This window comes from Clostridium fessum (assembly GCF_027698965.1).
Taxonomy (GTDB): domain Bacteria; phylum Bacillota; class Clostridia; order Lachnospirales; family Lachnospiraceae; genus Otoolea; species Otoolea fessa.
This window is the reverse complement of the sequence record NZ_JAQEQF010000009.1, coordinates 325-115,667: the sequence shown is the minus strand read 5'-3', so window position 1 is coordinate 115,667 and position 115,343 is coordinate 325. Positions and strand designations below refer to the sequence as shown.

General features: G+C 49.5%; 94 protein-coding genes, 4 tRNA genes and 1 other RNA gene (1 of these 99 running past the window's edge). 8 read left to right on the top strand and 91 right to left on the bottom strand.

Annotated elements, in window-relative coordinates:
* From PG862_RS11925 to PG862_RS11915, 3 genes are all read right to left on the bottom strand, one after another.
* Positions 1 to 1,123 carry the 5' portion of an ABC transporter permease gene (locus PG862_RS11925; RefSeq protein ID WP_118467470.1) on the bottom strand. 239 nt of this gene lie to the left of the window's left edge, so the window shows 1,123 of its 1,362 coding nt (coding positions 1-1,123); the start codon lies at positions 1,121 to 1,123; its stop codon lies beyond the left edge, outside the window.
* A gap of 15 nt (positions 1,124 to 1,138) precedes the next feature.
* Positions 1,139 to 3,130: a COG1361 S-layer family protein gene (locus tag PG862_RS11920; protein ID WP_270707502.1), complete on the bottom strand. Its 1,992-nt coding sequence runs from the start codon at positions 3,128 to 3,130 to the stop codon at positions 1,139 to 1,141.
* Between the two features lie 155 nt (positions 3,131 to 3,285).
* On the bottom strand, positions 3,286 to 4,053 hold the full coding sequence (locus PG862_RS11915) for an ABC transporter ATP-binding protein (protein ID WP_107001543.1): 768 nt from the start codon (positions 4,051 to 4,053) through the stop codon (positions 3,286 to 3,288).
* 419 nt (positions 4,054 to 4,472) lie between these two features.
* Here PG862_RS11915 and pyrB point away from each other — a divergent pair, with 419 nt between their 5' ends.
* On the top strand, positions 4,473 to 5,396 hold the full coding sequence (pyrB, locus tag PG862_RS11910) for an aspartate carbamoyltransferase (protein WP_107001544.1): 924 nt from the start codon (positions 4,473 to 4,475) through the stop codon (positions 5,394 to 5,396).
* Positions 5,390 to 5,815 carry an aspartate carbamoyltransferase regulatory subunit gene (locus tag PG862_RS11905; protein WP_107001545.1) on the top strand — a complete coding sequence of 142 codons (426 nt, stop codon included), beginning with the start codon at positions 5,390 to 5,392 and terminating at the stop codon, positions 5,813 to 5,815. The genes pyrB and PG862_RS11905 overlap by 7 nt, the downstream gene beginning before the upstream one ends.
* Before the next feature lie 136 nt (positions 5,816 to 5,951).
* Here PG862_RS11905 and PG862_RS11900 read toward each other — a convergent pair whose 3' ends face one another.
* The 14 genes from PG862_RS11900 to PG862_RS11835 all read right to left on the bottom strand — a co-directional run bounded on the left by PG862_RS11900 (position 5,952) and on the right by PG862_RS11835 (position 20,021).
* Positions 5,952 to 7,379, bottom strand: a complete 1,428-nt coding sequence (locus tag PG862_RS11900) for an alanine/glycine:cation symporter family protein (protein ID WP_270707500.1) — start codon at positions 7,377 to 7,379, stop codon at positions 5,952 to 5,954.
* Positions 7,380 to 7,479: 100 nt separating this feature from the next.
* Positions 7,480 to 7,827, bottom strand: an RNA gene (gene rnpB, locus PG862_RS11895) — RNase P RNA component class A.
* A gap of 44 nt (positions 7,828 to 7,871) precedes the next feature.
* On the bottom strand, positions 7,872 to 9,524 hold the full coding sequence (locus tag PG862_RS11890; RefSeq protein WP_270707497.1) for a nucleoside kinase: 1,653 nt from the start codon (positions 9,522 to 9,524) through the stop codon (positions 7,872 to 7,874).
* Between the two features lie 12 nt (positions 9,525 to 9,536).
* Positions 9,537 to 10,337, bottom strand: a complete 801-nt coding sequence (locus tag PG862_RS11885) for a Nif3-like dinuclear metal center hexameric protein (protein ID WP_107001548.1) — start codon at positions 10,335 to 10,337, stop codon at positions 9,537 to 9,539.
* Positions 10,324 to 11,091: a tRNA (adenine(22)-N(1))-methyltransferase gene (locus PG862_RS11880; protein WP_107001549.1), complete on the bottom strand. Its 768-nt coding sequence runs from the start codon at positions 11,089 to 11,091 to the stop codon at positions 10,324 to 10,326. The genes PG862_RS11885 and PG862_RS11880 overlap by 14 nt, the downstream gene beginning before the upstream one ends.
* 43 nt (positions 11,092 to 11,134) lie before the next feature.
* A complete protein-coding gene (rpoD, locus tag PG862_RS11875) occupies positions 11,135 to 12,250 on the bottom strand; it encodes an RNA polymerase sigma factor RpoD (protein ID WP_022359694.1) in 1,116 nt (371 codons plus the stop codon).
* A 203-nt stretch (positions 12,251 to 12,453) separates the two neighbouring features.
* Positions 12,454 to 14,367, bottom strand: a complete 1,914-nt coding sequence (gene dnaG, locus PG862_RS11870) for a DNA primase (RefSeq protein ID WP_107001551.1) — start codon at positions 14,365 to 14,367, stop codon at positions 12,454 to 12,456.
* Positions 14,368 to 14,377: 10 nt separating this feature from the next.
* On the bottom strand, positions 14,378 to 15,385 hold the full coding sequence (locus PG862_RS11865) for a deoxyguanosinetriphosphate triphosphohydrolase (protein WP_117795145.1): 1,008 nt from the start codon (positions 15,383 to 15,385) through the stop codon (positions 14,378 to 14,380).
* Between the two features lie 324 nt (positions 15,386 to 15,709).
* Entirely contained in the window at positions 15,710 to 17,392 is a 1,683-nt protein-coding gene (locus PG862_RS11860; RefSeq protein WP_022359691.1) for a carbon starvation CstA family protein, read from the bottom strand.
* 262 nt (positions 17,393 to 17,654) lie between these two features.
* Positions 17,655 to 19,412 carry a S8 family peptidase gene (locus PG862_RS11855; RefSeq protein ID WP_408640005.1) on the bottom strand — a complete coding sequence of 586 codons (1,758 nt, stop codon included), beginning with the start codon at positions 19,410 to 19,412 and terminating at the stop codon, positions 17,655 to 17,657.
* Between the two features lie 99 nt (positions 19,413 to 19,511).
* A tRNA-Leu gene (locus PG862_RS11850) sits at positions 19,512 to 19,595 on the bottom strand.
* A 4-nt stretch (positions 19,596 to 19,599) separates the two neighbouring features.
* Positions 19,600 to 19,683, bottom strand: a tRNA-Leu gene (locus tag PG862_RS11845).
* Positions 19,684 to 19,849: 166 nt separating this feature from the next.
* A tRNA-Leu gene (locus PG862_RS11840) sits at positions 19,850 to 19,933 on the bottom strand.
* A gap of 4 nt (positions 19,934 to 19,937) precedes the next feature.
* Positions 19,938 to 20,021 (bottom strand) — tRNA-Leu (locus PG862_RS11835).
* 590 nt (positions 20,022 to 20,611) lie between these two features.
* Here PG862_RS11835 and ychF point away from each other — a divergent pair.
* A complete protein-coding gene (gene ychF, locus PG862_RS11830; protein ID WP_117795141.1) occupies positions 20,612 to 21,709 on the top strand; it encodes a redox-regulated ATPase YchF in 1,098 nt (365 codons plus the stop codon).
* Between the two features lie 373 nt (positions 21,710 to 22,082).
* On the opposite strand, the gene PG862_RS11825 is transcribed toward ychF, so the two are convergent.
* Both PG862_RS11825 and PG862_RS11820 read right to left on the bottom strand, forming a co-directional pair.
* Positions 22,083 to 22,694: a class I SAM-dependent methyltransferase gene (locus PG862_RS11825; protein ID WP_270707494.1), complete on the bottom strand. Its 612-nt coding sequence runs from the start codon at positions 22,692 to 22,694 to the stop codon at positions 22,083 to 22,085.
* A 56-nt stretch (positions 22,695 to 22,750) separates the two neighbouring features.
* On the bottom strand, positions 22,751 to 22,972 hold the full coding sequence (locus PG862_RS11820) for a peptidase M50 (RefSeq protein ID WP_107001555.1): 222 nt from the start codon (positions 22,970 to 22,972) through the stop codon (positions 22,751 to 22,753).
* A 293-nt stretch (positions 22,973 to 23,265) separates the two neighbouring features.
* On the opposite strand from PG862_RS11820, the gene PG862_RS11815 reads away from it, so the two are divergent.
* Entirely contained in the window at positions 23,266 to 23,709 is a 444-nt protein-coding gene (locus PG862_RS11815; protein ID WP_117795137.1) for a hypothetical protein, read from the top strand.
* Positions 23,710 to 23,848: 139 nt separating this feature from the next.
* On the opposite strand, the gene PG862_RS11810 is transcribed toward PG862_RS11815, so the two are convergent.
* From PG862_RS11810 to PG862_RS11685, 26 genes are all read right to left on the bottom strand, one after another.
* The gene (locus PG862_RS11810) at positions 23,849 to 24,640 is read right to left on the bottom strand and encodes an RnfABCDGE type electron transport complex subunit B (RefSeq protein ID WP_270707492.1); all 792 of its coding nucleotides are present in this window, start codon (positions 24,638 to 24,640) and stop codon (positions 23,849 to 23,851) included.
* 15 nt (positions 24,641 to 24,655) lie between these two features.
* Positions 24,656 to 25,231, bottom strand: coding sequence for an electron transport complex protein RnfA (locus PG862_RS11805; RefSeq protein WP_107001556.1), 576 nt, complete (start codon positions 25,229 to 25,231; stop codon positions 24,656 to 24,658).
* A complete protein-coding gene (rsxE, locus tag PG862_RS11800) occupies positions 25,231 to 25,932 on the bottom strand; it encodes an electron transport complex subunit RsxE (RefSeq protein ID WP_022359778.1) in 702 nt (233 codons plus the stop codon). Before rsxE ends, PG862_RS11805 begins: the two co-directional genes overlap by 1 nt.
* Before the next feature lie 14 nt (positions 25,933 to 25,946).
* Positions 25,947 to 26,555, bottom strand: coding sequence for an RnfABCDGE type electron transport complex subunit G (locus PG862_RS11795; RefSeq protein WP_022359777.1), 609 nt, complete (start codon positions 26,553 to 26,555; stop codon positions 25,947 to 25,949).
* Positions 26,555 to 27,496, bottom strand: coding sequence for an RnfABCDGE type electron transport complex subunit D (locus PG862_RS11790; RefSeq protein ID WP_107001558.1), 942 nt, complete (start codon positions 27,494 to 27,496; stop codon positions 26,555 to 26,557). The genes PG862_RS11795 and PG862_RS11790 overlap by 1 nt, the downstream gene beginning before the upstream one ends.
* Positions 27,497 to 27,509: 13 nt before the next feature.
* Positions 27,510 to 28,835: an electron transport complex subunit RsxC gene (rsxC, locus tag PG862_RS11785; RefSeq protein ID WP_107001559.1), complete on the bottom strand. Its 1,326-nt coding sequence runs from the start codon at positions 28,833 to 28,835 to the stop codon at positions 27,510 to 27,512.
* 375 nt (positions 28,836 to 29,210) lie between these two features.
* Positions 29,211 to 30,581 (bottom strand): sodium-dependent transporter, encoded by a 1,371-nt coding sequence (locus PG862_RS11780; RefSeq protein WP_107001560.1) that lies wholly within the window; start codon positions 30,579 to 30,581, stop codon positions 29,211 to 29,213.
* Positions 30,582 to 30,750: 169 nt separating this feature from the next.
* Positions 30,751 to 31,647, bottom strand: coding sequence for a ribokinase (locus PG862_RS11775; protein ID WP_107001561.1), 897 nt, complete (start codon positions 31,645 to 31,647; stop codon positions 30,751 to 30,753).
* A gap of 60 nt (positions 31,648 to 31,707) precedes the next feature.
* Positions 31,708 to 32,733: a LacI family DNA-binding transcriptional regulator gene (locus tag PG862_RS11770; RefSeq protein WP_270707488.1), complete on the bottom strand. Its 1,026-nt coding sequence runs from the start codon at positions 32,731 to 32,733 to the stop codon at positions 31,708 to 31,710.
* Positions 32,730 to 33,875, bottom strand: a complete 1,146-nt coding sequence (locus PG862_RS11765) for a M20 family metallopeptidase (protein ID WP_118538508.1) — start codon at positions 33,873 to 33,875, stop codon at positions 32,730 to 32,732. The genes PG862_RS11770 and PG862_RS11765 overlap by 4 nt, the downstream gene beginning before the upstream one ends.
* Positions 33,876 to 33,900: 25 nt before the next feature.
* Positions 33,901 to 34,647 (bottom strand): glutamine amidotransferase, encoded by a 747-nt coding sequence (locus tag PG862_RS11760; RefSeq protein ID WP_118472469.1) that lies wholly within the window; start codon positions 34,645 to 34,647, stop codon positions 33,901 to 33,903.
* Between the two features lie 31 nt (positions 34,648 to 34,678).
* On the bottom strand, positions 34,679 to 35,953 hold the full coding sequence (locus tag PG862_RS11755) for a M20 family metallopeptidase (protein ID WP_118467445.1): 1,275 nt from the start codon (positions 35,951 to 35,953) through the stop codon (positions 34,679 to 34,681).
* A 32-nt stretch (positions 35,954 to 35,985) separates the two neighbouring features.
* Positions 35,986 to 36,924: a nucleoside hydrolase gene (locus PG862_RS11750; RefSeq protein ID WP_022359767.1), complete on the bottom strand. Its 939-nt coding sequence runs from the start codon at positions 36,922 to 36,924 to the stop codon at positions 35,986 to 35,988.
* A gap of 41 nt (positions 36,925 to 36,965) precedes the next feature.
* Positions 36,966 to 37,916 (bottom strand): ABC transporter permease, encoded by a 951-nt coding sequence (locus tag PG862_RS11745; protein WP_243023440.1) that lies wholly within the window; start codon positions 37,914 to 37,916, stop codon positions 36,966 to 36,968.
* Positions 37,913 to 38,959, bottom strand: coding sequence for an ABC transporter permease (locus PG862_RS11740; RefSeq protein WP_118467442.1), 1,047 nt, complete (start codon positions 38,957 to 38,959; stop codon positions 37,913 to 37,915). The genes PG862_RS11745 and PG862_RS11740 overlap by 4 nt, the downstream gene beginning before the upstream one ends.
* Positions 38,956 to 40,494 (bottom strand): ABC transporter ATP-binding protein, encoded by a 1,539-nt coding sequence (locus PG862_RS11735; protein WP_270707482.1) that lies wholly within the window; start codon positions 40,492 to 40,494, stop codon positions 38,956 to 38,958. Before PG862_RS11735 ends, PG862_RS11740 begins: the two co-directional genes overlap by 4 nt.
* A 139-nt stretch (positions 40,495 to 40,633) precedes the next feature.
* Positions 40,634 to 41,740, bottom strand: coding sequence for a BMP family lipoprotein (locus PG862_RS11730; protein ID WP_107001569.1), 1,107 nt, complete (start codon positions 41,738 to 41,740; stop codon positions 40,634 to 40,636).
* Between the two features lie 440 nt (positions 41,741 to 42,180).
* The gene (gene eno, locus PG862_RS11725) at positions 42,181 to 43,473 is read right to left on the bottom strand and encodes a phosphopyruvate hydratase (protein WP_118293432.1); all 1,293 of its coding nucleotides are present in this window, start codon (positions 43,471 to 43,473) and stop codon (positions 42,181 to 42,183) included.
* Between the two features lie 58 nt (positions 43,474 to 43,531).
* Positions 43,532 to 48,229: an acyl-CoA dehydratase activase gene (locus PG862_RS11720; RefSeq protein ID WP_270707480.1), complete on the bottom strand. Its 4,698-nt coding sequence runs from the start codon at positions 48,227 to 48,229 to the stop codon at positions 43,532 to 43,534.
* A 394-nt stretch (positions 48,230 to 48,623) separates the two neighbouring features.
* A complete protein-coding gene (gene hflX / locus PG862_RS11715) occupies positions 48,624 to 49,874 on the bottom strand; it encodes a GTPase HflX (RefSeq protein WP_117795120.1) in 1,251 nt (416 codons plus the stop codon).
* A 14-nt stretch (positions 49,875 to 49,888) separates the two neighbouring features.
* On the bottom strand, positions 49,889 to 50,698 hold the full coding sequence (locus PG862_RS11710; RefSeq protein ID WP_118467434.1) for a tetratricopeptide repeat protein: 810 nt from the start codon (positions 50,696 to 50,698) through the stop codon (positions 49,889 to 49,891).
* A 19-nt stretch (positions 50,699 to 50,717) separates the two neighbouring features.
* Complete coding sequence (locus tag PG862_RS11705; RefSeq protein ID WP_117795742.1) at positions 50,718 to 51,149, bottom strand: dUTP diphosphatase; 432 nt, start codon at positions 51,147 to 51,149, stop codon at positions 50,718 to 50,720.
* Between the two features lie 301 nt (positions 51,150 to 51,450).
* Positions 51,451 to 52,632, bottom strand: a complete 1,182-nt coding sequence (gltS, locus tag PG862_RS11700) for a sodium/glutamate symporter (protein WP_107001574.1) — start codon at positions 52,630 to 52,632, stop codon at positions 51,451 to 51,453.
* A 181-nt stretch (positions 52,633 to 52,813) separates the two neighbouring features.
* Positions 52,814 to 53,422 carry an SMC-Scp complex subunit ScpB gene (gene scpB, locus PG862_RS11695; RefSeq protein ID WP_118695832.1) on the bottom strand — a complete coding sequence of 203 codons (609 nt, stop codon included), beginning with the start codon at positions 53,420 to 53,422 and terminating at the stop codon, positions 52,814 to 52,816.
* Complete coding sequence (locus PG862_RS11690; protein ID WP_117795115.1) at positions 53,406 to 54,224, bottom strand: segregation and condensation protein A; 819 nt, start codon at positions 54,222 to 54,224, stop codon at positions 53,406 to 53,408. Before PG862_RS11690 ends, scpB begins: the two co-directional genes overlap by 17 nt.
* Before the next feature lie 160 nt (positions 54,225 to 54,384).
* On the bottom strand, positions 54,385 to 55,389 hold the full coding sequence (locus PG862_RS11685) for a metallophosphoesterase (RefSeq protein WP_333563216.1): 1,005 nt from the start codon (positions 55,387 to 55,389) through the stop codon (positions 54,385 to 54,387).
* A gap of 228 nt (positions 55,390 to 55,617) precedes the next feature.
* Here PG862_RS11685 and PG862_RS11680 point away from each other — a divergent pair, with 228 nt between their 5' ends.
* Complete coding sequence (locus tag PG862_RS11680; RefSeq protein ID WP_118628753.1) at positions 55,618 to 56,427, top strand: YihY/virulence factor BrkB family protein; 810 nt, start codon at positions 55,618 to 55,620, stop codon at positions 56,425 to 56,427.
* Here PG862_RS11680 and PG862_RS11675 read toward each other — a convergent pair.
* From PG862_RS11675 to PG862_RS11660, 4 genes are all read right to left on the bottom strand, one after another.
* Complete coding sequence (locus tag PG862_RS11675) at positions 56,405 to 56,782, bottom strand: hypothetical protein (RefSeq protein WP_107001672.1); 378 nt, start codon at positions 56,780 to 56,782, stop codon at positions 56,405 to 56,407. The genes PG862_RS11680 and PG862_RS11675 overlap by 23 nt on opposite strands.
* A gap of 24 nt (positions 56,783 to 56,806) precedes the next feature.
* On the bottom strand, positions 56,807 to 58,186 hold the full coding sequence (gene rlmD / locus PG862_RS11670) for a 23S rRNA (uracil(1939)-C(5))-methyltransferase RlmD (RefSeq protein WP_022359752.1): 1,380 nt from the start codon (positions 58,184 to 58,186) through the stop codon (positions 56,807 to 56,809).
* A gap of 261 nt (positions 58,187 to 58,447) precedes the next feature.
* On the bottom strand, positions 58,448 to 58,741 hold the full coding sequence (locus PG862_RS11665; protein WP_022359751.1) for a hypothetical protein: 294 nt from the start codon (positions 58,739 to 58,741) through the stop codon (positions 58,448 to 58,450).
* Positions 58,742 to 58,902: 161 nt separating this feature from the next.
* Positions 58,903 to 61,341, bottom strand: coding sequence for an ATP-dependent helicase (locus tag PG862_RS11660; protein ID WP_270707474.1), 2,439 nt, complete (start codon positions 61,339 to 61,341; stop codon positions 58,903 to 58,905).
* 245 nt (positions 61,342 to 61,586) lie between these two features.
* On the opposite strand from PG862_RS11660, the gene PG862_RS11655 reads away from it, so the two are divergent.
* Positions 61,587 to 62,201, top strand: a complete 615-nt coding sequence (locus PG862_RS11655) for a DUF1836 domain-containing protein (protein WP_022359749.1) — start codon at positions 61,587 to 61,589, stop codon at positions 62,199 to 62,201.
* A 280-nt stretch (positions 62,202 to 62,481) separates the two neighbouring features.
* Here PG862_RS11655 and PG862_RS11650 read toward each other — a convergent pair whose 3' ends face one another.
* The 23 genes from PG862_RS11650 to cysK form a co-directional block, all read right to left on the bottom strand.
* Positions 62,482 to 62,796 (bottom strand): YerC/YecD family TrpR-related protein, encoded by a 315-nt coding sequence (locus tag PG862_RS11650; protein WP_022359748.1) that lies wholly within the window; start codon positions 62,794 to 62,796, stop codon positions 62,482 to 62,484.
* A 168-nt stretch (positions 62,797 to 62,964) separates the two neighbouring features.
* A complete protein-coding gene (locus PG862_RS11645) occupies positions 62,965 to 63,789 on the bottom strand; it encodes a Cof-type HAD-IIB family hydrolase (protein WP_107001580.1) in 825 nt (274 codons plus the stop codon).
* Positions 63,790 to 63,962: 173 nt separating this feature from the next.
* A complete protein-coding gene (locus PG862_RS11640) occupies positions 63,963 to 66,911 on the bottom strand; it encodes a hybrid sensor histidine kinase/response regulator (protein WP_270707471.1) in 2,949 nt (982 codons plus the stop codon).
* A gap of 5 nt (positions 66,912 to 66,916) precedes the next feature.
* Positions 66,917 to 68,767: an ABC transporter substrate-binding protein gene (locus PG862_RS11635; RefSeq protein ID WP_118492092.1), complete on the bottom strand. Its 1,851-nt coding sequence runs from the start codon at positions 68,765 to 68,767 to the stop codon at positions 66,917 to 66,919.
* Positions 68,745 to 70,952, bottom strand: coding sequence for an ATP-binding protein (locus PG862_RS11630; protein WP_270707469.1), 2,208 nt, complete (start codon positions 70,950 to 70,952; stop codon positions 68,745 to 68,747). The genes PG862_RS11635 and PG862_RS11630 overlap by 23 nt, the downstream gene beginning before the upstream one ends.
* Positions 70,936 to 71,751, bottom strand: coding sequence for a substrate-binding periplasmic protein (locus tag PG862_RS11625; protein ID WP_270707468.1), 816 nt, complete (start codon positions 71,749 to 71,751; stop codon positions 70,936 to 70,938). The genes PG862_RS11630 and PG862_RS11625 overlap by 17 nt, the downstream gene beginning before the upstream one ends.
* Before the next feature lie 359 nt (positions 71,752 to 72,110).
* Complete coding sequence (gene ppdK / locus PG862_RS11620) at positions 72,111 to 74,744, bottom strand: pyruvate, phosphate dikinase (protein ID WP_270707467.1); 2,634 nt, start codon at positions 74,742 to 74,744, stop codon at positions 72,111 to 72,113.
* A gap of 334 nt (positions 74,745 to 75,078) precedes the next feature.
* Positions 75,079 to 76,467, bottom strand: coding sequence for a glycine--tRNA ligase (locus PG862_RS11615; protein WP_107001585.1), 1,389 nt, complete (start codon positions 76,465 to 76,467; stop codon positions 75,079 to 75,081).
* A 95-nt stretch (positions 76,468 to 76,562) separates the two neighbouring features.
* Positions 76,563 to 77,222 carry a hypothetical protein gene (locus PG862_RS11610; RefSeq protein ID WP_107001586.1) on the bottom strand — a complete coding sequence of 220 codons (660 nt, stop codon included), beginning with the start codon at positions 77,220 to 77,222 and terminating at the stop codon, positions 76,563 to 76,565.
* A 155-nt stretch (positions 77,223 to 77,377) separates the two neighbouring features.
* Entirely contained in the window at positions 77,378 to 78,403 is a 1,026-nt protein-coding gene (locus PG862_RS11605) for an acyltransferase (protein ID WP_270707464.1), read from the bottom strand.
* A 30-nt stretch (positions 78,404 to 78,433) separates the two neighbouring features.
* Positions 78,434 to 79,081, bottom strand: a complete 648-nt coding sequence (gene recO, locus PG862_RS11600; RefSeq protein ID WP_022359740.1) for a DNA repair protein RecO — start codon at positions 79,079 to 79,081, stop codon at positions 78,434 to 78,436.
* 20 nt (positions 79,082 to 79,101) lie between these two features.
* Positions 79,102 to 80,019, bottom strand: coding sequence for a GTPase Era (gene era, locus PG862_RS11595; protein WP_022359739.1), 918 nt, complete (start codon positions 80,017 to 80,019; stop codon positions 79,102 to 79,104).
* A 26-nt stretch (positions 80,020 to 80,045) separates the two neighbouring features.
* Positions 80,046 to 82,964 carry an insulinase family protein gene (locus PG862_RS11590; RefSeq protein WP_270707462.1) on the bottom strand — a complete coding sequence of 973 codons (2,919 nt, stop codon included), beginning with the start codon at positions 82,962 to 82,964 and terminating at the stop codon, positions 80,046 to 80,048.
* A gap of 76 nt (positions 82,965 to 83,040) precedes the next feature.
* Positions 83,041 to 83,853 (bottom strand): YdcF family protein, encoded by an 813-nt coding sequence (locus PG862_RS11585; RefSeq protein ID WP_270707460.1) that lies wholly within the window; start codon positions 83,851 to 83,853, stop codon positions 83,041 to 83,043.
* 34 nt (positions 83,854 to 83,887) lie between these two features.
* Entirely contained in the window at positions 83,888 to 85,126 is a 1,239-nt protein-coding gene (locus tag PG862_RS11580; protein WP_270707459.1) for a peptidase U32 family protein, read from the bottom strand.
* A 14-nt stretch (positions 85,127 to 85,140) separates the two neighbouring features.
* Positions 85,141 to 85,782, bottom strand: a complete 642-nt coding sequence (locus tag PG862_RS11575; RefSeq protein ID WP_022359735.1) for an O-methyltransferase — start codon at positions 85,780 to 85,782, stop codon at positions 85,141 to 85,143.
* Complete coding sequence (locus PG862_RS11570; RefSeq protein WP_270707457.1) at positions 85,769 to 86,182, bottom strand: aminodeoxychorismate lyase; 414 nt, start codon at positions 86,180 to 86,182, stop codon at positions 85,769 to 85,771. Before PG862_RS11570 ends, PG862_RS11575 begins: the two co-directional genes overlap by 14 nt.
* A gap of 30 nt (positions 86,183 to 86,212) precedes the next feature.
* Positions 86,213 to 87,880 (bottom strand): ribonuclease J, encoded by a 1,668-nt coding sequence (locus PG862_RS11565; RefSeq protein ID WP_022359733.1) that lies wholly within the window; start codon positions 87,878 to 87,880, stop codon positions 86,213 to 86,215.
* 34 nt (positions 87,881 to 87,914) lie between these two features.
* Complete coding sequence (locus tag PG862_RS11560) at positions 87,915 to 88,217, bottom strand: DUF1292 domain-containing protein (RefSeq protein WP_107001592.1); 303 nt, start codon at positions 88,215 to 88,217, stop codon at positions 87,915 to 87,917.
* Positions 88,218 to 88,273: 56 nt separating this feature from the next.
* Positions 88,274 to 88,711: a Holliday junction resolvase RuvX gene (gene ruvX, locus PG862_RS11555; protein WP_118293431.1), complete on the bottom strand. Its 438-nt coding sequence runs from the start codon at positions 88,709 to 88,711 to the stop codon at positions 88,274 to 88,276.
* 107 nt (positions 88,712 to 88,818) lie between these two features.
* Positions 88,819 to 89,082, bottom strand: coding sequence for an IreB family regulatory phosphoprotein (locus tag PG862_RS11550; protein ID WP_022359731.1), 264 nt, complete (start codon positions 89,080 to 89,082; stop codon positions 88,819 to 88,821).
* 110 nt (positions 89,083 to 89,192) lie between these two features.
* A complete protein-coding gene (locus tag PG862_RS11545; protein ID WP_270707456.1) occupies positions 89,193 to 90,362 on the bottom strand; it encodes an ATP-binding protein in 1,170 nt (389 codons plus the stop codon).
* A 272-nt stretch (positions 90,363 to 90,634) separates the two neighbouring features.
* The gene (gene cysK / locus PG862_RS11540) at positions 90,635 to 91,570 is read right to left on the bottom strand and encodes a cysteine synthase A (RefSeq protein WP_107001595.1); all 936 of its coding nucleotides are present in this window, start codon (positions 91,568 to 91,570) and stop codon (positions 90,635 to 90,637) included.
* A gap of 703 nt (positions 91,571 to 92,273) precedes the next feature.
* Between cysK and PG862_RS11535 the strand changes: the two genes are divergently transcribed.
* The gene (locus PG862_RS11535; protein WP_118467410.1) at positions 92,274 to 93,032 is read left to right on the top strand and encodes a tRNA threonylcarbamoyladenosine dehydratase; all 759 of its coding nucleotides are present in this window, start codon (positions 92,274 to 92,276) and stop codon (positions 93,030 to 93,032) included.
* Positions 93,033 to 93,158: 126 nt separating this feature from the next.
* Here the strand turns inward: PG862_RS11535 and mtaB are convergent, their stop codons facing one another.
* Positions 93,159 to 94,475, bottom strand: a complete 1,317-nt coding sequence (gene mtaB / locus PG862_RS11530; protein ID WP_270707455.1) for a tRNA (N(6)-L-threonylcarbamoyladenosine(37)-C(2))-methylthiotransferase MtaB — start codon at positions 94,473 to 94,475, stop codon at positions 93,159 to 93,161.
* 91 nt (positions 94,476 to 94,566) lie between these two features.
* On the opposite strand from mtaB, the gene PG862_RS11525 reads away from it, so the two are divergent.
* Entirely contained in the window at positions 94,567 to 94,797 is a 231-nt protein-coding gene (locus PG862_RS11525) for an HPr family phosphocarrier protein (RefSeq protein WP_022359725.1), read from the top strand.
* Between the two features lie 211 nt (positions 94,798 to 95,008).
* On the opposite strand, the gene thiI is transcribed toward PG862_RS11525, so the two are convergent.
* The 18 genes from thiI to PG862_RS11435 form a co-directional block, all read right to left on the bottom strand.
* Positions 95,009 to 96,187, bottom strand: a complete 1,179-nt coding sequence (gene thiI / locus PG862_RS11520; protein ID WP_117795086.1) for a tRNA uracil 4-sulfurtransferase ThiI — start codon at positions 96,185 to 96,187, stop codon at positions 95,009 to 95,011.
* Positions 96,188 to 96,267: 80 nt separating this feature from the next.
* Positions 96,268 to 97,422 carry a cysteine desulfurase family protein gene (locus PG862_RS11515; RefSeq protein ID WP_118472451.1) on the bottom strand — a complete coding sequence of 385 codons (1,155 nt, stop codon included), beginning with the start codon at positions 97,420 to 97,422 and terminating at the stop codon, positions 96,268 to 96,270.
* Positions 97,423 to 97,453: 31 nt separating this feature from the next.
* Positions 97,454 to 98,188 carry a 16S rRNA (uracil(1498)-N(3))-methyltransferase gene (locus tag PG862_RS11510; RefSeq protein ID WP_118492082.1) on the bottom strand — a complete coding sequence of 245 codons (735 nt, stop codon included), beginning with the start codon at positions 98,186 to 98,188 and terminating at the stop codon, positions 97,454 to 97,456.
* Positions 98,189 to 98,190: 2 nt separating this feature from the next.
* A complete protein-coding gene (gene prmA, locus PG862_RS11505; protein ID WP_107001601.1) occupies positions 98,191 to 99,147 on the bottom strand; it encodes a 50S ribosomal protein L11 methyltransferase in 957 nt (318 codons plus the stop codon).
* A 273-nt stretch (positions 99,148 to 99,420) separates the two neighbouring features.
* Positions 99,421 to 100,182 (bottom strand): sulfite exporter TauE/SafE family protein, encoded by a 762-nt coding sequence (locus PG862_RS11500; RefSeq protein WP_107001602.1) that lies wholly within the window; start codon positions 100,180 to 100,182, stop codon positions 99,421 to 99,423.
* Between the two features lie 92 nt (positions 100,183 to 100,274).
* Positions 100,275 to 101,531, bottom strand: coding sequence for a radical SAM family heme chaperone HemW (gene hemW / locus PG862_RS11495; RefSeq protein WP_270707454.1), 1,257 nt, complete (start codon positions 101,529 to 101,531; stop codon positions 100,275 to 100,277).
* A complete protein-coding gene (lepA, locus tag PG862_RS11490; protein ID WP_022359720.1) occupies positions 101,531 to 103,345 on the bottom strand; it encodes a translation elongation factor 4 in 1,815 nt (604 codons plus the stop codon). The genes hemW and lepA overlap by 1 nt, the downstream gene beginning before the upstream one ends.
* A gap of 178 nt (positions 103,346 to 103,523) precedes the next feature.
* A complete protein-coding gene (gene spoIIP / locus PG862_RS11485) occupies positions 103,524 to 104,750 on the bottom strand; it encodes a stage II sporulation protein P (protein WP_117795076.1) in 1,227 nt (408 codons plus the stop codon).
* 88 nt (positions 104,751 to 104,838) lie between these two features.
* Positions 104,839 to 105,840: a GPR endopeptidase gene (gene gpr / locus PG862_RS11480; protein ID WP_270707452.1), complete on the bottom strand. Its 1,002-nt coding sequence runs from the start codon at positions 105,838 to 105,840 to the stop codon at positions 104,839 to 104,841.
* Positions 105,841 to 106,469: 629 nt separating this feature from the next.
* Positions 106,470 to 107,075, bottom strand: a complete 606-nt coding sequence (gene yihA / locus PG862_RS11475) for a ribosome biogenesis GTP-binding protein YihA/YsxC (protein ID WP_107001606.1) — start codon at positions 107,073 to 107,075, stop codon at positions 106,470 to 106,472.
* Positions 107,076 to 107,096: 21 nt separating this feature from the next.
* Positions 107,097 to 109,442, bottom strand: coding sequence for an endopeptidase La (gene lon / locus PG862_RS11470; RefSeq protein ID WP_456064047.1), 2,346 nt, complete (start codon positions 109,440 to 109,442; stop codon positions 107,097 to 107,099).
* A gap of 117 nt (positions 109,443 to 109,559) precedes the next feature.
* Positions 109,560 to 110,858 (bottom strand): ATP-dependent Clp protease ATP-binding subunit ClpX, encoded by a 1,299-nt coding sequence (gene clpX, locus PG862_RS11465; RefSeq protein ID WP_117795072.1) that lies wholly within the window; start codon positions 110,856 to 110,858, stop codon positions 109,560 to 109,562.
* Between the two features lie 43 nt (positions 110,859 to 110,901).
* Entirely contained in the window at positions 110,902 to 111,483 is a 582-nt protein-coding gene (clpP, locus tag PG862_RS11460) for an ATP-dependent Clp endopeptidase proteolytic subunit ClpP (protein WP_022359226.1), read from the bottom strand.
* A gap of 249 nt (positions 111,484 to 111,732) precedes the next feature.
* Positions 111,733 to 113,019, bottom strand: a complete 1,287-nt coding sequence (tig, locus tag PG862_RS11455; protein ID WP_022359227.1) for a trigger factor — start codon at positions 113,017 to 113,019, stop codon at positions 111,733 to 111,735.
* 199 nt (positions 113,020 to 113,218) lie between these two features.
* On the bottom strand, positions 113,219 to 113,773 hold the full coding sequence (locus tag PG862_RS11450) for a DJ-1 family glyoxalase III (protein ID WP_118570227.1): 555 nt from the start codon (positions 113,771 to 113,773) through the stop codon (positions 113,219 to 113,221).
* Between the two features lie 47 nt (positions 113,774 to 113,820).
* Entirely contained in the window at positions 113,821 to 114,483 is a 663-nt protein-coding gene (locus PG862_RS11445; RefSeq protein ID WP_182427913.1) for a phosphatase PAP2 family protein, read from the bottom strand.
* A gap of 47 nt (positions 114,484 to 114,530) precedes the next feature.
* On the bottom strand, positions 114,531 to 115,004 hold the full coding sequence (locus PG862_RS11440) for a CYTH domain-containing protein (protein ID WP_270707450.1): 474 nt from the start codon (positions 115,002 to 115,004) through the stop codon (positions 114,531 to 114,533).
* Between the two features lie 36 nt (positions 115,005 to 115,040).
* Complete coding sequence (locus tag PG862_RS11435) at positions 115,041 to 115,247, bottom strand: DUF4160 domain-containing protein (RefSeq protein ID WP_333563215.1); 207 nt, start codon at positions 115,245 to 115,247, stop codon at positions 115,041 to 115,043.
* Positions 115,248 to 115,343: the final 96 nt, after the last annotated feature.

The window sequence follows — 115,343 nt, the reverse complement described above, 5'->3', positions numbered from 1 at the left end:
AACCTGCCTCAATCAGAAACATATTTCGGATGGTTGCAAGGGAACATCCCAGCACTTTCAGCACGCCAATCTCTTTCGTCCGCTCATAGATGGACATCATCATCGTGTTGGCGATGCCAATCGCAGCAACCAGGAGGGAGACGGCGCCGATGCCGCCGAGGGCTGCCTGAATCATATTAGACTGCTGCTTGGACTGTTCCAGCCACTCCATCTGGCTGTTTGCCTCGTAGCCCATGTTGCTGATGGCTTTCTGCACCTCAATTACATGATCCATGTCGTCCACATTTACCGTCGCTTCTTCATAGACAAAATAATTGTAAGGTTTTCCTTTTTTGTTGGTCGGCTGTCCCGGAATCGGCTTTTTCTTAAATATCTGTTTCAGCTGTGTCTTGAGCTTATTCAGATCCACGTAGACGCCGTAGCTGTAATCACTCCAGTCTTCCGGTCCACCCGCTACCATTCCAGCCGTTTTCATCATATATTTCTTTGGCGCCGCTACTTTCTGGCTGCCATCCTCGCCGCTGGAATTTCCCTTGGACTGATAGTACGCATCCGTGTCAAAGATCGTAAACATCGGTTTGTTGATAAAATCGATGTCCGGCATCTCCCCGGTGTCCCAGTAACCTTTTCCTGTCTTGGCATTGCTAAAATTCTGTGCGACCATATTTCCGACTACCATCTCCATGTCCTTCGTTTCAGTTGTCGGCAGGCTTCCTTCTCCCAGCTTGATATTCTTCATCGCTCCCAAGGGGATCCCATGCAGCTGCACGTTTCCCTCGTAGGCACCCTGACGCATAATCACATTCAGGTTCAGATCCGGATAAGCACTTGTCACATGCGGAATCTTTTCAAATGTCTTCATCGTCTCATCCGTCATGAAGCTGTCTTCCGGATTTTTCTTGTCACTGGAATTTCCATTGTTATAATTATATACCTGAATCGCGGTCAGGCTTCCATAGGAAGAATACTGTTTGATGGTAAATTCTTTCAGTCCTATTCCGATGGAAACCATGACAACGATCGATGCCGTACCAATCACGACTCCCAGAACCGTCAGAAAGGTACGGAGCTTTCTGCGAAACAGGTTGTTGACGCTCATCGTCAGCAGATCACTGAATCTCATTTTCACCGGTCCTTTCTATTTTTTCTTTCTTTTCAGATGATCGTTTTGTTCTTTTTCAACGTCCTTTGTTTCGTCTTCCGATACATCTGCTGTCGTCATTTCCGGCTCGCCCAGCTCATTGTCCAGTTCCTCTTCTAATTCGTCTTCAAGCGCCTTTTCTCCTGCTATTTTCTTCTTTTTCCTCTTCCAGACAACTACACCGACACCTGCGCCCACCAGCGCAGCGATCACAAGCATCGGAGCGATCCGCCCAGCGCCGCCCGCTTGCGCCGCATCGGCATCTGCATCCATGCCGTTGTCCATTCCATCCATGCCGTCCATCCCGTCATCGGAAAACGCCTCACTCACGTTCAGAAGCATTTCTTTTTCAGTCTCTGAAACGACTCCATTTTCATCCTCATAGGAAATGATAATCTTCACTTTTCCATCATCGGTTGTCGGAGCAATCGCGGTCAGCATCGTATCGACATTGCCGGTTTCGCCCGGCTTGATATTTCCCACATAAGCGTCAGCTGGTTGGATAGAATCTGCCTCAAAACGCGCCATAACATTGTAAAGAATTACTTTTCCGGTGTTGTTGATGCCAAACATGACATTCGTCTCAGAACCAACCTCGATCGCATCCGGCATCACATCGATCGTGCTGGTGTTCAGCCGCGGCTCCTGCTTGACCGGGAGGGCAATTTTGACTTCTTCCTTGGCATTTTTAAATTCCGGGCTGTCGTACTGCTCCTGAATCGTCATGCGGTATGATTTCTGCTCCGCCGTCGGCGCCGCCTTGAACACCATCGAGAGATCCGCCGTCGCCCCCGGCGCCATGTTATTGACAACTACGGAGGTGGAACCGCTCTCGGATGTAAAGATCGGCGTATTTTCAACTTCTTCCGAAGCAAATGTAAACATAATATTGGAAGCTGCCACATCCGAAGACGCATTCTTCATCCGCACACGCAGTTCAAATGGCTGTCCGGCATAGATCTCTGCCGGGATCGTCTCGAAGCTGTCCACGATGATACGCGCCTTGGTTCGATCCTGCTCGCCCGCATCCGCCGACAGCTCATCGTCATCTTTTCCCTTGACGCGCACGTAAAACACCTTGTCCACCGGCTCCGAAAACTCGCCGCCCTCTTCTTCGCGGTATGTAACCAGATAGTGAATCGGGAAAAAGCCCGATTTTACGTCCTCACGCACCATCATGCTGTACGGAACCGTCACCATCTGCCCTGATTCCATATCCCCCATTTTACGGTTGTAGTTGCCCTCATTGATATCAAACGGGAATTTTGTTATATCGGCGTCAAGCTGCATATCCACGCGGACATCGTAAACCTTTTTAAGTCCCGTATTGGTCAGGTTCACGCCAAAATCCATGACCTGATTGTACCCCGCATACGGCGTCTGCTGGTTATCGCCGATGGAAAAATCGTAATCCAGCTTCGTGTTGTCGTCTTCCTCGGTGGAGGAACCATCGTAGGCGGATACCCAGATGTTGACACCAACCGCGGTCTTATCCTTTCCCTTTTGTCCAATAAAAAAGAATGCCTGATAATAGCCGGCCGGTAAATCTCTGCGTAGTTTATAACTTAAACTAACAGTTTTTGAAGTACCTGCTTTTACATTTATAGCTTTTGGCTTAAATGAATTTGAATCCGTTTCAAACGGAAATGATTTTGAATACCATCTGATAGCATCGCTATCATCACTCTCATCCGCATCATCGGATTCTCCAAAATTTTCTGTCATTAAATCATCAAATTCTTCCGCATTTGCCAGCCAAATTTCCTTTAATTCCTGATCCCTTTTCTCATGTATATTATGAACCGTCATCTTAATCGAAATTTTATTTCCGGCCTTTCCGTGCGGCACTTTGCTGACGGTAATTAAATCATTGTTATATTTTGTCATATCCAGCATCTCCGCCTGCGCTGTCCGGCTTCCTCCCACTGCCAGCACCACAAAAAGCAGCAAAAACACCGCCCATCTCTTCCACTTTCTCATACCTCTCATTTTTCATACCTCCATATCCTCTCACATTAAATGCTGCTTTTATCAATTTCTCATTCTATCGTCAGCATTCCTGTGTTTTAGCCTTCTAAATTCCAGACACAGCCAACACTCTATTTTTATCTGTCTATTTCATATCTGCTCCGTCTTTCGCTCTCTTAAATTTCCTCTATTTTCCCATCTTCCTTGCCCATTTGCCGATTCTCCTCTATCTTCACAATCTTACCATCGATAATATGGAAAATCCGGTCCGCATACGCCGCCAGATGGTTATCATGCGTAACCATAACCAGCGTCTGGTTCTGTTCCCGGACGATCCGCTGCATCAGTTTCAGCACATCCATCGTCGTGTGCGAATCCAGATTTCCAGTCGGCTCGTCTGCAAAAATGATCTCTGGATGTACCACCAGCGCCCGTGCGATGCCGACACGCTGCTGCTGCCCGCCGGACATCTGGTTCGGCATATGATCGCCGACTTTTTCCAGTCCGACCATTTTCAGATATTTTTCCGCCATCTCCCGGCGCCTGACGCGCGGCACACCGCGGAAGGACAGCGGAAGCGCTACATTTTCAACCGCATTCATCGTACCGAGCAGGTTATATGACTGGAAGATAAATCCGACCCGCTCCCGGCGGAATGCCACCAGCTGGTTCTCGTTTAATTTTTCTATGTGCTGTCCGGCTATGACAATCTCGCCCTTCGTCGGCTTCTCCAGCCCCGCCAGCATATTCAATAAGGTAGATTTACCCGAACCGGAGGTACCTACAATCGCACAGAATTCGCCACGGTACATCGTAAAATCAACGCCGTTCAGCGCGTATACCTTCGTCTCGCCGACGCGGTAGACTTTATATAGATTTTTTACCTGTATGACAGGTTCCCGTTTCCGGAGTTCATTCTTCCCCGGCACTTTCCGCTCTTCCATCAGCCTTCTCCATTTTCTAACTTATTTCATGCTCCTGAATATTCCATCGAAATCCATTCCTGACAACCTGGATTTATACAAGTTTCAACCATTGCAATTCCAGTTCTTCTTTCTACATTATACCGGATTTGTTTCAATTCTCCTACCTTATTTTTCTTAATGTTCCTTACGCTTTTCTTACCAGATTTTTCACCCTGTCTGACCGTTCCTTACGCTAATCTATTTTGCCCTGGAAAGTCATTTTTATTTCCTATTTCATCGCAGGTAATCTTCCAGCCGTCATCACATTGTCCATATTTTCTATCCCCCCTATTCATATTTTTTATATCACAGATCATTAAAAGCTATAGCAATCCATCTGGAAATGTTTTATAATAGTTGGGAAAAATATGCTAATACGAATAGAGAAGGAGAATCAAATGAGACATTTGCTGAATCCACTGGATTTTTCCGTTGAGGAGATCGACCAGCTTCTGGATCTCGCTTCCGATATCGAAGCCAATCCAGCCAAATATGCACACGTCTGCGACGGAAAGAAAATCGCGACTCTGTTTTATGAGCCAAGCACCCGTACACGCTTAAGTTTTGAGGCTGCTATGCTGAACTTAGGGGGACGGGTTCTTGGCTTTGCTTCTGCCGATTCAAGCTCTGCTTCCAAGGGCGAGAGTGTGGCAGATACCATCCGCGTTATCTCCTGCTTCGCAGATATCTGCGCGATGCGCCACCCGAAGGAAGGTGCGCCGATGGTTGCTTCCCTGCACTCTTCCATCCCGGTTATCAATGCCGGCGACGGCGGTCACCAGCATCCGACGCAGACCTTGACCGATCTGATGACGATCCGTTCTTTAAAAGGACGCCTGAACAATTTAACAGTCGGTCTGTGCGGCGATTTAAAATTCGGACGCACGGTTCACTCCTTAATCAATGCGCTGTCCCGCTACACAGGCATCCGTTTCGTCCTCATTTCCCCGCCGGAACTGCGCGTCCCGGATTATATCATTGAGGATACACTGAATGCAAAGGGAATCGAGTACAAAGAGGTGGAAAACCTGGATGAGGCGATGCCGGAGCTTGATATTCTCTACATGACACGTGTCCAGAGAGAGCGTTTCTTCAACGAGGAAGATTACATCCGTATGAAAGACTGCTACATTCTCGACAAAAAGAAGATGGAGCTTGCCCGTGATGATATGTTTGTGCTCCATCCGCTTCCGCGTGTCAATGAGATTTCCGTTGAGGTGGACAACGACCCGCGTGCCGCTTACTTCAAACAGGTTCAGTACGGCGTATACGTCCGTATGGCTCTGATCATGACTTTACTGGAGGTGGAAAAACCATGTTAAATATCAGCGGATTAAAAGAAGGTTTTGTTCTGGACCACATCCAGGCAGGACGCAGTATGGATATTTACTTTAAACTGGGGCTGGACAAGCTGGACTGCCAGGTGGCTATTATCAAAAATGCGCGCAGCAGCAAGATGGGACGCAAGGACATCATCAAGATCGACGGCAGCCTTGATCTGGTAAATGTTGATGTGCTCGGCTACATCGATCACCGTATCACGATCAACATCATCAAGGATGGAAAAATCGTAGAGAAAAAAAATGTCAAGATGCCGAAAAAAATCACGAATGTCATCCACTGCAAGAACCCGCGCTGCATTACCTCGATCGAGCAGGAGCTTCCGCATATCTTCTATCTCGCGGATGAGGAAAAAGAGGTATACCGCTGCCAGTACTGTGATGAGAAGTATTCGCTGTAAATTCTCCTGAATATATCAAATGAATATCAAAAAAGCCATGAACGACTTTTCTGTAGATTTACAGATCATAAGCGATTTCATGGCTTTTTATTATTTTCCAGATTATAGATTCCAAAAGTGCCTACCCTTGAACATCTTAATTCCAGAACTCTGTCTTACCTTCCAGCCCGATACTCTCAGCCTTGAAGCACGGATTCTTGCCTTCCTTTTTCTGCACCAGGTAATCATCCAGACATTTGAGCGCTGTATTTCCCAGAATCACGATAACCGGCAGGTTGATGATCGCCATGATACCCATGAGGACATCCGCGAGATCCCATACCAGACCGAACTGGAGCTGTGCGCCGATGAAGACAACTACCACCGCAAACAGGCGGAACACGTTCATTTCTTTGTTTTTCAGCGTACGGCGTGCGATGTAGTTGAGACATCCCTCACAGTAGAACAGGTTGCCGAGCAGTGTCGTAAATGCAAACAAAAGAAGTGCAAATGTAATGAAATACGGTCCAATCACGCCAAATACCGTTCCCAAAGATTCCTGTACGAACGGAGCGCCTTTCAGTTCTTCGGACGGAACGATACCGGTGCAGAGGCACATCATCGCTGTTGCCGTACAGATGAGGATTGTATCGATAAAGACGGAAAGCATCTGTACCAGTCCCTGCTTAACCGGATGGCTGACATTGGCTGCTGCCGCCGCGTTCGGTGCAGAACCAACACCCGCCTCGTTGGAATACAGACCTCTCTTGATTCCCTGCATCATGGCAGAACCTGCAAATCCGCCGAAGATCGCCTTGAAATCAAAGGCATTGGAGAAGATATTGACAAATACCTCCGGGAGTCTTCCGATGTTTAAGATCATGACCGCAATCGCCATCAGGATGTAGAAAACGCCCATAAACGGAACCAGCACGCCGGTAATGCGGACAATCTGTTTTCCGCCGCCTATGATACAGATGCCGACCAGAATCGCCAGAATGGCGCCGCCGATCATCGGAACCAGGCTCCTGTCCCCCATCATAAATTGATGGTAAAAGCCGTAATTCGACATGCTGTCAATCAGGTTAAAAGACGCCAGCATATTAAAACCGCCAGCATAAGTAGCAATCAGGGCAATCGCGAAGACAACGCCCAGCGCACGGCTCTTCAGCGCCGCCTCGATATAATAAGACGGACCTCCGTAGCTTCCGCCGGATGCGTCGCGCTTCTTATAAATCTGTGCCAGCGTGCTCTCAACAAAAGCCGATGCGCCGCCCACAATCGCGATCAGCCACATCCAGAACACCGCGCCGTAACCGCCGATGGCGATCGCATTGGCTACACCTACGATATTGCCTGTGCCGACGCGGCTCGCCGTCGATACCATCAGCGCCTGAAATGCGGATACGGAGTTGCTGTCTGTCTTTTCTCCGACTACCCGGATTGATTCCGGAAGCAGACGGAGCTGTACGAAACGGCTTCGGAGTGTGAAATACAGTCCGACCGCCAGCAGCATGATAATCAACAGATAGCTGTACATAACATTGCTGATCACACCAACGAGTGATGCAAATCCTTCTAACATAAAATTTCCCCCTTTTCTTTTGTATGCAATATAGAAAAAAGAGCCGCTGCCGGATAAAGATGCTCTTTGGTATCTGCATTCGGCAACAGCCCTCTTAAATGATTTGAGCAAAACGGTAAGCCGGGTTATGTCGTTGAATGGTCATCTATCTAGTCCTGCTGTCGCCAGCAGGCTCAAGCGACCTACCCGAGAGCAGACGGGCCGCCTTGCGCTCTCTGTTCGGTCTTGCTTCGGATGGGGTTTACATGTGCCCCGGCTGTTACCAGCCGGGCGGTAGTCTCTTACACTGCCCTTCCACCCTTACCCGGTAAACCGGGCGGTACATTTCTGTTGCACTGTCCTTGGAGTCGCCTCCACCAGACGTTATCTGGCATCCTGCCCTGTGAAGCCCGGACTTTCCTCACCTGCAGCCTTTCGGTTCTGCAGCCGCGACCATCTGTCTTACTCAAAACATCCTAACTCTACCATATTTTCAGGCATTTGTCCAGTCAATCATACTTTAAAACAGCTTCCGCCGATAAATTCGCGCACAATCGAATTGTGCGGCACCTGTTCGCTGCTGACACCCAGAAAATAATCGAGAAATTTGAGCAGCCGCTTCGCCTCGTTGTACTCCGCCGAATCACGCGGAACACTATATAAGATCGGCTCCGCATACTGTTTGAGCACCGAAAGCTCATATAAAAACGCAGAGTTGAACATCGCATCCGCCTCTTCCTGATACGGGAAAATATTCCGCTCCTCGCCCCGGCGTACGGAATCCCACATCCGGATCGTGTCCTGTGCCGACGCACCGCGCGTTCTCGCATCGCGGACCATCCGCCGGATCAGACGTCCGTCCGTCGTCGGAACGCGGTTGTGATCGTCGATATTTAACTGAGTCAGCGCACTGATATAAATCTTAAATTTCTTATCACGCGGCAGTGAATACGACAAATCATCATTCAAACAGTGAATTCCCTCGATGACCAAAATATCCTCCGCCCCAAGCTGCAGAAAATCGCCCTTATATTCGCGCTCGCCCTTGACAAAGTTGTAAACCGGCAGCTCCACGCGTTTTCCCGCCAGAAGTGCTTCCATATCTTCATTAAACTGTTTCACATCGATGCAGTTTAATGCCTCATAATCGTAATTTCCATTTTCATCCCGCGGGCTGTCCACACGGTTGACAAAATAATTGTCCACCGCGATCGGATGCGGTTTCATTCCCAGCGCGGCGAGCTGAATCGACAAACGGTGTGAAAAGGTCGTTTTTCCCGAAGAGGACGGTCCTGCAATCATGATCAGTTTGCGTCCGCTCTCATAAATCTGCTCCGCAATATCTCCGATCTTCTTTTCCTGCAGCGCCTCCTGCATCAGGATCAGGTCGTTCATGCGCCCCCGCGCGATCGTATCGTTGAGTGTTCCCACGTCAAACACACCGAGCTTGTGACCGAGCCTTTCCGCCTCCTGCTGGACATCAAACAGTTTTTTCTGCGGATGGAACGGCTGAATCGCCTTCGGCTGCTTCTTGTTCGGCAGACGCAGGATAAATCCTTCCTCGTACATCTGTAAATCAAAATATTTGAGATACCGGGTGCTCATGACCATATATCCGTAGAAATAGTCGTCATAATCGCCAAGCCGGTAAACATTGACCCGCGACGCCCGCCGGTAATTGAACAAACGCGCCTTGTCATACATGCCCTGCTCCTGGAAATGATCCATCGCCTCATCCGTATTTTCACTCCGTTTCTGCAGCGGCAGATCCTGCTCAGACAGGCGCTTCATCTCCGCTTTCACACGGTCTAAGAGCTCCTGGCTGAGTGTTACCCTGCCTTCCACCTCCACATACAGGCCATTTTCAACAGAAAAGCAGACCGTGATATTTTTCACATTTTCCCTGCCTGCCACATTCTGAAAGGCTTTCATCATCAGAAAGACGGCACTTCTCTGATATGCCAGATAGCCAGCCGTATCTGCCGCTGTGATAAATTCCATCTGGCAGTCCTTCTGCAGTGTTTTATGCAGCTCCCGCAGCCGTCCATTTACCGAGACCAGAAGAATATCATTCTCGTAATTCTTCTGATATTCCTCCGCAATCTCCGCATAGGCGGTTCCCTGCGGATATGTTTTTATCTCACTCCCAATCCGTACTTCCGGCATGTAATCCCCTCCCTAAACAATCTGGATTGGAAACGCCGGTTTCTCCCGCACAACCTTCACGGCGTCTCCCAGCTTCCCCATCAGATATTTCTCCATAAATTCAGTAAAAATGTGTTCAATTCCATAATGTCCAGCGTCGATGACCGCCATGCCCTGTGCAACCGCGTCGATTCCTTCATGGTGGCTGATATCTCCTGTGATATAAACCTGCGCCCCGGCTGCCAGCGCCTCTCCCATCGTGCTTCCGCCCGCACCCGGGCAGACCGCCGCTTTCTGAATCACTGCCTCACCGTCCAGCTTACCGAATACCGCCGCATACGGCAGTCCAAATGCCTCCTTGACCCGCTCGGCAGCTGCCTGCAGCGTCATCGGCTGTTCGAATCGTCCAGTGCATCCGATTCCGTAGGAAGTGCCGTCCCCGGTCTCTCCCATTTTCTCTAAAACCTCACAATCCGTCAATCCCAGCTTCTTTGCCGCCAGATCTGCCATGCAGCCCGGCGCCGCGTCAAAATTGGTGTGCATCGCATAGTAGGAAATATCATCCTGAATCATCCGCAGGACTCTTCTGCCGATGAAATTCTGATCGGACACCTGCTTGATTCCTTTGAAAATAAGCGGATGGTGCGTCAAAATCATATCCGCCCCCGCCTGCTCTGCCTGCTCAATCACAGAATCGGTGGCGTCCACCGCCAGAAAGATCGTCTTCACTTCCTTCCCGCTGCGCCCCGCTAAAAGCCCCGGATTGTCCCAGTCACATGCCATGCTGCGCGGCGAAAGTGTTTCCAGGATCTTGATAATCTCACTGCATTTCATGTCTCGTCTCCTCTATCAGCGCCAGATAGGCGGTCAGTTCGTTGATGCGCGCTCCACGGCGGCTGATCGCCGTCTCTCCCGCTTCACTGGCTTCTAAAGTTCTCTTCTTGTTCTGGGCATCATTTTCTGTCAGCCCTGCCAGCACCTGCCGCGTCATCTTCTCTTCTTTCTCCAGATACGCAAGCAGCACCGGATCTTTCTTCCGGATCAAATCGGCTCCAAAACGGTAATCCTGCTCTCTCCCCGGCCGCATCGTGCCTCGCGCCGCTTCTATCACTATGTAATATTTTCCCTCGTCCGTCAGCATCGCTTCTCGGAGAATCGAAAATCCCTGTTTTTCCAGAAAATGACGCACTTCGTCCTGCTCCGACTGCGGCGACAGAATCAGGCGTTCTTTTCCCTCGCTCCAATTCTCCCACACATGGCGTCCCTGTTCCAGAATCCGGCAGGTCAGTTTTCCGCCCATTCCTGCGATCACAACTGTGTCTGCCTCGCCTGCCTTCAATTTTGCCAGTCCGTCTGACAGGCGCAGTTCAATTTTCCCGGAAAGCCCCACCTCTTCCACGTGTTCTTCCGCCCGCTCCAGCGGGCCTTTCCGCACATCCATCGCCAATGCCGACGGGCACACGCCCTTCTGCACCAGCCAGATCGGCACATAACCGTGATCGGTGCCGATATCTGCCACCCGGCTGCCCGGCTGTACAAAAGAAGCGATCCGTTCCAGACGCTTCGAGAGTTTTACTTCTGTCCGCATGATTTATTCTCCTGTGTTCTACTTTTTATTTCTTCTTTCCAGATCATTCATCCAGATAATCCTTCAATTTTTTGCTCCGGCTCGGATGGCGCAGCTTCCGCAGCGCTTTCGCCTCGATCTGGCGGATCCGCTCGCGGGTGACATTGAACTGCCGTCCTACCTCTTCGAGCGTGCGCGGTCTGCCGTCGTCCAGGCCAAAGCGCAGACGCAGCACCTTCTGCTCCCGCTCGGTCAGCGTATCGAGCACTTCCATGAGCTGTTCATGCAGCAATGTATAGGTTGCCGCATCGACCGGAACCTGCACATGATCGTCCTGAATGAAATCGCCCAGATGACTGTCTTCCTCCTCGCCGATCGGTGTCTCCAAGGAAACCGGATCCTGTGAAATCTTCATGATCTCCCGCACACGCTCAACCGGCATCTCCATCTTTTCCGCGATCTCCTCCGGGGTAGGTTCCCGTCCAAGTTCCTGTAAAAGCTGTCTGGAAGTCCGGATCAGACGATTGATCGTCTCCACCATGTGAACCGGAATCCGGATCGTCCGCGCCTGATCCGCGATCGCGCGCGTGATCGCCTGACGGATCCACCAGGTTGCATAGGTGCTGAACTTAAATCCTTTTGAATAATCATATTTTTCAACCGCCTTGATAAGACCCAGATTTCCTTCCTGAATCAGGTCAAGGAACTGCATACCTCTGCCGACATAGCGCTTCGCAATGCTGACAACCAGGCGCAGATTCGCCTCCGCCAGACGTTTTCTGGCATTTTCATCTCCCAGCTCCATCCGCTTCGCCAGTTCAATTTCCTCTTCCGGGGAAAGCAGCGGCACTTTTCCGATCTCTTTCAGATACATCCGAACTGGATCATCGAGGCTGACGCCATCCGGGATGCTGAGATCCAGGTTGTCCACGTCGATCGGCTCCTCCTCCTCGCCGTCTTCAAAAAGTTCTGGCTCCATGTCCTCATCGTCATCCATCCGGAGAACGTCTACATGATGATTTTCCAGAAAATCATAGATCTGATCGAGCTGTTCCGGGCTCAGTATCTCACCATGGAAATAATTCAATATTTCTTTATTGTCCAGTACATTTTTCTTTGTTTTTGCCAATTCCAGAAGCTGTGTGAGTTTTTCTTCAAATGTAACTTTTTTCTCTTCCATAGTTCGTCCTTCCTTCCATCCTCAGAACCTGCCCGACCATTTCCAATTTTGTTACTGAACACGCATACGTGTCCAGTAACGGAATTTGCCGTGGCTTCGCATTTCAATACGGCAAATTCCTGCTGCCACCACGTTTTCTTACGGCACTTTCGGTTTCAAAAGTGCCTACCCGTGTACAGTAACCCAATTTTCCCAATCCGCAATCACTCCAACGTAATTACGAGCGAAGGCAATCCCGCCTGTTCCCGTATGAGCCGCTGCAGCTCATTCAAATCCGACGCCCGCCGGATCTGATCGTCGAGGCTGTTCTTCTTGATCCGGCGCACCGTCTCCGCAAATGCCTTTTTCTGCTCCTCATTGTTTAAGGATTCTTCCAGACTTGCATTGAAAAGCGCCGCGACTTCTTTATAATTGCCCTCGTCGTCGATAAAGCGGTTCAAAATCGCCGCCGGATTGACATTTCCAGCTTCCAGACCCTCAAATACAGCTTTTGCTGCTTCTTTATAAAGTGGTTTTACAAAATCCTCCGGTCCGATGATGTCCTTGATCCGGGCATACAGCGATGGTTCTTCAATCAGCCATGTAAGAAGCAGGCGTTCTGAACGGCGGATGCCCTCGTCCTTCTCCTTCTTCCTGCCCACCGGTCTCACCGCCGGTCCCGTATTTCCCGGAAACTCTGCATTTCCAGCACCGCGGTTTTCCGCCATTGCCCCGGCACTGCCGACGCTTCCGCCTACCTCCCTGTTTTGTACCGCACCAGTCGTATTTCCGGTTCTATATGAATCACCATAGCGACCTGCATATCCGCCTGCTGCCGTCTCCCCGACGCCATACCGGCTTCCGAGCTGGTTGACCAGCCGCCGCAGATCTTCATAATTGATAAAGTATTCCCGCGAAACCGCCTGTATATAATTATCCCGCTCCAGCGCCTCGCCAAATTCAAGCAGCTTGCGCGCCGTCTGATTGTAAAATGCCGTCTTCTGCTCCGGATCTTCCATATCAAAGCCGGCTTTCAGCACATCGATCTCATAGAGAAAGCTGTTTCTAGCCGTCTCGATCCGCTTTTCAAACTCCTCTGCTCCCAGGTTTTTCATAAATTCATCTGGATCCTTATACGGACGCATATTCAATACCTTGGTTGAAATTCCTGCCCGCTTGAGGATCGGAATCGCCCGTAGCGCCGCCTTGACGCCCGCGCCATCGCTGTCGTAGGTCAGAATGACCTGATCCGTATACCGCTTCAGAAGCGCCGCATGCTGCTCGGTCAGCGCCGTTCCCAGCGATGCGACCGCGTTCGTATAACCCGCCTGGTGCATGGAAATCACATCCATGTAGCCCTCGCAGAGCATCATATATTTCTTTCTCGAAGTACGCGCGTAATTAAGTCCGTATAGATTCCGGCTTTTGTCAAACAGCATCGTCTCCGGTGAATTTAAGTATTTCGGTTCTCCATCCCCGAGGACACGACCGCCAAACCCGATCACCCGGCTGTTGACATCCATGATCGGAAACATGACACGGTTCCAGAACTTGTCCCTGGCGCCGCGCTCCTCAATTGTTACCAGCCCCGTATCCTTTAAAAGCTCGTCCTCATAGCCCTTGCTTTTCAGATACCGATACAGATCGTCGCTGATTTTATTGGAAAATCCCAGTCCGAACCGCCGGATCGTCTCATCCGTCAGCTTCCGCTTTACCAGATAATCATATCCTATCTTTCCCTGCGGCTGCTTGAGCTGGTAATAAAAATAATTGGCTGCCAGCTTATTGATCTCCAGAAGCGCCGCCTTGCGGTCCGCCTTCGCCTTTGCCTCTTTAGAATATTCCATCTTCGGCAGTTTCACGCCCGAACGGTCCGCCAGCATCTCAACCGCCTCGCGGAATGAATAATTTTCATATTCCATCACAAACGTAATCACATTGCCGCTGACACCGCAGCCAAAGCAGTGGTACATCTGCTTGGACGGCGACACCGAAAAGGATGGCGATTTCTCATGATGAAACGGGCAGAGTCCAAACAGGTTGCTTCCCTTCTTCTGCAGCTTCACGTATCCGGAAATCACATCCACAATGTCGCTACGCATTCTGACTTCCTCGATTACCTCTTCCGGATAATACATTTCTTCCTCCTTATACGCTCCAGGCTTTCGGAATAAACAATTCCTTAAACCGGTCAATCGCGTAAATATCTGTCATACCCGCGATATAATCGCATACCGCGCGCTCTTTCGTCTCATTTCTTATCTCCATAATCCGGTGGGATTCTTCCGGAAGTTCCTCCGGATGCGCCATATAATATCCATACAGCATCTCGATCATCTGCTGTGCGCGCCCTTCCTCCGCTTTCGCAATCCCGTCATGGTAGACATGGTCAAACATCCAGCGGCGCAGCCCGTGCATCGCCTCCTCGCGTTCCGGTGACATCGCCACCTCCGGCTTGTCCTGGCTGTGCTCGATGATGTCGTGGATCATGATATTCAGCCGCTCATGCACACTGTTTCCCAGAATGTCCGTGTACTCCCGCGGCAAATCCTCTTCCTTCATGATCTTTCCCCGGATCGCATCATCTATATCATGGTTTATGTAGGCAATTTTATCTGAAAGCCGCACAACATTCCCTTCCAGCGTCGCCGGATGACCGCTCGTCCGGTGGTTCAGGATCCCGTTGCGAACCTCCCAGGTCAGGTTCAGCCCCTGCCCCTTCTGCTCCAGCACCTCCACAATGCGGACACTCTGCTGATAATGCGCGAACCCCTCGCTGCAGAGCCGGTTGAGCACCGCCTCCCCCGAATGACCAAACGGCGTATGTCCCAGATCGTGCCCCAGCGCGATCGCCTCCGCCAGAGACTCATTCAGCCGCAGCGCTTTCGCGATCGTGCGCGCTATCTGCGATACTTCCAGCGTGTGCGTCAGGCGCGTCCGGTAATGGTCGCCCTCCGGCGCCAGAAAAACCTGCGTTTTCTGTTTCAGACGCCGGAACGATTTGCTGTGCAGAATACGGTCGCGATCGCGCTGATACTCTGGCCGGATGTCGCAGAGCGGTTCTTTCCGCTCCCGTCCCCGTGTATTCGCACTCAGCGACGCATACGGACTCAGGGTTTCCTGTTCCCATTTTTCGATCGTTTCTCTGATATTCATCCAGATCCCACCTTTATTCAGAATAATTTACGGAATAAATTCGAAAGTTCGCCCATTATCTTATAATAATATCATATTTTTGTAATTTGGGACAGAGGTTTTCCATGGATTTTTGATCTTTTTCTATTTTCTTTTTTTATTTTATGTGGAAAGAAGGGGAATTATGACTACTTATTTCCATCTATTGAACAAAGGGGCTTAGAATGAAAAAGAGAAAACATCTGTTCTTTTGAATACAGACATCCTCTCTTTACTATCATACATACAAAACGTAACGGCTGTCCCTGATGGACCTCATCTACATTTTATTTTCACTTATTATTTTTACTTATCCGCTTTTTCAAGCAGTTTCTTGATACCCTGAATTGCTACTAATACACCCAGGATTAACAGCAGCACTGCAAATACAAGCTGCAGTGTATTTCCCAGATCCAGACCGGTCGTCATAAATGCGTTTGTGAGCTTTATGATGGTCATGCTCAGTGCAGTAAAGGTAACTGCCATCATGAACAGCATCGGCACCCAGAGCATCCAGCCCTGACGCTTGGTTTTCTTTAAGAATACTGCACAAGCTACAAGAGCAAGTACCGATAACAGCTGGTTTGCAGAACCGAATAACGGCCAGATCTCTGCATAGCCGACCTTGGTAAGCAGGTACGCGAGTACCAGTGTGATGATGGTTGCAAAATATTTATTGGTTACTACCTTTACAAACGGGCTCATATTTTCCTCGTCTGTGTCCGAATCCATGAAAAATTCCTGGAACGACAGACGTCCTACCCGGGCAACCGAATCCAGGGAAGTCAGTGCAAATGCAGATACCGCCAGGTTGATTAATGTAAATACAAGCGAATGCGGCAGACCAACTACGGAAAGAAAATTTGCGATCGCGCCTGCAAAAATCTGCGGCTGGGTGGTAAGTCCCTGTGCTGCTGCCTCGCCATCTGCAAAGGAAGCAACTGCAATCAGTGCGATGATAGCAAGCATACTCTCCATCAGCATTGCGCCAAACGAAACTGGAAGCATGTTCTTTTCATTTTTGATCTGTTTAGATGCAGTACCGGAAGATACCAGAGAATGGAAACCGGAAACTGCGCCACAGGCAATCGTTACAAATAAAATCGGGAACATATACTGTCCATTTACATTAAAGCTTGTAAACGGTTTCAAATTACATGCCGGATTGGCCACAAATACACCGATAACTGCACCGACGATCATAAAGATCAGCAGATAGCTGTTCAGATAATCACGCGGCTGAAGCAGCGCCCATACCGGAGCGACACTGGCAATCAGAATGTACACAAAGATAATAATATGCCAGGTTCCAAGATCGACATAGACCGGGAAATTCAGTCCCAGTGCGATCGCTGCCACCAGTAATAAAATAGCGACGGCTGTGTTGATCCATTTGTTGAATTTGGTATATTTGAGGAAATATCCAAGTGCAACTGCCTCGATGATAAATAACATAGAAGTAGTTGCAACAGCTCCATTTGCCGCTATCTTTGTGACAGCACCTGCCTCATCGACCGTAAATCCCTTAAATGTTCCCGCTACAACATCTGCAAACGCTGCAACAACCAGAATACAGAACAGCCAGCAGAATAAAAGAAATAATTTCTTTCCTAATTTTCCAATGTACTCTTCGATGATGTATCCGATTGTACGTCCCTTATTTTTGACAGACGCATACATGGATGCAAAATCCTGAACGGCGCCGAAAAATACGCCGCCGATTAAAATCCAAAGCAGGACCGGAAGCCAGCCAAAAATTGCTGCCTGGATCGGACCGTTGATCGGACCCGCACCGGCGATCGATGCGAACTGATGTCCAAACACGACGTTTGTATCAGCCGGTACATAATCAACACCGTCCTCCATCTCATATGCCGGAGTTTTGGCGTTTGGATCGATGCCCCACTTATTCTGGAGATAACGCCCGTACAGGAGGTATGCTCCTCCCAGAACAACGATGGCGATTATCATCATCATTACTCCACTCATAGTTAAACCTCTTTCCTTTGTTTATTTATAAAAAAACGCCTCTGCTATCCAGTCGGATAACAAAGGCGAATTTTCTATCCCAACAGCTTTCCCGATCCATCCAGTGACTCTCTGTATTTCCGTTCTTTTATGTCTTTCCATGCTCATTGCATTTTATATCATGTAAATTATACTCTTTTGAGCGGAAAATTCAATTAACACTTTAAATATAATTTACAATTTCATTTATTGTTTTTTGTGCACCTTGCACTTCCTATTGTTTTTACAACGGGAAACTTCGCTCCAGACACAATGCCCCATACCCCAACCGCTCATTCGGATATACCGTCTCCCCCGGCAGACTCCGCGCCCCGCGGATGAGATATGCTTTCAGCTTCTCCCCATACAGATAGGGATCGTTCCCATTTACAATCCCCCATTGCATCATCAGAGCCGCCGATCCGGTCACAAATGGAGCGGCAAAGGAAGTTCCTGTCACTGCCTCATATCCGCCGCCTGCGCGGGCGGTTATGATATTTACACCAGGTGCCGCCAGCTCTGGTTTGATCGGATGCCCCAATCTTGCAAATCCACGACCGGAAAAATCTGCATACGCCTGCGTGGCGTCATCGTACGCCCCCACCGAGATCGCCCGGCTGGCGGTCGATGGGATTGTCAGCGTCGTGTCCGGCGATGCCGCCAAAAAACGTGTTTCCCTGTTCAGTGCCATGCCCGCTGGCAGCCACAGATCATACTGACCATCCCGTATTTCTTCTGGAATCAGACGGATTTTCCAGAGCCCGTCCTGAATGTAGCTTCCTTTTGGAATCAAATCCAGATAAATCTCCTGCGCCTGACTGTATGGACTCGGCATCCCATAATATAGAAGAATCTCTTCCGTCTCATAGGAAAGCCGCTGTGCTCCCAACGATTCCCGGATCAGCCCGGTGCTGCTGCCGCCCGGGCTGAAAATTTCTACCGAAAACCGGTCCTGATACAATTTCCATAGCTGCACACCGAAGCCCGTCTGATATTCCCCCACTGCAAGCTCTATCTCCACCGGACGTCCCATCTGCAGAAATCCCGCCCGGTGTCCCATGCTGTATCCTTCATTTCCGGTTCCCACGATGATGGAAGTCCGCCCCCGCTCTGCCATCGAATTTAGATACGTCTCCAGTAGGCTGGTTCCGTCATGAGAACCGTAGGTATTTCCAAAGCTCAGATTCACCGCCACCGGCATCCGCCATTCCTGTGCGATTCCCACCACATAGTCCAACGCCCGCATCAGCTCTGTTGTCCTGGGAAATGAATCCGCAAGCGGCGTTCCAAGCTTCACGACCAGAAGTTCACTCTCCCAGGCTACTCCCCGGTAGTGTCCGCCGCCCTCCCAGCCATTTCCGGCTGCAATCGCCGCAACTGCCGTCCCGTGCCCACTCACATCCCGCGACTGGACGATCTCGTAAGCGCGTTCCCGGCTGCCCGCCTCCAATGCCCGGTTGAGCTCCTCCCGCGTATAAATCCGGTTCTGCTCCTGATCCCAAAGTGCGGCGATGCGCGTCGTTCCATCTGCGTTTCGAAAGTCCGGATGGAAATAATCGATTCCGGAGTCGATGATGGCAGTCAATGTGCCTCGACCACTTAAATCAGCATCTCTGCCATACACGTTTTGAGAGACTTGATTTCCGCTCTGCACCGGCGCAATACAGGTATCCCGAATCGCCCGGTTCACCTCAAAATAAAGACGCTTCGGCTTTTCTATATACTCAACCTGTGATAATCCTGCCAGATCATCCACCTGCGATTCAGGGAGCCGCACAATCGCGTAGCCGCCGGAAAGTGGATAAATTTCCGCCTGCGGCAGCTGTTCCTGCAACTTTTCCACAGTTCCATTATATTGAATGATTAATTCCCAGCGTTTCGTATTCTGGTCGTATCCCATCTGAAGTGCCGGGGACTTTTCCCGTTCCGCTTCTGTCGCATCCAAAGATAAGTTTAAAAGGTTTTCTTTTTTCTGGCTCTTGCCATTCATTAATTCACTCATTTTACAGTTTATGCTTATATGGCAAATCCCAGCATCATATTCTATCTATTTTTTTAACAAAACAAAACCCGGTACATCTCTGTACCGGGCTATCGATCATGCAGAAGAAGGGACTTGAACCCTCATGATGTTGCCATCACACGGACCTGAACCGTGCGCGTCTGCCAATTCCGCCACTTCTGCTTACTGCGGGAGATGGGACTTGAACCCACACGAGCATACACCCACAAGATCCTTAGTCTTGCCTGTCTGCCAATTCCAGCACTCCCGCTTACTGTTTTTCAATTTTCTCTGTCCGATGATTTTCTCACCGACAAAGAGTAGTATAGCACAATTTCATTTGAATTGCAAGCCTGTTTTCCGCAAATTTATATCTGAATTTATTGAATCAGAGTATAGCAAAAACCCGGCACATCTCTGTACCGGGCTATCAGTCATGCAGAAGAAGGGACTTGAACCCTCATGATGTTGCCATCACACGGACCTGAACCGTGCGCGTCTGCCAATTCCGCCACTTCTGCTTACTGCGGGAGATGGGACTTGAACCCACACGAGCATACACCCACAAGATCCTTAGTCTTGCCTGTCTGCCAATTCCAGCACTCCCGCTTACTGCTTTTTATTTTTGCCTGTCGAGTGAGTCACTCACTGACGAAGCTTAGTATAGCACAGGCGCTCCGCGAATGCAAGCATTTTTTTGTTTTTTTTATTTTTTTTTATTTGTTCTAATTATTCCTATATTTTTATAGTTTCTTTCTACTGCAAAATCATGTATTTCAGCCCTATCCTACCACTCCGCAGCTCCCTTAAAAAATCCTTTCTTACTTCTTAAACAGGAAAACAGACAACCATTACACATTTCTGGTTACTGTTCACGCATACGTGCCCAGTAACGGAATTTGCCGTGGCTTCGCATTTAAATACGGCAAATTCCTGCTGCCACCACGTTTTCTTACGGCACTTTCGGTTCCAAAAGTGCCTACCTGTGAACAGTAACCATTTCTGCATTCCTATAGCCACAAAATGTCTCCTTTGAGATTGAAAAAGCGCTGTCTTTCTGCTATAATACATAGTTGCATTGATTTCTTTCATTAAAATTAAGAAAGATTACAAAAAGGGCGTAAAAAGGCGCAATAAGAAACCGAAAGAAAGGCGGAAATCCTGATAAGCAAAGGGTTTTCGGATAGGTAAATCATAAAATGAAATTAGGTATCGTAGGTCTGCCAAACGTAGGCAAAAGTACACTGTTTAATTCTCTGACCAAGGCTGGCGCTGAGTCTGCCAATTACCCGTTCTGTACCATCGATCCGAACGTCGGTGTCGTACCGGTTCCAGATCCGCGTCTGGGTCAGTTAGCAGCTCTTTATAATTCTGCCAAAATCACTCCGGCTGTAATCGAGTTCGTTGATATCGCTGGTCTGGTAAAGGGCGCTTCCAAGGGCGAAGGTCTTGGAAACCAGTTCCTTGCCAATATCCGTGAGGTAGACGCGATCGTACACGTTGTCCGTTGCTTTGAGGATCCAAATGTTATCCATGTAGACGGCAGCGTCAATCCGCTCCGCGATATCGAAACCATCAACCTGGAGCTTATCTTCTCCGATATGGAGGTTCTGGAACGCCGTATCGCCAAGACGACCAAGAGTGCCATGGGAAATAAGGCTCTGGCCAAAGAACTGGAAACTTTAAAGAAACTGTATGCTCACCTGGAAGATGGCAAACTGGCAAAAAGCTTTGAGCCGGAGGATGAGGATGAACTCGCGTTCATCAATACGCTGGATCTCTTAACCTGGAAACCGGTTATCTTCGCTGCCAACGTATCCGAGGATGATCTGGCAGATGACGGTGCTTCCAATGAATATGTAAAACAGGTTCGCGAATTTGCAGCTGAGAACGACAGCGAGGTATTTGTTATCTGCGCCCAGATTGAGCAGGAGATCGCTGAGTTAGATGAAGATGAGAAGAAAATGTTCCTCGAAGATCTCGGTCTGACTGAATCCGGTCTTGAAAAACTGATTGCAGCCAGCTACCGCATTCTTGGCCTTATCAGCTACCTGACTGCCGGTGAAACTGAGACCCGTGCATGGACCATCAAAGTCGGCACCAAAGCACCGCAGGCAGCTGGAAAAATCCACTCCGATTTTGAGCGCGGCTTCATCAAAGCTGAGGTAGTCAACTATCAGGATCTCTTAGACTGCGGTTCCTACAATGCAGCCAGAGAGAAAGGGTTGGTACGCATGGAGGGCAAGGACTACGTGGTGAAGGACGGCGATGTCGTACTCTTCCGCTTCAATGTTTAATATCGTGTCATAAAATCTCAGAAGCTGCCATCCGCTGATCAGATTCCCTTTTTGTAGATTTGGGGTAACTGTTTGGGTCTGCGCATTTACTGCGCTGACCGTACGAAAACATGGGGGATCCTATCAAAGCATATCAACGGATGGCAGCTCTTTTTATTTCTCCCTTTTTACAAAAGTGTGTCTGATGCATACTAACTCATAATTATACGAAACACCACTCTTTTATTCATTTTCTATTCATTTCTGGCTAATGGGTATTCATTTTTACTCTAAGTTGTCGTGCAATTTATTAGATTTGAATTTTTGAAAGAGCCAGCACCTTGAATGGGCTGACTCTTTCAATGTCACCTGTAATTGACAAACTGGAATTTGGCTATTTCGTTGCAACAATACTTATCCAATGATTTTTTGCATTTGAATACGTTTTGATCTCTGTAAAACCCGCTTCTTTCAAAGCGGCAACAAGTTGTTTAGATGTGTAAATCTTCATACCATTGATCATCTTTGTCCATTTTTCATCTGCGGCATTCGTTCCGTCACTCTCGTTACAAATCAGGAATATGCCTTCGCTTTTTAGCACACGGTTGATCTCGGAAAAGCATTTTACTAATCCTGGCCAAAAGTAAACTGTTTCGAAGGCAGAAACATAATCAAAAGTCGCGTCAGAAAAGGGTATAGCAGATACATCTCCTTGAACTACATTACATTTCCCTTGTTTAATGGCGAGGGCGTTCAATTTTTGAGATTCTGCCACACTAACCTCAGAATAATCCATTCCTGTCACGTGGCCATTTCCACATCTATCAAGCCAGACCGCAATATTTGCTCCGCCGCCACAGCCGACGTCCAGAACTTCAGCATCAGGCTTCGCGGAGATATTTGAGAATCCCCATTGCGATAATTTGGCGTGACCGCTGTTCATCATCTTCGTCATCAATTTTCCGCCGAAGCCTTGTGGCTTACGGGTATTTTCAAAAAATTTCATTACAGAATTCCTCTTCCACAAATACCGGTTTTCTTAATTCGACAAACCGGTATTGCTCAATCGTTTTTCTCCGTTAGGAGAATATACAATCCATAAATAAAAAGAACAAGGAATAAAACCGTAGGAATCAATAATCCATTTTCTAAAATACTTACAATCATTCTTCCAGGTGGCGTTACCCATTCAGTTGCTGGATTTTGCATTGCCACTATTATCATTCCCACAATACCAACAACACCACTTAATGTTAAAAAACCACCTTTTATATTTCTACTCATAATCATTACCTCCTCGTTAAATACCGATTAGTATAACAGTAGTCTAACACATGTTGTTTAAAAATACTACAGCCAAGCTAATGTCTGTAATTTGCCCTAAAATTTCATTTTATGGAATTTGGACTACTTGATTTTCTAATCGCATACGCAATTTGTGAAATGTATCATTATACTGTTGATACATCAGACACACAAATGTAAATAGGGACTTTTATTTTTATAACAAATCATATTCTTTCATTTTCCCTCAAACCGTCTCATACACTGTACTAAACGAATTCCGGAGCTTTCTTATGAGTTCAAAAACAAAAATTGTCGTACTCCGCATGAAAGAGATTATTTATACTGCTATCTTTATCGGGCTGGGGCTTCTTCTCATCGCGCTTCTCCTCATCATGTTCCGTCCTGGAAGGAAGACACAGAGTGCTTCTGCCCCTGCTGCGGCTGGTATCCACTATCTGCCAGGCATGTACAGTTCTACCCTGACACTTGGCAGCCAAGCAGTCAATGTCGAAGTCACGGTTGATTCCACCCAAATCACCTCTGTTACCTGCCGTCCTTTAAGTGATTCCATCGAAACTATGTACCCGCTGCTCTCCCCTTCCGCTTCGCATCTCTCGGAGCAGATCGTGAGCACGCAGTCGCTTGAAAATCTCTCCTTTGAAAGCGGCAGCCAGTATACCTCACAGGCACTCTTAAATGTGATACATACCGCACTGGCGAAAGCGATCCTTTAAGTTTCATATCACTCCATATAGCTTCTTCTAATCAAAACGTCCGGCTGAACCGTCTTTCCAAACGGTTCAACCGGACGTTTTACTTCCGTATTCGTGACTGTTCAGTACCTTCACAGTCACGCGTATTCATTTACGTTATTTACTGAATAACATTAACCGGGCACTTCGCTGCACAAGCTCCGCAGTTTACGCACTTCTCATAATCGATAACAGCTACGTTGTTATCCATATGGATTGCGTCAAACTTACACTGCTTGGTACACAGCGTACAGCCGATACAGCCAACCTGGCAGGCTGCCTTGACAGCCGGTCCACGATCGTGGGAGCTGCACTGTACCAGATGTTTTGCCTTGTACGGTACCAGGTCGATCAGGTGTTTCGGGCAGGCTGCCACGCAGGCACCACACGCTACACACTTCTCTTTGTCTACAACCGCTACGCCGTCTACCACGTGGATTGCATCGAATTTACATGCCTTCACACAGGTTCCGAAACCGGTACAGCCGTAAGAACATGCCTTTGCACCGCCACCCGGTACAACGGATGCCTTCGCACAGTCCTCGATACCATGGTACTCGTACTGTACTTTTGTCTTGTCGCAGGTACCTTTACATTTAACGAAAGCTACCTTCTTCTCAGAGGAACCAGCCTCTACGCCCATGATAGCAGCGATCTTCTCGCCAACCGGAGCACCGCCGACCGGGCAGGCATTAACCGGAGCTTTGCCCTCTGCGATGGCCTTTGCAAGACCATCACAGCCCGGGTAACCACAGCCACCGCAGTTGTTGCCTGGCAGCTCTTCACGAACAGCTGCCTCTTTTTCATCTACTTCAACTTTAAATTTCGCGCCGAACAGACCCAGACCGACACCAACGATGATGCCGACTGCCGCGATCACGACAGCAGCGATAATGATTGAATTCATATCCATTTTCGTCTCCTCCTTCTACAGTAATCCGGAAAATCCGAGAAATGCAATCGCCATCAGACCAGCCGTTACCAGTACGATAGGAGATCCCTGGAAGTTATACGGGATATCATTTCCCTCGATGTGCTCACGGATACCTGCCAGAAGCACGATGGAGATGGTATAACCAACGGCTGTACCAACACCATTTACCACACTCTGTAAAAATCCATATCCGTTCTGGACGTTTGTCAGGGCAACACCAAGAACGGCACAGTTTGTTGTAATCAGCGGAAGGAATACACCCAGCGCGTTATACAGGGAAACCATGCACTTCTTTAAGAACATCTCAACGATCTGAACCAGTGCTGCGATAACGAGAATGAAAACGATGGTTTTCAGGTAATCGATACCAAGCGGTGCCAGAACGAACTGATAAATCAAGTTTGCAACGATGGATGCGATGGTAATAACGAAGATAACCGCACCACCCATACCAGCTGCTGTTTCAACTTTTTTGGATACGCCGACGAAGGAGCAGATACCGAGGAACTGGCTCAGTACGACGTTGCTGACCAGCGCCGAGCTTATCGCAATAATAAGTAATTCTTTCATCACTTCTCCTCCTGTTCCTTCTTAACTTCTGCATCATGACCAGCACAGCTTAAGCAGTCGCCGCTGCAGCAGCCACCCTTCTTCTTCTCTTTTACGGAACCGTTTGTTGCACACGGCATCTTCAGACGATTCTGAAGAGCAGTCAGGCAAGCCAGTACGAAGAATGCACCCGGCGCCAGGATGAAGATTGAGATCGGCTGATAGGAAGCCGGCATAATCTGGATACCAAAGATAGTACCTGCACCCAGAAGCTCACGGAAAGAACCGATGAGTGCCAGAGCAACTGTAAATCCAAGTCCCATACCGATACCGTCAAATGCAGACAGGATCGGACCGTTCTTCATAGCATATGCCTCGGCACGGCCAAGGATGATACAGTTAACTACGATCAGCGGAATGTAAAGTCCCAGGGAAGCATATAAGCTTGGAACGAAACCTTCCATCAACATATCTACGATGGTTACGAAGGATGCTACGACTACGATCTCTGCCGGCAGACGTACGCCGTCCGGAATGATCTTACGAAGCAATGCAATCAGAAAGTTCGCCGCAATCAGTACGGCGGTTGTCGAAAGTCCCATGCCGACACCGTTGATGGCGGAAGTGGTTACCGCCAGGGTCGGACACAGACCCAGCATCTGAACGAAAATCGGGTTTTCTTTCCAGATACCGTTATATAAGCGTTCTACATATTTATTCATAATCTTTCCACCTCCTACTGTGCCAGGCAGTTAGCCACGAAATAGATAGCTGCATCTGTCGCGTTGGTGACTGCCTTGGAAGTGATCGTTGCACCACTGATGGCTTCAATCTGATTATCTGCAGACGCGCCTGTCTTTGTAACTTCCAGGTTCTCAGCTTTCTTGCCGATAAACTGATCCTTGAAATCCGGTTCTTTGGCTCTCATACCAAGACCTGGCGTATCGCTGATGCTTAAGAAACCGATACCGGTCAGCTCGCCCTCGTTGGTGATACCAACTGCGATCTGCACGTTGCCGCCGTAGCTCTCTGCGGAGGTAGAGGTAATCAGGTAACCGATCTGGTTGCCGCTTGCATCCAGCGCTTCTTTTGCATCATTGATGGTAACTTTTCCAAATCCCCACTCAGAGATGCTGTCCGCTGCAGCAGTTACTGCGTCAGCCAGCTCCTGCGGTTCATCAAAGCTTGCCGCATCCGGGTAAACTTCCTGATAAGTTTTAGTAGCTGCTGCCTCCTGTGCCTGTGCAATCGGATCCAGCGTAATATCATGTACTGTTCCCAGACAGATACCAGCTACCAGAGTAATAACGAAAAGGATGATTGTATTTTTGATAATCTGGTTCATTATTTCTTCTGACCTCCTTTTCCAAATGCTGTCGGAAGCGTATAGCGCTCAATCAGCGGAACCAGCAGGTTGCTGAAGATGATCGCATAGGAAACGCCCTCCGGAGAAGCACCCCAGAGACGGAAGATTCCGGTTACGATTCCGAGGATCAGTCCGTATACGATCTGTCCCTTCGGAGTCAGAGGACTCGTTACATAATCGGTTGCCATAAAGAATGCACCGAAGATAAGACCACCTGCACAGATCTCACTGAGAGAATAGGTCAGGTTGAATCCGCCAAACAGGAATGTAAATACAAATACGGTTCCAATGTAAATCAGCGGAATAACCGGGCTGATAACTTTGCGGACTACCATGTAAATCGCACCAATCAGCAGGGCAATTACAGATACCTCACCGATAGTTCCCGGGATACGTCCGATTACCAGGGATGCCAGATCCACTGTCTCACCGGCTCTTAACTGTGCCAGCGGAGTTGCACCTGTCAGACTGTCAAATCCAAGCTTTGCGGATGAGAAGTTATTCATAAACAGAGCGAAGGAAGTCAGAAGGAAACATCTGGCTGCCAGTGCCGGGTTCATGAAGTTCTGTCCCAGACCACCGTAAAGCTGTTTTACAACGATGATTGCAAAGAATGCACCAAGAACCGGGATCCAAACCGGGATTTCCGGCGGCATATTCAGTGCAAGAATCATGCCAGTAACAACTGCACTGCCGTCCGAAATCGTAATCGGCTTGTGCATTAATTTCTCATAAAGATACTCGGCTGCCACACTGGCGATCACGGTAGCGATCAGAACCAGAAGTGCATTCATGCCGAACTGCCATACACCATAAACACTGGCAGGAATCATGGCGATCACAACGTCAAACATCAGGCGCTGTGTCGTAACTCCGTCACGAACGTGAGGTGATGACGATACTTTTAATAATTTTTCCATTTCTTCCCACCTCCTACTTTCTGCGGCTGGCTGCTACTGCCTTACGCATCTCTTTGAATGCCTGGGTCAGCGGCCGTCTTGCCGGACAAGCATATGCACAGCATCCGCACTCAACGCATTCCATGCCGTTTAAGCTCTGGAATTTCTCAAGGTCGTGAGCCGTAGATGCCTTCATCATCAGCGGAGGTACAAGATGCTCCGGACAAACGCCTACGCAGCGTCCGCAGCGGATACATGCTGACGGCTCCATCGCTGCTACCTGATCCTTGGTAAAGGTGGTCAGAGCAGATGAAGTCTTCGCTACCGGGAAGTCAAGGCTGAAAAGAGCCTGTCCCATCATAGGACCACCGGAAATCATCTTCTCCGGTTCCTGTTTAAAGCCGCCTGCTGCCTCTACCAGTCTCTGATAGTTGGTACCAAGGCGTACCTCAAAGTTCTGCGGCTCTGCAATGGCATCACCGGTTACCGTAATGATCTTGCGGATCAGCGGAGTTGTCTTGCATACTGCATTATAAATAGAAGCAACGGTATCAATATTGTCTACGATACAGCCTGCATCTGCCGGCAGCATGGAAGAATTGATCTCACGTCCTGTCACTGCATAGATAAGTGTACGCTCACCACCCTGCGGGTACTTGGTCAGCAGCGGACATACTTCGATTCTCGGCTCGTCCTTTACCATCTCCGTCAGCTTCTTGATAGCCTCCGGCTTGTTGTTCTCGATACCGATAACACCCTTCGCATTGTCAAACAGCTGAAGCATAACCTTCAGGCCGCCGATAATCTGCTCCGGACGCTCCATCATGGTACGATAGTCACTGGTTAAGTACGGCTCGCACTCTGCACCGTTGACGATAACGTAATCAATTGCGTTCTCATCTTTCGGAGTAAGCTTTACATGTGTCGGGAAACCAGCGCCGCCCAGGCCGACGATACCGGCATCCTTAACGATCTTACGGATCTCTTCTTTCGACAGCTTTGTTGCATCTCTGTCTGTTCCGAAGCCCTCAATCGCCTCTTCTTCACCGTCATTCTCCACCAGGATTGACTGAACCATTGCACCATTGGCAACCAGCTTGGACTCGATTCCCTTTACCGTACCGGAAACAGAACTAAGTACGTTTGCGGAAATAAATCCGCCTGCCTCTGCAATGATCTGGCCTTTCAGCACGTGATCGCCCTTCGCTACCAGTGGTTTCGCAGGTGCGCCAATGTGCTGGGACAGCGGATAAACCATGATCTCGCCCTGTAACGGTTCGAGAACCTTGATCGGCTTATCCTCAGACAGTTCTTTACCCTCATATGGATGAATGCCGCCTATAAATGTAGCCAAACCCATCAATTAAACCCTCTTTCTCTTACTAAATTTTCCTTCATCCTCCACCCATTCACCTCCCGTCAGATGCCTTTTCTGCCGAAATTGTGAAAATATTATCGGGCGTAGGAGCTAGAATCTACCGCGTATAGTATAACACAGGTAAAAAAAATTCACAATTGAAAAATGAATCTTCTGCCCCCTTCACTCTGTATAAAAATTAATACAAATGGTTATAATATAGCTTTTGTTTATACAGAATCAACAAAACTGTGTAAAAATCCCGTAAAACTTTCCCTTAAATACTATGTCAATAGCCTTGGCGAAAAAAGGAAAGTCCGGCGGAGTTTGCCTCTGCCGGACTTTCCTTTTTTCTCGTTACCTAAAGAGCTGCACAGTCTACTGGAAAAACTTACTCCAGTACCCCTGCACAAAAATAAACAGCACAATCAGTGGAATGACATATGTCACATACGCTCGCACCTGGCGCGGGAACTTCACGCCTTTTCCCTCATTTGCCTCCTTGAGAAAATTCTCAAATCCCCATCCATACCGGCTGGTACAGAACATCAGGTAAACGAGACTTCCGAGTGGAAGCAGGTTGTTGCTGACGATGAAATCCTCGAGATCCAACACGTTGCTGCCCTCTCCGAACGGCATGAAACCACTCCAGAGATTGAAACCCAGCACGCACGGAAGCGACAGGACCGCAATCACCACCAGATTGACGCAGACTGCCTTTTTGATCGAACAGCCAGTCAGATCCGTTGCAAAGGATACGATATTCTGGAATACCGCTGTGACCGTTGATGCCGCCGCAAAGGTCATAAAGACAAAGAACAGCGTGCCCCAGAAACGTCCGCCTGCCATGTGGTTAAATACATTCGGCAGCGTGATGAAGATCAGGCTTGGTCCCTGTCCTGCCTCGATGCCGTAAGCCGCACATGCCGGAAAAATGATAAGTCCTGCCATAAACGCTACCAGCGTGTCAAGGACCAGTACATTGATTGCCTCGCCGGTCAGGCTGCGCTCTTTATCGATATAACTTCCAAAAATCGCCATCGCACCGATACCGATACTCAACGTGAAGAACGACTGTCCCAGCGCCGCAAATACGACTTTGCCGACACCAACCTCCTGAATCTTGCCAAAATCCGGCTTTAAGTAAAATTCAAGTCCCGGACGTCCGCCTTCCATCCGCACCGAATTGATTGCCAGCACAACCATCAGGAATAATAGGCAGACCATCATCATCTTTGTGATCTTCTCAACGCCGTTCTGGAGTCCCATCGCACAGATGGAAAAACAGAATACGACACAGAGCAGCATAAATACCGTCATCAGTCCCGGATTTGCCAGTACAGAGCCAAATTCCCCTGCTACACCGTCCGCATCCAGACCCACGAAATCGCCTTTCGCCATCTTGAACACATACAGCAGAAGCCATCCGGCTACCGTCGTATAAAACATCATCAGGACATAGTTGCCCGCCATCGCGAACCATTTTTCAAAATGCCACTTAGTACCCTTTGGCTCCAGCACATCAAATGAAAGCGCCGCACTCTTCTGGCTCGCTCTGCCGACCGAGTATTCCATAACGATGATCGGAAGACCTAAAAGCACCAGAAATGCCGCATAAATCAGTACAAACGCCGCGCCGCCATACTGACCGACGATGTACGGGAATCTCCACACATTTCCCAGACCGATCGCACAACCCGCGGAAATCAGGATAAATCCCAGCCGAGAGGAAAAACGTTCTCTTCCCATTTCTACTTACCTTCTCCTTTTTTATTTCTACAGGCCCACACTGACAAGAGTCAGACGGGCGCAAAAAAGAGGCGCCTCCGCAAATCCCGGTACCAGCCCGAATTTCGGAAACGCCACCAAATGGTATTTTACTATATTCTGTTTTAAAAGACAAGTTTTCAGGTGCTTTTTATCCTTCAAACGTCTCGACTTCCTCCCGGTTCGGCACCGACGGAGCTGCTCCTGGGCGGGAAACGGCGATCGCTGCCGCTTTTGCCGCATGTTCCAGCGCCGTCTTCGGGTCTTCACCGAGCTGTAAGCCGCCGATAAAATAACCGGTAAATGTATCGCCTGCCGCCGTCGTGTCCACAACCGGCACTTTATAGATTCCCTGACGAAGGACTGTGTCACCATCGCGGTACACGGAACCATCGCCGCCGAGTGTCAGGACAATCTTCGCCTCCGGGAACTGTTTTACCAGTCCGTTCATCAGCGCCTGCGGATCTTTGGTTGCCTCAATGCCGCAGATATCCGACGCCTCCACCTCATTTAATAAGAAGTAATCCACATATTCCAGCGGATAGGACAGGATCTTCGCATTCATCGGGGACGGATTCAGAACGATCTTCATGCCTTTTTCATGGGCTTTCTCCATGATATAGCCGATCTCGCTGATCTCATTCTGTAAAATCAGGAAATCGTCCGCCTCAAACTGTGTCAGGACGCGATCCACCATTTCCCTCGTGATCCGCTGGTTGGCACCGCCATACAGCAGAATGCAGTTCTGCCCTGCCGGATCTTTCTGGATGATCGCGTGTCCTGTCTGCCCGTCGAGATGCTCGATCAACTCCGTGTGGACGCCCGCCTTCTTCATCTGCTCGATAAGGAAATCTCCATCCCCGGCTCCGACAGCTCCGGCGTGCCATACGTCTGCGCCCGCCTTGCTCAGCGCGATCGACTGATTCAGCCCTTTGCCGCCGCTGAATACCTGCAGCGACTCGGAGGACATCGTCTCTCCCGCTCTTACAAAATGATCCACCTGATACGTATAATCAATATTCAGTGAACCAAAATTCAATACCTTCACTCTGCTCCCCTCCTTGACCAATTCCTTCAAAATCTGCCGCCGGCATCTTTGATGTATCGCTTAAGACGGCTGTATTCGCGCCGTACTCTCCCGTACTACCAGTTCCGGCGCAAAGATCACCTTGCTCTCCGGTCTTTTATGTTCCCGTATCTGTTTCAGAAGCAGCCTTACCGCCTCTCTTCCCATCTCCCGTACCTGCTGCCGTATCGTTGTCAGCGGCACCTCCAGCATCCGGGCATAGAAAACGTCATCGTATCCGACGACCGAAACATCTTCCGGCACTTTCTTTCTATATTCCTTGAGTTTTCTGCATACGCCATACGCTGAAGCATCGTTGCAGGCGAAAATCGCCGTAAAATCCTGTGAAATGAGCTGTTCGACTGCCGCCGCGCCGCCCTCCTGCGTATACTCGCCGACACAGACGAGACGTTCATCCACCGGAATTCCCGCCTCCTCCATCGCCCGGCAGTAGCCATGGTAACGCGCCTCCGAATCCATCTGGGTCGCATGCGGTCCCACGACGCAGGCAATCCGCCGGTGTCCAAGACTTAACAGATGGCGCGCCGCCAGATAACCGCCGATCTCATGGTCGGTACCGACCGCCGGACAATTCCGAAGCTCCGGGATCCGGTCAACTACCACATAGGGTATGTGGATCGATTCCAGATAATCAATCTCCTCCGCCGCCATCTCCCGCGTATTATCTTTAGCCATGATAAACACAATGCCGTCCGCGCCTTTATCCGCCAGAAGATCGATATACTCGCGATCCCGGTCATAATTATCATTCGTGTTGCAGAGAATCACACTCCAGCCATTTTCGCGGCACGCCTCATCGATCGCGCGCGCCATATTGGCAAAATATACATTGGAAATATCCGGGACGATAAATCCTATGGTCTTGCTCTGCCGCTTTACCAGGCTGACCGCGAGCTGGTTCGGACGATAATTCAGTTCCCGCGCCTTCGCTAGGATCTGATTCTTTGTCTCATCCGAGATCTTATATCCTTTTCCATTGAGAACCAGTGAGATTGTCGTCACGGAAAAACCAGTCGCAGCGGCAATATCCTTGATGGTTGCCCTCACTCATCCACCTCCGATGCGATCAGATCCATGAGAACCTGAATGGATTTCTGATATTTTTCTATCTCGACCCGCTCATTTGGCTTATGCGCCATGCCTGCCTCGCCCGGACCAAATAAGAGAACGGCTGCATCCAGCTTGTGTTCCACCAGGATCGAAGCATCTGTAAAGAAATTAATCCCAGTCGTCTCCACCGGAAGCCCTTTTTTCTCCAGTTCCTTCGAGAGCTGTTTCACAAGCGGATGGGATTCTCCAATCTCGATCGCCCGCCGGTCATTGACAATCCGGCAGCTGACGCGAAATTTTTCTTCTGATGTAACGGAACGCGCCGCCGCAAACGCCTCCGCCTGACCGACTACCATCTGACTTGTCAGTCCCGGTGTCATACGGATATCCATGAGAATCCGGCAGGTGTCCGGCGTCATATTTGGCGCCACGCCGCCGGAAATCTGCGTTACCTGCGCGGTCGATGCGCCGAGAACCGGGTGTGTGAAGCTTTTCACATATGTTTCAATCTCACCTGTCAGCGCCATCGCCTGTTCCACGGCATTGCAGCCCTCCTGCGGGTATGCCCCGTGGCTCGTCTTTCCGTGTGCTTCTATCTCCAGCCACAGGCAGCCTTTCTGCGCCACGCCCAGCCTGCATCCCGTCGGTTCTCCTATCAGAAGCGTTCCAATCGACGTCTCCGGGACTTCCTTTAAGATCTCCCTGGCGCCGATGCCGCCCTTTTCCTCATCACAGGTTCCGAGGAAATGGATCGTACGCGGCACCGGACGACCGGATTTTTTATATTCACAGAGCGCGTACACCATCGCGGCAAGCCCACTCTTCATATCGCTGGCACCGCGGGCATAGAGAAAACCGTCCCGTTCCACCGGAACCGCCGGGTCAGTCTTCCATTCTCCGGTATCTCCGTAAGGAACCGTGTCCAGATGCCCGTTCCAGAAGATCGGAGCGCCATCCGACTCCCCCTCAAGCTCCGCCAGCACATTGGCGTGTGTCGCGTCAATCCGCTGTATATGTGCAGAAATTCCCGATTGTTCGAAATACTTGCACAAATATTCCGCCACTGCTCCCTCGTCATCCCGTCCATTGACACTCCGAATGGTCAGAAGCTCTTTTAAAAGTTTCACCGCTCCGTCCATACGCGCTCTCCTTTTTCCTGCTATCTTATTTCTGAATCAGCCAGTCTGCGATATTCTGCCACAATTTATTGTAGTATTCCCACTCACAGAATTCCGGCGGTGCCCAGTGCGGTGCACAGTCGGTTGTGACAACACCACTGCGCCCTTTTCCATAAGAAGCAAATGCGATAAACGGATCGCCCTCTACAGTAACCGGAACCTCTGCCTCCGGTTTTGCGATTACCTTATTGTAACCGAGAACCTCCGGCCAGTCGGTCGGAATGCCCTTTAAAGCTTCATGCTCGCCCACGGTTACCGGTTTTACACCCTCGCAGTGTTCCATACGGTCATCGACCGTCAGAACCTCGACTGGAAGAACCTCCTGTACGGCTGTGTCATGCCATTTGCCCTTTGCATCCACGCCGGAGAAGGTCAGATATCCGCCGACCATCAGAAGAGCGCCGCCATCGTTGACATAGTCGCGGATCAGATTGCAGCGGTTCGGCATTTTCTCACTGCGGTTAAACGTAGCACCCGGCAGAAGCAGGGTGTTCGCTCCAATATCGGACAGAATTACCAGATCATACTGTTTCAGTTCTTCCATTGTAAATGGAAATTCTTCATTTGCCAGATGGTTTGGAAGGAATGTCACCTCATAACCACCTGCCTCAAGGGCTGCTTTCAGCCATTTTTCACCGGTTTCATAGGTAGAAGTGTAAAATGAATCAAATCCCTTAACATGGGTTGTATAGCTCATCCAGGACTCGCCTGCCAGTAAAACTTTCTTGCTCATATTTTTATCTCCTTATATATTTATCAATTCCTTATTTCTTCTCTCCCCAGGAAAGAATCAGTTTCGCATACACCAGAATCGCTTCCAGATAGGAATCGAGCTTCAGCCACTCATCCACGGTATGGCACTGTGCGCCCTCGCCCGGTCCGTACTGGATCGTCGGGCATCCGGCAATGTTGCGCCACAGGCGGGAATCACAGCCAAAATGGGATCCTTCCACCTTCACGCTGCGCGAAAGTGCCTCACTGTACGCCTCCTTAAAGGTGTCTACCAGCGGATGATCCTCCTCCATCTCAAACCCGTGTCCGGTCTGGTAAATGGAAATCTTCGGCGGATGTGCCTCCATCCACGCGTCGGAACGGCTGATCCGCTCAACGACCTCTGTAAATTCCTTTACAACCATATCCTGATTCATCAGGGTCGGAACATAGTGGACGCAGGTAGAAAAACTGCACTCGCCCGGCACGGTAGAACCGGCGGTTCCACCCTCGATCACGCCGATATTTAAGCTCGGCGGCGGAAGCAGGCGGTGGCGGATCGTCAGAAGCCAGCGGTGCTCCATCTCATTTAACCCCTGAATTACCTTGATCGCCTTCTCGATCGCGCTGACGCCCTCGGCTTTTGCACCGGAATGGCACGCTTTTCCTTCAAAATCAACCTTAAAGAATACCCAGCCCATATGCGCCAGAATCAGGGTATCGTCGGTCGGCTCGCAGTTGACAACGCCGTCGGCTTTCAGACCGCGCATTACCGCCTGGATCGAGCCATTGCCTCCGCCTTCCTCGTCACACACGGAGGTAATTGTCACATCGCCCGGCAGCTCATACCCGGCATCCTGCAAAAGCTTTACCGCCATCACCGATGCCATCAGACCGCCCTTCATATCCGTGCAGCCGCGTCCGTACATCTTGCCATCCCGAATTACTGGCTCAAACGGCGGGTTCGTCCAGCCGTCTTCCATCTCCGCCGGCATAACGTCAATATGACCGTTAAATAACAGGCTTTTTCCGCCCTGTTTTCCTTTAAATGTCGCATAGACATTGGCACGGTCGGTCTGGTTGTGCCCCAGGTTTCCTTCCTGGTGCTTTTTGTAGCTTTCCTGAATCACAGCCTCATCCATCGGATCCACCGTGATCTCGTCGGCTCCCATCGATTCAAACAGGTTTACCATATACTCCTGTCCCTGTTTCTCCAGACCACCATCGATTCCGTGCCCTAAGTCATGGGTATCAATTCCCACCAGATTCTTGAGTTCTTCGATATATTTCTCTTTGTTCTGCTCTAAAACTTCTTTCAGGTCTCTCATCTATATCTGCCTCCGAACACAAGTATTATAAACTATGCCTCGCTGTATCTTCTCAGCCCTGCCTCAACGATATCCCAGAACTTCGCCGCATCGATATCGATCGCTACGTTTGCAGTCGGCTCCTGTCCGCCGTAACCGAAGAAATCGCAGTTAGTACGTCCGTAGGACTGGACGCTGCGGATGTCAATGTCCACATGCATCGGTTTCAGGGTCACAACGCTCGGATCAATCAGCCATGCGATCGTAACCGGATCGTGCAGAGGTCCGCCTTCCCAGCCAAATACCTCTTTCTGGGTCTTGCAGAAGAAGCGCATCAGATCCGCAAAGAGCTTGGATGCCTTATTGCCTATCTTCTCCATCCGGTCAACAATCTCCGGATAGCACAGTACCTTGCGGGTAACATCCAGACCCATCATCGTGATTGGGCGTCCGCTGGTAAAGCATACATATGCTGCATCCGCATCGGCGATGATATTGAACTCTGCTGCTGGAGTTACGTTACCATTGGTATACGCGCCTCCCATCAGGACGATCTGTTTGATCTTCGGAATAATCGCCGGTTCCATCCGCATCGCCATCGCCAGATTGGTCATCGGACCGGTTGTCACCATCGTGATATCGCCGTCGGACTCCATCAGGGTTTTGATGATGAAATTGACTGCATGCTCTTTCTCTAATTCTTTTGTCAGCGGCGGGAAAACCGGACCATCCAGCCCTGTTTCACCGTGGATATCGCCCGCTATCATTTTTTCACGCACCATCGGCTGTCCGCAGCCCGCATACACTGGCACATCCACACCGAGCCACTGGCACACATTTCTCGCATTAATCTGCGTTTTCTCCAGCGTCTGGTTGCCTGCTACGACTGTAATACCTAACAGATCGATCTTGTCACTGTTCGCCGCCAGCGTGATCGCGACCGCGTCATCATGTCCCGGATCGCAGTCAAGAATAATTTTTGTCTTTTCCATCTGATTATGTCCTCCTTATAGTGTTTTATCTTTCTTCATCATCAGCTTCCCACATGCAGGGAAGATTCTCTCTTCTTGTTGGTTGAAATCTTCGCAATCATGGAAATTGCCAGTACCGCAATGGTCACGATATACGGCATCATCAGAACGAACTGGGATGGAATGCCATATGCCTGGAGACGGGCACCGACGGAATCTGAAAATCCAAAGAGCAGACAGCCCAGTGTGGTCAGAACCGGGTTCGCGCCGCCGAAATACATGGCTGCAACGCCCATGAAACCACGGTTATTGGTCATGTTCTCGATAAACTGGGTACTGTATCCCAGGGAAAGATGTGCACCTGCCAGACCACCGATGAGACCAGAAAGCAGCATCGCCTGATATTTGATTGCATTTACCTTGATACCTGCCGTCTTGGCTGCTTCCGGAAACTGCCCCACCGCACGCAGACGCAGTCCCCATACAGTCTTATAAAAGAAGAACTGAAGCAGAATAATCAGAACGATGGCAAACCACTCGGTCACACACCAGTTGTTAAACAGGTCGCCAACCACCGGCAGATTGTCTAAAAATCCGAGCGACACACGCGGAATTGCTTTGATGTCCGGGCTGGAAAAACTGCCGGTGCTGTGGAAGATCGCATTTACCATGAATTTTGTGAGCGCCAGCGCCAGCAAGTTGATACCCATACCGATCGCACAGATCTCAGAGTTATAACGGATGTGACCGACCGCCATGATCATCGCAATCACAGCACCCGCGATCATCGCCGCGATTATACCTAACAGCCAGCTTCCGGTAAAGTAGCTGACCGCTACTGCTGTAAAAGCACCTACCAGCATGATACCCTCAGTACCGATATTTAAGATATTGGCCTGCTGGGTGATTGCCGCACAAAGAGCGGCAAAGATGATCGGAGTCGCTGAACGAAACGTTGCATAAATCAGCGACGCATTAAAGATTTTATCAAAATTCTGCATTATCGCATTCATGCCTTATCCTCCTTCTTCCCCTCCGTTTTCTTTTTACGTTTCTTTGTAAACTGGAATGCAGTCTCCATGGTCGCTATGATAATGAAAACTGCTGTAATGGTATCAACCAGCGATTTTGGTACACCGGTTGACTGCTGCATTCCCATAGCACCTGATTTTAAAACTGCCAGGAAAAATGCCATAAATGGAGTTGAAACCATGTTGTTCTTTACAATCAGAGCTGCCAGCATACCATTGCTTCCAAGTCCAGTTGCGAAGTTGTTCAGGAAATATCCGTGAACACCCAGAACCTCGATGCAGCCTGCCATGCCGCCTAACATACCGGAAAGCATCATAGCACCGACAAATACCTTTTTGGAATCAATTCCCACATAATCCGCATGGGTCGGATTCAGGCCGACGGTACGGATCTTGTAGCCCCAGCTGCTTTTCTGAAGCATAAAAATAATCACAATCACGGTGATGGCTGCGATGAAAATACCAACGTTGACACTGCTGGGTTTCATAAACTGATACAGTCTTACCGTAACCGGCAGGGACTGAGCATTAGCAGTACCAGCACTCATAGGTCCGCTGACCAGATAAGATGTGATATAAAGGGCTACTGTGTTCATCAAAATGGTGGTACATACTTCATTTACATTATAATAGGCACGCAAAATCGCCGGAATAAAGGCCCAGGCAGCTGCTACCACCATCGCACCTACGAAGCAGGCCACATACAGAGCCGGCTTCGGAAGGAAGGTCCAGTTGATGCCGATATAAGCAGCTGTGATACCGCCCAAGAAAACCTCGCCCTCAACACCTACGTTAAAAGCACCTGCTTTTGCTGCAACTGCAAAGGCAATGGATGTCAGCAGCAGCGGAGTAAATCCTGCCAAGGTTGTGCCCAGACGGAGCTTTCCGTCAAAAGCACCGCGGAACAGCGCCGCATATGCATCAATGGGATTTTCCCCGATGGCTATGATAAACAGCGCACCGACACCCATCGCAACGAGTATCGTAATAAGAATCCTTCGAATACCATTTAATGTCTGATTCATACTGCTGCTTCACCGTCCTTCCCTGTGTCTGTACCGCCCATCATAAGCAGACCCAGATTGTTTTCATTGGCCTCGTCGGCCCTCATCTCGCCGGTAATTTTACCTTCATGGATAACTACGATACGATCCGAAAGGGAGATAATCTCTTCCAATTCTGCCGAAACCAGCAGAACACCGGCGCCTGCCTTTTTCGCCTTTTCCAGGGTATTTCGAATCAGTTCGATGGCACCGATATCTACACCTCTGGTAGGCTGGGATGCTACCAGAAGCTTATTGCCAAGAGATACCTCCCGGGCTACTACGACCTTCTGTGCATTGCCGCCGGATAAGGAGGATGTAGGAAGACTATAATCCGCCGGGCGTATATCAAACTGTTCTACCATTTCTTTTGCATAGGTATCCTGTCCTGATTTATTCATCATAATGCCCTTGGTAAATGGAGGCTGATCCAGGCGGACTGCGATCAGATTTTCCTCGATGGTCATGGCACGGTTCAGACCTCTTGTATTTCGATCCTCCGGAATATGGGAAAGACCGCTCTCCCTTACTTTTCTCGGACTCTGATTCGTAATATCCTTGCCGCAAAGAAGGATCTTGCCCTTCTCTACCTTGCGGAGTCCGGTGATCGCCTCAACCAGCTCACTCTGTCCATTTCCATCGATACCTGCCACGCCGACAATCTCACCGGCCTTGACATGCAGGGACATGCCCCGGATCTTCGATGTCTCCTTCTGGCTGGGAATCCACACATCCTGAACCTCCAGAATCGTATCTCCCGCCTCAGAATAAGCCTTATCAATGTTTAAGAATACTTCACGTCCGATCATTCGTTTGGTCAGATCCAGCGGAGAAGTTTCCTCTTTATTAACAGTGCCCATATATTGTCCCTGACGCATCACAGAGATGCGGTCTGATATTGCCATAACTTCATTCAGCTTATGAGAAATAAAGACAAGGGATTTTCCATCCTGTTTCAGATTGTTCAGGATTTCAAACAGACGTTCTGCCTCCTGAGGGGTCAGAACCGCTGTCGGCTCATCCAGAATGATGATATCAGCACCTCGCATCAATGTCTTGATAATCTCGACACGCTGCGCCTCACCAACGGATATCTGGCTTACCTTTTTATCCAGCTGCACGTCCATATGATACTGTTCAATATACTTTTTAACTTCTTTTCTTGCCTTGTCAAAGTCAATTGTCAATCCCTTTTTCGGTTCAAATCCCAGAATAATATTCTCCAGAACCGTCAGCTCATTCACCAGCATAAATTCCTGATGGACCATGCCGACACCGTGCTCAATTGCAAGCTTCGGTGTGATGGTTCCCATCGGTTCACCTTTGACGATAATCTCGCCCTCGTCAATGGGATACATGCCGTACAGAAGCTTCATCATGGTGGATTTACCAGCTCCATTTTCACCAATCAGAGAATGAATCTCGCCCTTTTTCAGAGTAAATTCACCATGCTTTACCGCCTGAACCTGCCCGAAATTTTTGACAATTTCTTTCATCTCCACTACGTATTCGTTCATTCGATCACCCTCTCGTCCGGAAATGCCTGACGGCTCTTTCCAAGAAAAAACATTTTGTTGAAAATGAAGGGGAACCTGAAAGAATTCAGATCCCCCTTCGCCGCCAGGTTTCACTCGCTCCCGGCCTTGTCTTTATCAATTATGCCTGTGGGCCAAATCCTTCATAGTTTTCAACTACGATCTCGCCGGATTTGATCTTCTCGGCAAGCTCATCACACTTATCAACGATATCCTGCGGGAATTTGTCGCCCAGAGATTCTTTGATAACAGAGAAATCGGTCAGGCTGACACCGCCGTCCTTCAATGCCAGATATTTGGTTGTGCCGCCCTCAAAAGTTCCCTCTACTGCAGACTGGATAACCAGATAGCAAGCATTATCAACTCTCTTAACCATGGAAGTAAGAACATGTCCAGGCTGATCGGAATCCTGGTTTAAGTCAACGCCGATTGCGTATTTGTCAGCTTCTTTTGCACCTTCCAGAATACCAACACCGGTACCGGATGCTACGTTCATGACAATATCAGCACCCTGCTCATACTGTGCTAACGTCAGCTCTTTACCCTTTAACGGATCCGTCCAGCTTCCTGCAAAAGCCTGAAGAATCTTGATATCCGGATCGATATACTTCGCGCCCTGCTCATAACCTGTATAGAAGTCATGAAGTACCGGAATATCCATACCGCCTACCCAGCCGATGATATGATCTTCATTGACATTCGGGATATCGGTCTTGGTGGTGAACATAGCTGCTGCCGCACCTGCCAGGAAGGAGCCCTCATTCTGAGCAAAGCTGATGGACTCAACGTTCGGCAGATCAACGGTTGTATCGATAACTGCAAACTTGGTATCCGGATAACTGGATGCATTCTCAGTGATATAATCTGCGATGTTGGAAGAAGCACCGATGATTAAATCGTAGCCGTCATCACAAGCCTGAAGTAGGTTTGCTTTCCACTCTTCAGCAGTGGTACCCTCAAGGCTCTTAAGCTCGATGCCGAAATCCTCAACTGCTTTCTGTGCACCCATGTTGCAGGAGTCATTGTAGCTCTTATCACCTAAGTTGCCGGTGTAGACAACACACACACGAAGCGGTTTGTCAGATTTCTCTGAAGCGTCGGCTGCCTTTGTCTCGGTATTGCTGCTGTCAGCTGCCGTTGTCTCAGCAGTACTTCCGCCACCGCCGCAGGCTGTTAAGCTGGCACACATTGCTGCTGCAAGTACAATGCTTAATGTTCTCTTTCTCATTCTTTCATCCTCCTTTTTATGTGAAATACGTTATCCGCCGGACCATTCCTTTGGTAAAACGTTTTTCCATTCGTTCAAAAAAAATAAATCCTTTTTTCATATTTGCTTTACAGTTATTTTACAATCATTCCCACTGTTTTGTCAATAAATTTCGTATAAAAACGATTATTTTTTAAAATATTGTCAAACTTTTAGCAATATTCCTTTTTTCGGTCTTATGCAAAACAAAAAGGAATACGTTTCTCTCCGTCCTGGTTGTACGGTAAAACGCATTCCTTTTCAAAGTTGTATTCTATTTTCCTTTGTTTCGACGCCATCCGGCATTTCCCCAGATGATTTTTGTCTGTTTCTGAGGAAATGCATTCGTTTTCGGAACAATTCACACATTTCATGCAATGTAACAGATTGCTTGTCTGCACGATATCCGCAAAAAAAACAACTTAATTTTTATTAAATGCCGCCTTCCCCGGATACTGTGCGCCGGTTCCCAGCTCTTCCTCAATCCGCAGAAGCTGGTTGTATTTTGCCACGCGCTCACTCCGGCTCGGTGCGCCCGTCTTGATCTGGCAGGTATTCAATGCGACCGCCAGATCTGCGATCGTCGTATCCTCGGTTTCGCCGGAACGGTGGGATACAATCGCCGTGTAACCTGCCTTATGTGCCATCTTGATTGCCTCCAGTGTCTCGGAGACGGATCCAATCTGGTTCAGCTTAATCAGGATCGAATTGCCGCAGCCGAGACGGATACCTTTTTCCAGGCGTTCGGTATTTGTTACAAACAGATCGTCGCCGACCAGCTGCACCTGTCCGCCGAGTTCTGCGGTCATCTTCTGCCAGCCTTCCCAATCCTCCTCGTCCAGACCATCCTCGATCGAGGCGATCGGGTATTTCCCGCAGAGCTGTTTCCAGTGTGCGATCAGCTCCTCGGAGGTGAAGTGTTTGCCACTCTTCGGAAGCAGATATTCGCCCTTCCTGCCGCTCTTCCACTCACTGGATGCCGCATCCATCGCCAGGACAAAACTCTCGCCCGGCTTATATCCGGCTCTCTCCACTGCCTCTAAGATGCACTGGATTGCTTCTTCGTCACTTCCCAGATCCGGTGCAAAACCGCCCTCATCACCGACAGAGGTTGCCAGTCCGCGCTCTTTAAGCAATGCTGCCAGTGCATGGAACACCTCGGTACACCAGCGGAGTCCCTCACAAAAGCTCTCTGCTCCAACCGGCATAATCATGAACTCCTGTACATCGATGGTGTTTGCCGCATGCGCGCCGCCGTTTAAAATGTTCATCATCGGAACCGGAAGACGGTTTCCAGACACACCGCCGAGGAAACGGTACAGCGGGAGACCATACGCATTGGCTGCTGCCCGTGCGTTCGCGATCGAAACCGCCAGGATCGCATTCGCGCCCAGCTTGGATTTATCCTTGGTTCCGTCCGCCTCGATCATCGCTTTATCAACCGCATAGACGTCCGCCGGATCCATGCCCCTTAACACCTCTGCAATCACGGTATTCACATTCTGGACTGCTTTCTGTACGCCCTTTCCGCCGAAACGCGACTTGTCGCCGTCTCGCAGCTCCAGAGCCTCAAATTCACCTGTCGATGCACCGCTCGGTGCCGCGCCGCGTCCTATGCTTCCGTCTGATAGATAAACCTCCGCCTCCACGGTTGGATTTCCTCTCGAATCAACAATCTCCCGTCCAATCACCTTTTCAATTTCCAGATGTTTCATAGCTTGTCCCTTTCCGCCGCGTGGGCTTATGTGATTTCTATTTTTGTCTAACCCGAAATCAGGAAACTTTCTGCTTTTTATTATCGGCGTTTTTCTGTTTTCTATTCATAGTCTCCACGGGGCTTCTCTGCCCCACGTCCGGCAGGGCAACCGTGTCCACGCTTCTTTCTTTCACATTCATAATCAGCATCTGCAGGCGGTTTTCCAGATTGGCAAAGCTCACATCCGGATCGTAGTCAAGCGGCAGGATCTGGGCGTCCGGGTACATTTCCCGCATTTTTTTTACGATGCCGCGTCCTACCACATGGTTTGGCAGACAGCCAAATGGCTGTAAAATCACAAATGCCCGGCAGCCGTGCGCCGCATGGTGCAGGATCTCACCCGGAATCAGCACGCCCTCGCCCGCATCAAAGGTGTGCGGGATGATCGGGTCACTTTCCTTTACCAGTTCCGGCAGGCGGCAGACAGGCGTATAGAGCGGATGCTGTTTCGCTATCCGATCCGCTGCCGCGTGCGCAGCGTCAAATACCCGGTTCGCCACATGGTACCAGTTTTTCTTGACAAACGGCTTTTTCAGATGATACGTCCGAATCTGCTCATCCTGGCAGAAATACGTTTTCCGGATAACATCCGTCATCCGCGCCTCGATAATCTCAAATCCATTTTTCTCCAGGTAGCGCTCAATCTCATGATTCGCGCCCGGATGGAAATTGAGGAGATACTCGCCGATGATCAGGACGCGCGGGCGCGGCTGGCTCCGGTCATATTCGATCGCATTCATCCGCTGGATCGCCTTTTTAAAGCCTCGCAGAGCGCCTGAAAGCCCATGCTGCTCCAGACCATCCACGACGAAATCCATCGCCTCGTCAAATGCCTGATCGCTGCTTCCGGAAACCTTCTCATACGGGCGGATCTTGCGAAGCAGCTCTTCCAGAATATCGATCATCGGAAGCGATCCCGCCAGACGGATCGCCGACATAAGGTTCATCCGAAAGCCCGGATGCAGATCATGATAATCGACGTCATCGTTCGTCAGAATCGCCACCTCCGGGTAGCCGGCGTCGTCAAGCGCCTTGCGAAGCAGCGCACTGTAATGGGTCAGGCGGCAGTCACCGATGTATTTTCCCATACCGATCGCCGTCTCAGATGGCACATACTGACCACTCCGAAGTGCTGCCAGCGCCTCGCCGATGACAATCTGCGCCGGGAAACAGATATCGTTGTGGACATACTGCTTTCCGAGGCGGATCGCCTCTTCCCTGCCGACCGCCAGCGGAACTGCCCGGATTCCCTGTGTCTTCAACGCCGCCGACATAATCCGGCAGAACGCGTGGGAGGTGTTCGGGACCAGAACCGTGCGCTTCTTGCGGTCTTCCACCTCAAATTTAACCGGATATGGATCCGAAAGTTCGTGAACCTGCCAGGATTTTTGAATATCTGGTCCCAGCACAGCCGTCCCGCATTCATTTCCGCCGCCCGCATTCTCCTGTCGGCTTGTTCCAGGCTGGTTTTGCAGCCTCTCCGCCATCTCCCGCTTCTTCCGCCGCATGTTGATCGTCTCCAGGAAGGAACGCACCCTGATCCGCAGCGGTCCCTGTACCTCGCTCTCGTCAAGTTTCAGGATCAGCGGTGATTTTCCGGAGATTTCTCGCATCATACGCTGGATCTCATCCGACAAATATGCGTCATGCCCGCATCCAAAGCTTACAAACTGGACATATTCCAGATTCTGGCTCTGTGCCGCCAGAACCGCGGACGCCAGCATCCGCGCGTGGTAATTGTTTACGACATCCAGACGGCTGTGGCTTAAATCCACAGTTTCAATGCCCGGAACAGAATCTGCCGTCAGAACCGAAACGCCGAACTCGGTCAAAAGCTCCGGCAGGCTGTGGTTGACAAGCGCATCGTTCTGATACGGTCTTGACGCCAGCACCACCGCATAGCGCCCCTCTTTTTCCACCTCTTCCAGAACCTTCGCTCCCGCCTCTTTCAGGCGGCTCCTAAACTGCCGCATCGCATCATTTCCTGCAAGAACCGCCTTTTTCGTTTCCGACGGCTGGATGGAAAATGTCTGTTCCATATATGTAATAAGCTGACGTTCTTTATCTTCCTCCCTGTACCAGTAAAATAACGGTGCATCAAACGGAATGCCCCACTGTTTCTCCGGAGAATCCGAGTTGCGGATCACAAGCGGATATCCTTTCACGACTGCACACATGGACTCGCTCGTTGATTCCGTATTTTCCGATCCGATCGCCGCAATCGACGGCATAAAAATACGATCCACTTTCTTCTTTACCAGATCGCGGATATGCCCGTGCACCAGTTTTGCCGGAAAGCAGACGGTATCTGAAGTTACCGCGCTTAAGCCTTCCTCAAACATCTTGTGCGTGCTCGGGGATGAAATCTGAATTTCAAAGCCCAGCGAACGCCAGAACGTCGTCCAGAACGGCATCGTATCCCAGAAAGCAAGGACGCGCGGCAGACCGATGGTTATATTTCGCCGCACAGTATCAGACACAGCATTCGGCACAAGACCAGTCTTAGCGGCTGCCCGCTCTGAATGACTTTTTGCAGACGATGCATCCCCCTCTTCCGCTTGATCCAGATAATCTGCAAACAGGAGTTCTTCCCGCAATTTATAGAGATTTGGCACTTTATTCCGGTTTTCGGACGCTATTTTCAGTCGCTCGCGCACCTTCACATCCTTCGGATCGCCAAGAATCTCGCCCCGCTCACAACGGTTGTTCGTGATCCATGAGGTTCCATTCGAAAACCGCACCACCGCACGCTGACAATGGTTCATACAGAACGGACACGGCACATTCGCCTCCTGCTGCCAGGTCAGGGACTCCATTTGATCCAAACCAATAAAATGCGGCTGTTTCCGGCTCTGTGCCTCTTCCTTCGCTAAAAGCGCCGCACCGATCGCCCCCATAATGCCCGGATACGGTGCCCGGATCACCGGGCGGCCGACATACTGTTCCAGCGCACAGAGAACCGCATCATTTTCAAACGTTCCGCCCTGTACGACAATCCTCTTTCCCAGAGAATCCAGGTTCGACACACGGATAACCTTTGTAAATACATTTTCAATGATCGAACGGCACAGCCCCGCCATGATGTCCTCCGGCAGTTTTCCATTTCTCTGCTCCGTCACGATACTGCTCGTCATAAAGACGGTACAGCGGCTTCCGAGCGCAGCCGGATGCTGCGAAGAAAATGCCTTTTCAGCAATCTCCCGCGCCGGAATATGCAGGGAGGATGCAAAATTTTCCAAAAACGACCCACAGCCGGATGAGCAGGCTTCATTCACGACAATATTTGTGATAACGCCATTGTCCAGCCAGATTGCCTTCATATCCTGACCACCGATGTCCAGAAGAAACGTCGCATCCGGCGTGTATTTTGCCGCCGCACGCGCATGTGCCACCGTCTCAACCGCGTGTGTCTCGGCCGAAAATGCGCGTGAAAACAGCATTTCTCCATAACCGGTCGTCCCGGCTGCCAAAATCTCCAGCCGCACGCCGTGGGACGCATACTTTTCCCGCATCGCAATCAGTGCTTTCTTTGCCACCGTCAGCGGATCGCCTTGATTCGGCGCATAAAAGGAATCCAGAAGTTCCTCATTCTCATCTAACAGGACAAATTTTGTCGTCGTACTGCCCGAATCAATACCCAGATATGCCCGCAGCGTACTGCCTGACTGCGGATATACTGTTTTTCGTTCCGGGCGTCTGTGTCTCTCCTGAAATTCCGTCTGCGCCGCCTGGTCGGCAAAAAATGGACGGGAACGGAACATGCCCTCCGCCATCTCATCGTCATTTCCGGCTTCACTTTGTTTCTTTGCTTCCTCGCGCGCCGCACGAACCTTCTCGATCCGATCTAACAGTCCGTCTGCCGTGGCGAGCGCCTCTTCCTTCGAAAAAAGCTTCACTGCCGCACGCGCCGCACCGCAGGCAATCAGAAGTTCCGGCCGGTCCGGACTTAAAATTTCCTCCGGCCGAAGGTCCAGACGTTCAGCAAACACGCGTACCAGCGTCCGGTTAAAGGTCAGCGGACCGCCCTCAAAGACGACCGGCTTCTCGATCGAAAGTCCCTGTGCCAGACCGCCGATCGTCTGTTTGGCAATCGCATGGAAGGAGGAAAGCGCCAAATCTGATTTTTTAACCCCCTGATTTAAAAGAGGCTGGATGTCGGTCTTGGCGTACACGCCGCACCGTCCGGATATATCATATACGGTTGTTCCCTGTGCCGCCAGCGCGTCAAATTCCTCAACCGGCGTCTTAAGAAGAGAAGCAATCTCATCCACAAACGCACCTGTACCGCCAGCACAGCTGCCGTTCATCCGCATATCTGCGACCTGCAGCTCGCCCGTCCGTTTATCCCTCTGGAAAAAGATAATCTTCGCATCCTGTCCACCCAGCTCGATCGCCGTTCCGATTTCCCCGTACATGGCTTTCAAGGCGATCGAGTTCGCCACTACCTCCTGTACATAAGGGATCTCCAGCTCTTCCGAGAGGTGCTTTGCGCCCGAACCGGTCATCGCCGTCAGAAATGACCGCCCCGCAAGCGTCTCTTTCACCAATTTTACAGCTCTCGACACACTCTGAAGCTGATCCGAGTGATGGCGTGTATAGTCCGAAAACAGGACTTTCCCCGTTGCCGCCTCCATCACTGCCACCTTCGTCGTCGTTGAGCCAACGTCAATTCCGACGAGAATCTGTTCCTGTCCGTTTTGTCCCTTCTGTTCCATTCTGTATCTTCTAACTCCTTTATCCCAGATGTCTGAAAACTTGTGCGGTCATTCTATCCGACACAAACAGCCTGCGCCCTGTCATCTCTTTTCTCTTCATCTTAACAACTTCTTAGCATCCGCCAAAACATGAAGAAGAGGCATACGGTTTTTCCCCGCACACCTCTTTACCGTATGGATCTGTACGCATCTGCCTTCCAGCATTCTGTACAGCCATAAATATGCTACATTCTAACAAATTTAAAATAAAAAGTCAATTCCCGGCAGTTTCAAAAGTGCCGTAAGAAAACGTGGTGGCAGCAGGAATTTGCCGTATTTAAATGCGAAGCCACGGCAAATTCCGTTACTGGGCACGTATGCGTGAACCGTAACACAGTAACCTATCATCTGCCTGTTAGCGCATCAGCCCTGCGTAGAGCTCCGTCGGCACATACGCCTCCACGTAAATGCCATCTTCCCGGTACTCTTCTTTTAAAAGCTGACCATATTTGCGGATCGTCTGGATGCGTCCAGCCTCCTGGTAGGAAAATACCTTTTCCAGATAAATCTTTCGGTTTCGCAGAATCATTTCCAGAATATCCTTCAGCTCGTCCAGCCCCGCGCCCGTCTTCGCGGAAATCTGCACCTGATAATCAGAATGCAGATCTTTCAGCGTCTCCGGCTGTTCCACCTGATCCATCTTGTTAAAGACTGTTACCACCGTCTTATCGCCGATCTTCAGCTGACGCAATGTATCATATACGACATACATCTGCGTGTCCATCTGCGGATTCGACGCATCGACCACATGGAGGACAATATCGCTATAACGTGCCTCCTCCAGCGTACTCTTGAACGCCTCGATCAGATGGTGCGGCAGTTTGCGGATGAATCCGACCGTATCTGTCAGCAGGATCTCCTGTCCGCTCGCCAGCTTTAATCCACGCGTCGTCGGATCCAGCGTCGCAAACAGTTTATCCTGTGCCAGGATTCCTGCACCCGTCAGAGTGTTTAAAAGCGTTGACTTACCGGCATTCGTGTAGCCGACGATCGCCGCCGACAGCGTATATTTCCGGTCGCGCTGTTTTCTCGTCACCTCGCGGTGGCGTTTGACATCTTCCAGTTCCGACTTTAGCTGCCCGATCCGCTCATGAATCAGACGGCGGTCCATCTCCAGTTTCTTTTCACCCGGTCCTCTCGTACCGATACCGCCGCCCAGACGGGACAGGGAACTGCGCAGTCCGACCAGGCGCGCTGCGCGGTAACGCAGCTGTGCCAGCTCAACCTGGATTTTTCCCTCGCTCGTCGTCGCATGCGCCGCGAAAATATCGAGAATGACCATCGTCCGGTCCATTACCTTCGTATCCAGCGCCGATTCCAGATTGCGAAGCTGTGCCGGAGACAGTTCATCGTCGCAGATCACACCGGTTGCGCCCATTTCCCAGACCATCTCCCGCAGTTCCCCGATCTTTCCACTGCCCAGATAGGTGCCTGGATGAATCTTCTCCCGGTTCTGCACCAGACGTCCGATCGCCGTCGCCCCGGCGGTATCCGCCAATTCCTCCAGCTCATCCAAGGACGCCTCCGTATCATCTTCATCTGAAGTGCTGACCGCCACCAGAATGACGCGCTCCTCCAATTCTTTCATATCGAACAATTCTGCCATATTACCTCCAATATTTACCGGCTTTCCAGAAAACGGATTTCCTTCTGTACCTCCGGTGTGTCCGCACCGGCTGCCTGGCACTCCTTAAACTGTTCCAGCGCCTTCGCAAAATCGCCCTCTTTCTCATAGAGAACCGCAATATTCTGCCGGATTACCAGCGCCGTCTCACTGTCCGCCAGCGAAAGCGCCTCCTCATAATGGGACATCGCGCTCTCATAATCGCCAGCCTCCATTTCACTGATCGCAAGCTGATTATAAATCTCCGGTCCCGACACGCCGCGCTCGATCGCCTGATTGCAGTACTGGGCTGCGAGTTCACTATCCCCGGCATCCCGCGCCGCCGACGCAAGCGCCGTAAACGCCAGACTCACCCCCGGAGCCGCGGCGCTGCTCTTTTTGCTGTTCTTCGCCTTTTCCTCCGCTGCCGCAAAATCCTTTTCGGCATCCTCCGCCTGTCCGGCTGCTGCCTCCGAAGCCGCTTTATAATAGAGGTATTCCGCTTTTCCTCCATCCACCTCCGCCAGAATTCCATAGGTCTGCGCTGCCGCCTTATAATCCGCCAGTTTGTATTCTGCCTCGCCGCGGTATTTTAAAACATCCAGTTCAAAAGAATTGACGATCCCATCGCTCTCATCCAGCGCTTTTCCAAACGAATCGATCGCATCCTGATAATTACCTGCATTTAACTGCTCGATTCCGGTCATACGCGCCTCTTTCGCTTCCTTCGATTCACCGCCGCAGCCGGAAAGGATGCCCAGTGAAAGCACCGCTGCTGCCAGAAAAAGACTTACTTTTTCTCGTTTTAACCTCTTTATCTGCTTCATTTTTTACCAAACCTTTTTATTAATTCTTTCCCGTACTTCCGATCCCGCCGCGATCTTTATTGTCAAGCTTCTCCGTCTCCTCAAATACGATCTTCGGCTGATGCTCCATGATGCGGAACTGGCAGATGCGGTCATTGACATGGATCACTGTATCACGCAGCGCATATGCCGGAAAATGCCACTGATCGTTGTCCCCGCAGTAGCTCTCATCGATCACACCCATATGATTGGTCTGGATGATGCCGAAATTTTTAAAGGTACTGCTGCGCGGAACTACATGCGCCTCATAGCCCTTCGGCAGCTCCATCGCCACGCCAAGCGGAATCAGGGCAAAATCACCCTTTTTCAGCACCACCTCACGCGCCGCACGCAGGTCGATCCAGTCAGATTTGCCGTCAATGTAGGCGAGGCGGTCAATGGCGTCTGTGAAATATTTGATCTTTATGTTCATGCTGTTCATATCTGTATGAAATCCTTTCTTATGTCACATTTTATCTGGTAATGGCTGCCTTGCAGGTTTGTTTTTCACAAAGCACCTCCCCGAAAAATATTTTTCAACTTTCCAGTTTCTCTATAATACCACACGCGCGCGTTTTCCGAAAGTATTAATTCGTGCAGGCACGGACTTTCGCTCGTTGCACGCGAAAAATCCCGGCGGCCTGGAAATCCAGAACCGCCGGGAAGGAAATAGGTTGGAGCTACTTCAATATCAAAATATTTTAAATGGATACTTTGCTGAACCAGCCATCAAATTATAAGAGGTTCATGAAAGTAGTCAGTACCATGGAGTTAAAGAAGTCTACGAATAAGCTTCCTACTAACGGTACGATGAAGAATGCACGCGGAGCCGGACCATAGCGCTCTACCAGTGCTCTCATGTTTGCCATTGCGTTCGGGGTTGCGCCCATACCGAAACCACAGAATGCGGTGGTCATTGCAGCTGCCTCGTAATCACGGCCCATGATGTTGAATACAAGGAAGTTTGCATACAGGAACATAACAACCGTCTGAACTAACAGGATAACAATCATCGGAAGCGCCAGAGCTGCTAACTGCCACAGCTTCAGGCTCATCATTGCCATCGCTAAGAACAGGTTCAAGGACAGACCGCCCAGTGCGTCAACTTCTTCCATCGGAAGATCTTTGTGCTGTACATCCCAGATATTACGGATAGCGGCTGCTGCCAGCATCGCACCGATGTAAGTCGGGAATGTAAGACCAATGCTCTTAAAGAACGCGAAAATGAAGGTACCAACACCGATTGCAACTGCAAGGAATACAGCCGCGGTGGTGAATTTCTGACCGTCGATCGGCGATGCTACTTCGTCAACTGCATTGCCTTCCTCGGCTGCGGTTGATTTCAGATGGTGTTTCTCAACACGGGCACGGGCGATAGGACCACCCATCATACTGCCGGATACCAGACCATATGTAGCGGATGCCAGGGCAACTGTAGTTGCGCCTACAACTGCGTATTCCTGCTCCAGAAGCGGTCCGAAGGAACCACTCGTTCCGTGACCTCCAACTAACGGCATAGAACCCATACATAAGCCGAGAAGCGGATTCAGACCAAACGCTGCTGCCAGACCGCTGCCGACTGCATCCTGCACGATACAGATACCAACTGCCAGCGCCAGGAACATAAATACCTGAACGCCGCCCTTCTTTAACAGACGGAAGCAGGCGGTAAAACCGACGCTGCAGAAGAAGATCGTCATAAATACGCTCTGTAAGGTTGTATCAAAGGAAAGCTCCAGAACTCCTGTTGCATACAACGCCAGATGAGCGAATGCAAATACGACACCGCCCGCAACCGGAGCCGGTATACAATACTTGCTCAGGAAGGGCAGCTTCTGTACAAGCAATCTTCCCAGACAGTAGACCAGTGCGCCAAGAGCACACGCCTGATACATATCAAGCTCAAGTGTCAACATAAACAATTCCCCCTTTTGTTTTGCTGGCTTCTTTCATTTATGTAGCGATTTGAAAGAGCTGCTTGTTTGTTTGTGTTGACCTCATTTTCCACGTTGGCTACAAAAAGTTACAGAAAAATACAGAAATATTATGTTAAGAATCCGTTAATGTCAGAATTGAATGAATATTGTTAAGAAAACGTTAATATTTTATTTCCTTCTCTCCCTCTTCCGGCAGTTTCCCCTCAAACTTCAGCTCTTCCTCCGCCTCCATACGGAACTCGTCGATTCGTCCCGGTGCCGGTTCCGGCAGTTCTTTCGTCGATCCGACTCCAAACCGGCGCAAAAATTCCTCCGTCGTCGCAAACAATGCCGGACGTCCCGGCACATCCAAACGCCCTACCTCGTAAACGAGATTGTACTCAATCAGTTTATTGACCGCGTGATCCGATTTAACCCCGCGGATCTTTTCAATCTCAAGCTTCGTGATCGGCTGTTTATAAGCAATGATCGAGAGTGTCTCAAGCACAACATCCGTTAAAATCTGCTTCTTCGGCGTCGCTGCCACCCGGATCAGATTCTCATAATATTCCGCGCGGGTCGCCATCTGCCAGCTGTCCTCCAGCTGCGTGATCTGCATGCCCCGCTTTTCTGCCTCATAACGGCTCTGTAATCGTCTGACCGCCGCTTCCGCGCGCTCTGTATCCGTCCCGAGCGCCGCCGCAAGCTGGCGCAGCTCAACCGATTTTCCCATTGTAAAGAGAACCGATTCCACGATGGCTTCCTCGCGTTTTTCATCTAATTCTGGCATACTCTTCTCCTTCCTCCGTCGAAAGTTCCAGCTCTGCCTCGTCTTCCGTTTCATCCACATCCACCGTATCGAGCTGCATCTCATCAAACAATTTTTCCTGCACCAGATGAATCCGTCCCATCTTCATCAGCTCCAGCACTGCCAGAAACGCCACGACTATCTCCAGGCGATCTGATTCCCTCTCCAGCACATCGCTGAATTTAAAATGACGGTGTTCCCGCGCATAAGAAAGCACCGACCTTACCTTCTGCTCCAGGCTGATCGGTTCCCTGCGGATCGTGCTGAACCGGCTTCGCACCGGGTCAAGCTTATTGGCATTCCGCTTCATGACCGCGTCAAACACTTTCTGCAGCTTTGCCAGCGTCAGACCATCCAGAAGCTTGTCCAGATCCAGCGGTTCTTCATATTTCGCCACCTCCCGGGGAATCGTCGGTTCCTTAAAAAAGAGAAGCTCTGCCTCCTGCTCCCGCTCTTCCAGCTCCTGCGCCATATATTTATACATCTTATATTCCAACAGCCGGCGCACCAGCTCGGCGCGCGGATCTTCCTCGTCTTCTTCCTCTTCTTTTTCCACCTTCGGAAGGAGCATCCGCGATTTGATGTCCAGAAGCGTCGCCGCCATCACCAGAAAATCGCTGACCACATCCAGATCCTCATGATCCATCTGATTAACATATTCCAGATACTGCTCCGTAATCAGGACGATCGGAATATCGTAGATACTTACTTTATTCTTTTCAATCAGATGAAGCAGCAGGTCCAACGGTCCTTCAAAATTATCTAATTTATAGGAAATTTCCATTCTTTCCGAACTCCTTCTTTTAGCCAGCTTTTTCTACAATCATATACCAAATTCCGTATACATCCACCTGTGCCGAAGAGTTATTCCTGCTGCCACCACGTTTTCTTACGGCACTTTCGGTTCCAAAAGTGCCTACCCGTGTACAATAACCAGAATCTCTCTATTGTTTTCCCCGCAACGTCACACAAACCAGCTCTGGCCGGTCATTCAGCCGCACATTGATCGAATGTGTCCCAAGCCCCCGGCTGACGATCATCGTCTTTCCGTCCGCATCAAACCGTCCGGCGCACCATGGCAGGAAAAACTGGTACTGCGGCGTCATCACGCCTCCCAGCCCCGGGATCCGGATGGTTCCGCCGTGGAAATGTCCGCAAAGCGTCAGATCCGCGCCCCATTTCCGGCAGGTCTCAAAAAAGAGGGGAGAATGAAATAATAATATCTCATACATTTCATGTCCGGCTTCTCGCTCCTTTTCCGCCAAGTCAGGAGAAAACGATTCTTTCATCTGATGAAAACACGTCTTCTCTGCCGCAGTTCCAACCCGCTCCAAAAGCTCTTCCATCGGCAGTTCCGGCACTGTGAAATGATGCTTATAATATATCTCCCGCAAATTGCACCCAGTCACCCGGATCCGCGGATGGATCTCCTCGCTCCGATCCGACAAATAATGAACCCCCAGACGTTTTAATTCTATCTGGAACCGATCATACAAATCTCCGTACACATCCCGCTCCCGGTTCATCCGCTCCTCATGATTTCCGTTCGCATAGTAAACCGGCACAAAGGAGGTCAATTTTTCCAGAAGCGATACCGTGACGGTTAAATCTCCTTTTCCTTTACAGACCATCATATCGCCGCCGATCAGCACCGCATCTGGCTTGAATGCGCGGATCGCTGCCACCAGCGGCTCATTGTCCGTTCCATACACATTATCATGCAGATCCGACAAAAATACGCAGCGGAACGCAGCGCCATCCGGCAGCTTCGGACTCTCTATCTCATACTGGTCGGTCACAAAATGTTTCTTTTCATATTCCGAGCGGAGCAAAAGCCCCACTGTCACGGCTGCCAGTGCCGCCGCGCATGCTGTGATTGCGATCATTTTGTTTCCTCCCATGTCCCATTTTCCAATTGGCTGCCAGCTGATTTTTGCTGCTGTCCGCATCACTGCCATCCTTATGCCCTGCAGACCCGAATCATTTCTATCCTGTTTATCATACGGGAAACCGGTGTTTTCGTCAAGACAGGCAAATCCGTTGCTATTTTTTCGACCTCATGATAATATACTTTTAACAACACTGAAATGGCATTCACCTATCGTCAGCCATTTTTCAAAGGGAAATGAGCCGGTTACGGATATTTTCTTAATAACATAAATCAAGCGAGGTTTTCCATGCTTTCTTTTCTCCTGAACTGTAAACGGATTTACAACGATTTCATCAAAGACGAAGTCACGGTGTACGCCGCCCAGGCTTCTTTTTTTATCGTTCTCTCCGCCGCACCTTTTATCATGATTCTGCTGACGCTGATCCAGCTCATCCCCGCCGTCAGCCCGGAGGATCTGATGCACGTGATGACACAGCTTCTTCCCTCCAGCATCCACCCGCTGATTGAATCGGTAATCCAGGATATCCAGACTGTATCCCCGGCCGCCCTGCTCTCGGTTACCACCGTGGCAACCATCTGGTCGGCTGCCCGCGGCATGCTTGGGATCGAGCGCGGCTTAAACCGGATCATCGGCTGCCGCAAGCGCAGAAATTATCTTTTAGGACGTATCATCAACTCTGGCTATACCATCGTTTTTCTCCTGATGTGCATTTTCTCCCTGGTTCTGATGGTATTCGGTTCCTCCCTGCAGCGCCTGCTATTCCGTTACTTTCCGATGCTGGACAGATTCGTTTCCTGCCTGATTAGTCTCCGGACGTTTCTTGCGCTGGCGCTGCTGACGCTCTTTTTCGTCGCGCTGTACACCTGGCTGCCCTATGAACGGCAGGATATCCGTCTCCAGCTTCCCGGTGCGCTGATTTCCACCGTCGGATGGATCGGATGTTCCTACGGATTTTCCATCTACTTCAACTATTTCGGTAATTATTCTTATATGTACGGCAGCTTGACCGCCGTCGTGATCCTGATGCTGTGGCTGTACGCCTGCATCTGCATCCTGTTTTTCGGGGCGGAAATCAACCAGCACTGGCGCAGATAATCCCCAGCCTCAGGAACACCGGATACAGATAGCTTGCCCCAAACACTCCCAGCTGCTTTGGTCCGGTCACGCAGCCAAGCTCCTGCGCTTTTTTATACGCCACCAGGATGCTTGCACGCGTGACCGACTTTTCTTTCCGGCTGACAAACATCTCGTTGCCCCGGATCGTGTACGAATATTCCAGCCCTTTCGCCGTGTAAAATATTGCCCCTTCAAATGCAAGAATCGCTTCCCACAGGGCATCCGGCGTCTGTTCGCGCAGTAAAGTCTCCCTCTTCCGGCGCTGCACAGCTGTCTCCTGTACCTGGCAATCTGCTGTATCTGGTTTTATTTCATTCTCTTTTGTTTCATCCATTTTTCCCACATCCATTTTGGGATCTTATTTCTTCCGCGTCAATGAAACCACCGTCTCACAATTGGCAGTATGCGGGAACATATCCACGCAGCACACCTTATCCACCTGATATCCTGCCGCCTGGATCGGTTCCAGATCCCTCGCAAGGCTGGTTGGTTTGCAGGACACATAAACCATGTGGCTGACGCCAAAATTCAAAATCTTTCCGATCGCCTTCGGATGGATTCCGTCGCGCGGCGGATCCAGAACGATCAGATCCGGCTTTTCTTCCAGCTCGTCCACCACCTTGAGGACATCCCCCGCCAGAAATTCGCAGTTGCCAAGTCCGTTGCGCGCCGCATTCTCACGGGCTGCCTCGACTGCTTCCCCGACAATCTCCACGCCGACTACTTTCTCCGCCACCGGTGCGAGGATCTGCGCGATCGTGCCGGTGCCGCTGTAAAGGTCAAATACGACTTTTCCCTTCGTCTCACCCACATACTCACGCGTTTTCTCGTACAGTACCTCCGCGCCCAATGAGTTCGTCTGGAAAAAAGAAAACGGCGAGATCTGGAACCGCAGCCCTAAAAGCTCTTCGTAAAAATGCTCGCGTCCGAACAGAATGTCCGTCCCCTCATCTTTTACGGCATCCGCCAATGTATCATTTTTGGTATGCAGAATGCCCGCAAAGCTTCCCTCCATAGGAAGTGCCTGAAGGCGCTCCGTCCATCCCCGTAAAAGTGCTTCCTCGGTTCCCTCAAAGGTATCCGTCTGTGTCGTCGTGATCAGATCGACCAGAATCTCCCCTGTCTTGATCGCACGGCGCACCAGAAGATGGCGCAGATAGCCGGTATGCTGCATTTTTTTATAAAATCCAACTTTCTTTTCCTCAAAATATTCTTTTGTACAGACAAGAATCTTGCAAAAATCCGGATGCACGATATGGCATTCGCCGGTTGTAACCACATCATAAAAACTGCCGCGCTTGTGCATTCCCAGCGACATAGGACCATCCTTGACCTCATCACCGAAGGAAAACTCCATCTTATTCCGGTAGCCCTGCACCAGCGGGCTGCCTAAGATACCCTCGAACTCATATTCCGGACATACCGCATCCAGAAGGGAACGAACCTGTTTTTCCTTGATCGCAAGCTGTTCCTCATACGGAATCGGCTGATAAAGACATCCGCCGCAGATACCAAAATGCGGGCATACATCCTCTGCCGTCTCTAACTTTGAGTGCTCGACAACCTCCAAAAGCATACCCTCGCATCGACCGCCGCGCTTTTTATTGATACGGAACCGGATCTTCTGTCCCGGAAGCGCATTTTTGACGATCGCTTTCTCTCCATCTATCACAACTACGCCCTTATTTGGAAACTCAATCCGTTCTACAGTTCCTTCGTAAATCTCACCTTTTTTCATTGATAACTATATAGCTCCTTCTCTCAGTGGCTTTTACCGCACTATAATCACCAACTGCAAATGATTTTTCAACTCACAGCTAATTTTCATCTGCGGTTCTAATTCATATCTTTATAGTATACAGGAATTTTTTTCTTTTTCCAAGATATAAAAAATACAAACTTATCTACAAACTTTCCTATGGCATAAAAAATACTGCGTGAAACCGATTTTCCGGTTCCGCGCAGTATTTATTCTGATTCATTGACTAAATTATCACAATTAGTCTTTCTTCTCTTTCTCGTCGCTCTCATCCTCGAAGAAATCGTCGTCGAAATCATCATCGAAGTCGTCCTCGAAATCTTCCAGATAATCTGGAGTAAAGAAACGATATACGCCGTATGCAATCGCTGCAACTGCTGCTACAATACCGATAATGGCTAAAATCCAGAGAATACAGTTTTTCTGTTTCTCCTCTTCTTCTTTTCTGTGAAGGAATTCATTCAGTTTGGTTGCATTCATGATCTCTTCTACTCTGGAGAGCGCATCTTTGCTCATCATATCAAATTTATTCATACACTCCACATCCTTTCCCGCGTTTTGATCCGCAATTCTTGATTTTATTATACCATCTCTCAGCCGATTTTACTATATTTTTTATTGGATCTGGCGAAAATGTTTTAATACGGCATTACTGTTTTCGCATACGTGTACCGTAACAATACGGCAAACACGGTCTAACATTTCACCAGTTTTGCAAATGAAGCAAACATTTTTTTCACGCCCACGCGGTCAAAATTAACCGTCACCTCAAAATCCTTGCCGCCGTCCGCGATCTTCTGCACCGTTCCCTCGCCAAATTTGAGGTGGCGGACTCGGTCGCCCTCGCCGTAGGAAAGATGGTCGGCCTTCTGGACCGTAAATGCCTTGCCAAATGACGGTGCCGGGCTGGCTGGACGGCTGCTGGAACTATAAGCGCTCTTATATGGATCCAGCGTGCGGCTAGAACCAGCACTTCCGGAACCATTCACACCGCCCCAGCCGCTCATCCGGGCTGCGCCGCGCTCCCAGGCGGCATCGTTCTCTGAAAGAGGGTGTTTTCCAGACATTCCGCCAATCCGCACCCGGTCGCCGTCTCCCGCGCCAGATACACCAAAGCTGCCCGTTGTCCAGCCAGAAGTCCCCGAATCTTCAAATCCGCGTCCGCCCCGGCTCATACCAGCAGCCCGTTCAAAGACGGTCGGCTGCTCTTCCTCGTCCAGAAGCTGCGGCGGAATCTCCTCGATGAAGCGGCTGACCTTCGCAAACCGCGTTTCTCCATTGACCATGCGCTGTCTCGCCGCCGTCAGCGTCAGTTCTTTCTCCGCACGGGTGATTCCGACATAGCAGAGACGCCGTTCTTCTTCGATGGCGTCCTTATCATCCGAAAAGATGGACATGCTGCTCGGAAACAGCCCGTCCTCCATGCCGCTTAAATAGACATACGGAAATTCCAGACCTTTTGCGCCGTGCAAAGTCATCAGGACAATCCTGTTTTCGGATTCGTCCAGGCTATCTACATCCGCTACCAGCGCAACCTCCTCCAAAAATCCGTCCAGCGTCGGTTCCTCCGCCGTGCTCATATAGCCAGTCGCCTTATTAACCAGCTCTTCCACGTTCTGTAGACGTGTTTCTCCCTCGATCTCGCCTTCCGCCTCCAGATCCTTCTTATATCCCGTTTCTTCCAGAATCGCCTCGATAAGTTCCGGGATCGAAAGGGCCGAAAGCCGCGACCGGAAGTTTTCGATCTGCTCCGTAAACTTCTCGATCTTATCCGCCGCCTTGCCGATCGTCGGCACGCCGCGCACGCGCAGCAGCGCATCATAAAAGCTCATGTCATTGGCAGACGCATAGATCGTCACTTTTCCGATCGAGGTCGCACCGATGCCGCGCTTCGGCACATTGATGACACGCTGAACCGCCAGATCATCGCGCCCATTCGCAATCGTCTTTAAATAGCAGAGAATATCCTTGATTTCCTTGCGCTGATAGAAATTGACGCCACCGACCAGCCGGTACGGAATGCTGTAATAAATACATTTTTCCTCCAGAAGACGCGACTGTGCATTGGTACGGTACAGCACGGCAAAATCCGAATATTCCGCATTTTTCTCTTCTTTCTCACGCTCAATATCACGGATAATGGCGTCTGCCTCCTCGTATGCCGTGTCATACTGACGGAAGCGCACCTTCGGTCCCTCGTCATTCGCCGTCCACAGCGTCTTGTCCTTTCTGCCGCGGTTGTGGCGGATCACCTCATTTGCCGCGTTCAGGATGCTCTGGGTGGAACGGTAGTTCTGCTCCAGCTTGATAACGCGTGCGCCCGGAAATGCTTTCTCAAAACTTAAAATATTTTCGATATTTGCCCCGCGGAATTTGTAGATCGACTGGTCATCATCACCGACCACACAGATATTTCTGTACTTCTTTGCCAGCAGATCGACCAGCTTAAACTGTACAAGGTTCGTGTCCTGGTACTCGTCCACCATGATATACCGGAATTTATCCTGATAATATTCCAGCACATCCGCGTTTGCCTCGAAAAGTTCTACCGTTTTCACCAGCAGATCGTCGAAATCCAGGGCATTATTCTTCTTGAGTTCTTTCTGGTATTCCCGGTAAATCTGAGCAATCTTTTTCTCCCGGAAGTCCGCTCCCGCCTGCTGCTCAAACTCATCCGCCGTGATCCGGTCATTTTTCGCCGCAGAAATCCGTGACAGCACCGCCCGCTCCTTAAACTGCTTCGGATCCGCCTGCATTTTCTTGAGCACCTGCTTCATCAGCGTTTTCTGGTCGTCGCCGTCATAGATAGTAAAATTCGTGTCATATCCCAGACGGTCGATAAACCGGCGCAGAATCCGAACGCAGCTTGAATGGAACGTGCTGACCCAGATCGCCTCCGCGCCTTCCCCCACAATCTTATCCACACGCTCGCGCATCTCCGCCGCCGCTTTATTGGTAAATGTGATCGCCATGATATTCCACGGCGCCACCCGTTTTTCCTCGATTAAATACGCAATCCGGTGTGTCAGGACGCGCGTCTTTCCTGAACCGGCGCCTGCCAGAACCAGGAGTGGTCCCTCCGTGTGAAAAACCGCCTCCCGCTGCATCGGGTTAAGTGTGTCGTATTTGCTCATATATGTTTCGTTCCCTTCTATCCTCTTATATAATCTATTTTTAATGACAAAAAGTATGTTCGAATACGCTCTAGTATAATCTATTTTCTCTTGGATGTCACGGAATTTTCATTGATTTTAAATTTCTCCTTGCTATCTGGTTTTCAAAACTATATAATATCACATAGAGAGTTCATGACAGCGGAAGCGCCAAAATCGCCTCCCTGTTTCGCAGCTTTCGAATTTCAACGCAGCGAGGTACATACATGAAATCGAACGAAGAACGCCTGCAGGATCTGCTGGCTTATGTTGATAGTCTGACCCGGGTGCATCCGTCGGAGATTCCCGGTATTGATTTATATATGGATCAGGTCACGACCTTCATGGACAGCCACCTGAACACTTCCAAATGGCTGGGCGAGGATAAGATCCTGACCAAAACCATGATCAATAACTATGCCAAAAATAACCTGCTGCCGCCGCCCGTCAAAAAACGCTACTCCAAGAATCATCTGCTGATGCTGATTCTGATTTATTATTTTAAAAATGTGATATCCTTTCGGGATATTGAGCAGCTCTTCTCGCCCATCAGCGAGCACCACTTTTCCCATGGTTCCAGCCCGGAATTAGAAGAGCTTTACAACGAAATCTTTTCGCTGGAAAAAGGGCAGCGCAAGCGCTTGCAGGAAGACGTCATGGCAAAATTTGACGCCGCCAGCCAGACATTCAAGGACTATGACTGTGAAGACCGCGAGTATTTACAGCTGTTCGCCTTTATCAGTGAGCTGGCGTTTGATGTCTATCTGAAAAAACAGATGATTGAAATCCTGGCGGAACAGCTCCGGCAGGAGACGCCGGTGAATCCGAAGAAGAAGAAATAGGCAGCACTTCCGCTGTACCGCCACACTCAAAAACAGGCTAAACAACAAAAATTTCAACCCATTGCACCATACACGATAAAAAAGACACTGGAATCACTTCCCCTTGTGGAAATTCTTTCAATGTCTTTTTTCTTTCATTTCTTTTTATCTTTCATTCAACCAGCTGCCAGCTCCTGGGACAATTCCACCCCAAGCCAAATTTGTCCATATTTGGCAGGTTGGTTTGCTACACCTATGAAAGTACGCGCTTTATCTATCGTGCGTATATTCCTACTTCGTCTTACGCTTCCGTTTTCTCCGCCTCTTCCTGCTCTTTCACACGCGCAAATACCATATCATATCCGTCGCTTCCGTAATTTAAAGAACGGTTGACACGGCTGATCGTCGCTGTCGATGCGCCGGTCTTGTCCGCGATCTCCAGATATGTCTTCTTCTCGCGCAGCATCTTCGCTACTTCATATCTCTGGGAAAATGATAAAAGTTCATTAACTGTGCATACATCCTCGAAAAAGCTATAGCATTCGTCGGTATTTTTCAGTGTCAGAATCGCCTGGAACAGATGATCCACAGCTTCGGTTTTCAGTTTTTTATTCATAATGCAAGGCACCCCTTTTTAATATGTACTCCGAAAATATATTCATTTTTCCGTTTTTCTTATATTAACATATTAAAGTTTTAAAGTCTAGTATCTTGCCTATTTTTATGAATATTTTATTTTTCATCTGTTCACGCAATATACATTTATGCGAATCTGCCAAATCTTCTACAGCATAAACTTCTCCACCACATGAGCCACACCGTCGTCGTTGTTGGAATAGGTAATAAAGTCTGCAGCTTTCCGCACCGGAAGCACCGCATTCTCCATCGCTACACCTAATCCGGCATACTGAATCATCGTGAGGTCGTTGTAGCCGTCCCCACAGGCAATCATCTGCTCACGCGAAAGCCCGATGTGAGAAAGAAGGCGCTCTAACGACTGTGCTTTATCGATGCCCCTCGGAAGCACCTCCAGGAAAAACGGCTCCGAACGGTAAACGCTGAAATTCTTCCCCATCGCCGCCTTGACGCGCGGCTCGACCATCGCCAGGTAGTCTCCATCCTCCATCATCAGGTATTTCGGTACCGGATACGTGATCGCAGCTTCCATGTCGTCCACCTGTACTAACTCCATGCCGTTGATCCGCGCTTCCAACTTCGCATAGGGACTGTCACTCTGGTTCGTCAGAAGCTTTGCCCCCGCCTCATCGTAACTCAAAAGCCCCACCTGTTCCTCCTCGGCCAGGCGTATAATCTTCTGATTTGCCTCCTGCGGCAGGGAACGGCTGAATATGATCTCGCCGGTTTTGCAGTTCGTGATCCTGCCTCCATTAAACGACAGAATATAACTGCCGTATTTTGCCAGCTCCAGCTCTCTCGCAAGCGGCAGCACTCCCGGCGTCGGACGCCCGGACGCCAGTACAATCTTCTTTCCGCGCTCCTGAAGCTCCATCAGACGCTGCTTCGTCTTTGGCGTAATCACCTTATCTCTGTTTGTTAAGGTTCCGTCCAGATCCAGGACGATAATCTCATAACTATGTTTTTCGGTCATATTTACTCCACATTCAAATCATACGTACTATTGTACACGTATATACGATACTTAGAAAAGATGAATTTGTCAATTAGCAACATGCCACATTACTTAATGCAATCCCTTCTTAACTTCTCAAATGGTTAACTCATATACTTCCGTTACTTTTGCCATTGCTTCCTGTATCCCCTCTATGAAAGATTTTTTTGCAATGCATCAATTAATTCCTCTACAACAATTGGCTTGGATAGAAATCCATTCATACCGTATTCCAGCGCTTCCTTCCTGTCTTCATCAAAAGCATTGGCAGTCATGGCAAGAATAGTGATTCCCGCCTGTGCCGGATCATCCAGGGCACGAATCCGCTTTGTGGCCTCATACCCGTTCATGACAGGCATCTGCACATCCATCAACACAAGATCATAACCGCCTGGTTTTGATTTTTTTACTTTCTCCACTGCCTCTGCTCCATTTTCGGCAGTATCAACCAGAAAGCCATATTCATTCAGGAGCTCTACCGCAATTTCACGGTTCAGTTCATTGTCTTCCACAAGCAATATACATCTGCCCTTGAAATCTGAACCTGCTGCCGGGAGAATATTATCCTCTTGCTCAGCCTGCCTCTGGCCGATAGCTGTCATCAACGTCTCTCTGACATCTGACATAAACATAGGTTTCGAACAGAATGCTGTAACTCCTGCCGCTCTGGCCTCCACTTCGATATCCGCCCAGTCATAAGCCGTCAGGATAATGATTGGCGTATGGTCACCCATACTGCGGATCTGACGGGTAACTTCAATGCCATTCATATCCGGCAGACGCCAGTCAATGATATACGCATGGAATGCATCCCCCAGTTCCATAGACTGCCGCGCCCGGAGAACAGCCTCCTTACCGGAAAGAGTCCATTCTGAACGCATTCCAACCTTGACAAGCATCTTTGTCACACTATCACAGGTATTAAAATCGTCATCTACCACCAGTGCCTTAAGACCTTCCAGCTCTGCGATCTTCTCTATATGGTGATGCTCAGGCTGAATCCGGAATGGCAGGCGGACAATAAATTCAGTTCCCTTGCCATGTTCTGTCTGAACCTCGATAGTTCCGCCCATCATATTCACGATGTTCTTGGTAATAGCCATGCCAAGTCCGGTACCCTGAGTCCTGGTGACCGTGGAAGTCCGCTCCCTCTCAAAAGGAGAAAAGAGCTTCTGTACGAATTCCCGGCTCATACCGATTCCATTATCCTTTACCCGGATCTCGTACAGCGCACTGCCACTTTGTGTCCCCGGCCACTGTTTGATCCGAACAGAAACGGTTCCACCAGCAGGTGTAAACTTAACCGCATTGGACATAAGATTCAACAGTACCTGATTCAGCCGCGTCTTGTCACAATAGACATCCTCATTGGTCACATCCATTGCATCCATATAAAGTTCCAGCTGCTTCGCATGAATCTGCCCACCAATGATCGTCTTCAAGTCATGAAGCACATCCGACAGGCTGACCTCTGTTTCTTCCAAATGGATTTTTCCACTCTCAATCCGGCTCATATCCAGTATATCGTTGATCAGTGAGAGCAGATGGTTGCTGGATGAAAGAATCTTACCCAGATAATCCCGGACTCTTTTCTTATCATCAATATTACTTACAGCCAGTGTAGTAAAACCGATGATCGCATTCATCGGTGTCCGGATATCGTGAGACATATTGGAAAGGAACATACTCTTGGCCCGATTGGCCGTCTCTGCAGCACGGACTGCCTCAGAGAGTGCCTGATTCATTTTCCAGTCAGAGGTACGATCCGACATAACCAGGATATATTTCTTTTTCCCGTTTACCTCACTGCCCATTGCAATATTATGAAACCAGCGTTTTTCCCCTGTCTTTAGATGAACATATTCAAAATCCCATTCCCTTTGTTCATGAACCTGGATTTCCTCCAGGTGATTTTTCTCCGGATCTTCATGTTCCGCCGGATGCAGTTTTCCAAAAATACAAATATCTTTACAAATCTGTTCTACCGTAATTCCCAGCAGCTTTTCAACATTTGGGCTGACGTAATCTGCCTGATATGTTTTGGCATCCAGCATCAGAAAAACATCATCTACATTCATTGACAGCTTCTGAAACAATTCGTCTCTATACAGGATCTCCGTATCCTTTTTTCTGATATTTGTTCTGCCTTTTTGAACAATAAAACTGATAAGTAAAGCGGCAATGCAGAGCACGACTCCTCCCACGAGAAGCATTGTATTAAACTGCAGGCTGTTCATACTGGCATTCACGATATCCGCCGGGACAAGTCCCAGAAACATCCAGTCCTTGATATCTGATTTTTCATAGACCAGATAATAGCTTCTTCCATCAAACTTTACCAGCTTCGCATCGGTACGTCCTTCTTTAAACTTCTCCGAAAGCTCATTGATCTCTTTTTCAGACATATCAGAATGCTCTCTCAGAACACCGAAGAAATTATACACTCTCCCCCATGACTCAGAAGAATAATCCACCACAACACGACCATCCGGATGAACTATATAACTCTGGGCATTTCCGTCGAAAGCAGAGATATCCAATACATTTACGATATCAGAATTCTCATAGGCAATGGCAATCGCATCATATTCAAATCCCTGATAACTTCCATAGGCCTTAGGAGTTGCAAAAACAAGCAGCTGGGCTTTTCCAGGAACTGCTGCATTTGTTATCACATCACTTCCCTGTCGGAGCTCCTCTTCCATATTTCCCTGTAATCCAAGATACCCTGTTTCACCTGTTACCTTCTTATAGTTTCCGTCAGCTGACAGAAAAAAGAATTCTAAAAAGCCGGCATCTTCCTGTGCTTTCTCTATATAATCACGAATTTCGTCTTCATTGGAGGTGTTCTGCAGATTCTCTCCCCACATATGAAGATAGGTCAGATTCTTGTCTGTCAGTTCCCGCATCATATTATCAGACTGATGAAAAATCTCTGTCAGATGAGACACACTTTCCTCATATACCGTTTTCGACACAAATTTAAAATATCGGGAAACCGTCAATACGATTCCAAGAAAAACAGCTATAACGATAGCTGCCTTGAATTGTTTTCTATTGACAAGTTTCTTTTTGTCTGTATTATGATTCTTAATATCCATTTTTCTCACCTCAGAGCCACATAGTCTTCAGGCTCTGCAAGAACGGCATCACCATCTGAAATATATCCTATCCAGGTATCCTTCACAGAAGTATCTCCCCTATCAAACACAATATTATCCTCTACCGGATAATTCTCCATGTGTTTAGGTATCGTCAGGCAGGTTACCGTGAACATATCATTGTCTTGAACTTTCTTTCCATCCTTCATAACTTTGCTCAATGTATAACCATCATCCGTTTCCCTGATCTCCACAGAAATACCGCTGACTACAGGTAGAGAACCGCGGTTAAAGGGAATAAAGCCTCCCTCATAGCCTTCCACAAAATTTCTGACAGTCTCTTTCAGCTCTGCCCCACTCATCTTACTGCTGTAAGCCAAAAGACCATTTGGCATGATCATGCTGCCCGCCATTTTTTTCGTATACCCGGCTTTCAGCACGTTTCCGGTAAAGCTGTTTCCGGTGGCGATCAGCACATCCGTCCCGTAGACACCGCGCAGAGTGTTTGCCATAACCGAATAGGCTGCATTACCTCCACTGGTATGGAAACGATTGGAATAGAATTTCTGTGAATCCAGCAGGATACCCTCGGAGATAGTCTGCTCATTCAGAAGCTGGGTGTTAAAGGACTGATAAGCCTGCCCTGCATCGTATTCTCCTGCGATCATCTTAGATACTACATCCTTGGAAATAGAGAAGAAGTCATTTGACGCAATACGGATATACATGTGATTTTCTTCGATCACAGGTTTCACATCTTTCAGATATTCTGTAAGATGGATATCCACATTCTGGCTGTAGCTTAAGAGATCCTGACCATCATAAAGGATCTGGTTCTGAGCATCCTCTGAAAGCATTGTATCCAATACCTTCATGGCTTTCTTCCGTCGTGTTTCATCCTGTGCCAGATCACGGTTTAAAGCCACTTGAAAATAGGGTGTCGTCATCAGCCATTTTTCTCCATTCTCTTGAAAGAATGGCAGAAATGTTGTGTGAATGCCCTGATCCTGAAACATTTTTACACCGGAAGAGCTTCCAAAGTACATGGCAAGCTTACCACTTTTGAACAACTCAACCACATTATCATAGTTCAAATCCAAATCATCCCGGTTCAATCCTGTATCCCGGATAAACCGCTCCATCCGTTCAAAAGCCGCCGGCCAGACGGTATTGTCCAGACCTTCTTTCACTGTATGATCCGGGTCACTGTAGGTGGTGCGCCATCTGCGTCCGTCGGCAGAAGAAAGTTCTGACGCCGACAGACCCTGCAGTGTCTCCATACAGGTATAGTCATAATAATAGTCTGCGGTAAACCCTCGGATTCCCACCTTATCAAATGCCTCGCAGGCAGAGACAAAGCTTTCATAGTCTGTTGGCAACGGGATATCATATTTTTCAAAAAGATCTTTGTTCACTACAAAGCCATGGGCATCCGCACACACCGGAAGCCAGTTTATGCTGCCATCCTCGTTCCTAAAATTGTTTAGATATGTATCATAGACAGCACCTGCCGCATTGGTTGTGGAAAGATCCATCAGGCTGTCTTTCAGCGAACTTGCATCATGCAGTGAAAAACGACAACAGGTTATAATATCCGGCAATCCTCCATTTTCATCAAGAAACTTATAAAAATCCAGATCATTATTTCCTACTACAAATTCAATGTTAATATCCGGAAGCTGTTCCTGAATATAGGGTGCATATTTTTCATACAGGTTTGTGCTCCATAAATACACCGTGATGGTTTCTGCATCTTCTTTTTCCGCTCTTTTCCCGCCGCAGCCTGATAAAAGTAATATGGCCATTACCATCACCAGGAATACAGCAAGTAACTTATTTCTTTTTTCCTTTTTCATTACGAATCCCCCTAAAACTGTGTTCCGCTAGTTCATAAATTACCTTTACCAGTAATTTTGCATCAACAGGCTTAGAAATATGTTCATCCATTCCTGCTTCTTTTGCTCTTATTCTGTCCTCTGTGAACGCATTTGCTGTCATTGCAATGATCGGTATCGCTTTAGCATCCTTTCTATCCATGGAACGAATCGTCTTTGCTGCTTCATAACCATTCATAACCGGCATCATGATATCCATAAGAATCGCATCAAATTCACCGGGTTCACTTTTTTTGAATCGTTCAACGGCTTCCTGCCCATTCCATGCCTTAGTCACGACAGCACCTTCATTCTGAAGCACAAATTCAGCAATTTCCATGTTCAGCTCATTATCTTCTGCCAGAAGAATATGCAGTCCCTTTATAGATTTTCCATCTGATACATCTTTCTTTTCTTCCCGTTTATCCGAATTCAGATCGATTTTAAATGGAATCCGGATCACAAAGGTAGTCCCTGCACCGTTTTCACTTTCAAAGGTAATGGTTCCACCCATTGTCTCAATCAACTTCTTTGCAATCGGCATTCCCAGGCCTGTTCCGGCAAATTTTGTACGGCTTCCTGCATGTTCCTGGGCAAACGGTTCAAAAATATGTTTCTGAAACTCATCTGTCATTCCGATTCCGGTATCCCGGCAGACAAATTCTATTGTCGTCATTCCCGGTTGTTCGGATAGAATTTCCATGCAACTAAGATAAATATATCCGTTTTCTCTGTTATATTTCACCGCGTTCGACAGAATATTCATCATCACTCGTTTCACATACCGCGGGCTTCCAATAAGCTTCCGATGTATGCTTTCTTTCTTCTCCCACACAATCCGGATATTCTGTTCTGCCGCCATCTGCTCGATCACAACAAGTACTTCCCTGAAAATACGGCTCAGATCAAACGGAATTTCTTCCAAAATCACTTCGCCCGACTCCAGCTTACTCATATCCAGGACATCGTTTACCAGCTCCAGCAACAGATTGGATGCCTCTTTCACCTTTGTTCTGTATTCTGTCTGTTTCTCCATATCATCTGCACAATGATCTGCCATATTGAGTAAACCGCAGATTCCATTAATCGGAGTCCGGATATCATGGCTCATCCTTTGGAGAAATTCCGTCTTCGCCCTATTGGCGGCTTCCGCCTTTTTGGCAGCTATCAGAAGTTCTGATTTATATTTTTCATCCTTTTCCCGCTCTTGTTTCTCATGTTCCAGATTGGTTCTGAAGATACAGGACCAAAATATACCAACTATCAAAGAATATAGAAAAATGACACCAGCCACACTTAATGGAAGGTTATGAAACACTTCCTCATCCAGAAGATATGCATAAATATAATAATCCCGCTGCTTCAGCATGATTCCGTAGCATCCGGTTCCTTCATTCTTCAAATGAAAAATATGCTGGCTGTCTGTGTGCTTTTTCATTGCCTGAATAACCTCATTGTCGGCCGTATTCTGCCCCAACAGGCTCTCATCGTTACTGGCAACAACGAGCCCATCGTCTGCAACAATAATTGTTCCATCTTTCTGGACACTATATCCATTTAAAAGCCCTTGTATCGTCAAAGTATAGTTTCTGGTAAATTCAGGAGATGTGTAATAATAAATTGCCACAATACCCGGTGCGTCTTTTCTGGCGCAGGCTGCAATGTCGATCCGGGACCCGTCTTCCCTGGCAAGCCGTTCCGAATAGCTTCTTTCTTCATATCCTGTAAAATCCATGATAATTTCTTTTTGCAGATACTCCGTAATCTCATCCGTCAGAGACTCTTTTGTGCTATACTCACAGACCGTCTTTCCCTCTGCATCCAGTACAAGGATGCCATCCACCCAGAGAGTCTGCAGATTATCTTTTAGAAACTCCCGGCTTAACTGACCACCGTTTTCTCTTTCCATGTTAATATTGGTACTCATCTGTCTGGCACTTTCAATGGCACGGAGAAGGCTTTTGGATTCCGAAGATTCATTATAATGAGTATAGGTGGAACACTGCACTTTCACATAGTTTACAATCTCTACCATTCTTTCTTCTGCTTCCGCTTTTTCCGCATGAAAGAAATAAGTCAGGGAAACTACCGCCACACAGATTCCAAACAAAATACCAACTATTTCTATCTGCTTTTTCTTTGTCCTTCCCTTAATATCCAAGTTCATCCACCTCCAGATACCTTCCCGGATCATCCAGATATTTTTCAATGATTTTCAGGGATGTTCCATCCCGACGCATTTCCTCCAGGGTCTGATCCATCTGCTCACAGATTCCCCGGTCATCCTCTTTTGCAAAGGCAACCCCTATACCGGTGATCATCAGCGGCTCTTCCAGAATACGAAAGCTTGTGTCATAATCCTTCATATACTGGACAATCGATTCCTCATGTGCGGCAACTGCATCTACGTATCCTTTTCCCAGAAATGTATAGATCAGCTCCCTGTGTCCCAAACTGATCAGATTGCCCAGCTTTGGGATTCTCTCATCCGTCCGGTTCAGAAAAATACCTTCCGGTTTGGTTGTGGACTGAACAGCCAGATTCTTTCCCTCCAGGTCACTCAGTTTATAGATATCACTGCTCTCATTTACAGCAACCACCTGACGGCTTGCTATATACGGTCCGGCCCAGCGGTACTCGTCAAGGCGCCCTTCCATGGAAAAACAGCCCATGATGCAATCGATCTCCCCGCTCTCCAACAGTTCTTTTTTCTTCTCCCAGTTGATCTGGACAGGCTCCACCTGATAGCCCATTCTTCTGAACGCTTCTGTAGCCAGTTCTACATCAATTCCTGTCGGCACACCATCCTCATTCAGATAAGTGTATGGTGGATAGCTGTCGCTTCCCAGGGTGATGACGGGTTTTCCCGTTTCTTTTTTATTCTCACCTGTGTTTTTGCACCCTGCCAGGGTAACTGCTAAGATTCCAACAAGCAGAATACCTGCGATCACTCTTTTTCCTTTCATTTTCATTCCATCCCTGTTATTCTTTTCTATTTCTTCACATCTGATTTCCGGTCATTTATTACGATTCAGTGGCCCGCGCTTAGGGGTCCCCGTATATAAGACTTAATTTCCTATATGATCAAAAAAAGCTCCATGTAAAAAATTTACAGGAACTTTATCCATAATACCCACTTAACTCTTACCTTATATTCTTACACTTTTGATTATAGCATTCAAAATATACCATGTCCATAAAAATTGCCATCATACATGTTTTTTTTCATAAACAGCCGCCGATTATTTATACAAAAGAACCCCCTTACTTTCGTAAGGGAGTCCTTATCTACCCATTTATTCTATTTAAGGTTTCCTTTAAATAATTATTTCTCAGCGATTGCAGCCTGAGCAGCAGCCAGACGAGCGATCGGCACACGGAACGGTGAGCAGGATACATAGTCAAGACCAATCTTGTGGCAGAACTCTACGGAAGACGGGTCGCCGCCGTGCTCGCCGCAGATACCTACATGAAGGTTCGGGCGCTCTGCTTTACCTAACTTGATCGCCATCTCCATGAGCTTACCTACGCCAGTCTGATCCAGTTTTGCGAATGGATCGCTCTCGAAGATCTTCTTGTCATAGTAAGCATTCAGGAACTTGCCTGCATCATCACGGGAGAAGCCGTAGGTCATCTGAGTTAAGTCGTTTGTACCGAAGCAGAAGAATTCAGCCTCTTTTGCGATGTCGTCAGCGGTCAGAGCTGCACGCGGGATCTCGATCATGGTACCTACTTCGTACTTCAGATCAACGCCTGCTGCTGCGATCTCCTCGTCAGCGGTCTTCACAACGATATCTTTTACATATTTTAACTCTTTCGCATCGCAAGCGAGCGGAATCATGATCTCCGGTTTTATGGACCAGTCAGCGTGAGCTTTCTGTACGTTGATAGCTGCACGGATAACTGCCTTGGTCTGCATAACAGCGATCTCCGGATAGGTAACTGCCAGACGAAGTCCACGGTGACCCATCATCGGGTTGAACTCATGCAGGGAAGCAATGATGTTCTTGATAGTCTCAACCGGTTTGCCCTGAGCCTCAGCCAGTTTCTTGATGTCCTCTTCCTCAGTCGGAACGAACTCATGCAGCGGCGGATCCAGGAAACGGATAGTTACCGGGTTGCCCTCCAGAGCCTCGAACAGACCTTCGAAGTCGCCCTGCTGATACGGAAGGATCTTATCCAGAGCTGCTTCTCTCTCTTCTACAGTGTCAGCACAGATCATCTCACGGAAAGCAGCGATTCTGTCTTCCTCGAAGAACATATGCTCGGTACGGCAAAGACCGATACCTTCTGCGCCAAGCTCTCTAGCCTTCTTAGCATCTGCCGGTGTATCAGCGTTGGTACGAACTTTCAGTCTTCTGAACTTGTCAGCCCATGCCATAACACGACCGAATGTACCAGCGATGGTAGCGTCTACGGTCTTGATCTCGCCCTCGTAAATATTACCGGTTGTACCATCGATGGAGATGAAGTCTCCCTCATTGAACTCTTTACCAGCTAATGTGAATTTCTTATTTTCTTCATCCATAGCGATGTCGCCGCATCCGGATACACAGCAGGTACCCATACCACGGGCAACTACGGCTGCATGAGAGGTCATACCACCACGAACGGTTAAGATACCCTGAGCAACCTTCATACCGGTAATGTCTTCCGGAGAGGTCTCAAGACGAACTAAGACAACCTTCTCGCCCTTTTCAGCCCATTTCTCAGCATCCTCTGCAGTGAATACAACTTTACCGCAAGCAGCACCCGGAGAAGCACCTAAGCCTTTTCCAAGCGGAGTAGCTGCCTTTAATGCAGCAGCGTCAAACTGCGGATGCAGCAGTGTATCGAGGTTACGCGGGTCGATCATAGCGACTGCTTCTTCCTCTGTCTTATGTCCTTCATCTACCAGGTCGCAAGCGATCTGCAGAGCTGCCTGAGCAGTTCTCTTACCGTTACGGCACTGTAACATATAAAGTTTACGGTTCTCTACAGTAAACTCCATATCCTGCATATCATGGTAGTGGTTCTCAAGCACATCGCAAACCTTGATGAAATCTGCATATGCTTCCGGGAACTCCTGCTCCATCTGAGCGATCGGCATCGGAGTACGAACACCAGCAACTACGTCCTCGCCCTGTGCGTTCTTTAAGAACTCGCCCATCAGCTTCTTCTCGCCGGTTGCCGGGTCACGGGTAAATGCAACACCTGTACCGGACTCATCGTTTAAGTTACCGAATACCATCGGCATTACGTTTACTGCAGTACCCCAGGAATACGGAATATCATTATCTCTTCTGTATACGTTCGCACGTGGGTTGTCCCAGGAACGGAATACAGCTTCGATTGCTAATTTTAACTGAACAACCGGGTCAGACGGGAAGTCCTCACCTAACTGTTTTTTGTACTCAGCCTTGAACTGCTCAGCCAGAGTCTTTAAGTCAGCAGCAGTCAGTTCGATATCGTACTGAACACCCTTTTCTTCTTTCATCTTGTCGATGAGCTGCTCGAAGTATTTCTTGCCAACTTCCATAACGACATCCGAGAACATCTGGATGAAACGTCTGTAGGAGTCATATACAAATCGCTCAAATTTCGGGTCCGGGTTGCCTGCGATCATCGCTGCAACTACCTCGTCATTTAAACCAAGGTTTAAGATGGTATCCATCATACCTGGCATGGATGCTCTCGCACCGGAACGAACCGATACTAACAGTGGGTTCTTCAGATCGCCAAATTTCTTTCCATTGAGCTCTTCCATCTTCTTAACGCCTTCCATGGTCTGTGCCATGATCTCGTCGTTAATCTTGCGACCATCTTCGTAATACTGGGTACAAGCCTCAGTTGTGATTGTAAATCCCTGTGGAACCGGCAGACCGATGCTTGTCATCTCCGCCAGGTTCGCTCCCTTTCCTCCCAGCAGGTTACGCATGGTCATGTCGCCCTCGCTAAACATATAAACCCATTTTGCCATAAGTATTTTCCTCCTATACTCGTTTATGTTTTACATTCACATATTTGTATTTATGTGAAAGATAAAAGCCATCGTGAATATTATAACATAAACTGCGGTCTAGTAAAGAGTTTTTTTGAATTCTTTCCAACTTTTTTTCGATCAATATATATTTTTTTGTAATTTTCGCGAATATTAAATGAGATGACTATCCAGAACAGTGCCTAATCTTCCCCAAAATAAATTTCGTTCTTTGCAAAATGCCAAAAATGTCACAAGCCCTCTCTAACACAAAAAGCAGAAACCATTTCCTGTTTTCTGGAATATGGTTTCTGCTTTTTTGTTTATTTAAAGATTAGAAACGGAACTTATCCTCAAAGTAGTTCTTTAACTCGGCGATCGGCACACGTACCTGCTCCATGGTATCACGGTCACGGACGGTAACAGCCTGGTCGGTCTCCGACTCGAAGTCGTAAGTGATGCAGAACGGAGTACCGATCTCATCCTGACGGCGGTAACGCTTACCAATGTTTCCTCTGTCGTCGAACTCGCAGTTGTAGTACTTGGAAAGCTCTGCGTAGATCTTCTCTGCTCCCTCGTTAAGCTTCTTGGACAGCGGAAGCACACCGATCTTAACCGGTGCAATCGCCGGATGGAAGTGAAGAACGGTTCTCACATCGCCCTCTCCGATCTCTTCCTCATCGTATGCAGCACACAGGAATGCCAGGGTTACACGGTCAGCACCCAGGGACGGCTCAATCACATACGGGATGTATTTCTCCTTCTTCTCATCGTCAAAGTAGGTCATATCCTGACCGGAGGTGTTCTGATGCTGGGTCAGATCGTAATCGGTACGGTCTGCGATACCCCACAGCTCGCCCCATCCGAACGGGAACAGGAATTCCAGATCGGTCGTCGCCTTGCTGTAGAAGCACAGCTCTTCCGGAGAATGGTCGCGCGCGCGCATCTCATCCGGCTTGATGCCAAGTGTCTGCAGCCAGTCGATGCAGTGCTGTTTCCAGTATGCAAACCACTCAAGGTCGGTTCCCGGTTCACAGAAGAACTCCAGCTCCATCTGCTCGAACTCTCTGGTACGGAAAGTAAAGTTACCCGGTGTGATCTCGTTACGGAAAGATTTACCGATCTGACCGATACCAAACGGGATCTTTTTGCGGGAGGTTCTCTGTACGTTCTTGAAGTTTACAAAGATACCCTGTGCAGTCTCCGGACGCAGATATACGGTGTTTTTTGCATCCTCGGTAACTCCCTGGAAAGTCTTGAACATCAGGTTAAACTGACGAATGTCGGTGAAATCATGCTTGCCGCAGCTCGGACAGCAGATGTTATTGTCATCAATGTACTGTTTCATCTGCTCCTGGGACCAGCCGTCTACGGAACCCTCGATCTCGATGTTGTGCTCTGCCATATAGTCCTCGATGAGCTTATCTGCACGGAAACGCTCTTTACAGCTCTTGCAGTCCATCAGCGGGTCAGAGAAGCCGCCCAGATGTCCGGATGCCACCCATGTCTGGGAGTTCATGAGAATCGCACAGTCTACACCTACGTTGTACGGGCTTTCCTGAATAAATTTCTGCCACCATGCACGTTTTACATTGTTTTTCAGTTCTACGCCCAGATTGCCGTAGTCCCATGTATTGGCAAGGCCGCCGTAAATCTCAGAACCCGGATATACAAATCCTCTTGATTTTGCGAGCGCCACGATTTTGTCCATCGTCTTTTCCATTTGTCTTGTCCTCCTGATTCATTTATCATTGTACCCGTCCCCGCCTCTTCTTTCGATATCTGGCAGATGGACGAATTTAACAATCATTCTGTTTTTTATCTTTTAAAAATCACATAAGCCGTGCCTGTTTCCGGCAGACTGACGGTTGAATCGTCTTTTAACTCAGTATTCGAACTGCGGTAAAGCACTTTTCCGCCGACCATCAGCGTCGCACCGCCCTCGCTCCGGACTGCCATGCCGCTCTTTTCATTCTGAACCGTATCCGTTCCGGCTTCGCTTCCATCCGCCTTTACCAGCTCACCCTCGGAAAACCATCCATCGGCAATCGCCTCCGAAAGCGGCTTTGCCTCCAGCGCCGTCAGGGAGTTGCTGGTGTCCTCGTTGTCATTCGTCTCTCCGAATGCTTTCAGATCTTCAAAGGAAGCATAATCAAAGATCGCAGTCACCGTGTCTTTTCCCGCCTTCACACTTTTCAATGCTGCCGGCAGTCTCTCGGCATTTTTCTGGTTCTGTGCCAGCGCCCCGGCGCCTTTTTCTTCATTAAAATGAATCACTGCCGTCTCTAAATACTGCTTTAATTCATTCTCATCGACCGAAATACCGCCGGTCTGCTCCACCAGAGCACTCGACAGCGCCCCGTCTTTTGCCACATATACGCAGCTCTCCGAAGGGGAAAAGGCTGTTTCCCGTGAGCCACAGCCGGACAGCATCACACCCACGGTACACGCTGCCAGAAGAAATCCTCTTTTTTTCATTGCTCTTCCTCCCAAGCGCAAAAATGCTCCTACAACCAAGTTTTTATAGTATACCTGCTTTTCTATGTATTTTCAAGACTTGGACCTGAAAAAACGCATACTCGCACTTCCGTTTCCAGAGATACCTGCCTTTCAACCGTAAATCCTGCTTTTTGTCAGCGTCCCCCATTCAGGGTCTTCCAGATGTCCGGACGGTACCTCCGCAACACGCGCGCCACCTGATAACAGAGTGTCACTGCAAGCAGCGGCATGCACACATACATAAACATCGAAACCAGCTGGCTGCCCGGAAATAGCAGCGCCGCCGCCTTATTGAGGAAACGGACCACCACAAAGTGCGTCGCATAGATAAAAAAGGTGCAGGTCATAAACGGTCTGACTTCTCCCAACCAGCGCTCGTTTACCATCATCCAGATACCGATGACTGCCAGAAGCTGGTAGAGAACGATTCCCGGCACAAAATAGTGGGTATAATAGCTCCTGCTGAGCACAATTCCCACTGCCAGCAGGCACACCCCCAGTGCCGCCCGCTTCCACGACCATACCGCCTCCGCCCATTTTCTCCCGTGCAGCGCCGCATAGGCGGCAAAGGAATAATAAATCAGGGCGTCCAGATTCAGCTCCGGCAGCGCCACTCCCTTGAAAAGTGCCACAAGCAGCACCAGCAGAAATGCCGCGCCGGTCCAGATATTTTTCAGAAACAGATACAGCACCGGTGCCAGCAGCACCAGCAGAATGATCTGATACATGAACCAGAACACCGGATTGAAGGTATACTTGGTGATCGCCTGCCATGCCCCGGACGTCGTGATCACCAGATCCGTCCGGTTGGCGATCGTCTGCAGTCCCGGAATCCGGCTCGCCGCCACATACGCCACGTAGTAGATAGTATTCCAGAGCAGGTACGGAACCAGAAGCGAATGCAGACGTTTATTTAATTTTTCTCCCAGCCGCTTCATCGTGAAGTTCCGGTAGAACAGGTAGGCAGACAGCATGATAAAGCATGGGATGTCCACCCGCAGAATTTCCTGCATGACCGGGTACTGGAAATGCCACCACGGTGCGTCCTGCTCCAGTTCCGGGAAAAACAGATCCGCGTTGCCGGAATGCGTCCAGATGACCATGAGGCAGCAGATGAAATTGAACCAGGCGATTTTCTGGTGGAATTTGGGTTCTGGCATATAAATGGTTCCTCCCTGGATAGTTGTATGTTATGTAATCGTCTGCAATATCTCCAATGAGTGAAAACTTTTATCTACATACGCCCTCTTATTCCGCTCCACATTCGCCGCAAATTGTGCAAATGCATCTTCTTTCAGAAGAAATGTATACAACTTCTCGATCGGCGCGTAGATGACGTACTGCCAGGCGTAGCGTGCGGAGTCTCCGGCGCGCAGGGGTGGATCTTCGGTGTATTCGCCGTTGATGACCATGATTTTTAACTCGAAGATACGCTGTACAAGTTTGTTGGGGAGTGCGGGTTTTAGGAGGGCGCGGAAGGACTGGTAGAGTAATCGCAGCATTTCTCTTGCCTCCAGACCTTCTCTTCCGAAGTATTCGGCGAATTCAGCAAAATAGGAGGCGTAGCAGGCGCACTCAACGTCCTGTTCAAGTCCTTCGAAATAGTTTTCGATCTCCGCGCCATAGAGATTGTAGGCATCCCGCGTCTCAGAAAGTGTGAAGGTTCCAAATGCGAAAGGCCGGCTTGCCGCACGCAGCAAACTTCCAGTGCGCTTCGCCCCGCGGGCAAATGCCGTGATTTTTCCGCGGTCTCCCGTCAGGAGAATCAGACGTTTATCAAATTCACCGACCGGGGCTGCATAAAGCACCATTCCGGTTGTCTGTATCAAATCTCGCATGCAGCCCTTCCTTCCCTCACTTAAATTTCTTTCGGGTTATATCCGTAATTCTTCATATACATATCGCTGTCTCTCCACTCCCGGCGCACTTTAACCCAGAGTTTCAGGTTGACCTTCGTGTCCATCAGATTTTCAATTTCCATCCGGGCAGCGGTTCCGATACGTTTTAACATCGATCCGCCTTTTCCGATGATGATGCCCTTGTGGGAATCGCGCTCGCACACGATCGTTGCATCCACGTCGATGATGCCGTTTGGGCGCTCTTTCATCTGGTCGATGACAACTGCAATGCCGTGCGGGATCTCGTCGTCCAGCATCCGAAGCGCTTTCTCGCGGATCAGCTCCGCTGCGATCTGGCGCATCGGCTGGTCGGTGACGGTATCCTCATCGTAAAACTGCGGACCTGCCGGGAGATATTTAAAAATACTGCTCTTGACATCCTCGATATTCATCTCTTTGAGAGCCGAAACCGGGATAATCTCCGCAAAATTCAAAATATCCTTATATGCCGCGATAAAGGTCAGAATCTCTTCCTTCGATTTGACCGTATCAATTTTATTAATAACCAGAATGACCGGCGTCTTGATCTTCGAAAGCTGCTCTGCAATGTGGCGCTCGCCTGCCCCGATGAAGGTGGTCGGCTCTACCAGCCAGAGAATCACATCAACCTCTTTTAACGTATTCTCTGCGACATTGACCATGTACTCGCCCAGCTTGTTTTTCGCCTTGTGGATACCCGGTGTGTCCAGAAAAATGATCTGTCCGCGCTCGTCTGTGTAAACCGTCTGGATACGGTTCCGGGTCGTCTGCGGCTTCTCAGATGTGATCGCAATCTTCTGTCCGATCAGGTGGTTCATCAGCGTGGATTTGCCAACATTCGGACGCCCGATCAGGGTCACAAAGCCAGATTTAAACTCTTTTGTATCTGTATTTGCCATCTTGTTTCCTTTCACTTGCATTTTGTTTAGTTAAACAGATTCTTCACCGTCTTAAACAGATCCTGATTTGCCTTGACTTTTTCTGCATTTCCAATCGCACAGATGCTCTGCTCACTGAGCACTGCCCTGATAATCGGCGCCAGCTCCCGGATATCCTCCGGGGTAACTGCCAGGATCTCGTCTCTCTCTTTCTGGATCATCGCATCCGTCACGCCGGTAAACCAGGCCGCGTCGGCGCGAATGCCTTTGTACGGCGGCAGAAGCGGTGCATCAAGGTCGCTGATGGTTCCAATCACGAATTTTGTCATATCACGCTCGTCTGCCTCAAACTGCTCCAGATACGGCACGATACCCTCGTAAACCTCATTCGTCTCACGCAGGTTCGGATCGCGGTAGGAAACGAAATAGCTGTCGCCAAACCGTCCGGCTCCATTCATGACGCCGTAAGCGCCGCCCTTGACACGGACATTGATCCACAGATAATCATATCCGAGAATGACTTTCAGCGTCCGCAGCGTGCCCTTGTATGCCAGCCCTTTCTCCACGAAATTGCCGCAACGCGCCAGATAATTGACCTGGGAGGAGGTCATGAAGCCCTCGTTTAAGTTCTCTTTTTTCCACTCAAACGGATAAACGGTTCCGTCGCCCTGTGGAAGACGTTCTTTTAAAAGCGGAAGCGCTGCTTCAAGCCCTGCCTGATCGTCGGCTGCTGCCGTGTAGCTTATCAGCATATTTTCTTTTGTAAACAGGCGTGCCGCCGTCTCTTTTAATTTCGCGATCACCTCGCCCTTTTTCTCCTCAAAGTGCTTTGCCGTCTCTTCAAGGAACTGGTAGAAGCCGATTCCGCCCGTGCAGTCGTCAAATGCCGATTCTGCTGAAAAATAGGAGCTGGCTCTCATCACTGCCGCTGAATGTGCCGCCTGATTTAAACGCATCTGGCTCTTCGACTTCGTCTCCGCCACAATCTCGCCGAGACGTTTCTCATCATCAAGGATTGAATCAAGCAGAATCTCCGCGATCGCTGAAAATCCGAAGTCCAGCTTCTCGCACAGCACCCGGGCACTCGCGGTAAAAATACCGGTAAACGCGCCCTGTTTCCGGCTGTCCGCATAGGAGCTGACGCTGATCGTGATACCGCCGGTATTTAAGTTGATCTCATCCGACAAATCGCTGTATGTGTGTTTCGTCGTATCGACAAATCCAAGCACTGCTTTCAAAAGTCCCACATACGGCAGATCCCTGGACGGTACATGGTCGGTACGGAACATCACGCGCAGATAACCGATGCCTGAGGTAAAGAGCTCATGTGCCAGCACCTTGGTTCCGCCAATCTCGCGCTCGGTCAGGATAAATTTCTCCGCCTCTTTGCGGATATCTGAGCGTTTCAACAGCGGAATCTTCTCTAAATCTTCCTTCGGGGACGGGGTGTCCTGATACTCTTTCAGCTCTTTCGTGCCATCCACGATCGCCTGAATCTCCTCCGCGCCCAGGCTCTTCTTATATGCTTCCAGCTTTTCACGCAGCTTCTCATCCTCGATCGCCGTCAGTCCCCGCTTCGGGCTGACCGTGATCACCGCCTCAAACGGGTTATCTAAGAGATATTTGCGGATCAGTTCTTCAAAATATCCTTCCTTTGCTGCTTTTTTGAGGAATGCAAATGTCTCCTCATATTCCAGGTGCATCAGCGGATCGCCGCCGTACAGCCAGCTATCTAAGCACTGCAAGCCGTACATCAATCCTTTCGGCGCGTTGCCGAAATCCGCCTCACGGCTGCGGAATTCATAGTAGTTGATGCCCGCCATCAGGCTCTTCTGGTTGATGCCATCATCTGCCAGCTTCTTAAGCGTTCCCTTGACAGTCTTTAAAAATGCCACTTTCTGGCTGCCATCCGCATTTTTCGCAATGACAGAAAAATATGGCTGTAAAATACCATTTTCATAGCTTCCCAGGATATCCTGGCCAATCCCGGCGCTGATGAGTTCTTTCTTTAAAACGGCGCCCGGCGCATCCAAAAGCACATACTCCAGGATCTGAAATGCCATGTAGAGAATCGGGTCGAGATCGTCGCCCACCACCGTATTAACCGACAGGTAGGTTGCGTGATCCTCCGGCTCATCCTCAGTGATCGGATAGAAGATCTCACGGTCCTTCGGCGCGTCAAACGGCTTCTGGTAGTGAATTTCAGAATCCACCGGCTGACGGTCATAGTGGCTTAAATACTCACGATCCAGCCAGTCCAGCTTCTCTGCCATATCCATATTTCCGTACAGATAGATAAAGCTGTTGGACGGATGGTAGAATTTGCGGTGGAAATTCAGGAAATCCTCATAGGTCAGCTCCGGGATAACCTCCGGGGCGCCGCCGGACTCATGCGTATAGCAGGTATCCGGGTAAAGCGTGTTCTGCGTGTAGCGATCAAGCACGCCCTCCGGGGAGGAAAATGCACCCTTCATCTCATTGTAAACGACACCGTTTACCGTGATCGGGCTGTCCGCCGACTCCATCTCGTAATGCCAGCCCTCCTGGCGGAAAATCTTCTCTTCTTTATAGATATTCGGATGCAGAACCGCGTCCATATAGACGTCCATCAGGTTCTGGAAATCCTTGTCGTTGCAGCTTGCAACCGGGTATACCGTCTTATCCGGGTAGGTCATCGCGTTTAAGAAAGTATTTAATGAGCCCTTCACCAGCTCTACAAACGGATCCTTGACTGGAAATTTCGCCGAACCGCATAAAACGCTGTGCTCCATGATATGCGGCACACCCGTGCTGTCAGATGGCGGGGTACGGAATCCGATGCAGAATACCTTGTTCTCATCGTCATTCGAGAGCAGGAACACTCTCGCTCCCGTCTTCTTATGTTCCAGAAGAATCCCATCAGAATTCAGCTCTTTTACGTGTTTTTCATTCAGGATCTGATAGCTCTTCAAATCTTTTACTGTCATGCTGTCTTTCCTTTCTCTGAAACGATTCCACAGTGCATACAGACATCTGTTGAATCGCATCTCTTTTCTTCTTTTTTTACAGTCTTCCCATAAATTTGTCTTTTAGTACGGCAAATGCCTCCCGCAGCCACAGGTGCACCGCCAGCACCGGGTCGCATGCAGCTGCCACGCCGACCGGCTCGATCTCCTGTCTGCGCGCGATCGCCTCCGCCCGGAACACATGGTAATTGCTTGTCAGAATCCCGATCCGGATGGTATCGCCGTCCGGGCGCTCACGGTAAAACTCCATCAGGTGTGCCCGCGCCGCCTGCGCCTTGTTGTATTCCTGCCGGTCGATCACCGTCCGGCTGAACTCGATGTTCTGCACCGTGTCGGAGGACTGGTCTTCAATCAGCAGCTTATCCTCCGGAATCCCGTTGTACTGTAAATATTCGTACATCGCCCGCGCCTCGCTGATCTCCTCGCCCGGACCTTTTCCGCCGGAAAGCACCAGAACCGTGTTCGGATATTCCTCCGAATACTCGATCGCCCGATCCAGACGCTGCTTTAGAGAATTGCTGATCTTGGTGCCGCGCACACGTGCTCCCAGCACGATCACATAGTCCGCCGGCTGTCCCGTCGCCGTAATGGCGCTCCAGCCGATCAAAACCTCCGTGATCACCAGAATCAGAAATCCCGCCGCACATACTGTCCCGACGGAAACGCCGATCCACACGGGGATTCTGCCCTCATGTTGGCTGCCAAACCACCATCCAGCCGCCAGAAGTCCCAAAATGATCGCCAAGCAGGGCCAGATCAAGGCAAACGAAGTCGAAACACCCGAATAAATAACAATTATGATATAATATAACAGGCACAGGACCGCCGTTCCTCCTAAAAACCAAACCATCTGTCATCCTCCTGATGTCCATCCAGCCGCACCTTTACAAATCCAGCGCTTCGTCCTCACGCCGCAGGATATCCTGCGGCTTTGCCATGCCGCCTAAGTCTACCCAGAGCTGCTGCTTCGGGTGCGGTGCGCTCTCCTGCGCGGTTCCATCCTCGGTAAAGATGGCTTTCACTTCCACACGCAGGTTACGTCCGTCCGGCTTCATGATCTCGATCGTCTCTCCCACGCTGAATTTATTCTTCTGCTCCAGATGAACCAGGCCATCCCCGCGCACAGCGCCGACCGTTCCCAGATAGGTGTACGGTTTTACATAAGTATTGCTTCCGTATACCTGCGACTCGGTACCCGGTTTATGGAAATAAAATCCAGTAATGTATTCCCGGTGGGTACATTTGCGGATCTCACTCTTATACCACTCCATCTTGGACTGGTATTTTTCCGGGCTTTCCAGATAATCGTCGATTGCGATTCGGTAGGTTCTCGCCACGGTTGCCACATAGAGTGCTGTCTTCATGCGTCCCTCGATCTTGAAGCTGTCGATTCCTGCTTCGACCATCTCCGGAATGTGCTCAATCATGCACAGGTCGCGGGAGTTGAAAATATAGCTGCCGCGCTCATTTTCATAGACCGGCATCCACTCGCCCGGTCTTGTCTCCTCCGCCACCGCATATTTCCAGCGGCACGGATGAGTACAGGCGCCCTGGTTCGCGTCGCGCCCCGTCAGAAAATTGCTGAGAAGACATCGTCCTGAATAGGAAATGCACATCGCTCCGTGGATGAAGCTCTCGATCTCCATATCCTCCGGAATATGTTCGCGGATCTCGCGAATCTCCTTCAAGGACAGCTCCCGCGCCGTTACCACGCGCTTCGCGCCCTGTTTATACCAGAAAAGGAACGTCCCGTAGTTTGTATTATTTGCCTGTGTGCTGATATGGATCTCCATCTCCGGGAGAATGCGTCTGGCAATCTCAAAGACACCCGGATCGGAAATAATCAGCGCATCCGGCTTGATTTCTTTCAGTTCTGTGAAATATTCTTCCACACCGGCTAAATCATCATTATGTGCAAAAATATTTGCTGTAATATATACTTTGACGCCGCGCTCATGGGCGAACGCAATGCCCTCTTTGATCTCTTCGTTCGTAAAATTCTTCGCCTTTGCCCGCAGACCAAACGCCTCGCCGCCCAGATAGACCGCATCGGCTCCGTAAAGGACCGCCGTCTTGAGGACGTCCAGGCTGCCCGCCGGGATTAGAAGTTCCAGTTTTCTCATGTTTTTCCTTTCTTTTATCGCTTTACACTTAACGCCACGCCATCCCCGATCGGAATGACAGACGTCTCAAATTCTTTCATGTGTGTCAGTTCATATAAATAATCGCGCATCCGCGTGTGGATCGTCCGGTTGCGGCGCTCGACCGCATAGCGGGATTCCACGATATCGCCGTCCTGTAAGACATTGTCCGACAGAAGAACGCCGCCGGACGGCAGCAGACGCAAAATCTGAGGCAACCAGTGCATATACTGCCCCTTAGCCGCATCCATAAATATAAAATCATAAGGGCCGGAAAGCGTCCCCAGTATCTCTTCCGCATCGCCTTCCAGTAAAGTAATGCACGGCTCTTTTCCTGCCCTTTCAAAATTGCGCTTGGCAATCGGTATTCTTTTTTCGTACTTCTCAATCGTCGTGATCCGGCAGTTTTCCGGCATCACACGGCTCATCAGTAAAGCCGAATAGCCCACAGCCGTTCCTACCTCCAGAATCGACTGCGGGCGCTTGAGAGCAATCAGTGTTTTCAGAAATGCGGAGGTCTCCCTGCGGATGATCGGCACGCAGTCAGCCAGCGCTTCTTCCTCTATCGAGTCGAGCAGCGGTCCGTTGCCCGCGTCCAGCGACTGGATATAGGCGGTAATTCTGTCATTTACTATCACTTTTATCCTCCTCCGGGCTGGCGGCAGAAGCTGCCGCCTCATCCATCTCCTTCAGCATCTCCAGAGAAGTCTGGGCGGTGCTGAACTGATAGGTCCCCGGATATATCTTGTATTCATAAATCTTTGCCTGCAGCACAAAGACCACGCGGCTTTGAATCAAACCGACGCGTTCCAGCGCTTCGCCTGTCTCGGAGGTGCTTTCGCTTTCCTCGATGGTAACCGTTCTCATTCTTCCCGGCTCTGCCTCAACTGCGGTCGGGTTAAATATCTCATGCCCCAGCCAGTAGCCCTTCGTTGCGCCCTCATAGAGCAGAAACAGTGTCAGTACCAGAAAAACGATCCGGAACACACTGTCCAGAATCGATACTGCGATATGGGGTTCCCCAGATGTCCGGCTCATATGCCACCTCCGTGCTGCTTTTGCAGTCTTCTACACTTCCATGATGATCGGAAGAATCATCGGATTTCTCTTCATCTTCTTCCATAGGAAATCACTCAGGCTGTCGCGGATAATGTTCTTGATCTTGCCCCAGTCGCTCACGTGCTTCTCAAGACAGCCTTGTACGGCTTCATCCACGATTCTCTGTGCCTCTTCCATCAGATCCTCGGACTCACGCACATAGACGAAACCTCGGGACACGATATCCGGTCCCGCTAAGAGCTGGTTGCTGTATTTCTCCAACGTCAGTACCACAATAATGATACCGTTCTGTGCCAGGTTCTGGCGGTCGCGCAGAACGATATTTCCGACATCACCGATGCCCAGACCATCGACCAGGATACCGCCCGCCTGTACATGGTCGGCAACACGGTAGCCCTCGTCCCCGATCTCGATCACATCACCTGAGCGCATCAGGATGACATTTTCCTTCGGAATGCCCATTGAGATTGCCAGGTTGCGCTGCGCCATCAGGTGGCGGTATTCACCGTGTACCGGAATCGAGAATTTCGGACGAACTAAGGAGTACATCAGCTTGATCTCCTCCTGGCAGGCATGTCCGGATACGTGGGTATCCTGGTTGATAACCTCTGCGCCCTTCATCGACAGCTCGTTGATAACTCTTGCAACGGCTTTCTCATTGCCCGGAATCGGGGTGGAACTTAAAATAACCACGTCACCCGGCATGATCGAAACCTTCTTGTGCAGGTCTGCCGCCATACGGGACAGGGCCGCCAGAGACTCGCCCTGGCTGCCGGTCGTGATAAGGACGGTATCCTCTTTCTTATAATTTTTCAGATGTTCAATGTCGATCAGTGTATTTTCCGGAATATTAATGTATCCAAGTTCGCTCGCCGTGCCGATGACATTGACCATGCTTCGGCCCTCGACCACTACCTTACGTCCATAGTGGTATGCCGTATTGATGATCTGCTGGACACGGTCTACGTTGGAAGCAAACGTCGCAACGATGATCCGGTTGTTCTTGTGCTCTGCAAAAATCGAATCAAAGGTCTTGCCGACGGTGCGCTCCGACATCGTAAATCCCGGACGGATCGCGTTGGTACTGTCACACATCAGCGCCAGCACGCCTTTCTTTCCAAGCTCGGCAAAACGCTGCAGATCCGCCGGTTCACCGAATACCGGTGTGTAATCGATCTTGAAGTCGCCGGTGTGGACGATAATGCCAGCCGGGGAGAAGATCGCAAGCGCCGATGCATCTGCGATACTGTGGTTCGTCTTGATAAACTCAATCCGAAAACATCCGAGATTGATGGACTGTCCGTGCTTTACGACCTTGCGGCGGACGGTCTTCATCATATTATGCTCTTTTAATTTATTCTCAATCAGTCCGATCGTCAGTTTGGTGCCGTATACCGGTGCCGGAACATCGCGGAGTACATACGGCAGCGCGCCGATATGGTCCTCATGTCCGTGCGTGATCACAAAGCCCTTGACTTTGTCAATGTTGTTCTTTAAATAGGATACATCCGGGATAACCAGATCGATTCCCAGCATATCGTCGCTCGGGAATGCCATACCGCAGTCTACTACAATAATGCTGTCTTCATATTCGAAGGCAGTCATATTCATACCGATCTGTTCCAGACCACCGAGCGGTATGATCTTTACCTTATTATGATTTGTTTCCTTTTTCAATCAATGCACCTCCAAAAATTTGATTTTTAGATTTTTATTCGATATCAACGCCCAGATCGCTCATCAGCTCCGCAAACACCTTGGACATATACTCCAGTTCTCCGTCATCGTCCACAAATTCGTAAGCTGCTTCTGCATCCTCCGGCTTTGATGTATCTCTCAACAGATAGCACTCTCCATCGCCGTCCTTCGTATCACTTGCCAGCAGATAGGACTCGCCATTTAACTTTGTCTCTTCCAGGACATACAGCTTCACTTCCTCGCCGTTCTCATCCCTCAGCGTGATGCTGTTTTCCATATTATTCAGTTCATCTAACATTGAATCCAGGTTTCCCATTCTATGATTCTCCTTCTATTCTTTATTTTCAATCATTGATTTTTATCACTGATAATTTATTCTTCCGCTTTTCCTTGTGCCTGTAAATCCAAATATCCCTGCAAAATCAATACTGCCGCAATCTTATCAATCACGCTCTTCCGGTTTTCCCGGCGCACTCCACTCTCGATCAGAATCTGCTCCGCCGCATTCGTCGTCAGGCGCTCGTCCCACATAACGACCGGAAGGTTCGTCCGCCGTTCCAGCATCTCTTTAAATGCCAGCGTCTTTTCAACGCGCTCTCCCAGCGTATTATTCATATTTTTAGGATACCCCAAAACAATCGTCCCAACCTCGTATTCCCGGATCAGCTCTTCAATCCGGGCGCAGGTCTGGCGAAGTTTGTTCTCATCCTTCCGTGTGATCGTCTCAATCCCCTGTGCTGTAATGCCTAACGGATCGCTGACTGCCACTCCCGTGGTCTTCGATCCAAAATCAAGCCCCATAATTCTCATATTCTATTTTCTCCATAACAAAACAAGCTGGCAGCCCGTCAGATATTGGACTGTTGTCGCCAGCTGTTTACTCTTCCGCTTTTTAATTGCCGTGCTGCATCCACTCTTTACTGAAGCTTCGTCTCAATATATACCTTCACAAGCTCTTCCAGAATTTCGTCACGCTCTACCTTCATAATCAGGCTTCTGGCACTCTTGTGGCTGGTAATATAGGTCGGATCTCCAGACATAATATATCCTACAATCTGATTGATCGGGTTGTAACCCTTCTCCGTCAGCGCTGTATATACCTGTTCCAGAACCTGGCTTGCCTCCAGCTTCTTCTCTTCCTGTACTGCTCTAAAAAACTGTGTATTGCTGATATCACCCATTTTGTCTTCACGTCCTTTTAAATACCCGCCGCGCTCTGTCACTCTGCGGATCCATGCGTGCAGGTAAACTACTCTTTTTTATTTTACTCTACTTTACCCCATTCGGCAAGTTATTTTTTATCATTATAATCATCCAGGAAATTGTACGTCCAATCGTCCTTGTGGTAACCGATCACAGTCTTTAAGTTGATATTGTGGACACTCTTAAAGATATTTTTCTCGATCACGTCGCTCTCCTTGCGGAAATGGGCGATCAATTCCTTCATCTCATCGCGCTTGGAACCACGTCCGCCTCCGCAGCTAACGCAATTTTCAGTAAAACGGCACGCGCACTGTATAAACTGCAGTCCGTTGTAATCGCGCCACGCCTTGACCGCATCTTCCTTGATAAGGTACATCGGGCGGATCAGCTCCATGCCCTCGAAATTCTGGCTGTGCAGCTTCGGCATCATCGTCTCAATCTTGCCGCTGTACAGCATTCCCATGAGGATCGTCTCGATCACATCATCAAAATGATGACCAAGCGCAATTTTATTGCAGCCCAGCGCTTTCGCCTGTGCATAGAGGTGACCGCGTCGCATTCTGGCACAAAGGTAGCACGGATTCTGTTCGATCGTCGCCACCGTGTCGAAAATATCGCTCTCAAATACCGTCAGCGGAATGCCGAGAAGTTTCGCATTGTCCTGGATGATCTTCCAGTTATCCGCATTGTAGCCCGGATTCATCACTAGAAAAACGGTTTCAAACTGGAATTTTCCATGTTTTTTCAATTCCTGGAAAAGTTTCGCCATCAGCATGGAATCCTTGCCGCCGGAGATACAGACTGCGATCTTGTCGCCCTCCTGAATCAGGTCGTAGGTGTTGAGCGCCCGCGTAAACGCCCGCCAGATCGGCTTGCGGAATTTTTTTATAATACTCTGCTCAATTCTCGCCCGTTTTTCCTCTCGATCCGCCTCGGATTCTCCGCCTACGAAGCGGGACAGGGAGAGGCGCAGCCACGCACGGTAACCACCCTCCACATTGACCGCGTCAAATCCGTCTCCGGTCAGACGACGCACCCACTCCTGACTCTTCTCACCGGTATGGCACATCACGTACACTGGATGCATTTTGTCTAACCTGGCTGTTTCTTCCTCATACTGCTCTTCCAGCCGGAACGCCGGGAGGCTTACCGCCCCCGGAAATGTTCCGCGCATATACTGGTCCTGCGGGCGGATGTCCACGATCGTCTTCTCCGCATCCTTTAACGCTTCCAGCTCCTCAATCGTAATCGTTTTCATTGTATATTCTCCTGTATCCGTTATTTGCAAAATCCTCTTTAAGAAATAAGACACAATTCTCATGAAATGAAACAAAAGCACAGGATCCGCTCTGACAGTGCTCTGCCAAACAAACGGGTCCTGTGTTTTCTGCTGCTTTGTTACCGTTCACGCGCACGTAACCAGTAACTCATTTTCTATTAATTATAACACTCTCCCCGCATTCTGGGAAGTCCTATTTCTATAATTAGTCTCTTAGTCATTACTGTTCACGCATACGTGCCCAGTAACTCCTAGTCCTCTGTAAAGAGTGGTGTGGAATAATAGCGGTCACCACTGTCTGGAAGAATCGCTACAATGGTTTTCCCCTTATTTTCCGGCCGCTTTGCCAGCTCAATCGCACCATGCAGGGCTGCTCCGGAGGAAATGCCGACTAAGATGCCCTCTTTGTGTGCCAGAAGTTTTGCTGCTGCAAATGCATCCTCATTCTCCGCCTCGAAAATCTCATCATAAATTTTAGTGTTCAGTACATCCGGTACAAATCCGGCGCCGATACCCTGAATCTTGTGTGCGCCGCCCTTGCCTGTCTTTAATACCGGGGAGGAAGCCGGCTCCAGCGCTACGACTTTCACATTCGGGTTCTGGGATTTTAAGTATTCGCCGGTACCTGTCAGAGTTCCGCCGGTACCAACGCCTGCGATCAGGATATCAACCTTTCCGTCGGTATCATTCCAGATCTCCGGACCAGTGGTTGCTCTGTGAACCGCCGGATTGACCGGATTGACAAACTGACCGGCTAAGAAGCTGCCCGGTGTCTCCTTTGCCAGCTCTTCTGCCTTCTCGATCGCGCCCTTCATGCCCTTTGCGCCCTCAGTCAGGACAATCTCTGCACCGTACGCTTTCAGAATGTTGCGGCGCTCCACGCTCATCGTCTCCGGCATCGTCAGGATGATGCGATATCCCTTCGCTGCTGCGATGGACGCCAGACCGATACCGGTATTGCCGGAAGTCGGCTCGATGATGACGGAACCCTCTTTCAGGACACCTCTCTTCTCTGCATCCTCAATCATGCCTTTTGCAATACGATCCTTCACGCTTCCAGCCGGATTTAAATACTCCAGTTTTACCAGAACCGTTGCTTCCAGTCCCAGCGCTTTCTCAACATTCACAACCTCAACTAACGGTGTGTTTCCTACCAGTCCCAGTGTTCCCTTATAAATGTTTGCCATGATGATTTCCTCCTGTATCTGTGATGATTTTTATATTTTTTAATTTTTATATATTTCTATAGATTCTTCTTTTTTCCAGAACTCTTTTCCAATTTGAAAAACTCGCTTCAAAAGAAGTTTAAAATGCGAAAAGAGCCCATCCTCTATACACATTTACCGCCGTCCAATCCAGCTTTTCTGCCGCCTGTCCTGCTTGTTTTTCTGTGTACGCGGATGCGCTCTTTCTATATCCTTAACCCTTATGAATAAAAAGGTTCACGAAACCCGTTTTTCCCGGAAACCTCGCTTACCGAAGTCCAGCCTTCTGGTTTTCGCGTACACAAATGCGACAACAACATCGATCCATACAAATACAACCATTGCTGCAACACATCATATTCATCCCAAAACCATTGACTGCTTTCATGATCTTCACTCCTTTTCTTTTTCCTATCAGCTTAGTAGGCATATTATCACTTTATGCAATATCTGTCAACCTTTTTTTGATTATTTGTTACTGTTCACGCATACGTGCCCAGTAACGATTATTTGCACACTTTGTTACGTTTCTTCATGTCTTTCTTGACAAACGCAGACCGCACCTTTACAATAAAATACCGAACTGATGGGTAAAAAACGTTCAGAAACAGAGCCTGCTATTATTTAGTATAGCACAGTTGTGACTGTGAAGCTACTGACAGAATATATTACAAGGGAGTATCATATGTTAAATTCATTTTCCAGAACTGAACTTCTCCTCGGCAGGGATGCCATGGAGCGTTTATCGAAAGCCCGCGTTGCCATCTTCGGCATCGGCGGTGTCGGCGGCTATGCGGTGGAGGCGCTCGCGCGCAGCGGCGTCGGCACGCTTGATCTCATCGACGATGACAAGGTCTGCTTAACCAACATCAACCGTCAGATCATCGCAACCACCTCCACCATCGGAAAGTACAAGGTCGATGTCGCTGAGGAACGCATCAAATCCATCAACCCGCATGCGGTTGTCCACACCTACAAGACATTCTACATGCCGGATACCGCGAAGGAATTTGATTTTTCCCAGTATGACTACGTGATCGACGCAATCGACACCGTAACGGGAAAACTGATGCTGGTAGAACAGGCAGAGGCAAGCCACACGCCGATCATCAGCTCGATGGGTGCCGGAAACAAGCTGGATCCGGCTGCCTTTGAGGTAACTGACATTTATAAGACTTCCGTCTGCCCCCTCGCGAAGGTCATGCGGCGTGAGCTAAAAAAACGCGGAATCAAGAAACTGAAAGTGGTTTATTCGAAAGAGAAACCCTTGACTCCGGGCGATGATATGGCAATCTCCTGCCGTTCCCACTGTGTCTGCCCGCCGGGAACCGCCCGTAAATGTACCGACAGACGGCAGATTCCGGGTAGTATCTCGTTTGTACCATCAGTAGTGGGACTGATTATTGCCGGGGAGGTTATTAAGGATCTCGTCGGGGTTCATTGATTGCTTACTGGTTAATTTATTAAGTCGATATATTCTATTTATGTCATTTTTTGAAATTTTATATGTATGTAAAAAACCAATGAATCCCATCTTGGGGGTATCATTGGTTTTTTCGTTTACGGTCTTCTATTCACTTTCCAGTAAAAGCACCTCTTCATTCAGTGCCTTCGTGAAGATTCCCTTCACCGTCTTATTTTTTAATCCTTCTTCGTATGGAACGGCACCTTTGACGTACTGGCGGGTGTGTCCCATCATGTATTTGGTTCCGTCGATCTCGATGGGTTCTTCGAGAAGGATTTCTTCTTCAGTTCCGAGGAAGCGCCCGCGGTATTCTAAGGACTGCTGTTTTTCCAGTGCCAGCAGGATATCGCTGCGGACAGATTTGGTTCCTTCTGATACCTGATCCGGCATATCGGCGGCGCGGGTGCCTGCGCGGCGGGAGTATTTGAATATATGCATCTCGTAGAAATGGATCGCTTTTAAGAAGCGTTCTGTTTCGGCAAATTCTTCTTCGGTCTCGCCCGGGAATCCTACGATGACATCGGTCGTGATCGCCGGATTGTCAAATTCTTCCCGCAGAATTTCACAGCACGCCTGATATTCAGCAGCGTTGTAGCGGCGGTTCATGCGCTTTAAAGTCGCATCACAGCCACTCTGGAGTGACAGATGGAAGTGCGGGCAGATGGTCCGCAGCCTCGCCAGCTCTTTGGCAAATTCGCGGGTTACGATACGTGGTTCAAGAGAACCAAGGCGCAGGCGCTCAATGCCCGGAATCTGGTCGAGACGTTTGATTAAAGTCAGCAGATTTTCTTTCTGCTCATCCTTGAAATCGACACCATAGGAGCTTAAATGGATACCTGTCAAGACAATTTCCTTGTATCCGGCTTCCGCAATCCCGCGCACCTCGTGCTCGATGTCCTCCGGGCGGCGGCTGCGGACGCGTCCTCTCGTATATGGTATAATACAATAGCTGCAAAACTGGTTGCAGCCGTCCTGTACCTTGATAAAGGCACGCGTATGGTCAGCAATCCGGCGGATATGGAGTTCTTCGTATTCCTGTGAATGTCCGATATCCAGAATCTCACCGCTGTTTTCGTGATCTGCAAAATAATCATCCAGAATCTGTACCAGATCTTTTTTCTGGTTATTGCCAACGATCAGATCGACCGCCTCATCTTTTTTCAGCTCCGCGCCTGCTGCCTGCACATAACAGCCGACCGCCACAACAGCCGCCGACGGGTTCATTTTCTTTGCCCGGTGCAGCATCTGGCGCGATTTCCGGTCGGCAACATTCGTCACGGAACACGTGTTGATAATATAAACATCCGCTCCTTCCCGGAACGGCACAATCTCATATCCTGCATCCTCTAAGAGCTGCTGCATGGCTTCCGTCTCATATGAGTTCACCTTGCAGCCCAGATTGTGGAATGCCGCTTTTCTCATTTTTATCTCCTTTAAATTGAATCCTCTCTTGACTTTTGTCAGATTACTTTGTAGTATAAAAGTATTATTGTAGATAGAGGAGGTTTTTTTCATGAAAACAGTTCGTATTTCTTTAAACTCGATCGATAAAGTTAAATCCTTCGTCAACGACTTAGCGAAGTTCGACGTAGATTTTGACCTTGTTTCCGGACGTTATGTGATTGACGCTAAATCCATCATGGGTATCTTCAGTCTGGATCTGTCCAAACCGATCGATTTAAACATCCATTCTGAGAACCAGATCGATGAGATCTTAACGACACTGGCTCCGTACATTGTATAGCAACCATTAGAACGATCGAGATGGTTCTGTTTGAAACGAAAAAAACCGCTGTTAAGCAACTCGCTTTGCAGCGGTTCTTTTTTTTCATAGAGAACTACGTCCTATGAAAAAACACTCCGCGAGGATGCGCACTCGCGCGAAGCAAAAAACTGTCGCAAGCGACCGCGCGAGACGCCCGAATGTGCCAAGGCACATTCTTTTTTATATATGACTAGCACCGGATAACCTCAACCGTATCGATCGCCTCTTTTACCAGCGCATCTATCTTCTCTTCCAGATTGCGCTCGGATTTTTCAATCAGGTGCAGAACCGGCTTGGTAACCGGGTGTTTGGCTACGAAGATGGTGCAGCAATCTTCATACGGCTCGATCGATGTCTCATAGGTACCAATTTTCAGAGAAATATCGACGATATCCTGTTTGTCGAAACCGATCAGCGGGCGGAAGACCGGAAGTGTGCAGACTGCATTGGTAACCGCCAGGGAATGAACCGTCTGGGATGCTACCTGACCGATGCTCTCGCCGGTGATGAGTCCGAGACAGTCGTCTTTCTTCGCCAGCTCTTCCGCGATCTTCATCATGTAGCGGCGCATGATAATCGTCAGCTCCTCATGCGGGCACTGCTCGTAGATGTAGAGCTGGATATCTGTGAAATTGACTACGTTTAATTTGATCGGACCTGCGTATTTTGCTACCTGCTTTGCCAGATCGACTACTTTCTGTTTTGCACGGTCGCTGGTGTATGGCGGCGCATGGAAATAGGTTGCCTCGATGGTAACGCCGCGTTTTGCGATCATGTATCCTGCCACCGGGCTGTCGATACCGCCGGATAAAAGCAGCATCGCGCGTCCATTGGTTCCGACCGGCATACCGCCCGGTCCCGGAATCACCAGAGAGTATACGTTGATACGTTTTGCACGCAGTTCCACATTTAAAAGAACATCCGGATTGTGTACGTCTACCTTTGTCTCCGGGAATGCGTCCAGGATGACCTCACCGAGATCGCGGTTGACTTCCTCGGAGGTATGCGGATACTGTTTGTTGGCACGGCGGGTGTTTACCTTGAACGTAAAGTGTTTATCTGGGTATGCTTTGTCCACATACTCAACAATCTTCGCTTTCAGGTCGTCATAGCCGTTGTCCTCTAACTGGACCATCGGACAGATCGCCGCAATACCGAATACCTTTTTCAGTGCGTCGATGACCTCATCGTAATCAAATTCTTCCGCTGCGGTCGCATAGATACGCCCTGCCTCCTTGGTTACGGTAAATTTTCCATCAAGACGTTTTAACGAGTGATGGATGTGGGACACCAGCGCGTCCTCGAATACATAGCGGTTTTTACCTTTCAGGCCAATCTCCGCATATTTAATCAAAAATGTATGAAACATGGAATTCCCTTTCTACAACAGGCTGTCATTCTTCTGCTTTCCCGCAAAAAAACTGAGCAGCCATTCTTTAAACAGCCATTTTATTTCATCTGGTAACGGCGCAGTACCGGAAGCAGTTCTCCCAGAACGCCGATCGCATAGTTTACTTCTTCCTCGGTATTCAGATCACCCAGACTGAACCGGATCGTCGAATCGAGAAGTTCTTTTTTCACGCCGATTCCCTTTAAAGTACCGCTGATGCCCGGATGATTGGACGAGCAGGCGGAACCGGACGATACATAAACCCCTTTGTCCTCCAGCGCATGGAGAAGTACCTCGCTGCGGACGCCCTCAAAGCTGGCGCTGACGATCTGCGGCGCGTTGGTGCGGTCCTCACTGCCGTTGATGGTGACGCCGCCGAGCGGTTTCAATCCCGCAATCAGGTGCTCCCGGAGTGTATACAGCTTTTCGATGCGTGCATCAAAATCTTTGTACGCCTCGCGTGCTGCCACGCCGAGTCCGACACACCCCGGCACATTTTCCGTACCGGAACGCATGCCCTTCTGCTGGCCGCCGCCAAACAGAATCGGGCGGATCTTGACACCGTCGCGGATATAGAGGAATCCGACGCCCTTCGGCGCATGGATCTTGTGTCCGCTGACGGAAAGCAGGTCAATTCCCTGTTTTTTCGGACGGATCTTATATTTTCCATATGCCTGGATCGCATCGACATGGAACAATGTCTTCGGATTTTTCTTCTTGATGCACTGGCTGATCGCCTCGATCGGCTCTACTGCTCCGACCTCGTTATTGACGTACATCACAGACACCAGGATCGTGTCCTCGCGGATAGCTTTTTCCAGATCCTCCAGAGAAATATGTCCCAGATGATCGACCGGAAGATAGGTCACCTCAAAGCCCATCTCCTCCAGAAATGACATCGTATTGTAGATCGACGGATGTTCCACACCGGTCGTGATAAGGTGTTTTCCGGCTCTGCGGTTTGCCAGCGCCGTGCCGATCAGCGCCGTATTGTTCGACTCTGTTCCGCCGGAAGTAAAGAGAATCTCCTTCTCCTGCACTTTCAGTGTATCCGCGATCGCCTTCTTTGCCTCGCGAATCAAATTTTCTGCTTCCACACCTTTTCTGTGCTTCGCCGCCGCGTTTCCGTAGTTGACGCACATTGCATCAACGACCGCATCCTTTACGCAGTCCAGCACCTTGGTGGTCGCTGAATTATCAAAATAGGCTTCCATTTTTATCTCTATCTCCTTTGTAATTTTCCAATTACACTTCCAACTGCAGCATCAGTGCCGACAGCATACACAAGCCTGCCGTCTCCGTCCGCAAAATTCTCTTTCCAAGCGTTACAATCTCCGCCCCGTTTTCCCTGGCAAGCTCGACTTCTTCGTCCTCAAAACCGCCCTCCGGACCGATGAAAACGGCGATATCCGTACCCGGCTTGACCGACGCCAGCAGTTCCCTCGTTTTCCGGATGCCGTCCGCCGACTCATATGGCAGAAGAACCATATCGTACCCGGCTGCATCTTTGACCGCCTCTTTGTAGGTCATAAGCGGCGCCACCTCCGGAATAAGGCTGCGCTTGGACTGCTTCGCGGCGCTCTCAGAAACCGCATTCCAGCGTTTTCTCTTCGCGTCCGCTTTTTTCGCATCCAGCTTGACAACCGAGCGCTTCATGCTGACCGGAACCACCCGGTATGCCCCCAGCTCCACCGCCTTCTGGATGATCAGTTCCATCTTATCGCCTTTCGGAAGCCCCTGGAACAGGTGAATCCGCGCCGGAAGCTCTTTGTTTTCCCATTCTTCCAGAATCTTTGCCGAAACATACTCTGGTTCCAGTTCTTCCACGCGGCAGAAATAGTCGCCGCCCTCACGGCTGCTGATCAGGATCTCCTCGCCCGGCTTCATCCGCAGAACATTGCGGATATGGTTGACATCCGCGCCCTCAATCCGGATTTCTTCCGCCCCGATCTGGTGCGGTTCCACAAAAAAATGGTACATGATTATTTCTTCCTCGCTGTGACAGAAACCCACTCGCCCTGATGGGTAATCTCTACAATCTCAAAGGCATCGTTCGCCTCAAATGCCGCCTTGACTGCCTCTTCCTTCATATCAATGATACCCGATGTGATGAAGATACCATTTTTCTTAATATGAACCGGGATCTCTTTCTGCAGCATGATGATAACGTCTGCCAGGATGTTGGCAACCGCAATGTCGTAATACTCGTATTTTACCTCGTCCTGCACTGCTTTATCGTCGATGATGTTGCCCTGTACGACCTTGAACTGCTCCGGTGCGATTCCGTTTGCTTCCAGATTCTCGCCAACGGCTGTGATCGCATTTTCATCCAGATCCGTTCCAAATACGTGTTTTGCGCCCAGTTTTAACGCCGTGATGCCTAAGATACCGCTTCCGGTTCCGACATCAAGCACCTCTGAATCCGGTGTCACGTATTTCTCGAGCTGGCGGATGCAAAGCTGCGTTGTCTCATGCATGCCCGTACCAAACGCCGTACCCGGATCGATCTGAATCAGCAGCTTATCCTTGTGCTCCTCCGGTACTGTCTCCCAGGTCGGCTTGATAAGGATGTGATCGACCGTAAACGGTTTGAAATACTGTTTCCAGTTGTTGATCCAGTCCTTATCCTCCGTCTCGGATTCTGCAAACGTGCAGGCGCCCAGATCGGTAAACGGCTTCAATTCTTCCAGCGCCTCTTTGACTTTCGCCATCATCGCCGGGATATCATCATCCTCATCGAGATAAAAACTTACCTTCGCCACGCCCTCATCCGGCGGAAGCTCCGGCAGAATGTCGATGAACATTCCCTTCGTCTCTTTCTCGGTCAGCGGGATATTGTCCTCAATCTCAATGCCCTCGATGCCGAGTTCATCCAATGTGTAGCTGATGAGATCCACCGCCTCTGTGGTGGTCGTCAGCGTAAATTTCTTCCATTTCATGTTCGTTACCTCTCTTTATTGAAACGACTTATCATCCAAACATTCACATTTCATCACGCAGCTATTTTTTCATCATTCTCACTGTAAATGTGTCAAATGTTACTGTTCACAGGTAGGCACTTTTGGAACCGAAAGTGCCGTAAGAAAACGTGGTGGCAGCAGGAATTTGCCGTATTTAAATGCGAAGCCACGGCAAATTCCGTTACTGGGCACGTATGCGTGAACAGTAACTGTCAAACGAATGAATCCGCCTAATCGTTCTAATTTTCTTTTCTAATTTCCCAATAAAATCTTCACAAACAGGATCGCCAGCACTACCAGAATCAGCGGGCGCACGATCTTCTGTCCATTTCCCAATACCAGGCCGGAACCGATATAATTTCCTAAAATACTGCAGATCGCCGCAGCCAGTCCCAGCGTGTAAATGATCTTGCCGTGAATCACAAATGTGACAAACGCCGCCACATTGGATGAAAGATTGATCGCCTTTGTCGTACCCGCCGCCTCTTTCATCGTATAGCGCGCCGCTCCCGTGAGCACCAGCAGCAGGAAAGTTCCGGTTCCCGGTCCGTAAAAACCGTCATAGATACCGATGATCAGCGCGGATGCCAGCGCAATCAGGAACGATTTCCGCTCCGGCAGGGTGCCCGCCAGCGAATCATCGCCCATTTTCTTATTCCGCATAACATAAAATGCAACAATCGGAAGAATCACGATCATCATATACTGTAAAATCTTATCGCTGACTAACAGAGTCAGGTTCGAACCGATCGAAGAACCGATCAGCGCCGCCACGATAAACCAGACCACCTTCTTAAACTGTATGTAACCGTTTTTGGCAAACCGCCCGGTCGCGATTGCCGTTCCCATCATGGAACTCATTTTGTTGGTTCCGAGCGCCATATGGGTCGGAACCCCGGCGATCAGGTACGCCGGAAGTGAAATCAATCCGCCTCCCCCTGCGATCGCATCCACAAAGCCTGCCAGAAATACCATCGGGCAGACGATTATAAACTGCAGTATCGTGCAATCCATGCTACATCCTCCAAAATTTTCATGCACGCCCAAATTCCTCCTGCCGTCGCAAAACAGAAATCAAAAAGCACTCCGGGCATACATTTCTATTCTTATTGCAAAAACTCCGCCAGTGCATAGGTACTGACGTCTAAACCATATTCCGTCAGGCGGATATGGCTATCTGTCTGGACCGCTGCTTCCAACAATCCTTCTTTCAAAAGCCTCTCGATCACCTCACCGTACACCGCTTCCATCGCCACGCCAAACCGGCGTTCAAACTCTGCCGTCCGGACGCCGCCGGTCAGCCGCAGCCCCAGAAACATAAATTCTTCCATCCGCTCCTGACGGCTCAATTCGTGTATTTCCTCATACTGCGCGCCCGCTGCCAGCTCTTCTTTCGTAAACACCAGATAACGATTCAAATCCGCCGTCACCTGAAAGCGTTTCCCGCCCGCCAGCGAGGACGCCCCCAGACCAAGCCCCAGATACTCCACGCCGGTCCAGTAACCGATGTTGTGGCGGCAGGCATAGCCCGGTCTGGCATAATTGGAAATCTCATACCGCTCATAGCCCCGCTTCGCCAGCGTTGTTTTCGTATGATGGTACATATTCCGGTCTGTCTCCTCATCCGGCAGACATTTGCAGTCTTCATACTTCGTCTGTAAACGCTTTGGCATAGAGGCATAATCGCCGTATTTCTCCAGATCCGCGCACATCTCCCCGTACTCTTCATATAACGGCGTGCCTTCTTCCACAATCAGGCTGTACGCGGAAATGTGTTCCGGTTCCAGGTCGCAGACGAACCGCAGAGTCTCCTGCCAGCTCTCCTCCGACTGTCCCGGAAGCGCCGACATCAGATCGACATTGATATTGTCAAATCCAGCGTCCCGCGCAGCACGAAAGCTCTGCAAAAACTGCTCCCGCGTATGAATCCGCCCTAAAAGCCGCAATTCCTCCTCCGAAGCCGACTGCAGCCCCAGACTCAGGCGGCTGACCCCTGCATTCCGGTAACCGGCTGCCGAATCTGGTGTCAATGTCCCCGGATTCGCCTCCATCGTGATCTCCGCATCCGGCTCTACCCGAAAGACCTGCCGGACGGCTGCCAGAATCCGCTCAATCGCCGATGGTGGAAGCAGGGACGGCGTTCCGCCGCCGATAAAGATCGTCTCCACCGTCCGCCCTGTCAGGTTTAGCCGCGGCGCCGCATTTTCAGGGCACTGCCCTGCATCCTCTTCCGGAATGCTTTCAATCTCCCGGATCAGCTGATCCACATATTTTTCCCGCACGCACGCATCGGACGCAAACGAAAGAAAATCACAGTAACGGCATTTGCGGACGCAGAACGGGATGTGTATATATAATTCCATTATTCCTCGTCCAGCTTCAGGACGCTCATAAATGCCTTCTGCGGAATCTCTACGTTTCCGATCTGACGCATACGTTTCTTTCCTTCCTTCTGCTTCTCCAGAAGTTTTCTCTTTCGGGAAATATCGCCGCCGTAGCATTTTGCCAGAACGTCCTTCCGCATTGCCTTGACCGTCTCGCGGGCAATGATCTTTCCACCGACCGCCGCCTGGATTGGAATTTCAAATAAATGACGCGGAATCTCATCCTTGAGCTTCTCGCACATTTTTCTGCCGCGCTCATATGCCGAACCTTCGAATACGATGAAAGAGAGCGCGTCCACTTCCTCGCGGTTGACGAGAATATCCAGTTTTACCAGCTTGGATTCCTCGTAGCCCTTTAACTCATAATCAAACGACGCGTAACCGCGGGAGCGCGATTTCAATGCATCGAAGAAATCATAAATAATCTCATTTAACGGAAGTTCATATTTCAGCAGCGCACGGCTCGCCTCAATATACTCCATTCCCAGGTAAACGCCGCGGCGCTCCTGGCACAGCGTCATGATCGCACCGACAAACTCGGTCGTAACCATGATCTCCGCCGACACGATCGGCTCTTCCATATAGGCAATCTCGGACGGATCCGGCAGGTTTGACGGGTTCGTCAGCTCAATCATATCGCCGTTCGTCTTGTGCACCCGGTATACAACGCCCGGCGCCGTTGTCACAAGATCCAGATTGTACTCGCGTTCCAGGCGTTCCTGGATAATATCCAGATGGAGAAGCCCCAGGAAACCACACCGGAAACCAAAGCCCAGCGCTACCGATGTCTCTGGCTCAAAATAGAGCGCTGCATCGTTGAGCTGCAATTTTTCCAGTGCATCCCGCAAATCCGGATATTTCGCACCGTCCGCCGGATAAAGACCGCAGTATACCATCGGCGTTACCTTCTTGTAACCCGGAAGCGGCTCTGCGCATGGGTTGTCCAGATCGGTGATCGTATCGCCCACGCGGGTATCCTGCACATTTTTAATACTGGCAGTCACATAACCAACCATACCGGCTGAAAGCTCTTCGCACGGAATAAACTGACCTGCGCCAAAATATCCGACCTCCACAACCTCGGCAGCCGCTCCGGTCGCCATCATTTTCATGCGTGTGCCTTTTTTGATCGTACCGTTCTTCACACGGCAGAATACGATAACGCCCTTGTAAGAATCATACAGAGAGTCGAAAATAAGCGCCTGCAGCGATGCCTCCGGATCGCCCGCCGGTGCCGGGATCTTCTGCACGATCTCCTCCAGAACTGCCTCGACATTTAAGCCGGTCTTCGCAGAAATGCGCGGTGCATCTGACGCCTCCAGACCGATCACATCCTCGATCTCCGCTGCCACGCGCTCCGGATCCGCACTCGGCAGATCGATCTTATTTAACACCGGAATGACCTCCAGATCATGATCCAGCGCCAGATATACATTCGCCAGCGTCTGCGCCTCGATTCCCTGTGCCGCATCCACAACCAGAATCGCGCCGTCGCACGCCGCCAGGCTTCGGGAAACCTCGTAGTTAAAGTCCACATGTCCAGGCGTGTCGATTAGATTAAAAATGTACTCCTGACCGTCTTTCGCCTTATATACCGTGCGGACTGCCTGCGACTTGATGGTAATACCTCTCTCCCGCTCCAGATCCATGTTATCAAGCACCTGCGCCTGCATCTCACGGCTCGTTAAAAGTCCCGTCATCTCAATAATACGATCTGCCAGCGTTGATTTGCCGTGATCGATATGTGCAATGATGCAGAAATTTCTGATTTTGCTCTGATCTATAATTGCCATCCGTTCATTCCTCTCTCTGTATCACTTTGTTTGGCAGCAACATGTTTGCTGCGATATCTTATTTTTTATTTAAAATCATCTTTTATAATAAATAACACCTGATCTAAATGAATATACCATTTTTTCAGGTACGCCGCAAGTCCTGAAATAGAAAAAGCCTTGACTAAAAGCCTTGCCATTAGCCTGTCAGCACCTGATCCAGAAGCTGCGCCAGCGGATCCATCGCATTGACCGCCTCTTCATATGTATTCGTCTGTGCTCCGACTTCGATCAACGCCGAGCGCGGGCGTAGATGCAGATTGTAACGAAGCCCCTTTAAATAAATCGTCCGCGTAAACCCAGGATATATCTGATCGGCATTCCACTTCATCTGAAAACTGAACGCCAGATTTTCCTTCCGGCAGGGATTTGCCAGATACTCGATCGGTCCGTCCGGCGTCTCGCTGGTACCGTTGAAAAACATGATCTGTGCCGTTGGTTTCCCTTCTATCTGCGTAACTAGATGCGTCTGCTCGCTGACACCGTCCCGGTGCACATCTAAAATCACCTGAATCGACGGGTATTTCTGCAAAAGGTTCGTGACACCCTCGCAGGCATATGTATAGGCACGGCTCCGGTCTAGATGCCCCGACTTCATATCATAGGCAGTTGTATCGTGCCAGACCTGATATCCTTTCGCCCGCAGCCGTTTTGCCAGCTCTTCCCCCAGAGACACCACCGCTCCCTTTCCGTCGCTTCCCGCATAATCTCTATAATTTTCCTGCGAATGGGTATGATAAATCAAGATCTGTGGTCCGTCCGCCTCGTCCTTCCTGATTGTCAGATCCATCGATAAAAATGTCTCTGCGTTCATCAGGCTCCGGTCAATCGATGCCGTCGGGTGGATTGTAAAAAAATGCTGGATCAGATAATCATAATCTTCCAGCTTTTTCCGCAGACGCGGGCTGTCCACCAGTGCGGCAGGATTTGCCCTCTCTGTCTTTTCTCCATTCTTTCCAGCACTATACAGCCTCTCTTCGTCTGTCTCTCCGCCGCCCTGTCTCCCACTTCCATGAACAAGCCCGTTCCATTTTCCAAGTAAAGTTCCATCCACCAGCCTACTCCCGGAAAACTGTGCCAGGAAATCCATATACTCCTGCCGGACTTCCTGTTCTTCCAGATATTTATAATAGGACGGATCGGCTTCTCCCTGCGTCTGTTTCTTCCACCCGGCAAGTCTATGCCTTTTCCCCTCCTCCGAATCTGGTATATCCCGCAAATTAGTCCCCCAGACCGGATACCAGGACCTTACCACCGCATTCTGCACAGCTGTCCAGATGAATGCACGCATCTTCCAGCCGACTGTCAGCAAAAACAGAACCATCAGGAGCCCGGCTGCCCTCTGCCACCACCGCACCGCATTCATCTCCCTTCTTTCCTGTTCTATCCTATGCGATTAGCAAAGTGTAGTTTCCTGTTTGGTTCTGTTTTTCAATCTGGCATTTTTTTCAGTGTTATCTTTCTTCCTCCAGCCGTTCCACTGCCCGCCGGATCCCCTCGGCGATTGCTGCGCTCAGCTTGCAGATACGCTCGTCCATGTCCTGCGGGGTCACAAACATCGCTCCAAATTCAGGTTCCAGAAGTTCCCGGATCAGCTCATACTGGCTGTCCGAATCCAGTTCCCGGATGTATTCACCGGACCGGCTGCCCTCTTTTGAGGCGGTTAGTGTCCGCACTAACGCATTGACCGTCCCGTGAACGATCGCCGCCGCGCCCACAACCGTCGGAACGCCGATCGCGATTACCGGCACGCCGAGATTTTCCCGCGTCATTCCCCGGCGGTGGTTGCCGACGCCGGAACCCGGATGAATTCCTGTATCCGTCAGCTGAATGGTGCTTGCCAGACGGTGGACGTTTCGCGCCGCCAGCGCGTCGACCGCGATCACCAGATCCGGGCGGCTCTCCCGCACGACGCCGCGGACAATTTCTGCCGTCTCCATCCCTGTCTGTGCCATCACCCCTGGATGGATACCGCTGAGAACCGGATGCACCGTCCGCCCCGCTTTCTCAGCCGTATAGAGGTATGTGCCATTTCTTCTGCCTGGCTCCGTCCGCAGATGGCGGTTCATCGAAAGCCCATCCACCACGCGCGGTCCCAGCGAATCCGGCGTCACCTGCCGGTTTCCCAGTCCCGCTACCAGAATCGAAAGTCCGGCCATGGTTGAAGCACAGTTTTTCCGGATCAGGGACGCCAGCTGCCGTCCTAACTCCCCGGCAGCCGCCTCACAGTATGCGTCCTCTGTCTCCGACAGCCCCGGATCTTCCATCGTCAGGTAGGTTCCCATCGGCTTTCCCATTGATTCCGCACCTTTTTCGTTCAAAATCGAGACTTCCGTCATCCGGATCGAACTGCCATGACAGCGCCATTCCCGCAGCGCCACACCGCCGATTTCGCCCCCATTCCCCTCAAAACTTTCTCTCTCCTCCAACGCCAGATCCGTCCGATTTTCAAACATGGCTACTCCCTTCTATCTCACAACTCAATCACAACCCGCACCATTATAAAGCTTAAATTCCATCCTGCCATTTTTCATGTCAAAATATCCTTATTTTTTTCCTCAATTCGTAACTGTTCAGTACCTTCACAGTCACGCGCAAAAATTCATTAAAAATTGCCTACGGCAATGGAATTTTTGCCTGCTGACCCATGTTTTCGTACGGTCAGCGCAGTAAATGCGCAGACCTACTGAACAGTTACCTCAATTTTTATATTTTCCAGAAATATATATTTTATTCTCTCAAAAAAACCTAACGCTTTTTTTGTTTCATAGGACGCAATTTCCTGTGAAACAAAAAACTGCGCCACCCAGCCCAGATATTTGACATCGCCCGCAAGGATAGGCGCCGCCTGATATCCGGTCAGATACCGCAGTTTATACGTTTATTTTTCGAATTTTTCTAAAACTCTATTCTATTTCTCGCCGTCCGCACTCTCCACCGGCGTTACTGTTCACACATGTGTGCTCAGCAACGGGATTTTGCCGATGCTACGCATTCCAAATCGGCAAAATCTGCTGCCGGAACTGTATCATACGGAATTTTCAGTTCAGAAAATTCCTACCTGTGAACAATTACCCACCGGCATCTATTCCCCCGGATGTTCCACCTTCCAGATCTCCGTCTCCAGATAGTTCCAGATCTCTTCTCTGCCCTGTTTTGTCTCGGCGGAGAACGGAATCATCATCACTTCGGTGCCGACTCCCAGACCTGTTCTGAGAATCTTTAACTGTTTCTGGAGCTGGCTGCGCTTGATCTTGTCAGCCTTGGTCGCAATCAAGATCGGCTGGAAGCCCTGGGAAACGATCCAGTCGTACATGAGTTTGTCGTTTGAAGATGGCTCATGACGGATATCAATCAGCAGGAAGACGCAGCGAAGCATCTGCGATTTGTGCAGATAATTTTCAATCATCTTGCCCCACTTTGCCTTGACCTCGACGCTCGCGCGCGCGTAGCCGTACCCTGGCAGATCGACGTAGTAAAACGCGTCGTTGATATGGTAAAAATTGATCGTCTGGGTCTTGCCCGGCTGCGAGGATGTTCTCGCATAGGATCGGCGGTTCATCAGCGCATTGATCAGGGACGATTTGCCGACGTTTGATTTGCCTGCAAACGCGAATTCCGGCTGTGTATTTGCCGGCAGCTTACTGGTGATACCGCAGACGGTTTCCAGATTTACATCTTTTATAATCATATTTTTTCTCCTACTAAACCGCTATTTCTCCGGTACAAATGCCTCTCGGATGACTTCGTTCATCTCCTTGATGTATACGATCTCCATTCCTTTCGTGATTTCCTTCGAAAGTTCCTCGACATCCGGCTGATTTTTCGCCGGTACCAGTACCTTTTCCACCTGCGCCATGCGGGCTGCGAGCAGTTTTTCTTTCAGACCGCCGATCATCAGCACATGACCGCGCAGCGTTACCTCGCCGGTCATCGCCACACGCGGCAGTACCTTCCGTCCTGTCACCGCCGACAGCATCGCCGTTGCCATCGTGATTCCGGCCGACGGACCATCCTTCGGCACCGCGCCCTCCGGAATATGCAGGTGAATATCGTGTTTCTCGAAATAGTTCTCCTTCACGCCGTAATCAGATGCAACCGAACGCACATAGGTCAGTGCAATCTGCGCCGACTCCTTCATGACATCGCCCATCTGACCCGTCATCTGCAGCACGCCTTTGCCCGGCATGACATTGACCTCGATCTGCAGTGTATCGCCGCCGACGCTCGTCCACGCCAGACCGCGCACGATACCGACCTGTGCCTCATTTCCGGCTGCATCGAAGAAGACTTTCTCGCGTCCCAGATAATGATCCAGATTCCGCTCTGTCACGCGGATCGACGGTTTCTTCTTCTCCAGCACCTCTCTGGCTGCCTTGCGGCAGATATCGCCAACCCGGCGCTCCAGATTCCTGACTCCGGCTTCCCTGGTGTAGCTGTGAATCATTTTCTCCAGCGCCGAACCCGTGATATTTAACTGTTCCTTCGAAAGGCCATTCTTCTCCAGCTGTTTCGGAATCAGATAGTCTTTTGCAATGTGATATTTTTCATTTTCCGTGTAACTATTGACTTCAATCAGCTCCATACGGTCCAGCAGCGGTCCAGGGATCGTCTGCGTTGTATTCGCCGTCGCGATAAATAATACCTCCGACAGGTCAATCGGGATCTCCACATAATGGTCGCGGAATTTCACATTCTGCTCGCTGTCCAGCACCTCTAAGAGCGCCGAGGATGTATCTCCCTTATAATCGCTGCTGACTTTGTCGATCTCATCCAGCAGCATCAGCGGATTGGCAACCCCTGCCTGCTTGAGCCCTTCCACGATGCGTCCCGGCATCGCGCCGACGTAGGTCTTTCTGTGACCGCGGATCTCCGCCTCGTCGCGCACGCCGCCCAGGCTGATGCGGACATATTTGCGTCCCATCGCCTTCGCAATCGAGCGGGCGATCGAAGTTTTACCGGTTCCAGGCGGTCCCACCAGGCAAAGGATCGGGCTGGTGCCCTTCTTCGTCAGGATGCGGACTGCCAGGTATTCCAGCACGCGCTCTTTGACCTTTTCCAGACCATAATGGTCGGCTTCCAGAATCTCTTCCGCATGCTTCAGGCTCGCGTTATCCTTCGTCATTTTGTTCCACGGCAGTTCCAGCACCGTTTCCAGATATGTCCGGATCACATTCGCATCCTGGCTGCCAGCCGGCATATTCTGGAAACGGTTGATCTCCTTGCGGATCCGCTCCTTTACTTCCACGCTGGCTTTGATCTTCTTCAACTGTTCTTTCATCTCATCCGCATCAGAAACCGGATTTTCCTCTCCCAGCTCCTCCCGGATCACACGCAGCTGTTCCCGCAGAATATAATCACGCTGATTTTTATCCAGCGCCGCCTTTACCTTCGTCTGAAACTCGCGTTTCACGCGGTAAACCTCTAATTCCGTCAGCAGAAGCTGCAGCTCTGTCTCATACATCTCCGTCAGCGTCCGGCATTCCAGTACCGACTGGCGCGCTTCATAGTTCCACGGGAACTGGGCTGATATCTGGTTCATTAATTCGGTCAGATCTGGCTGTGCGATCAACGGACTTAATACTTCACGTCCCGCTGCCACATTTAATTTTCCGTATTCTTCCAGCTTTTCTTTCAGAATCCGGAGCATCGCCTCTTTCTGAATCGTGTCCAGATCGTCCTCGACCGGATCCAGAATCTCCACGATCGCAGTGCAGCATGCCTCGCCCTTCTCCATCTCCAGAAGCTCAGCTCTCTCCTGCCCTTCCACCGTGACGCGCACCATGCCGCCCGGCATCTTGACAAGCTGTTTCACGTAGCCAATCGTTCCTACCTGAAAAATCCCATCAATATCCGGGATCACCTCATCCGGCTGCTTCTGCGTCGCCAGAAATACTCGCTGATCGCCCACCATCGCCTGCTCCACCGCCGCGATGGATTTATCCCGGATGATATCGAAATTTACCGTCATCTGCGGCAGCACGGTCAGTCCGCGCAGCGCGATCATCGGCATTGTCAGTTTCTTATCTTCCATAACACCTTTATCTTTCTTAATCAAATGTATCGTTATTTCCTGTGAAAAGAAAAACAGGGGTCTGCCTATGGCAGTTCGCCATCTCACAGACCCCATTAACAGCCGCCATTCTCAAGCTGCTGCATTTATTTTCCTTTACATTTACGCAATCTCGCCGGTTCTGTCTTTCTTAGAACGTCCTGTAAAAGACTTGCGGGGCACCGTATTGTCGCGATATACCAGCTCCGGCGCACTCTTTCCCTCGACTACGTCTTTGGTAATCGTGCAGATGCCGATCGTGGAATCGGACGGAATCTCATACATGGTATCCATCATCAGGGACTCCATGATAGAACGAAGTCCTCTAGCTCCCGTCTTTCTCTCGACTGCCATGTGGGCGATCGCCATCAGCGCATCATCCGTGAACTCCAGCTTCACGCCGTCCAGATCGAGAAGCGCCTGATACTGCTTGATCAGTGCATTCTTCGGCTCTCTTAAAATGCGGACCAGCGCCTCCTCATTGAGCGTCTGGAGCGATACCGTGATTGGCACACGACCGATAAACTCCGGAATCAGACCAAACTTCGTCAGATCCTGCGGCATTACCTGTTTCAGAAGCTCATCGATATCCTGATGCTTGCGATCCACAATATCGGAGTTAAATCCGATGGAACCGGCACCTAAACGGCTGTCGATGATCTTCTCCAGACCGTCAAATGCACCGCCGCAGATGAACAAGATGTTGGTCGTATCGATCTGAATCAGTTCCTGCTGCGGATGCTTTCTGCCGCCCTGCGGCGGAACACTGGCAATGGTTCCTTCCAGAATCTTTAAAAGCGCCTGCTGTACACCCTCGCCCGATACATCGCGGGTGATAGATACATTTTCAGACTTCTTCGTAATTTTATCAATCTCATCAATATAAATGATGCCGTACTCTGCCTTGCTGACGTCGTAATCAGCCGCCTGAATGATCTTCAAGAGAATGTTCTCTACATCCTCGCCGACATATCCAGCCTCGGTCAGAGTGGTCGCATCCGCGATGGCAAACGGTACATTTAAGATCTTCGCCAGCGTCTGCGCCAGGTATGTCTTACCGGAACCGGTCGGTCCGAGCATCAGGATGTTGCTCTTCTGAAGCTCTACATCCTGCGTGGACTTGGACATAACTCTCTTGTAATGGTTATAAACCGCTACGGAGAGTACCTTCTTGGCGTCGTCCTGTCCGATAACATACTCATCGAGAAATTCTTTGATTTCCTTCGGCTTCAGCAGGTTGATTCCGCTGAAATCCGGTCCTTTTTCCTGATCGGCAAATTCCTCTTCCAGAATCTCCGAGCAGAGTTCGATACAGTCATCGCAGATATATACATTATCTGTGCCAGCGATCAGTTTTCTAACCTGATCCTGTGTCTTGCCGCAAAATGAGCAGCGTATTTTGTCGTCTGTTCTGCCTGGCATACTTCCACCTTGTTCCTTTCTATTATTCCATCCAGAAATCTAATTAGTGGTTGGTAATGACACAATCAATCAGACCATACTCTTTCGCCTGCTCTGCTGTCATGTAATTATCACGCTCTGTATCACGCACGATCACGTCATACGGCTGGCCTGTATTGGCTGCCAGAATCTCGTTTAATTTCTTCTTGGTACGAAGAATATTCTCCGCTACGATCTGGATCTCGGTTGCCTGTCCTCTCGCGCCGCCGGATGGCTGGTGAATCATCACTTCTGCGTTCGGAAGTGCATATCTCTTTCCTTTGGTACCGCCGGAAAGCAGGAATGCGCCCATGCTGGCTGCCATACCCAGACAGATGGTAGATACATCACATTTGATATAATTCATCGTGTCATAGATCGCCATACCTGCGGTAACAGAACCGCCCGGGCTGTTGATATATAAGCTGATATCCTTATTCGGATCCTCTGCCTCCAGGAACAGAAGCTGTGCTACAACCAGGCTGGCTGTCACATCATTTACTTCCTCTCCCAGGAAAATGATACGATCTTTAAGCAGACGGGAGTAGATGTCATACGTCCGCTCGCCGCGGCTGGTGGATTCAAGGACATAAGGTACTAAACTCATGATTCTTCCTCCTATAATTGAGAATGAATGTTTATGGCAAAAATTGTTACAGTTCACACGCGTGCAAACTGTAACAGGATTTTGCTGATGCTTCGCATTACAAATCAGCAAAATCTGCTGCCACTATGTTATCGCACGGTACTTTCGGTTCCAAAAGTGCCTGCCTGTGAACAGTAATACAAAATTCTATGATGCCTTAGGACACCATAGAATTCTGCCGTATTTCAGTATTCGCTTTTATCGGTTTGATTAAGCAAGCTTTGCCTGCTCTACCAGTAAATCGATCGCTGCCTGAACTTTCAGGTCCTCACGGATCTGCTCTTTCTCGCGCTCACCCATCATTTCTTTCAGCTTAGCGCCTTCCAGTTTGTAGGATGCTGCGATCTCGTTGATCTGCTCGTCAAGCTTCTCATCGGAAACTTCTACGTTCTCAACTTCAACTACTTTCTCAAGAACCAGTCTGGTCTTGATTCTCTTCTCTGCTTCCGGACGCATCTGCTCCATCAGCTTCTCCGGTGTCATGCCGGTATATTTCATGTAATCGTTGATGTTTAAGCCCTGGCTCTGCAGACGGCGAGCGTAGTTCTCTACCATCTCTCTTGCCTGAGTGTCAACCATCGGCTGCGGCAGTTCCATCTGAGCGTTCTCAACTACTTTTTCGATTACGTTGTTCTCGTTCTCTACTTTAGCATCCTGCTCTTTCTTCTCCTGCAGTTTCTTGCGGATGTCTGCTTTGTACTCATCCAGAGTATCGAAATCAGATACTTCGCTTGCGAACTCATCGTTCAGCTCCGGAAGCTCGTTTCTCTTAACTTCTTTGATGGTTACAACGAACTTAGCCGGTTTGCCAGCCAGCTCATCTGCATGGTACTCAGCCGGGAAAGTAACGTTTACGTCACAGGTCTCGCCTTTTTTCTTGCCGATTAACTGATCCTCAAAGCCCTCGATGAAGGAATGGGAACCGATTACCAGCGGATAATCTGTACCAGCGCCGCCGTCAAATGTCTTGTCATCAATGTAGCCGGTGAAGTCGATGATAGTGTTGTCGCCGTCCTCGATTGCGCCGTCTTCTACGTCGATCAGTCTGCCGTTTTTCTTACGTGCTGCAGTCAGCTCGTTCTCTACATCCTCGTCTGTCACAACAGCTTCTGCCTTCTTAACTTCTACGCCTTTGTACTCGCCCAGAGTTACTTCCGGTTTCAGAGCTACGGTTGCCTCGTAGATGAATGCCTTACCTTTTTCGATCTGAGTTACTTTGATCTCCGGAGTGGAAACAATCTCTTCCTTGCTCTCCTCTGCTGCCTTCGGATAAGATGCGTCGATCACTTCGTTTGCTGCATCCTCATAGAAAATGCCAGCGCCATACATCTTCTCCAGCATAGCTAACGGTGCTTTACCTTTACGGAATCCCGGGATGCTGAATTTGTTTTTGTTCTTGTTGTACGCATTTTTGATTGCTGCATCAAACTCTTCAGCCGGAACTTCGATGGTCAGCTTTGCCATGTTCTTCTCTAATTTTTCTACCTGTAAACTCATTTTAAGGGGTCCTCCTTGCTTCTATATGTGAACCGCCATTCTACCGGGCGTTACACTTCAAGATAGCATTATAGCATATCTGCGTGCTAAATACTAGCGGAAAATATAATTTTGCGTTCACTTTTTGCGGGTTTATGAGTGGTTTTATGTGGGTTTTATGCCATTTTTGATGTATTTTCTGTGTGTTTTTTAGTTGAAACTACACCTGGTCATACTGAATTGAATCTTTGACCTGTAATGCTACCGGGCGATCGACTAAGAGCGATGCCAGCTCAATTCCCAGATCCAGCGCATATCCAAGTCCACGCGCCGTTGTGATATTGCCGTCCGTCACAACGCCCGCACCCGTCAGCTTCGCACCGGTCAGGGCATCCTCAAAGCCCGGATAGCAGGTTGCCTTCTTATCCTTCAAAAGCCCCAGCTGCCCCAGAATGCTCGGAGCCGCACAGATCGCTGCCAAGCGCTTTCCAGCAGCATCTGCCTGCACCAGTGCATCGCAGAGCGGTTTGCACGCCATCAGATTTTTCGTTCCCGGCATACCGCCCGGAAGGAACAGAAGATCCGCTTTCATCGGGTCAACCTCATGCAGCAGAGCATCTGCATGGATACCAAATCCATGTGCGCCCTTCACCTCTTTTTTACCCGTAATCGAAACCAGTTTTACCTTCACACCCGCGCGGATCAGCACGTCTGCCGTCGCCAGACATTCCACTTCTTCCAGTCCATCTGCTAAAAATGCGTATACTACAGCCATGATTATTTCCTCCTGTTCTTTGTTTTTATAACACTTTTTATATTAAATTATTTATTTGTTTTCCACAAAGCAATCATTTTTCCTTTTGAAAATGCCTTTACTAGTACCCACACATTCACCGCCTCGTCAAGAATCAGGCTCAAAATCCAGCCACAGAGCACATCGACCAGCGAATGCTGTTTGATGAACATGGTTGAAAGACAAATCAGAATCGTGACAATCCACGAAAGTGTACGGATCGGTTTCTTGTTCCGCACACTTGCCGCGTGGCAGATCGTCAGATGTACCGCCACAGTGCTCGATACATGGATCGACGGGCAGACATTGTTCGGCGGATCCACCCTCCGCAGAAACCGCACAATCTGCGCGCAGAAATTCTGTGATGTGATCTCCTGCCGCAGATTTAAACCGTTTGGTGCCAGCAGGTAGACAAATAAGCAAAAGGTTGCTCCTGCAAACATCACAAAGCAAAGTCTCAGATATGCCTCCCGATCCTTGATCATAAAATAAATCATAAACACCGGCACCCACGCGTACCACAGAAAATACGGCAGTACAAACCATTCATTAAACGGTATCAGGTCATCGACCGCACAATGTATAATATGAACATCCGATGGTTCATGCAGCTCCAGCAGAAAAAATCCTGACAGAAACACCAGCATATAGAGTCCTGCCAGACAGTAGCGGTGCGTTTTGATCCAATTCATTACCTGTTTTATCATTAATAATATACCTTTGTATTGTTCTTTCGTTTTTATTCTTTCGTTTTTAATACCAGGTTTTCCGCCAGCGCCAGACGGCTGTTCTGGTACTCGCCCGTAAACGTCACCTCGCGCCCGAACCATTCCGGCGGCACAAAGGCAAGTGCGGCTTCCTCACTTGGAAATTCAACCTCCGCCAGCTTCAATCCCTCATATTCACCTAAAAAAATGTCCAGCTCAATCGTGTACTCCGTTCCTTCCATCGGAATCAGATAACGCTTTTTCGTCAGAATCCTGCCGTCAGCCTTCGAGCGGAGATGCTCATAGGATTCCTTCGTCAGCGGCAGATTGTATTCCTCCCGCGCCATCAGTCCTTTGGATTTGTAGGTCAGATAATAGGTGTCATCCTCCTGACGGACACGCACAACCGGGGCAGTGCTTAGATATGCCTGCTCGATCTGGTGGAAGAGGTATCCGGCTATATCAAATGGAATGTGACTAATTAAATATTTGCGTTCGATTTCCATAAAATTAGTTGTCCTTTTTATATTTCTTAAAAAGTCTTAACAAAAGTACCGTATTTCTCCAAAATGAGAAAGCCATTTTTCTATAATTTCTTCACTGTTGGCCTCTATCACCCGAATCATACTGTTCAAAATTTGGGCTGATATTTTGGAAGAATTGTGGCTGAGCAATGCCTTGCCCGTACTGGTTATCCACACTTTTGTCGCATTTGAAGTTGCTCTTCCCTCTGCAATATGGACATGCACCGGTTCCAGCGGCTCATTTTCATTCGACCAAAAATATACAATATATGGTCCAATCGTGAACTACTCGGTAACTAAGTTACCAGAGCATCTGAAATC

Coding starts and splice junctions, on each gene's coding strand:
- PG862_RS11610 (WP_107001586.1), bottom strand. CDS start 77,222: ATGAAAAAAAGAGGATTTCTTCTGGCAGCGTGTACCGTGGGTGTGATG.
- PG862_RS11825 (WP_270707494.1), bottom strand. CDS start 22,694: ATGAAATTTTTTGAAAATACCCGTAAGCCACAAGGCTTCGGCGGAAAA.
- PG862_RS11750 (WP_022359767.1), bottom strand. CDS start 36,924: ATGGAAAAGACAAAAATTATTCTTGACTGCGATCCGGGACATGATGAC.
- PG862_RS11790 (WP_107001558.1), bottom strand. CDS start 27,496: ATGGAAAAATTATTAAAAGTATCGTCATCACCTCACGTTCGTGACGGA.
- PG862_RS11450 (WP_118570227.1), bottom strand. CDS start 113,773: ATGGCTGTAGTATACGCATTTTTAGCAGATGGACTGGAAGAAGTGGAA.
- PG862_RS11445 (WP_182427913.1), bottom strand. CDS start 114,483: ATGAATTGGATCAAAACGCACCGCTACTGTCTGGCAGGACTCTATATG.
- mtaB (WP_270707455.1), bottom strand. CDS start 94,475: ATGAGAAAAGCGGCATTCCACAATCTGGGCTGCAAGGTGAACTCATAT.
- PG862_RS11570 (WP_270707457.1), bottom strand. CDS start 86,182: ATGAGCCGGACATCTGGGGAACCCCATATCGCAGTATCGATTCTGGAC.
- scpB (WP_118695832.1), bottom strand. CDS start 53,422: ATGCCAGAATTAGATGAAAAACGCGAGGAAGCCATCGTGGAATCGGTT.
- cysK (WP_107001595.1), bottom strand. CDS start 91,570: ATGGCAAACATTTATAAGGGAACACTGGGACTGGTAGGAAACACACCG.
- PG862_RS11765 (WP_118538508.1), bottom strand. CDS start 33,875: ATGGACGGAGCGGTGAAACTTTTAAAAGAGCTTCTGACCATTCGGAGT.
- prmA (WP_107001601.1), bottom strand. CDS start 99,147: ATGAAATGGAAGAAATTTACGCTGACGACCACCACAGAGGCGGTGGAT.
- PG862_RS11900 (WP_270707500.1), bottom strand. CDS start 7,379: ATGTTAGAAGGATTTGCATCACTCGTTGGTGTGATCAGCAATGTTATG.
- clpP (WP_022359226.1), bottom strand. CDS start 111,483: ATGAGTTTAGTACCTTATGTCCTTGAATCCACCAGCCGCGGCGAGCGG.
- rpoD (WP_022359694.1), bottom strand. CDS start 12,250: ATGGAAGAGAAAAAAGTTACATTTGAAGAAAAACTCACACAGCTTCTG.
- PG862_RS11560 (WP_107001592.1), bottom strand. CDS start 88,217: ATGGGAAACCTGGATTCAATGTTAGATGAACTGAATAATATGGAAAAC.
- era (WP_022359739.1), bottom strand. CDS start 80,019: ATGGCAAATACAGATACAAAAGAGTTTAAATCTGGCTTTGTGACCCTG.
- PG862_RS11645 (WP_107001580.1), bottom strand. CDS start 63,789: ATGACCGAAAAACATAGTTATGAGATTATCGTCCTGGATCTGGACGGA.
- PG862_RS11535 (WP_118467410.1), top strand. CDS start 92,274: ATGTTAAATTCATTTTCCAGAACTGAACTTCTCCTCGGCAGGGATGCC.
- ppdK (WP_270707467.1), bottom strand. CDS start 74,744: ATGGCAAAATGGGTTTATATGTTTAGCGAGGGCGACATGACCATGCGT.
- PG862_RS11865 (WP_117795145.1), bottom strand. CDS start 15,385: ATGAATATCAGAGAAACGATCGAAAAATGGGAACAGGAAACCCTGAGT.
- PG862_RS11585 (WP_270707460.1), bottom strand. CDS start 83,853: ATGGTTTGGTTTTTAGGAGGAACGGCGGTCCTGTGCCTGTTATATTAT.
- rsxC (WP_107001559.1), bottom strand. CDS start 28,835: ATGGGTTTGGCTACATTTATAGGCGGCATTCATCCATATGAGGGTAAA.
- PG862_RS11650 (WP_022359748.1), bottom strand. CDS start 62,796: ATGAATAAAAAACTGAAAACCGAAGCTGTGGATCATCTGTTCCAGGCG.
- PG862_RS11660 (WP_270707474.1), bottom strand. CDS start 61,341: ATGAGCAAATACGACACACTTAACCCGATGCAGCGGGAGGCGGTTTTT.
- PG862_RS11685 (WP_333563216.1), bottom strand. CDS start 55,389: ATGCGGACAGCAGCAAAAATCAGCTGGCAGCCAATTGGAAAATGGGAC.
- PG862_RS11805 (WP_107001556.1), bottom strand. CDS start 25,231: ATGAAAGAATTACTTATTATTGCGATAAGCTCGGCGCTGGTCAGCAAC.
- PG862_RS11735 (WP_270707482.1), bottom strand. CDS start 40,494: ATGAACGAATACGTAGTGGAGATGAAAGAAATTGTCAAAAATTTCGGG.
- PG862_RS11885 (WP_107001548.1), bottom strand. CDS start 10,337: ATGAAATGCAGTGAGATTATCAAGATCCTGGAAACACTTTCGCCGCGC.
- rlmD (WP_022359752.1), bottom strand. CDS start 58,186: ATGAAAAAAGGTGAGATTTACGAAGGAACTGTAGAACGGATTGAGTTT.
- PG862_RS11710 (WP_118467434.1), bottom strand. CDS start 50,698: ATGAAGCAGATAAAGAGGTTAAAACGAGAAAAAGTAAGTCTTTTTCTG.
- PG862_RS11605 (WP_270707464.1), bottom strand. CDS start 78,403: ATGCCAGAACCCAAATTCCACCAGAAAATCGCCTGGTTCAATTTCATC.
- ychF (WP_117795141.1), top strand. CDS start 20,612: ATGAAATTAGGTATCGTAGGTCTGCCAAACGTAGGCAAAAGTACACTG.
- PG862_RS11515 (WP_118472451.1), bottom strand. CDS start 97,422: ATGGAAGCCTATTTTGATAATTCAGCGACCACCAAGGTGCTGGACTGC.
- PG862_RS11590 (WP_270707462.1), bottom strand. CDS start 82,964: ATGACAGTAAAAGATTTGAAGAGCTATCAGATCCTGAATGAAAAACAC.
- PG862_RS11730 (WP_107001569.1), bottom strand. CDS start 41,740: ATGAGAAAGAGAACATTAAGCATTGTACTTGCAGCAGCAATGTGTGCC.
- PG862_RS11510 (WP_118492082.1), bottom strand. CDS start 98,188: ATGTACCATTTTTTTGTGGAACCGCACCAGATCGGGGCGGAAGAAATC.
- PG862_RS11920 (WP_270707502.1), bottom strand. CDS start 3,130: ATGAGAGGTATGAGAAAGTGGAAGAGATGGGCGGTGTTTTTGCTGCTT.
- rsxE (WP_022359778.1), bottom strand. CDS start 25,932: ATGAATAAATATGTAGAACGCTTATATAACGGTATCTGGAAAGAAAAC.
- gpr (WP_270707452.1), bottom strand. CDS start 105,840: ATGTTTGAAAATCGGACGGATCTGGCGTTGGAGGAGAGAGAAAGTTTT.
- hemW (WP_270707454.1), bottom strand. CDS start 101,531: ATGGAATTATATATACACATCCCGTTCTGCGTCCGCAAATGCCGTTAC.
- PG862_RS11810 (WP_270707492.1), bottom strand. CDS start 24,640: ATGGATATGAATTCAATCATTATCGCTGCTGTCGTGATCGCGGCAGTC.
- PG862_RS11690 (WP_117795115.1), bottom strand. CDS start 54,224: ATGGAAATTTCCTATAAATTAGATAATTTTGAAGGACCGTTGGACCTG.
- PG862_RS11880 (WP_107001549.1), bottom strand. CDS start 11,091: ATGCGGACAGAAGTAAAACTCTCGAAGCGTCTGGAACGGATCGCTTCT.
- PG862_RS11630 (WP_270707469.1), bottom strand. CDS start 70,952: ATGAACTTGGATATTAAGGGAAGGACAAAGAAAAAGCAGATAGAAATA.
- PG862_RS11500 (WP_107001602.1), bottom strand. CDS start 100,182: ATGGATTGCACGATACTGCAGTTTATAATCGTCTGCCCGATGGTATTT.
- PG862_RS11820 (WP_107001555.1), bottom strand. CDS start 22,972: ATGAGTAGAAATATAAAAGGTGGTTTTTTAACATTAAGTGGTGTTGTT.
- PG862_RS11525 (WP_022359725.1), top strand. CDS start 94,567: ATGAAAACAGTTCGTATTTCTTTAAACTCGATCGATAAAGTTAAATCC.
- PG862_RS11665 (WP_022359751.1), bottom strand. CDS start 58,741: ATGAATAAATTTGATATGATGAGCAAAGATGCGCTCTCCAGAGTAGAA.
- yihA (WP_107001606.1), bottom strand. CDS start 107,075: ATGATTATAAAAGATGTAAATCTGGAAACCGTCTGCGGTATCACCAGT.
- lepA (WP_022359720.1), bottom strand. CDS start 103,345: ATGGCAATTATAGATCAGAGCAAAATCAGAAATTTCTGCATCATTGCA.
- spoIIP (WP_117795076.1), bottom strand. CDS start 104,750: ATGAATGCGGTGCGGTGGTGGCAGAGGGCAGCCGGGCTCCTGATGGTT.
- PG862_RS11675 (WP_107001672.1), bottom strand. CDS start 56,782: ATGGATGAAACAAAAGAGAATGAAATAAAACCAGATACAGCAGATTGC.
- PG862_RS11640 (WP_270707471.1), bottom strand. CDS start 66,911: ATGGATATTAAGAATCATAATACAGACAAAAAGAAACTTGTCAATAGA.
- PG862_RS11815 (WP_117795137.1), top strand. CDS start 23,266: ATGAGTTCAAAAACAAAAATTGTCGTACTCCGCATGAAAGAGATTATT.
- gltS (WP_107001574.1), bottom strand. CDS start 52,632: ATGTTGACACTTGAGCTTGATATGTATCAGGCGTGTGCTCTTGGCGCA.
- PG862_RS11780 (WP_107001560.1), bottom strand. CDS start 30,581: ATGGGAAGAGAACGTTTTTCCTCTCGGCTGGGATTTATCCTGATTTCC.
- PG862_RS11580 (WP_270707459.1), bottom strand. CDS start 85,126: ATGAGAAAACTGGAACTTCTAATCCCGGCGGGCAGCCTGGACGTCCTC.
- PG862_RS11680 (WP_118628753.1), top strand. CDS start 55,618: ATGCTTTCTTTTCTCCTGAACTGTAAACGGATTTACAACGATTTCATC.
- PG862_RS11740 (WP_118467442.1), bottom strand. CDS start 38,959: ATGAATCAGACATTAAATGGTATTCGAAGGATTCTTATTACGATACTC.
- PG862_RS11625 (WP_270707468.1), bottom strand. CDS start 71,751: ATGAAAGGAAAAAGAGTGATCGCAGGTATTCTGCTTGTTGGAATCTTA.
- PG862_RS11755 (WP_118467445.1), bottom strand. CDS start 35,953: ATGAGAGACCTGAAAGAAGTTTTAGAGCAGAACAAAGAGAAATATATC.
- PG862_RS11915 (WP_107001543.1), bottom strand. CDS start 4,053: ATGGAAGAGCGGAAAGTGCCGGGGAAGAATGAACTCCGGAAACGGGAA.
- PG862_RS11760 (WP_118472469.1), bottom strand. CDS start 34,647: ATGAGCAAGAAAGTTTTACTGGCAGGCGAGTCCTGGATGAGCTATACA.
- PG862_RS11795 (WP_022359777.1), bottom strand. CDS start 26,555: ATGAACCAGATTATCAAAAATACAATCATCCTTTTCGTTATTACTCTG.
- recO (WP_022359740.1), bottom strand. CDS start 79,081: ATGCGAGATTTGATACAGACAACCGGAATGGTGCTTTATGCAGCCCCG.
- dnaG (WP_107001551.1), bottom strand. CDS start 14,367: ATGTATTATCCGGAAGAGGTAATCGAGGAAGTCAGAATGCGTAGCGAC.
- PG862_RS11615 (WP_107001585.1), bottom strand. CDS start 76,467: ATGGAAAAGACGATGGACAAAATCGTGGCGCTCGCAAAATCAAGAGGA.
- eno (WP_118293432.1), bottom strand. CDS start 43,473: ATGAAACATCTGGAAATTGAAAAGGTGATTGGACGGGAGATTGTTGAT.
- PG862_RS11905 (WP_107001545.1), top strand. CDS start 5,390: ATGTTAAATATCAGCGGATTAAAAGAAGGTTTTGTTCTGGACCACATC.
- PG862_RS11635 (WP_118492092.1), bottom strand. CDS start 68,767: ATGAAAAAGGAAAAAAGAAATAAGTTACTTGCTGTATTCCTGGTGATG.
- PG862_RS11890 (WP_270707497.1), bottom strand. CDS start 9,524: ATGCCGGAAGTACGGATTGGGAGTGAGATAAAAACATATCCGCAGGGA.
- PG862_RS11860 (WP_022359691.1), bottom strand. CDS start 17,392: ATGAGTGGAGTAATGATGATGATAATCGCCATCGTTGTTCTGGGAGGA.
- PG862_RS11705 (WP_117795742.1), bottom strand. CDS start 51,149: ATGAACATAAAGATCAAATATTTCACAGACGCCATTGACCGCCTCGCC.
- clpX (WP_117795072.1), bottom strand. CDS start 110,858: ATGCCAGGCAGAACAGACGACAAAATACGCTGCTCATTTTGCGGCAAG.
- pyrB (WP_107001544.1), top strand. CDS start 4,473: ATGAGACATTTGCTGAATCCACTGGATTTTTCCGTTGAGGAGATCGAC.
- PG862_RS11655 (WP_022359749.1), top strand. CDS start 61,587: ATGAAATCGAACGAAGAACGCCTGCAGGATCTGCTGGCTTATGTTGAT.
- PG862_RS11855 (WP_408640005.1), bottom strand. CDS start 19,412: ATGAGTGAATTAATGAATGGCAAGAGCCAGAAAAAAGAAAACCTTTTA.
- PG862_RS11545 (WP_270707456.1), bottom strand. CDS start 90,362: ATGAAAACGATTACGATTGAGGAGCTGGAAGCGTTAAAGGATGCGGAG.
- thiI (WP_117795086.1), bottom strand. CDS start 96,187: ATGTTTCATACATTTTTGATTAAATATGCGGAGATTGGCCTGAAAGGT.
- PG862_RS11745 (WP_243023440.1), bottom strand. CDS start 37,916: ATGAATGCGATAATGCAGAATTTTGATAAAATCTTTAATGCGTCGCTG.
- ruvX (WP_118293431.1), bottom strand. CDS start 88,711: ATGAGAATTATGGGGCTTGATTTTGGATCGAAGACCACGGGAGTGGCA.
- tig (WP_022359227.1), bottom strand. CDS start 113,019: ATGAGTTTACAGGTAGAAAAATTAGAGAAGAACATGGCAAAGCTGACC.
- PG862_RS11720 (WP_270707480.1), bottom strand. CDS start 48,229: ATGGAACAGAAGGGACAAAACGGACAGGAACAGATTCTCGTCGGAATT.
- hflX (WP_117795120.1), bottom strand. CDS start 49,874: ATGGCAGAATTGTTCGATATGAAAGAATTGGAGGAGCGCGTCATTCTG.
- PG862_RS11550 (WP_022359731.1), bottom strand. CDS start 89,082: ATGGGTGATATCAGCAATACACAGTTTTTTAGAGCAGTACAGGAAGAG.
- PG862_RS11440 (WP_270707450.1), bottom strand. CDS start 115,004: ATGGAAATCGAACGCAAATATTTAATTAGTCACATTCCATTTGATATA.